General features: G+C 67.3%; 81 protein-coding genes and 2 pseudogenes (2 of these 83 running past the window's edge). 41 read left to right on the plus strand and 42 right to left on the minus strand.

Features of this window, described 5'->3' with window-relative positions:
• On the plus strand, nt 1-821 hold the 3' portion of the coding sequence (locus LC490_RS17940; protein ID WP_223621133.1) for an amino acid permease. Its footprint begins 550 nt before the window's first position; the window shows 821 of its 1371 coding nt (coding positions 551-1371); the start codon falls outside the window, past its left edge; the stop codon is at nt 819-821.
• Between the two features lie 125 nt (nt 822-946).
• Nucleotides 947-1390, plus strand: coding sequence for an NUDIX domain-containing protein (locus LC490_RS17945; RefSeq protein ID WP_223621074.1), 444 nt, complete (start codon nt 947-949; stop codon nt 1388-1390).
• Between the two features lie 6 nt (nt 1391-1396).
• Here LC490_RS17945 and LC490_RS17950 read toward each other — a convergent pair whose 3' ends face one another.
• The 4 genes from LC490_RS17950 to LC490_RS17965 form a co-directional block, all read right to left on the minus strand.
• Nucleotides 1397-2170, minus strand: a complete 774-nt coding sequence (locus tag LC490_RS17950; RefSeq protein WP_223621075.1) for an NAD kinase — start codon at nt 2168-2170, stop codon at nt 1397-1399.
• A gap of 281 nt (nt 2171-2451) precedes the next feature.
• Nucleotides 2452-7311 (minus strand): NAD-glutamate dehydrogenase domain-containing protein, encoded by a 4860-nt coding sequence (locus LC490_RS17955; RefSeq protein ID WP_343223024.1) that lies wholly within the window; start codon nt 7309-7311, stop codon nt 2452-2454.
• Between the two features lie 305 nt (nt 7312-7616).
• Nucleotides 7617-7799, minus strand: a complete 183-nt coding sequence (locus LC490_RS17960) for a hypothetical protein (protein WP_152566253.1) — start codon at nt 7797-7799, stop codon at nt 7617-7619.
• Between the two features lie 11 nt (nt 7800-7810).
• Nucleotides 7811-8971, minus strand: coding sequence for an acyl-CoA dehydrogenase family protein (locus LC490_RS17965; RefSeq protein ID WP_223621077.1), 1161 nt, complete (start codon nt 8969-8971; stop codon nt 7811-7813).
• A gap of 405 nt (nt 8972-9376) precedes the next feature.
• Between LC490_RS17965 and LC490_RS17970 the strand changes: the two are divergent.
• The 5 genes and pseudogenes from LC490_RS17970 to LC490_RS17990 form a co-directional block, all read left to right on the plus strand.
• Nucleotides 9377-10303 (plus strand): annotated as a pseudogene (locus LC490_RS17970) (metalloregulator ArsR/SmtB family transcription factor); the annotation flags it as partial.
• A gap of 49 nt (nt 10304-10352) precedes the next feature.
• Nucleotides 10353-11465, plus strand: a complete 1113-nt coding sequence (locus LC490_RS17975) for a homocysteine S-methyltransferase family protein (protein ID WP_223621078.1) — start codon at nt 10353-10355, stop codon at nt 11463-11465.
• A 129-nt stretch (nt 11466-11594) separates the two neighbouring features.
• Nucleotides 11595-14297 (plus strand): methionine synthase, encoded by a 2703-nt coding sequence (gene metH / locus LC490_RS17980; protein ID WP_223621079.1) that lies wholly within the window; start codon nt 11595-11597, stop codon nt 14295-14297.
• Nucleotides 14298-14356: 59 nt separating this feature from the next.
• The gene (locus LC490_RS17985) at nt 14357-15097 is read left to right on the plus strand and encodes a hypothetical protein (protein ID WP_031372360.1); all 741 of its coding nucleotides are present in this window, start codon (nt 14357-14359) and stop codon (nt 15095-15097) included.
• A 242-nt stretch (nt 15098-15339) separates the two neighbouring features.
• Nucleotides 15340-16203, plus strand: coding sequence for an alpha/beta hydrolase (locus LC490_RS17990; RefSeq protein ID WP_223621080.1), 864 nt, complete (start codon nt 15340-15342; stop codon nt 16201-16203).
• 1110 nt (nt 16204-17313) lie between these two features.
• Here LC490_RS17990 and LC490_RS17995 read toward each other — a convergent pair.
• The 6 genes and pseudogenes from LC490_RS17995 to LC490_RS18020 all read right to left on the minus strand — a co-directional run.
• The gene (locus LC490_RS17995; RefSeq protein ID WP_223621081.1) at nt 17314-18087 is read right to left on the minus strand and encodes a DUF2058 family protein; all 774 of its coding nucleotides are present in this window, start codon (nt 18085-18087) and stop codon (nt 17314-17316) included.
• Between the two features lie 9 nt (nt 18088-18096).
• Complete coding sequence (locus tag LC490_RS18000) at nt 18097-18330, minus strand: SlyX family protein (RefSeq protein ID WP_031372970.1); 234 nt, start codon at nt 18328-18330, stop codon at nt 18097-18099.
• Nucleotides 18331-18357: 27 nt separating this feature from the next.
• Nucleotides 18358-19704 (minus strand): UDP-glucose/GDP-mannose dehydrogenase family protein, encoded by a 1347-nt coding sequence (locus tag LC490_RS18005; RefSeq protein ID WP_031372971.1) that lies wholly within the window; start codon nt 19702-19704, stop codon nt 18358-18360.
• An 82-nt stretch (nt 19705-19786) separates the two neighbouring features.
• Nucleotides 19787-20626, minus strand: coding sequence for an FKBP-type peptidyl-prolyl cis-trans isomerase (locus LC490_RS18010; protein ID WP_223621082.1), 840 nt, complete (start codon nt 20624-20626; stop codon nt 19787-19789).
• Between the two features lie 122 nt (nt 20627-20748).
• Nucleotides 20749-21693, minus strand: a complete 945-nt coding sequence (locus LC490_RS18015; protein ID WP_031372973.1) for an FKBP-type peptidyl-prolyl cis-trans isomerase — start codon at nt 21691-21693, stop codon at nt 20749-20751.
• Between the two features lie 314 nt (nt 21694-22007).
• Nucleotides 22008-22586 (minus strand): annotated as a pseudogene (locus LC490_RS18020) (glutathione peroxidase); the annotation flags it as partial.
• 154 nt (nt 22587-22740) lie between these two features.
• Here LC490_RS18020 and LC490_RS18025 point away from each other — a divergent pair.
• The 6 genes from LC490_RS18025 (at nt 22741) to LC490_RS18050 (ending at nt 27075) form a co-directional block, all read left to right on the plus strand.
• Nucleotides 22741-23235 carry a hypothetical protein gene (locus tag LC490_RS18025; RefSeq protein ID WP_223621083.1) on the plus strand — a complete coding sequence of 165 codons (495 nt, stop codon included), beginning with the start codon at nt 22741-22743 and terminating at the stop codon, nt 23233-23235.
• Nucleotides 23236-23238: 3 nt separating this feature from the next.
• A complete protein-coding gene (locus tag LC490_RS18030; protein ID WP_031372976.1) occupies nt 23239-23619 on the plus strand; it encodes a GntR family transcriptional regulator in 381 nt (126 codons plus the stop codon).
• Nucleotides 23616-24500, plus strand: a complete 885-nt coding sequence (locus LC490_RS18035; protein ID WP_031372977.1) for an ABC transporter ATP-binding protein — start codon at nt 23616-23618, stop codon at nt 24498-24500. The genes LC490_RS18030 and LC490_RS18035 overlap by 4 nt, the downstream gene beginning before the upstream one ends.
• Nucleotides 24497-25531, plus strand: a complete 1035-nt coding sequence (locus LC490_RS18040; protein WP_223621084.1) for an ABC transporter permease — start codon at nt 24497-24499, stop codon at nt 25529-25531. Before LC490_RS18035 ends, LC490_RS18040 begins: the two co-directional genes overlap by 4 nt.
• Before the next feature lie 175 nt (nt 25532-25706).
• The gene (locus LC490_RS18045; protein ID WP_223621085.1) at nt 25707-26474 is read left to right on the plus strand and encodes a DUF4097 family beta strand repeat-containing protein; all 768 of its coding nucleotides are present in this window, start codon (nt 25707-25709) and stop codon (nt 26472-26474) included.
• A gap of 61 nt (nt 26475-26535) precedes the next feature.
• Complete coding sequence (locus LC490_RS18050; RefSeq protein ID WP_223621086.1) at nt 26536-27075, plus strand: hypothetical protein; 540 nt, start codon at nt 26536-26538, stop codon at nt 27073-27075.
• Between the two features lie 301 nt (nt 27076-27376).
• Here the strand turns inward: LC490_RS18050 and LC490_RS18055 are convergent, their stop codons facing one another.
• Both LC490_RS18055 and LC490_RS18060 read right to left on the minus strand, forming a co-directional pair.
• A complete protein-coding gene (locus tag LC490_RS18055) occupies nt 27377-27559 on the minus strand; it encodes a hypothetical protein (protein ID WP_031372981.1) in 183 nt (60 codons plus the stop codon).
• A 580-nt stretch (nt 27560-28139) separates the two neighbouring features.
• Nucleotides 28140-29624: a class II fumarate hydratase gene (locus LC490_RS18060; protein WP_223621087.1), complete on the minus strand. Its 1485-nt coding sequence runs from the start codon at nt 29622-29624 to the stop codon at nt 28140-28142.
• A 278-nt stretch (nt 29625-29902) separates the two neighbouring features.
• Here LC490_RS18060 and purB point away from each other — a divergent pair, with 278 nt between their 5' ends.
• The 15 genes from purB (at nt 29903) to pilH (ending at nt 48159) form a co-directional block, all read left to right on the plus strand.
• The gene (gene purB, locus LC490_RS18065) at nt 29903-31279 is read left to right on the plus strand and encodes an adenylosuccinate lyase (protein WP_031372983.1); all 1377 of its coding nucleotides are present in this window, start codon (nt 29903-29905) and stop codon (nt 31277-31279) included.
• A gap of 562 nt (nt 31280-31841) precedes the next feature.
• Nucleotides 31842-32750 carry a subclass B3 metallo-beta-lactamase gene (bla, locus tag LC490_RS18070; RefSeq protein ID WP_223621088.1) on the plus strand — a complete coding sequence of 303 codons (909 nt, stop codon included), beginning with the start codon at nt 31842-31844 and terminating at the stop codon, nt 32748-32750.
• A gap of 108 nt (nt 32751-32858) precedes the next feature.
• On the plus strand, nt 32859-33263 hold the full coding sequence (locus tag LC490_RS18075) for a VOC family protein (RefSeq protein ID WP_031372985.1): 405 nt from the start codon (nt 32859-32861) through the stop codon (nt 33261-33263).
• Nucleotides 33264-33496: 233 nt separating this feature from the next.
• The gene (locus LC490_RS18080) at nt 33497-34945 is read left to right on the plus strand and encodes a hypothetical protein (RefSeq protein ID WP_223621089.1); all 1449 of its coding nucleotides are present in this window, start codon (nt 33497-33499) and stop codon (nt 34943-34945) included.
• Between the two features lie 207 nt (nt 34946-35152).
• A complete protein-coding gene (locus LC490_RS18085; protein ID WP_223621090.1) occupies nt 35153-35965 on the plus strand; it encodes an ankyrin repeat domain-containing protein in 813 nt (270 codons plus the stop codon).
• Nucleotides 35966-36020: 55 nt separating this feature from the next.
• The gene (locus tag LC490_RS18090) at nt 36021-37259 is read left to right on the plus strand and encodes a cupin domain-containing protein (protein ID WP_223621091.1); all 1239 of its coding nucleotides are present in this window, start codon (nt 36021-36023) and stop codon (nt 37257-37259) included.
• Nucleotides 37256-38158 (plus strand): GNAT family N-acetyltransferase, encoded by a 903-nt coding sequence (locus LC490_RS18095; protein ID WP_031372989.1) that lies wholly within the window; start codon nt 37256-37258, stop codon nt 38156-38158. Before LC490_RS18090 ends, LC490_RS18095 begins: the two co-directional genes overlap by 4 nt.
• 257 nt (nt 38159-38415) lie before the next feature.
• The gene (locus LC490_RS18100) at nt 38416-41250 is read left to right on the plus strand and encodes a 2-oxoglutarate dehydrogenase E1 component (protein WP_223621092.1); all 2835 of its coding nucleotides are present in this window, start codon (nt 38416-38418) and stop codon (nt 41248-41250) included.
• Nucleotides 41251-41319: 69 nt separating this feature from the next.
• Nucleotides 41320-42531, plus strand: a complete 1212-nt coding sequence (gene sucB / locus LC490_RS18105) for a dihydrolipoyllysine-residue succinyltransferase (protein ID WP_031372991.1) — start codon at nt 41320-41322, stop codon at nt 42529-42531.
• Nucleotides 42532-42650: 119 nt separating this feature from the next.
• The gene (gene lpdA / locus LC490_RS18110; protein ID WP_031372992.1) at nt 42651-44075 is read left to right on the plus strand and encodes a dihydrolipoyl dehydrogenase; all 1425 of its coding nucleotides are present in this window, start codon (nt 42651-42653) and stop codon (nt 44073-44075) included.
• Nucleotides 44076-44241: 166 nt separating this feature from the next.
• Nucleotides 44242-44835 (plus strand): TIGR00730 family Rossman fold protein, encoded by a 594-nt coding sequence (locus LC490_RS18115; protein WP_223621093.1) that lies wholly within the window; start codon nt 44242-44244, stop codon nt 44833-44835.
• A 48-nt stretch (nt 44836-44883) separates the two neighbouring features.
• A complete protein-coding gene (locus LC490_RS18120; RefSeq protein ID WP_223621094.1) occupies nt 44884-45528 on the plus strand; it encodes a DUF6438 domain-containing protein in 645 nt (214 codons plus the stop codon).
• A gap of 453 nt (nt 45529-45981) precedes the next feature.
• Nucleotides 45982-46161 carry a hypothetical protein gene (locus LC490_RS18125; RefSeq protein ID WP_223621095.1) on the plus strand — a complete coding sequence of 60 codons (180 nt, stop codon included), beginning with the start codon at nt 45982-45984 and terminating at the stop codon, nt 46159-46161.
• A 573-nt stretch (nt 46162-46734) separates the two neighbouring features.
• Nucleotides 46735-47727, plus strand: coding sequence for a YhdH/YhfP family quinone oxidoreductase (locus LC490_RS18130; RefSeq protein ID WP_223621096.1), 993 nt, complete (start codon nt 46735-46737; stop codon nt 47725-47727).
• 60 nt (nt 47728-47787) lie between these two features.
• Nucleotides 47788-48159, plus strand: coding sequence for a twitching motility response regulator PilH (gene pilH, locus LC490_RS18135; protein WP_031370810.1), 372 nt, complete (start codon nt 47788-47790; stop codon nt 48157-48159).
• Nucleotides 48160-48344: 185 nt separating this feature from the next.
• Here the strand turns inward: pilH and LC490_RS18140 are convergent, their stop codons facing one another.
• The gene (locus LC490_RS18140) at nt 48345-49238 is read right to left on the minus strand and encodes a DnaJ C-terminal domain-containing protein (RefSeq protein ID WP_223621097.1); all 894 of its coding nucleotides are present in this window, start codon (nt 49236-49238) and stop codon (nt 48345-48347) included.
• Between the two features lie 162 nt (nt 49239-49400).
• Between LC490_RS18140 and LC490_RS18145 the strand changes: the two genes are divergently transcribed.
• Both LC490_RS18145 and LC490_RS18150 read left to right on the plus strand, forming a co-directional pair.
• Entirely contained in the window at nt 49401-49877 is a 477-nt protein-coding gene (locus LC490_RS18145) for a peroxiredoxin (RefSeq protein ID WP_031370808.1), read from the plus strand.
• 132 nt (nt 49878-50009) lie between these two features.
• On the plus strand, nt 50010-50612 hold the full coding sequence (locus tag LC490_RS18150) for a ferritin-like domain-containing protein (RefSeq protein WP_031370807.1): 603 nt from the start codon (nt 50010-50012) through the stop codon (nt 50610-50612).
• A 267-nt stretch (nt 50613-50879) separates the two neighbouring features.
• Here the strand turns inward: LC490_RS18150 and LC490_RS18155 are convergent, their stop codons facing one another.
• The 5 genes from LC490_RS18155 to LC490_RS18175 form a co-directional block, all read right to left on the minus strand.
• A complete protein-coding gene (locus LC490_RS18155; RefSeq protein ID WP_223621098.1) occupies nt 50880-51482 on the minus strand; it encodes an NAD(P)H-dependent oxidoreductase in 603 nt (200 codons plus the stop codon).
• Between the two features lie 128 nt (nt 51483-51610).
• Nucleotides 51611-53923, minus strand: coding sequence for a penicillin-binding protein 1C (pbpC, locus tag LC490_RS18160; protein ID WP_223621134.1), 2313 nt, complete (start codon nt 53921-53923; stop codon nt 51611-51613).
• 186 nt (nt 53924-54109) lie between these two features.
• A complete protein-coding gene (locus LC490_RS18165; protein WP_223621099.1) occupies nt 54110-55186 on the minus strand; it encodes a hypothetical protein in 1077 nt (358 codons plus the stop codon).
• Nucleotides 55187-55292: 106 nt separating this feature from the next.
• Nucleotides 55293-56309, minus strand: a complete 1017-nt coding sequence (locus LC490_RS18170) for a hypothetical protein (RefSeq protein WP_223621100.1) — start codon at nt 56307-56309, stop codon at nt 55293-55295.
• Nucleotides 56310-56335: 26 nt separating this feature from the next.
• The gene (locus tag LC490_RS18175; RefSeq protein WP_223621101.1) at nt 56336-61240 is read right to left on the minus strand and encodes an alpha-2-macroglobulin; all 4905 of its coding nucleotides are present in this window, start codon (nt 61238-61240) and stop codon (nt 56336-56338) included.
• Between the two features lie 1019 nt (nt 61241-62259).
• On the opposite strand from LC490_RS18175, the gene LC490_RS18180 reads away from it, so the two are divergent.
• Complete coding sequence (locus tag LC490_RS18180) at nt 62260-64176, plus strand: M4 family metallopeptidase (protein ID WP_223621102.1); 1917 nt, start codon at nt 62260-62262, stop codon at nt 64174-64176.
• Nucleotides 64177-64290: 114 nt separating this feature from the next.
• Here the strand turns inward: LC490_RS18180 and LC490_RS18185 are convergent, their stop codons facing one another.
• The 10 genes from LC490_RS18185 to smc form a co-directional block, all read right to left on the minus strand.
• Complete coding sequence (locus LC490_RS18185) at nt 64291-64650, minus strand: DUF1428 domain-containing protein (RefSeq protein ID WP_031370799.1); 360 nt, start codon at nt 64648-64650, stop codon at nt 64291-64293.
• Nucleotides 64651-65047: 397 nt separating this feature from the next.
• Complete coding sequence (locus tag LC490_RS18190) at nt 65048-65641, minus strand: YceI family protein (protein WP_036148021.1); 594 nt, start codon at nt 65639-65641, stop codon at nt 65048-65050.
• A gap of 206 nt (nt 65642-65847) precedes the next feature.
• Nucleotides 65848-68502 carry a DNA gyrase subunit A gene (gene gyrA / locus LC490_RS18195; protein WP_223621103.1) on the minus strand — a complete coding sequence of 885 codons (2655 nt, stop codon included), beginning with the start codon at nt 68500-68502 and terminating at the stop codon, nt 65848-65850.
• A gap of 530 nt (nt 68503-69032) precedes the next feature.
• The gene (gene mtnA / locus LC490_RS18200; protein WP_223621104.1) at nt 69033-70091 is read right to left on the minus strand and encodes an S-methyl-5-thioribose-1-phosphate isomerase; all 1059 of its coding nucleotides are present in this window, start codon (nt 70089-70091) and stop codon (nt 69033-69035) included.
• A gap of 123 nt (nt 70092-70214) precedes the next feature.
• Nucleotides 70215-70991 carry a DUF3011 domain-containing protein gene (locus LC490_RS18205; protein WP_223621105.1) on the minus strand — a complete coding sequence of 259 codons (777 nt, stop codon included), beginning with the start codon at nt 70989-70991 and terminating at the stop codon, nt 70215-70217.
• 179 nt (nt 70992-71170) lie between these two features.
• Nucleotides 71171-71899, minus strand: a complete 729-nt coding sequence (locus tag LC490_RS18210; protein WP_081930618.1) for a DUF3011 domain-containing protein — start codon at nt 71897-71899, stop codon at nt 71171-71173.
• A gap of 104 nt (nt 71900-72003) precedes the next feature.
• Nucleotides 72004-72990: an EF-P lysine aminoacylase EpmA gene (epmA, locus tag LC490_RS18215; RefSeq protein ID WP_223621106.1), complete on the minus strand. Its 987-nt coding sequence runs from the start codon at nt 72988-72990 to the stop codon at nt 72004-72006.
• Entirely contained in the window at nt 72987-75365 is a 2379-nt protein-coding gene (ligA, locus tag LC490_RS18220; protein WP_223621107.1) for an NAD-dependent DNA ligase LigA, read from the minus strand. The genes epmA and ligA overlap by 4 nt, the downstream gene beginning before the upstream one ends.
• 734 nt (nt 75366-76099) lie before the next feature.
• Nucleotides 76100-76870 (minus strand): cell division protein ZipA, encoded by a 771-nt coding sequence (gene zipA, locus LC490_RS18225; RefSeq protein ID WP_223621108.1) that lies wholly within the window; start codon nt 76868-76870, stop codon nt 76100-76102.
• 175 nt (nt 76871-77045) lie between these two features.
• On the minus strand, nt 77046-80549 hold the full coding sequence (gene smc / locus LC490_RS18230; RefSeq protein ID WP_223621109.1) for a chromosome segregation protein SMC: 3504 nt from the start codon (nt 80547-80549) through the stop codon (nt 77046-77048).
• A gap of 342 nt (nt 80550-80891) precedes the next feature.
• On the opposite strand from smc, the gene LC490_RS18235 reads away from it, so the two are divergent.
• From LC490_RS18235 to LC490_RS18255, 5 genes are all read left to right on the plus strand, one after another.
• Nucleotides 80892-81917, plus strand: coding sequence for a substrate-binding domain-containing protein (locus LC490_RS18235; protein WP_036148018.1), 1026 nt, complete (start codon nt 80892-80894; stop codon nt 81915-81917).
• Between the two features lie 263 nt (nt 81918-82180).
• Nucleotides 82181-85201: a beta-phosphoglucomutase gene (gene pgmB, locus LC490_RS18240; RefSeq protein ID WP_223621110.1), complete on the plus strand. Its 3021-nt coding sequence runs from the start codon at nt 82181-82183 to the stop codon at nt 85199-85201.
• Between the two features lie 121 nt (nt 85202-85322).
• Nucleotides 85323-87716, plus strand: coding sequence for a TonB-dependent receptor (locus LC490_RS18245; RefSeq protein WP_223621135.1), 2394 nt, complete (start codon nt 85323-85325; stop codon nt 87714-87716).
• Nucleotides 87717-87998: 282 nt separating this feature from the next.
• On the plus strand, nt 87999-89243 hold the full coding sequence (locus LC490_RS18250) for an MFS transporter (protein WP_223621111.1): 1245 nt from the start codon (nt 87999-88001) through the stop codon (nt 89241-89243).
• A 159-nt stretch (nt 89244-89402) separates the two neighbouring features.
• Nucleotides 89403-91466: a TerD family protein gene (locus LC490_RS18255; protein WP_223621112.1), complete on the plus strand. Its 2064-nt coding sequence runs from the start codon at nt 89403-89405 to the stop codon at nt 91464-91466.
• A gap of 121 nt (nt 91467-91587) precedes the next feature.
• Here the strand turns inward: LC490_RS18255 and LC490_RS18260 are convergent, their stop codons facing one another.
• The 3 genes from LC490_RS18260 to ugpC form a co-directional block, all read right to left on the minus strand.
• Nucleotides 91588-92145, minus strand: a complete 558-nt coding sequence (locus LC490_RS18260; protein ID WP_223621113.1) for a hypothetical protein — start codon at nt 92143-92145, stop codon at nt 91588-91590.
• A gap of 21 nt (nt 92146-92166) precedes the next feature.
• Nucleotides 92167-92406, minus strand: a complete 240-nt coding sequence (locus tag LC490_RS18265) for a hypothetical protein (protein ID WP_223621114.1) — start codon at nt 92404-92406, stop codon at nt 92167-92169.
• A 342-nt stretch (nt 92407-92748) separates the two neighbouring features.
• Nucleotides 92749-93843: a sn-glycerol-3-phosphate ABC transporter ATP-binding protein UgpC gene (ugpC, locus tag LC490_RS18270; protein WP_223621115.1), complete on the minus strand. Its 1095-nt coding sequence runs from the start codon at nt 93841-93843 to the stop codon at nt 92749-92751.
• A gap of 108 nt (nt 93844-93951) precedes the next feature.
• On the opposite strand from ugpC, the gene LC490_RS18275 reads away from it, so the two are divergent.
• The 4 genes from LC490_RS18275 (at nt 93952) to pgl (ending at nt 98999) form a co-directional block, all read left to right on the plus strand.
• On the plus strand, nt 93952-95358 hold the full coding sequence (locus tag LC490_RS18275) for a GH1 family beta-glucosidase (RefSeq protein ID WP_223621116.1): 1407 nt from the start codon (nt 93952-93954) through the stop codon (nt 95356-95358).
• A gap of 267 nt (nt 95359-95625) precedes the next feature.
• Nucleotides 95626-97047 (plus strand): glucose-6-phosphate dehydrogenase, encoded by a 1422-nt coding sequence (gene zwf / locus LC490_RS18280; RefSeq protein WP_223621117.1) that lies wholly within the window; start codon nt 95626-95628, stop codon nt 97045-97047.
• Entirely contained in the window at nt 97044-98045 is a 1002-nt protein-coding gene (glk, locus tag LC490_RS18285) for a glucokinase (protein ID WP_223621118.1), read from the plus strand. Before zwf ends, glk begins: the two co-directional genes overlap by 4 nt.
• 195 nt (nt 98046-98240) lie before the next feature.
• On the plus strand, nt 98241-98999 hold the full coding sequence (gene pgl / locus LC490_RS18290; protein ID WP_223621119.1) for a 6-phosphogluconolactonase: 759 nt from the start codon (nt 98241-98243) through the stop codon (nt 98997-98999).
• A gap of 117 nt (nt 99000-99116) precedes the next feature.
• Here pgl and LC490_RS18295 read toward each other — a convergent pair whose 3' ends face one another.
• From LC490_RS18295 to LC490_RS18345, 11 genes are all read right to left on the minus strand, one after another.
• The gene (locus tag LC490_RS18295) at nt 99117-102353 is read right to left on the minus strand and encodes a discoidin domain-containing protein (RefSeq protein WP_223621120.1); all 3237 of its coding nucleotides are present in this window, start codon (nt 102351-102353) and stop codon (nt 99117-99119) included.
• A gap of 44 nt (nt 102354-102397) precedes the next feature.
• Nucleotides 102398-103234, minus strand: a complete 837-nt coding sequence (locus LC490_RS18300; protein WP_223621121.1) for a carbohydrate ABC transporter permease — start codon at nt 103232-103234, stop codon at nt 102398-102400.
• A complete protein-coding gene (locus tag LC490_RS18305) occupies nt 103231-104109 on the minus strand; it encodes a sugar ABC transporter permease (RefSeq protein ID WP_031370775.1) in 879 nt (292 codons plus the stop codon). The genes LC490_RS18300 and LC490_RS18305 overlap by 4 nt, the downstream gene beginning before the upstream one ends.
• The gene (locus LC490_RS18310; RefSeq protein WP_223621122.1) at nt 104106-105464 is read right to left on the minus strand and encodes a sugar ABC transporter substrate-binding protein; all 1359 of its coding nucleotides are present in this window, start codon (nt 105462-105464) and stop codon (nt 104106-104108) included. Before LC490_RS18310 ends, LC490_RS18305 begins: the two co-directional genes overlap by 4 nt.
• 4 nt (nt 105465-105468) lie before the next feature.
• Nucleotides 105469-107145 (minus strand): glucoamylase family protein, encoded by a 1677-nt coding sequence (locus tag LC490_RS18315; protein ID WP_031370773.1) that lies wholly within the window; start codon nt 107143-107145, stop codon nt 105469-105471.
• 138 nt (nt 107146-107283) lie between these two features.
• Complete coding sequence (locus tag LC490_RS18320) at nt 107284-110316, minus strand: TonB-dependent receptor (RefSeq protein ID WP_223621123.1); 3033 nt, start codon at nt 110314-110316, stop codon at nt 107284-107286.
• A gap of 103 nt (nt 110317-110419) precedes the next feature.
• Nucleotides 110420-111460, minus strand: coding sequence for a LacI family DNA-binding transcriptional regulator (locus tag LC490_RS18325; protein ID WP_223621124.1), 1041 nt, complete (start codon nt 111458-111460; stop codon nt 110420-110422).
• 169 nt (nt 111461-111629) lie between these two features.
• Nucleotides 111630-111917 (minus strand): BolA family protein, encoded by a 288-nt coding sequence (locus LC490_RS18330; protein WP_031370770.1) that lies wholly within the window; start codon nt 111915-111917, stop codon nt 111630-111632.
• Entirely contained in the window at nt 111917-112216 is a 300-nt protein-coding gene (locus LC490_RS18335; protein WP_223621125.1) for a YciI family protein, read from the minus strand. The genes LC490_RS18330 and LC490_RS18335 overlap by 1 nt, the downstream gene beginning before the upstream one ends.
• Before the next feature lie 181 nt (nt 112217-112397).
• Entirely contained in the window at nt 112398-113744 is a 1347-nt protein-coding gene (locus LC490_RS18340; RefSeq protein WP_223621126.1) for a peptidoglycan-binding protein, read from the minus strand.
• A 63-nt stretch (nt 113745-113807) separates the two neighbouring features.
• On the minus strand, nt 113808-114422 hold the full coding sequence (locus LC490_RS18345; protein ID WP_223621127.1) for a hypothetical protein: 615 nt from the start codon (nt 114420-114422) through the stop codon (nt 113808-113810).
• 567 nt (nt 114423-114989) lie between these two features.
• Here LC490_RS18345 and LC490_RS18350 point away from each other — a divergent pair.
• On the plus strand, nt 114990-115343 hold the beginning of the coding sequence (locus LC490_RS18350) for a ScpA family protein (RefSeq protein WP_031370766.1). It continues 570 nt past the right edge of the window; the window shows 354 of its 924 coding nt (coding positions 1-354); the start codon lies at nt 114990-114992; its stop codon lies off the right edge, out of view.

The following is a 115343-nucleotide window of genomic DNA, read 5'->3' on the forward strand; positions in this document are numbered from 1 at the left end:
GGCTGTCGAATTTCTTCGATCACGGCGGCTTCGCACCGAAGGGTTGGGCCGGCGTCGGCGCGGCCTTGCTGGTGGTGGTATTCGCCTTCGGCGGCACCGAGATCGTCGCGGTCGCCGCGGCCGAAACCCAGGACCCGGAGCGCAGCATCACCCACGCCATCCGCACCGTGGCCTGGCGCATCCTGGTGTTCTACATCGGCTCGCTCGCGGTGATCATCGCGGTGGTGCCGTGGACCAGCGAGTCGTTGAATTCGCCGTTCGCCGCGGTGCTGGAAGTCGCGCGCATCCCCGGCGCGGCGACCGCGATCACCCTGGTCGCGGTGGTCGCCCTGCTGTCGGCGCTCAACGCCAATCTCTACGGCGCCTCGCGCATGATCTATTCGCTGGCCGAACGCGGCGAAGCGCCGCGCGCGCTCGCCCACCTGAGCCGCAGCCGCGTGCCGACCGTGGCGGTGCTGGCCAGCGTGGCCTTCGGCTTCGTCGCCACCGCGCTGGAGCTGCTGTATCCCGACAAGGTGCTGCCGGCGCTGTTGAACGTGGTCGGCTCGACCTGTTTGCTGGTGTGGGCGCTGTCGCTGGTCTCGCAGCTGATCCTGCGCCGCCGCGCCGACCGCGCCGGCACGGTGCTGCCGTTCAAGATGTGGGCCTTCCCCTACGTGACCTGGGCCGGCCTGGCGATCCTCGGCCTGGTGTTCGTGTTGGCGCTGTCGATCGAAGGCCCGCGTCTGCAATTGCTGTCGACGATCGCCCTGACCTTGCTCATCGCCGCGGCCAGCGAAGTCGCACGCCGGATGCGCAGCAAAACCGCCAGTGATAATTAACGTTAATTATATTATTTAAATAACTGATATTTAAAATTATTTATCCATAACTTAAAGCGGTTTCGAGCAGGTTCGACGATCGCTCGCCTGCTGGAGCAGCGCAACAGGAAGGAGCGCCGCAAACGATGAGCGCAGGCGAACACGGCATCGACCTGGTCGGCGCCTTGCTGTGGCGCCAAGGCCGCGTGCTGTTGGGCCTGCGCGCCGCGCACAAGCGGCTGGCACCAAATTGCTGGGACATGCTCGGCGGCCACGTCGAGGTCGGCGAGACGCCCGAACAAGCCCTGTGGCGGGAGCTGCAGGAAGAAGCCGGCATCGGCCCGCCCGTGCTCGCTAGGCCCGTGCTCGCTACGCCCGACCAGCACCCCGCGGCGGCGACCAGCGTGGTCGCCGAATTCGCCTGCGACGGCCTGGTACTGCGCATCTACCGCGTCGAGGACTGGGACGGCGAACCCGAGGCGCGAGGCGACGAGCATCAAGGCCTGCGGTGGTTCGAAGCGGCGCAAGCGGCGGCCCTGCCCGAGCTGGCCGATCCGCGCCTGCGCGAGGTTCTGCTGCGGCTGGGCTGAGCCCGCTCAGCCGCTGGTGAACTGCTCGATCAGCATGCGCTCTTCGAGGTTGTGCTCGGGATCGAACAGCAAAGTGACGGTGCGGTCGCGCGACTCGCGGATCATCACTTCGACAACGTCGCGCACCTCATGCGAATCGGCGGTGGCGCTGACCGGACGCTTGTAGGGGTCGAGCACGCGGAAGCGGATCTCGGTGTCGGCCTTGAGCAAGGCGCCGCGCCAGCGCCGCGGCCGGAACGCCGCGATCGGGGTCAGCGCGATCACCGCCGACCCCAGGGGCAGGATCGGGCCGTGGGCGGAGAAGTTATAGGCCGTGCTGCCGGCCGCGGTCGCGACCAGCACGCCGTCGCAGATCAGCTCGTCGAGCCGGGTCTGGCCGTTGAGGTCGATGCGGATGTGCGCGGCCTGGCGGGTCTGGCGCAGCAACGACACCTCGTTATAGGCCAGCGAACCGAAGGTCGCGCCGGACTCGGTCTGGGCGACCATTTCCAGCGGACGCAGCACCGCCGGCTCGGCCGCCTCCAGGCGTGCGAACAGGTCCTCGCCGTTGTGCTGGTTCATCAGGAAACCGACGGTGCCGAGCTTCATCCCGTACACCGGTTTACCGAGGCCGCCGTGGCGATGCAGGGTCTGCAGCATGAAGCCGTCGCCGCCGAGCGCGACCAGGACATCGGCCGCATCCGGCTCGTGCTGGCCATGGCGTGCGATGAGATCGGCGAGCGCCCGCTGGGCCTCGTCGGTGTGACTGGCGAGGAAGGCGATGCGTTGCGTCGCGGTCATCGGCGGCTCCGGAAGGATGCCGTCAGCATAACCCGGAGGGCGTTGCGGATTCTGCACGCCGGTCGCGACGGTCCGCCAAGGAGCCGCTTCGAGGGTAGGAGCGGCGCGAGCCGCTACATCGCAGTGACGTGGCAAGACGCAAGAACGCGGTCGCGGCTCGCGCCGCTCCTGCTCCAAAGCGGAGCGCTGCGGCGATATGACAGAGCGCACAAAAAAGCCCCTCTCCCGGGCGGGAGAGGGGCTTAGTGCCAATCGTCATCGGCGCTTAGGTCAACGCTCGATCAACCGCGCGCGGCCAACTGCGACAAACGCTGCACCGCGACCGACGCGGTCGGATAGTCCAGCGACTTCTGCGCGGCCAGCTCGTTGAGCATGGCCAGGGTGAAACGCAGCGAGACGTCGTCGCGGCCGAGCCAATGGGCGATCTTGGCATCGGCGTTGGCGCCCGGCATCGACAGCACCTGGCCGACCAGGATGCGCTGCTGCGCGCCCAGCTCTTCGCGCAGCACGCCGCGTGCGACCGCGTGCCAGCGACCGTCGACGGTCAAGGCGTCGATCTGTTCCTGCAACCACGGCAGGCGCAGCGCTTCGCCGAGGCGGAAGTGGACCTTGGCCACCTCGACCGGCTTGAGCTTGCGCTCGCGCGCCAGTTCGATGATGTCGCAGCTCGGCTCCAGGTACGGCAGCGCCGCCAGTTGGGCGGCCAGCGCTTCCGGCACGCCCTTGGCCTTCCAGTCGGCGAACGCGGCATCGTGCGCCGGACGCTGGCCGTCGCCGAGGATGCCGTGGCCGGCGCGGATGTTCTTGAAGCCGTCGTGGTAGCGCTCGACCGCGGTGGTGATGTCGGGGATCGTACCCGGACGCGACAGCAGCCAACGGGTGAACGAACGCTGCAGGTTCCAGATCACCTGCAAGGCGTCGATCTGGGTCGACTCGGCGACCTTGCCGTCGAGCGCGTCGATCTGCGCCCACAAATCGCGCGCGTCGAGGGTCTCGCGGGTGATGGTGAAGGCCTTGGCGACCTCGCCCGGGGTGCGGCCGCTGTCTTCCTGCATGCGCAGCAGGAAGGTCGCGCCCATCCGGTTGATGGTCGAGTTGGTCACCGCGGTGGCGATGATCTCGCGCTTCAGGCGGTGGTTCTCCATCGCCTTGGCGTACTTGGTCTGCAGCGGCTGCGGGAAGTAACGCACCAGTTCCTTCGACAGGTACGGGTCTTCCGGCACGTCCGAGTCGAGCATCTGCTGGAACGCGACCAGCTTGGAGTACGACAGCAGCACCGACAGTTCCGGACGGGTCAGGCCCTGGCCGCGCGCCTTGCGCTCGGAGATCTCGGCGTCCGACGGCAGAAACTCGATCTGGCGATCGAGCAGGCCCTGCGCTTCGAGGGTGCGGATGAAGTGCTGCTTGGAGCCCAGGCGGGTCTGGCTCATCCGCTCCATCAGGCTGATCGCCTGGTTCTGGCGGTAGTTGTCGTTGAGCACCAACTCGGCGACCTCGTCGGTCATCGAGGCGAGCAGCTTGTTGCGGTCCGGCAGGGTCAGCTTCTTCGCCTGCACCTGGCCGTTGAGCAGGATCTTGATGTTGACCTCGTGGTCCGAGGTGTCCACGCCGGCCGAGTTGTCGATGAAGTCGGTATTGAGCAGCACGCCGTGCTGAGCCGCTTCGATACGGCCGAGCTGGGTCAGGCCGAGGTTGCCGCCCTCGCCCACCACCTTGCAGCGCAGGTCGCGGCCGTCGACGCGCAGACCGTTGTTGGCGCGGTCGCCGACGTCGCTGTTGGTCTCGCCGCTGAACTTGACGTAGGTGCCGATGCCGCCGTTCCACAGCAGATCGACGGGCGACTTCAGGATCGCGCTCATCAGCTCGACCGGGCTCATCGCGGCGATGCCGGCGTCGATGCCGAGCGCGGTCTTGATCTCCGGCGACAGCGGGATCGACTTGGCCGAACGCGGGTACACGCCGCCGCCCTTGCCGATCAGCTTCTTGTCGTAGTCGTCCCAGCTCGAGCGCGGCAGCTTGAACATGCGCTCGCGTTCCTTGAACGTCTTCGCCGCGTCCGGGTTCGGGTCGAGGAAGATGTGGCGGTGGTCGAACGCGGCGATCAGGCGGATGTGCTCGGACAGCAGCATGCCGTTGCCGAACACGTCGCCGGACATGTCGCCGATGCCGACCGCGGTGAAATCCTGGGTCTGGCTGTCGCGGCCCATCGCCCGGAAGTGGCGCTTGACCGACTCCCACGCGCCCTTGGCGGTGATGCCCATGCCCTTGTGGTCGTAACCGACCGAACCGCCCGAGGCGAAGGCGTCGTCGAGCCAGAATTTGTGCTCGGCGGCGATGCCGTTGGCGATGTCGGAGAAGGTCGCGGTGCCCTTGTCGGCGGCGACCACCAGATACGGATCGTCCTGATCGTGACGCACCACGTCGCGCGGCGCGACGATCTTGCCGTCGACGATGTTGTCGGTGATGTCGAGCAGGCCGTTGATGAACATCTTGTAGCAGGCGATGCCTTCGGCGAGCACGGCGTCGCGGTCGCCGCCGGCCGGCGGACGCTTGGCGAAGAAGCCGCCCTTCGAACCGACCGGCACGATCACGGTGTTCTTGACCATCTGCGCCTTGACCAGGCCCAGCACTTCGGTGCGGAAGTCTTCGCGACGATCCGACCAGCGCAGGCCGCCGCGGGCGACCGGGCCGAAACGCAGATGCACGCCTTCCACGCGCGGGCCGTAGACGAAGATTTCGCGGTACGGGCGCGGCTTGGGCAGGTCCGGCACCTGCGCCGAATCGAACTTGTAGCTGACGTAGCCGCGATCGGCGCCGTCGGCGGCGCGCTGGTAGTAGCTGGTGCGCAGGGTCGCGTTGATCACGCCGATGAAGCTGCGCAGGATGCGGTCTTCGTCGAGGCTGGAAACGCGGTCGAGCAGCGCCTTGATCGCATCGACCGTGGCCTTGGCCTGCTCGTCGCGCTTGCCGTTGCGCGCGTCGATGACCGGCTTGACCGCGGCCATGACCGCGGCGTCGCCGCCCGACAGGGCCTGCAACTGCTGGACCAGCAGGTCCTGGCCGGCCTTGATCTCGGCCTTGCTCTCCTTGCCGGTGCAGGGATCGAAGCGGGCCTCGAACAATTCCACCAGCAGGCGCGCGAGCAGCGGATAACGCGAGAAGGTTTCCTCGACGTAGCTCTGCGAGAACGGCACGCCGACCTGCAGCAGGTACTTGCAGTAGGCGCGCAGCATCGCGACCTGGCGCCAGGACAGGTTGGCGGTGAGGATCAGGCGGTTGAAGCCGTCGTTCTCGGCGTTGCCGCGCCAGATCTGCGCGAACGCGTCCTCGAAGTTCTCGTCGAGGCTGTCGATGTCGATATCGTTGTTGGCGGTCTCGACCTCGAAGTCCTGGATGTAGACCGGCTGCTCGTCGACGCGCAGGCGGTAGGGGTGCTCGGAGATCACCCGCAGGCCCATGTTCTCCATCATCGGCAGCGCGTCCGACAGCGGAATGTCGTCGAGCTGGCGGTAGAACTTGAAGCGCAGGCCGCCCTCGCCCTGGCGGGTGCGGCACAGGCTCAGGCGCAGATCGTCCGGACCGGTCAGCGCGGCCAGGTGGGCGATGTCCTGCGCGGCGACGCCGGCCGAGACTTCTTCGATATAGCCCGCCGGCAAGGCGCGGCCGTAGCGGTTGGCCAGGGCCAGGCCCTGCTGCTCGCCGTGGCGCTGAACCAGCGCGTCGCGCAGTTCGTCCTGGCGGTTACGCACGATTTCGGTCAGTTCGGCTTCGATCGCGACGTGGTCGATCTGGATCGCTTCGCCCGACTTCGGCCGCACGATCACGTGCATCTGCGCCAGCGGCGATTCGCCGATGTGCACGGTGGTGTCGATGTATTCGCCGTGCAGGCGGCGCTTGAGCATCGCCTCCACGCGCAGGCGCACGTCGGTGTTGAAGCGGTCGCGCGGGATGTAGACCAGGCCCGAGAAGAAGCGGCCGTAGCGGTCGCGGCGCAGGAACATCTTGCTGCGCACGCGCTCCTGCAGGCCGAGGATGCCCGAGGTGGTCTTGAACAGTTCCTCTTCGCTCGACTGGAACAGCTCGTCGCGCGGCAGGGTTTCCAGGACGTGGCGCAGGGCCTTGCCGCTGTGGCTGTCCGGGGCCAGGCCCGACTGCTCCATCACATAGGCATGGCGCTGACGCACCAGCGGGATGTCCCATGGGCGGCGGTTGTAGGCGCTGGAGGTATACAGGCCGAGGAAGCGCTTCTCGGCGACCGGACGGCCCTGGGCGTCGAAGCTCAGCACGCCGATGTAGTCCATGTAGCCCGGACGATGCACGGTCGAGCGCGCATTGGTCTTGGTCAGGATCAGCGCATCGACCGAACCCGACTGCGGGATGTAGTGCGCGGCCAGCGAGGTCAGCGGACGCGGCTTGCCGGCGTCCTTGCCGCGCAGCAGGCCCAGGCCGCTGCCCTTGATGGCGCTGAGCACGTCCTGGCCGTCGTGCTTGATCACCTCGTACTCGCGGTAACCGAGGAAGGTGAAGTGATTCTCGGCGGCCCAGTGCAGGAAGGCCTGCGCCTCGCGCTTGCCGTCTTCGTTGACCGGCATGCGCTCGCCGATCATGCCGTCGGCGACCTCATTCATCTTGTCGCGCATCTGCGACCAGTCGCGGACGATCGCGCGCACGTCGGCGAGCACGGTTTCCAGCGCCTTCTTGACCGCGGCCATCGACTCATTGGTCAGGCGGTCGATTTCCAGGTGCATCAACGACTCGGGCACGCCCTGCCCGACCGAGACCAGCTTGCCGGCCTTGTCGCGCAGGAAGGTCACCACCGGATGGCCGAGCACGTGCACGCCGATGCCCTGGTCGGCCAGCGCCATGGTCACCGAATCGACCAGGAACGGCATGTCGTCGTTGGCGATCTGCAGCACGGTGTGCGCCGATTCCCAGCCGTGCGTCTTCAGGGTCGGGTTGAACAGGCGCACCAGCGCCGAACCCGGCTTGCGGTCGCGCGCGTAGTCGAGGAAGTCGGTCGCCAGCGCGGCCCAGCCGTCGGCCTGGTGCTGCGGCAGCTCGTCCAGGCTCATGCGCTTGTAGAACGCCTTGGCGAACGCCTCGGCCTCCGCGTGGCGCGCCTTCGGCAGGCGCTTGCGCATCGCGGCGACGATCGGCTCCAGCGAGACGCTGGCGCTCTGCGCCTCGACCTGCGCAACGCTCTTGGCGGCGGGCTTGGCGGCGACCGACTTGGCCGTGGCGCTCTTCGCGGCAGCGGGCTTAGTCGTAGCAGGCTTGCTTGCGGCAGGCTTCGCGGCGACGGTCTTGGCGGCGGGCTTGCCCGCTTTCTTGGCCGAGGCTGGTTTGGCGGGATCCTGCTTGGACGCGGCTTTGGGTTTGTTGCTCATGGGAACTCTGAGGTCCGGATGGTATGAGGCCCACGCTTTCGCGCGGGCCAAGAGAAAGGTTAGTGCTTGCGGTTGGAGGCTTGCAGGGCGGCAATGGACGCGGCGCCGTAATCGAGCGACGCGCCCACGCGGCCGCGCGCCATCGGGCGCGGACCGGGTACGGCGGCATCGTTCGAAGCGCGCGAACCCATGCCGCCGTCCTCAGGACAGGCGGTGGGCCGTGACGAGCCGAAACGTTTCATCGTCTGTCGCTTCAGCGCAGACCGGTTTCGTTGCGGGCGATGACCAGGCGCTGGATCTCGCTGGTGCCTTCGTAGATCTCGGTGATCTTGGCGTCGCGGAAATAACGCTCCAACGGCATTTCCTTGGAATAGCCCATGCCGCCGTGGATCTGCACGGCCTGGTGGGCGATCCACATCGCCGCTTCCGATGCGGTGAGCTTGGCGATGGCGGCCTCGTTGCTGAAACGGCCGCCGTGCTTGTCGGTCTCGGCCTTTTTCCAGGCCGCGCGCAAGGTCAGCAGCAGGGCCGCGTCGAGCTTGCACTTCATGTCGGCGATCTTGGCCTGGGTCATCTGGAAGGCGCCGATCGGCTGACCGAAGGCCTTGCGCTCGCGCACGTAGGTCAGGGTGGCCTCGTAGGCGGCGCGGGCGATGCCGATGGCCTGGCTGGCGATGCCGATGCGGCCGGCGTCGAGCACGCCCATGGCGATCTTGAAACCGTGGCCTTCTTCGCCGAGCACGTCGTCCGGCGCGGCGACGTAGTCCTCGAACTCGATCTCGCAGGTGGCCGAAGCGCGGATGCCGAGCTTGGGCTCGGTCTTGCCGCGGTGAAAGCCCGGCTTGGAGGTGTCGATCATGAACGCGGTGATGCCGCGCGCGCCCTTGTCCGGGTCGGTCATCGCGAACAGCACGATGTACCTGGCGACCGGGCCGGAGGTGATCCAGCTCTTCTTGCCGTTGATGACGAAGCTGCCGTCGGCCTGCTTGACCGCCTTGCAGCGCATCGCTGTGGCGTCCGAGCCCGACTGCGGCTCGGTCAGGGCGAAGGCGCCGATCTCGCGGCCCTCGGCGATCGCGCGCACGTACAGCTGCTTCTGCGCCTCGGTGCCGAACTTGAGAATGCCGTTGCAGAACAGCGAATTGTTGACCGACACGATGGTCGAATGGGCGGCGTCGCCGGCGGCGATCTCGACCATGGCCAGCACGTAGGAGATCGGGTCCATGCCCGCGCCGCCGTATTCGGCCGGCACTTCGATGCCCATCAGGCCGTTCTCGCCGAGGGTGCGGATGTTCTCGAGCGGGAACTCGCCGGTCTGGTCGTGGTGCTCGGCGCTGGGAGCAATCTTTTCCTGGGCGATACGGCGCGCCACGTCCTGGATCATCAACTGCTCTTCGGTAAAGCCAAAATCCACGTCGGCACCTCTGCTGGTTTGAGCACTGCGGCCGGGGCGCGCGGCAGCCCGTAGGCGCCGCCGTCGTCGATCCCCGACCGGCGCGATGGTTCTGCGTCCTGGTCCGCGGCCTTGTCGATGGCCGCGAATGCGAATTGTAGCCGCGCGCGCCGAATAACCCCACCCATGCGCCTGCCCCGCCCATGCGCCTGTGTTTGCGCCGCGAGGCGTCTGCGCGGCCACGGCCGGGCAGGCCCCGACTTGACCTGCAAGCCCTCCGGGAACACACTTATCGCTATATCGCGATACGTTGATGGAACACGGGAATCGAGAATGGAGAATCGGGAATCGTCCTAGTGACTGTCCCGTTGCCCACCTTCGATTCCCTATTCCCCAATCCCGATTCCCTATTCCCAAGGTTGCCCCATGGATCTCGAAGGCTGGTCGTCCCGCTTGAAGGTGTTCGCCGACGCCACCCGCGTGCGTCTGCTCGCTCTGCTCGAAGGCGAGGAGCTGACCGTGGCCGAGCTGTCGGCGATCACCCGCCTGGCCCAGCCGCGCGTGTCGACCCATTTGTCCAAGCTCAAGGAAGCCGGGCTGGTGCGCGACCGACGCGCCGGCGTGTCGGCTTATTACCGTTTCGACGAGGCTGCGCTCGACCAGGCCCAGCGCGCGCTGTGGCAGACCCTCAGCACCGGCAGCGACGACCCTTTGCTGCGCCAGGACGCCGAGCGCGTGGCCGCGGTGCTCGCGATGCGCGCCTCCGACCAGAACTGGGCCGACTCGGTCGCCGGCGACATGGAGCGCCACTACTCCCCGGGCCGCACCTGGGAAGCCCTGGCGCGCTCGGCCGTGCCGCTGCTGCAACCCGGCGACGTGCTCGACATCGCCTCCGGCGACGGCGTGCTGGCCGAACTGCTGGCGCCGCACTCCAACCGCTACGTCTGCCTGGACGCCAGCACCAAGGTCGTCGCCGCCGCCTCCGAGCGCCTGCGCAAGCTGCGCAACGTCGAGGTGCGCGAAGGCGATATGCACGCGCTGCCGTTCGAGGCCGACAGCTTCGACCTGGTCGTGCTGATGCACGCGCTGACCTATGCCGAGCACCCGGCCCAGGCCGTGGCCGAAGCCGCGCGCGTGCTGCGCCCCGGCGGCCGCCTGCTGCTGACCAGCCTGGCCAGCCACGAACACCGCGGCGCGGTCGAAGCCTTCGGCCACGTCAACCTGGGTTTCGCCGAGAAGGATCTGCAGAAGTTCGCCGCCAAGGCCGGCTTCGACATCGTCAGCTGCGAAACCGTGACCCGCGAACGGCGCCCGCCGCATTTCGAAGTCATCGCCCTGATGGCGCGTAAACCCGCTGCCGAGCCGGCCCGCAAGCCGGCGAAGAAATAACGAGGCCCTACCGATGGAAACCCTGCCCTGGCTCAACCCCGAACGTGCGCGCACGCTGCTGCGCGGCCTGGACGAACGCATCCTGATCATGGACGGCGCGATGGGCACGATGATCCAGCAGCACGAGTTGCAGGAAGCCGACTATCGCGGCGAGCGCTTCGCCGAAGGCTACGACCGGCTGTACGCGGGCGGCCACGACGGCGAGACCGAACACGTCCACGGCGAGAGCTGCGGCTGCTCGCGCGACCAGCGCGGCAACAACGACCTGCTGACCCTGACCCGGCCCGACATCATCGGCGGCATCCACGCCGAATACCTCGCCGCCGGCGCCGACCTGATCGAGACCAACACCTTCAACTCGACCACGATCTCGCTGGCCGACTACGGCCTGGAGCACCTGGCGCGCGAGCTCAACGAGGAAGGCGCGCGCCTGGCCCGCCAGGCCTGCGACGAGGCCGAAGCGCGCGACCCTTCCAAGCCGCGCTACGTCATCGGCGTGCTCGGCCCGACCAGCCGTACCGCCTCGCTGAGCCCGGACGTGAACCAGCCCGGCTACCGCGCGATCACCTTCGACGAATTGCGCATCGCCTACCGCGAAGCCACCGACGGCCTGATCGACGGCGGCGCCGACGTGATCATGGTCGAGACCATCTTCGACACGCTCAACGCCAAGGCCGCGCTGTTCGCGGTCGAGGAAGCCTTCGACGCGCGCGGCGCGCGCCTGCCGATCATGATCTCCGGCACCATCACCGACGCCTCCGGCCGCACCCTCTCGGGCCAGACCGCCGAGGCCTTCTGGTACTCGGTGCGCCACGTCCAGCCGACCGCGATCGGGCTGAACTGCGCGCTCGGCGCCAAGGACCTGCGCGTGCACATCGACGTGCTGGCGCAGATCGCCGACTCCCACGTCAGCACCCACCCGAACGCCGGCCTGCCGAATGCCTTCGGCGGTTACGACGAAACCCCCGAGGACATGGCCGCGGTGCTCGGCGAGTTCGCCCGCGCCGGCCTGCTCAACCTGGTCGGCGGCTGCTGCGGCACGACCCCTGCGCACATCGCCGCGATCGCCGCGGTGGTCGAGGGCGTCGAGCCGCGGCGTCCGCTGCAGTTGGAAAACGCGGCTTGAAGCGAGAAGTGAGTGCATAGAAGTGAGGAGTGAGTAAAGCCACCCCACTCGTTCCTCGTTGCTCACTCCTTACTCGTTCCTAGTTCCTCACTCCTCTCACCAGCCCCCTTCCCAGGCACCAGCCACCGTATGACTGCCGCCCTCCCCCGCCAGACCCGCCTCAGCGGCCTCGAACCGCTGCAGATCACGCCCGAAAGCAATTTCGTCAACGTCGGCGAACGCACCAACGTCACCGGCAGCGCGCAGTTCCGCAAGCTGATCACCGAAGCCCGCTACGACGAGGCCGTGGTGGTCGCGCGCCATCAGGTCGAGAACGGCGCGCAGGTGCTCGACGTCAACATGGACGAAGGCTTGCTCGATTCCGAGCAGGCCATGGTCACCTACCTCAACCTGATCGCGGCCGAGCCGGACATCGCCCGCATCCCGGTGATGGTCGACAGCTCCAAGTGGACGGTCATCGAGGCCGGGCTGAAATGCCTGCAGGGCAAGGGCATCGTCAACTCCATCTCGATGAAGGAAGGCGAAGCCGAGTTCCTGCGCCAAGCCCGCCTGGTCCGCCGCTACGGCGCCGCGGTGGTGGTGATGGCCTTCGACGAGGTCGGCCAGGCCGACACCATCGATCGCAAGGTCGAGATCTGCTCGCGCGCCTACAAGCTGCTGACCGAGCGCATCGGCTTCCCGCCCGAGGACATCATCTTCGACCCGAACGTGTTCGCGGTCGCGACCGGCATCGAGGAACACAACAACTACGCCGTCGATTTCATCGAGGCCACGCGCGAGCTCAAGCGCCGTTTCCCCTATAGCCACATCTCCGGCGGCGTCTCCAACGTCTCGTTCTCGTTCCGCGGCAACGAGGCGGTGCGCCAGGCCATCCACACCGTGTTCCTGTACCACGCCATCAAGGCCGGCATGGACATGGGCATCGTCAATGCCGGCGGCCTGCCGCTCTACGACGACCTCGACAACGAGTTGCGCGAAGCGGTCGAGGACGTGGTGCTGAACCGTCGCGACGACAGCACCGAACGCCTGCTGACCCTGGCCGAGCGCTACAAGGGCAAGAAAGGCGAGAAGAAGGTCGAGGACCTGGCCTGGCGCGACAAGCCGGTGCGCGACCGCCTCAGCCACTCGCTGGTGCACGGCATCGACCAGTGGATCGAAGAGGACGCCGAAGCCGCGCGCGCCGAGTCCACGCGTCCGCTCGACGTGATCGAAGGCCCGCTGATGGCCGGCATGAACGTGGTCGGCGACCTGTTCGGCGCCGGCAAGATGTTCCTGCCGCAAGTGGTGAAGTCGGCGCGGGTGATGAAGAAGGCCGTGGCCTATCTGCTGCCCTACATCGAAGCCGAGAAGTTGCGCACCGGCGACGCCGGCAAATCCAACGGCAAGATCGTCATGGCCACGGTCAAGGGCGACGTCCACGACATCGGCAAGAACATCGTCGGCGTGGTCCTGGCCTGCAACAACTTCGACGTGGTCGACCTCGGCGTGATGGTGCCGGCGCAGACCATCCTCGATCGCGCCAAGGCCGAGAACGCCGACCTGATCGGCCTGTCCGGCCTGATCACGCCCTCGCTCGAGGAAATGAGCCACGTCGCCCGCGAAATGCAGCGCCAGGGCTTCACCATGCCGCTGTTGATCGGCGGCGCGACCACCTCGCGCGCGCACACCGCGCTCAAGATCGACCCGCATTACAAGTCGCCGACGATCTGGGTCAAGGACGCCTCGCGCGCGGTCGGCGTGGCGCAGTCGTTGATCTCGATCGAACTGCGCGAGCCCTTCGTCGCCGCCAACGCCTCCGACTACGCCGAGATCCGCGAGCGCCACCGCAACCGCGGCGACGGCAAGCGCCTGGTCTCGCTTGAGAAGGCCCGCGGCCAGCGCTTCAACGGCAACTGGAGCGAGTACGAACCGCCGGCGCCGCTGCAACCGGGCCTGCACGTGTTCGACGACTACCCGCTCGACGAGCTGATCGAGTACATCGACTGGACCCCGTTCTTCAACACCTGGGAACTGGCCGGGCGCTATCCGGCGATCCTGACCGACGAAATCGTCGGTACCCAGGCCAGCGAGCTCTACCGCGACGCGCGCGCCATGCTCAAGCAGATGGTCGCCGAGAAGTGGGTGCAGGCCAAAGCGGTGTTCGGCCTGTGGCCGGCGAACTCGGTCGGCGACGACGTCGAGGTGCAGGTTCCCGGCGAAGGCAAGAGCGAGACCGTGCGCCTGCACTTCCTGCGCCAGCAGGTCGACAAGCCGGTCGACCGGCCCGACCTGTGCCTGGCCGATTTCGTCGCGCCGAAGGACTCCGGCCGGCAGGACTGGATCGGCGGCTTCGCGGTGACTTCGGGCATCGGCATCGAGCCGCACGTCGCCCGCTTCGAGGCCGATCACGACGACTACAACGCGATCATGCTCAAGGCCCTCGCCGACCGCTTCGCCGAGGCCTTGGCCGAGCGTATGCACCAGCGCGTACGCAAGGAGTTCTGGGGTTACGCCGCCGACGAGACGCTCGACAACGAGGCCCTGATCGACGAAGGCTACCGCGGCATCCGCCCAGCCCCCGGCTATCCGGCCTGCCCAGAGCACAGCGAGAAGGGCACCCTGTTCCGCATGCTCGACGCGACCCGCCACACCACCCTGGAGCTGACCGAGAGCTTCGCCATGTATCCGACCGCGGCGGTCTCGGGCCTGTACTTCAGCCACCCCGACAGCCAGTACTTCGTGGTCGGCCGGGTCTCCAAGGAACAGGTCGAGGACTACGCCCGCCGCAAGGGCGCGACCCTGGCGCAGGCCGAACGCTGGTTGGCCTCGAATCTGGATTACGATCCCGAGTAACACGGACGGGCGGCGCACAGCCGCCCCCTCCAGGGACTGGTCAACACGAGCGTGCACGGATGAGCGAAATCCTGATACCCGGCGGTTACGGCATCGACGCGGCGGCCGACCGCGGCGGCGATGCGCTCGGCAACGCCGCCTTCATCGAGAAACATGCGGCTCCGGGCCGCATCGGCCTGTGCGGCGGGCGCGACTGGATCAACAAACTGATCCGCAAGGCGCAATCGCCCTTGACCGAAGACGGTCATCGCAGCCTGTGGTCGCACGCCTTCGTCTTCAGCGAACGCCGCATCGACGGGCAATGGTGGGTGATCGAGTCCGACCTCGACCTGCGCTACAAGCAGATCCGCCTGGGCGTGCAGGAGAACCGCGTCGACCGTTACTACGACGCCGACGCGTTTCCGAACATCGCCATCCTCGATTTCGACTTGAGCCCGGAACAGGTGCACAAGATCCAGGTCGCCGGCCTCGACCTGCTGTCGGGCCTGTCGAGCTATTCGATCAGCGAACTGGTCGGCACCCTGATGGCGATGCACAGCCGTCGCCTGCGCCGGCGCAGCAATCTGCTGGCCAAGGAAGGCGCGCTGTACTGCTCGGCGCTGGTCCAACATTGCTACCACGCCGCCGGCATCGAATTCCTGCCCGGCGTGCCCGGCAAGAACATCGCCCCGCACGATATCGACGAATCGCCGCTGCCGCACCGCACCCATCGGATCATCCGCGACCTGGGCGTATCGACGATCCGCGAGCTGGGCCACAAGTCGAAACACTGGCTGAGCAGCGCACTCGATTCGGACTGAGGCGTCCGCGAGCAGGCGTGCCGCATGGCAACGCCGGTACCCATGGCGCAGGCGCTTCGCCGAACATCGCGGAATGCGGTCGTGCCGCCGGATTTCTTTGGCTGGGCGGCCGATCCGATACGGGGTCGCAAACGCGACCGGCACCGCTATCGCACCTCAATACGCAATGGTATGGTGACGCCATCCTGGCCCGGCCGCGCCGTCTCGGCGCGACCGGCGCACCGACCCGCCCACGGATCGCCATGCACGACCTGCTGCTGTTCTCCCACGCCAACGGGTTCCCGGCCCCGGTCTACCGGGTGATGCTCACTGCCCTGGCCGAGCGTTTCCACGTGGTCCGGCCCGAGCGCATCGGCCACGACCCGCGTTATCCGGTGACCCCCGACTGGCCGCATCTGGTCGATGAACTCATTGCGCGCGCAGAGACCGCGGCCGGCAATGCGCGCCGGATCTGGCTGGTCGGGCACTCGCTCGGCGGCTATCTGAGCCTGCTCGCGGCGCATCGGCTGGCCGACTCGGCGTTGGCCGGGCGCGTCGCCGGCGTGGTCATGCTGGATTCGCCCTTGATCGCCGGCTGGCGCGCGCGCCTGGTCTCGATCGGCCGCCGCACCGGCCTGGACAATCTGCTGATGCCGATGCGCGCCACCTTGCAGCGCCGCCGGCTCTGGCCCGACCGCACCGCGGTACGCGAGCACTTCCTGGCCAAGCCCGCGTTCGCCTGCTGGGACGAGCGCGTGCTCGACGATTACGTCGAACACGGCACCCGCGCGGCTGCCGACGGCAGCCGCGAACTCGCGTTCGAGCGCGAGATCGAGTACCGGATCTATCACACCCTGCCGACCACCGCGCTCAGCGGCCTGGCGCCGTCGGTGCGCGTGCCGGTCGGCTTTCTTGCCGGCACGCGTTCGCGCGAATTGCGCAACGCCGGTTCCGCACCGACCCAGAGGCTGGTCGGCGAACGCTGGCGCTGGATCGAGGGCGGCCACCTGTTCCCGATGGAACGGCCGCTGGACACCGCGCAGGCGATCGCGGCGATGATCGAGGGGATGAAGCCGACCGTTGCCGACGAGGAGCCGGCGACTTGGGCTGCTGCCGTCAACGGCTGAGTTTGCGCTGCGGCCTGCTGTCGCCTTCCGGGCAATAGCGGCGCGGCCGCGACCGCTGGACGCGCAGAGGCAACAACGCCGATGCGCTCTATCGAAACCGCCCCCTGTCGCGAGGGTAGGAGCGGCGCGAGCCGCGACCGCGCTCCATCGGTCTCGCGACGCATCTTCAAGCAAGATCAAACGATAAGAGCTTCCGCCACTAAGGCGGCGGGTCACTTTCTTTTGCCAAGCCCAAAAGTCCGTCTGGATTCCCTTCGGTCAAAGGTAACCAAAGAAAAGGGCTCTCCTTGCAAAGGCACAGGCCACGAGTTCGAAGCTGGCGCCGGGATTTTTCGATAAGACATCCCTGTCTTATCGAGAAACGGCGCACGTCCTGTGCGCCGCCCTCCGGGTCTCCAGGTGTTCTCGTGAGCTCGGTACTGCGCCAAGCTCTCCACAGCAACAGCAACGGGAACGGTTGCTGTGCTCTCAGGGTAGGAGCGGCGCAAGCCGCGACCGCGCAGCTACGAATACCCGCGCCGGCCGCCGTAGATTCGCGGTCGCGGCTTGTGACCGAAGGAAATCCAGTAGGACGCCGCCCCTACCCCTCAAGCCGCTACGCGCCGTGGCCGTGGCCAGAAAGCTTTTGCTGTTGCCGTGCGCCGATTCGTACTAGCGAAGGCAATCGAAGACCCGGAGCGCGGCGCGCAGGGATGCGCGCCGTTTTTCATCGGGACAAGGATGTCCCGTATGAAAAATCCCTGCGTTGGCATCGCTCGTGCGGGCCTGTGATTCAAAGAAAAGCAACTTCTTTGGTTACCTTTCTTTTGTTGCTTTAGACAAAAGAAAGTAACCCGCCGCTTTAGTGGCGGAAGCTTTTGGCGTTTGATCTAGATATTGATCTTGCTTGAGCGATGCGACGCGAGACCGAAACAACGCGGTCGCGGCTCGCGCCGCTCCTACCCCGGCGACGAATCACCGATTCGATCGACGACGAAGGCATTGCGGACTCTGCGCGTTCCGCGGTCGCGACTCACGTCGCTCCTACAGCAATCCACCGAAAGCCGCGCCTGCAGGAAAGCGACGAAGCAAGACCGAGAGCATCGGCGGCGCGAAAAGCGCCGCCCACGATCACCAGACCAGGTCGTCCGGCACCTGATACAACGGATCGGCGTAAGGATCGTCCTCGGCCGGCGCATTCGGATCGACCTTCAGCGCGACCGCCGGCGCGAAGATCGCCTCGGCCTGCTCCAGCATCGCCGCGGTCACCAGCACATAGCGACCCTCGAGCTGGACCACACCGAGTTCGCCGGCGTTGAGCTGCTTGAGCTGCGCTTCGGTGACGTAGACGCGCTTGATCTTGCCGCCGTACGGGAAGTGACGGGCGATCTCGGCATCGGGCGCATTGAGCGCCTGGTCCTTGAGCGCTTCGGCGAGCTTGGCGCGGGCTTCGCGGCGCAGGCGCGCCTCTTCCTGCTTGGCCTGCTCGGCAGCGATGCGTTCGTCTTTCTCGCGCTGCGCGCGGATCGCATAGGCCTTGGCCAGATCGATGTCTTCGCGCGTACGCGGCTTGCCCTGCCCCGGTCGGCCCGAGCCCTGATTGGCGCCAGGACGGCCCTGGCCGGGCTTGCCGGCGCCGGGACGCTGGCCCTGCGGCCGGTTGGCGCTGGGGCGCTCGGAGCCGGGTTTGTCGGCACCGGGCTTACCGGCGCCGGGCCGCTCGCCGTGCGGTCGTGCACCGCGCTCGCCGGGTTTGCGCGCATCGTGACGCGCGGCGCCGGAACGCTCGCCGGGCTTGCCGCCGCGCTTGGGGTCGCCGCTGCGTTCGGAGCGTTCCGGACGTTCGGGTTTGGGAGCCGGCTTGAAGCCCAGGCCCAGCAGTTGATCGCGAAGAGTGTCGCTCATGATCCGGTATCAGTAATGCGGCGGGGGTGGTTCGCCGGCGGCGTCGCCGCCGGTGAGCGGCGTGGCCGCCATGGCACTGCGCAATTGCTTGATTTCATCGAGCGCGCGGTACATGAGCAGCGAATTGCGCGCTTCCTCGCTGCGTGCCGCGGCGAGTGCGTCGCTGAGTTCATTGAGCGCATGCTCCTGGAACGCTACGCGCGTTTCCAGATCGATCAGGCGTTGCTCGAGTTCGGAAGTCACAGGCGGTAATCCATGCGTGCCGACGGCTCAATCGCCGTCGATCAGGATCGAGCGCCCGCGCCCGATGCCGTAATAGGCCAGGTCGGCCGCCTCGACCTCGTCGGGATGGTACAGGTTGCGCCCGTCGAAGATCACACCGTCGGCCAAGGCCTGGCGCACGCGCACGAAATCCGGACTGCGGAACTGCTTCCACTCGGTCACCACGACCAGGGCGTCGGCATCGGCCAACGCGGCGCGCGCCGAATCGCACAGCGCCAGGTCCTCGCGCTCGCCGAAGATGCGCTCGGCTTCTTCGTTGGCTTCCGGATCGTAGGCGCGCACGCGCGCGCCGGCGTCCCACAACTGGTTCAGCAGCGTGCGGCTCGAGGCCTCGCGCATGTCGTCGGTGTTCGGCTTGAACGCCAGACCCCAGACCGCGAAGGTCTTGCCGGCGATGTTGCCGCCGTAGTGGCGCTGGATCAGCTCGAACAAATGGCCCTTCTGGCTGTCGTTGACCGCTTCCACCGCGTCGAGCAGGCGCGCCTGGTAGCCGTGCTGCTGGGCGGTGCGGGCCAGCGCCTGCACGTCCTTCGGAAAGCACGACCCGCCGTAGCCGGCACCGGGGTAGATGAAGTGCCAGCCGATGCGCGGGTCAGAACCGATGCCCTGGCGGACCATCTCGATGTCGGCGCCGACTTTCTCGGCGATGTTGGCGATTTCGTTCATGAAACTGATCTTGGTCGCCAGCATCGCATTGGCGGCGTACTTGGTCAGTTCGGCCGAGCGCAGGTCCATGTAGACGATGCGTTCGTGATTGCGATTGAACGGCGCGTACAGGCGCTTGAGTTTTTCCAGCGCGACCGGGCTGGAGGCGCCGATCACGATGCGGTCGGGACGCATGCAGTCGTTGACCGCATCGCCTTCCTTGAGGAATTCGGGGTTGGAGGCCACGTCGAAGGCGACGTCGACGCCGCGCGCCTGCAGTTCGCGGGCGATCGTCGCCTGAACCTTGTCGGCGGTGCCGACCGGCACGGTCGACTTGTTGACCACGACCACCTGGCGCTCGATATGGCGGCCGATCGTCGTCGCCACGGCGAGCACGTACTTGAGGTCGGCGCTGCCGTCCTCGTCGGGCGGCGTGCCGACGGCGATGAAGATCAGGTCGCCATGGGCGATCGCGCCGGCGGCGTCGGTGGTGAAGTGGAGACGGCCGGCGGCGTGGTTGGCCTTGACCATCGGCTCCAGGCCGGGCTCGTAGATCGGGATCACCCCGCGCTCGAGGCCTTCGATCTTGGCCTGGTCGATATCGACGCAGACCACGTCGTGACCGACATCGGCCAGGCAGGTTCCGGTGACCAGACCCACGTAGCCGGTGCCGAAGATGGTGACGCGCATGGGGTGTTCTCTATCGAAGGTATTGCCCGGCCCTGCGGCCGGACTCCGTGCCCGCACGCGCGGGCACGGAGCGGCGCAAGACTCAGTGCTGCGGGTGCGTGCCGCCCATCGCGGCCGATTCCGGGCCGCCGGCAGGACCGCCCGCGCCAGGCTTGACGATGTCGAGCAGTTCGACATCGAACACCAGGGTCGCGTTCGGGCCGATCGGGCCGCCCGGGGTGCCCTGCTCGCCGTAGCCGAGCTTGCTCGGGATCCACAGCTTGAACTTGCTGCCGACCGGCATCAGCGCGATGCCTTCCTGCCAGCCCGGGACCACCGCGCCGAGCGGGAACACCGCCGGTTCCTTGCGATCGTAGGAGCTGTCGAAGGTCTTGCCGTCGAGCATCGTGCCCTTGTAGTGCACGCGCACGGTGTCGCTGCTCTTGGGCTTGGCGCCCTTGCCTTCGGTCACCATCTGGTACTGCAGGCCCGACGCGGTGGTCACCACGCCCGGCTTCTTGCCGTTGGCGGCGAGGAACTTGTCGCCGTCTTCCTGGTTCTTCTTGGCCATCGCGACCATTTTCTCGATCTGCTTGGTGCGGACCTTTTCCTGCAGGCGCTCGCGGACCTGGCGCGCTTCCTCGTCGCTCAGCAGCGGCTTGTCGCCCTTCATGTTGGCCTGCATGGCCTTCTGCAGCACGGCCAGGTCGAGATCGTCCTTGAGCAGCTCGAGCGAGCGGCCCATGTCCATGCCGATCAGATAGCTTTCCTGTTCCTTCTCGGTCTTCATGCCGCCGAGCGCCTTGACGTCGCTCTTGGCATCGGCCTTGTCGCCGGGCTTGGCGTCGGCGGCCTTGCCGTCGGCCGGCTTGCCGGCCTGGTTGCAGCCGGACGCGAACAGCGCCATCGAGGCCACGGCGAACGCGAGGGCGGTGTTACGCATGAAAGGCTTCATCAAATGCACTCCTGAGGAGGAAATAACCGAAAACGAGGGTGGGAACCTGGCCGCCGGCTGGACAAACTGCCAGCCGGCGGCTGAACGCAACGAGTCTGGGCGACGAACGATCAGAGAATGTCGAGCAACTCGACTTCAAACTCGAGGGTCGCATTCGGGCCGATCTTCGGCGGCGCGCCCGACGGGCCATAGGCCAGTTCGGCCGGGATCCAGAACTTGAACTTGCTGCCGACCGGCATCATCGCCAGGCCTTCCTGCCAGCCCTGGATCACGCCGTTGACCGGGAACTCGGCCGGCTGGCCGCGATCGTAGGAGCTGTCGAAGGTGCTGCCGTCGAGCAAGGTGCCCTTGTAGTTCACGCTGACCTTGTCGGTCGGCTTGGGACGCTCGCCGGAACCCTGGCGCAGCACCATGTACTGCAGGCCCGAGCCGGTCACGAACACGCCCTTGACCTTCTTGTTGGTCTCGAGGAAGTCCTTGCCCTTCTTCAGGTTGGCGTCGCCGGCCGCGGCCGCTTCGGCCTTCATCTTGGCCTGCAGGCGTTCGCTGAAACCGGTCAGCACGGTGCGGGCCTCGGCTTCGGCGAGCAGCGGCTTGCCGCCGCTCAGCGAGGTGCGCAGCGCCTGCACCAGCAGCGGCAGTTCGATTTCGGATTTGATCTGCTGCAGCGACGGGCCGACCATGAAGGTGCCGATCAACAGACCGACCTTGTCCTTGGCCACCGACGGCGGCGGTGCGCCCGGGGCGGCGCCCGGAACCGGCTTGCCGTCGCGCGAGGCGATGCGCGCGCGCAGGGCCTGGTCGACGGTGCGGGCTTCTTCCTGGGTGATCAGCGGCTTACCGCCGTCGAAGACGTTCTTGACCGCACGCTCGAAGGCGGCGGTGTCGAGATCGGGACCGACCGGCTTGAGCGAACTGGCCACATCCAGGCCAATGGCATAGCTGATCTTTTCACGGTCGTTGGCGAGCACGGTCTTGTCCTGGGCAGAGGCGACGCCGCTGAACAGCGCCGCAGTGGTGATCAACACGGCCGCGCCGCGCACGAAAGCCTTCATCGGGTCCCGCTCCTTTTTGCGAATCGATACGCCGCAGTCCGGCGCAAGCCCGTCATTGTCGCGGGCCGGCGCTACGGCGGCAATGTTCCAGTGTGACGGCGGACAAGCCCGGAAGTTCCATCCCGCCTCGGCTCGCGAGCGCAGGAAACCGGATCGCCTGCGCAGATCCGCGCGCGCAGCGCCCGAGCGCTGCCGATGCCTGGCCTGGAGGATCAGCGTGCGGCTGCCGGCTGCGGCGCGGTGACGGTGGGCGCTTTCGCGGCCTTGGGCCCCGGCGCGGTGGCGGTAGCCGGCGCTTTCGCGGCCTTAGGCCGCGGCGCCGTCAGGGCACGCTCGATCGCGGCGACCACGGCCGGATCGTCCGGCGTGGTCTTGCTGCCGTAGCTGGCGATCAGGCGGCCGTCGCGGCCGAGCAGATACTTGTGGAAGTTCCACTTCGGCGCTTCGCCGGCGGCCTTGGCCAAGTCCTTGTAGAGCGGCGTCGCCTGTTCGCCGATCACGTGCACCTTCTCGAACATCGGGAACTTGACCCCGTAGGTCAGTGTGCAGAACTCCTGGATCTGCTTTTCGTCCTCGAACTCCTGGGCCTTGAAGTCGCCCGAGGGGAAACCGAGCACGGCGAAGCCCTTGCCTTTGTACTTGGCCTGCAGGCCTTCCAGGGCCTCGAATTGCGGGGTGTAGCCGCACTTGCTGGCGGTGTTGACCACCAGCACCACGTCGCCGCCGTAGCGGGCGCCGAGGTTGACCGCGGTCTTGCCGGCCAGCGGGCGGAAGCTGCGATCGAGCATGGACCCACCGGCGGCGACGGCCGCGCCGGCGGCCAGCACCAGGGACAGCAGGGCGACGGGGCCGGCGCAACGCGCCAGGCCTGAACGGGGGAGCGAAGAAGTCATCGGGCAGCCTCGGGAGGATCGATGGAGGGAAAGCCGGCAGGGCCGGAGCGCTGGGCCAAGTATGACTTTAGTTGGGTCGGTATCGATTGACGCGACGTGTTTAGGTGTTATAGTTGCATACAACACCGGCCCACTAACGAGCAGGACGTTCGATATGAACCGCAAGCTCCACAATTCCATTTCAGCCCTGATGGCCGCCGGCGGCGCCCTGGTTCTGGGCCTGGTAGTCGCCTTCCCCTCGCCCGCGCCGGTCGCGTCCTCCGCCCCGGAACTGGCCATGCTGGCCGGCGACGCGGTGGCGACCCGCCCGATCCAGGTCGAGCTGGGCCAGATCAAGGCGCAGATCAGCTTCGACCGCGACTTCGTGGCGCGCGCCCGCAGCCGCCAAACCGACGTCGCCACCATCGCGCGCCGCATCGAAGCCAGCGCCGACCGGCTCGGCCAGGATGCCAGCGCCGCCGAAGTCAGCCTGTTCGTCGCCGGCATCGCCAGCGAAGTCGCCGACCTCACCGCGATCGCCAACGCGGTCGAGCCCCTCGTTGCCGCGGAGCCGGCAAGCACCGAAACCAAACGCAAGGCCGGGACCGCCGCGCGCCGTAACCGACGGAACCTCGTTATGCCTTACTTCTCCTTCCTGCCGCGGGGCTGAACCATGACCGCAATCCAATGGAGCGACGGCGCTCCAATCTATCGCCAGCTCAAGGAGCGCGTCGTCGCGATGATGCTCGACGGCGTCCTCAAGCCAGGCGATGCCCTGCCGTCCGTGCGGCAGGTCGCCGCCGAATACCAACTCAACCCCATCACCGTTTCGCGCGCCTATCAGGAGTTGGCGGACGAGGCGCTGGTCGAAAAACGCCGAGGCCTGGGCATGTACGTGACCGAAGAAGCCGCAAGGAAACTGCTCGTCAACGAGCGCGAACGCTTCCTGCGCGAAGAATGGCCGCTGGTCCTGGAGCGCATCCAGCGCCTGGGCCTCAGCAACGAAGAACTGCTCGGTGCGCGCACCGGCAACGACAAGGCAGACGCACCATGACCAATGCCATCCACATCGACCCCGGTCATATCGTCACCGCGCGCGGCCTGCGCAAGGTCTACAAGAACAAACTCGCGCTCGACAACGCCGCCTTCGACATCCCGGCCGGCCGCATCGTCGGCCTGATCGGCCCCAACGGCGCCGGCAAGACCACCGCGCTCAAGGCCATCCTGGGCCTGATCGCCTTCGACGGCGAGCTGTCGGTGCTCGGCCGCGACCCGCGCCACGAACGCGACGCGCTGATGCGCGACGTGTGCTTCATCGCCGACGTCGCGGTGCTGCCGCGCTGGCTGCGGGTGCGCGAAGCGATCGAGTTCGTCGCCGGCGTGCATCCGCGCTTCGACCGGGCCAAGTGCGAGCGTTTCCTGCACGGCACCCAGCTCAAGCCCAACCTGCGCGTGCGCGAAATGTCCAAGGGCATGATCGTGCAACTGCACCTGGCGCTGGTGATGGCCATCGACGCGCGCCTGCTGGTGCTCGACGAACCGACCCTCGGCCTGGACATCCTCTACCGCAAGCAGTTCTACCAGCGCCTGCTCGAGGATTATTTCGACGAGAACAAGACCATCCTGGTGACCACCCACCAGGTCGAGGAAATCGAACACATCCTCACCGACGTGATGTTCATCCGCGACGGCAAGGTCGTGCTCGACAGCCCGATGGAAGTGCTCGGCGAGCGCTTCATCGAAGTGCTGGTCAATACCGACTCCGCCGCCCAGGCGCGCGCACTGAAACCGCTGGACGAACGCTCGCTTCCGTTCGGCAAGACCGTGATGTTGTTCGACGGCGTTCCGGCCGAGCAGTTGGCCGGCTTCGGCGAAGTACGTACGCCCGGCCTGGCCGATCTGTTCGTCGCCACCATGAAGGGGACCTACGCATGAACGTCGCCGACGATATCCTCGCCGCCCCCGCCGCACCGCGCGCGGTCGCCGCGATCCCGCCGCTGCAGACCTTCAAGATGCTGTTGCGGCGCGAGTTCTGGGAGCACCGCGGCGGCTTCTTCTGGGCCCCGGTGATCACCGGCCTGGTCGCCATCGTGTTCTCGCTGTTCGGCGTGGTCGCCAGCTCGATCATGCTGCAGAGCGCGATCCGTCGCGGCGACGTGCACATGGACGGGGTCAACATCAACGTTTCCGGCCACGAGTCGGCGTTCGGACTCGCCGGCGACATCGCCCTGCTCAGCGGCATGGGCCTGGCCTGCGTGGTGTTCGTGTTCGTGGTGTTCTTCTACGCCCTGGGCTCGATCTACGACGAACGCAAGGACCGCAGCATCCTGTTCTGGAAGTCGTTGCCGGTCTCCGACACCCAGGCGGTGCTGTCCAAGCTGTTGTGGGCGCTGGTGCTGGCCCCGGTGCTGGCGATCGGCATCGGCCTGGCGATCGGCGCGGTGATGTGGCTGCTGTCGTGGGTCGCGGTGCTGCTCAACGGCGTGCCCGGCGCGAGCGGGGTCTTCACCGAAGCGCATCCGCTGCGCCTGGTCCTGCAGATCCTGTGCTCGATTCCGGTGTACGCGCTGTGGGCCCTGCCGACGGTCGGCTGGCTGATGCTGTGCTCGGCGTGGGCGCGCAGCGTGCCCTTCGTCTGGGCGGTGGTGATCCCGCTGCTGGCCTGCATGTTCATCAGCTGGCTCGACATCCTGCCGGGGATCGAGATCCCGCACGACGCGATCTGGTACACGGTGGCGTTCCGCGGTCTGCTCAGCATCGTCCCCGGCAGTTGGTACCTGAGCCCGCAGATCAACGGCGTCGATACCAACAGCGTGATCAACGGCCCCGAGGACATCGCCCGTTCGATCGACTTCACCAGCAGCCTGCAGGCCTTCGCCACGGTCGACTTGTGGATCGGCGCGGTGCTCGGCGCGCTGATGGTCTATACCGCGATCCGCCTGCGCCGCTGGCGCGACGAGGGCTGACCGCCGGCCCTCCGGCCCCGTCCGCGGACGGGGCCGGAGCTCCACCGCTACGCCGGCTCGACCCAGTCCCGCCCACCAAGTACCGCTCAGCGAAAGCCGGCTCCGCGAAAATAATTGCAACCCCGCTCGCCCGCGCCGCATCCATCGAACCGACCCTTCAACTCCGGAGCGCCCGATGCGCCATACGATCCCCCTGCTCGCCCTCGCCCTTTCGTTGCCGTTCGCCGCCCAGGCCGCCGAACGCTGCGAATTTTCCGCACCGCGCAATCTGCAGCTCGACCTGACCGGGGTGAAGGCGGTGGTCTTCGACATCGGCCCGGACGAGCTCAGCGTCACCGGCTCGCCCGGCGCCAAGGCCGCGGTCAGCGGTCGCGCCTGCGCCACCAATGCGGCCGACCTGCCCGGCATGACCGTCACCCAGAAGCGGGTCGGCGACAAGCTGGTGGTCCTCGCCCAGCACCGCTCCAACATCAACTTCGGCCTCAACCGCTACAGCTACATGAAGCTGCAGGCGACCGTACCGGACACGATGATGGTCCAGCTCAAGGTCGGCTCCGGCGACGTCGACGTCGACCGCGTCGCCTCGCTCAGTGCCGACGTCGGCTCGGGCGACATCAAGGTCAGCAACGTGCGCGGCCTGGCCACCGCCGACGTCGGTTCCGGCGACGTCGATTTCCAGGACATCGGTTCGCTGCAGCTGATCTCGCTCGGTTCCGGCGACCTCACCGCCAAGCGCATCGCCCGCGACGTCAAGCTCGGCTCGATCGGCTCGGGCGACGTCGAACTCAGCAACGTCGGCGGTTCGGTCGAACTGAGCCGCATCGGCTCGGGCGACCTGGAAGTCAACGGCGTGCGCGGCGATTTGCGCGTGCACTCGATCGGCAGCGGCTCGGTGGTCCACAACGGCGTCGCCGGCCGCGTCCACTTGCCGCAAGACGATTGATCGGGACGTTCGATCCGGCCCCTCGTCCAGGCCGTCCTTAAACCGCCCAGGAAAGCCCGCCATGAAAGCCGTACGTTCGCTCTCGCTTCCCTTCGCCATCTTGATCGCCGTGTCGGCGAGCGCTTGCTCGCAGGCGCCCGATGCCAGCGTGAACGTTTCGGTGATCGCACCGATGAGCTTGGCCAACGATCGGGTGATCCTGCGCGGCAAGGACGGCGCCTATGCGGAAATCGGCGCCGACGGCACGCTGAGCCTCGACGGCAACGCGGTCGCTCTCAGCCCCGAGCAGCGGGCGATCAGCCAGCGCTATTTCGCTCACGCCATGAACATCAGCAAGGAAGGCGTCGCCATCGGCAAGGACGGCGCCGCCTTCGCCGGCAAGACCGTGAGCACGATCTTGAGCGGCCTGGCCAGCGGCAATCCGGATTCGATCGGCACGAAAGTCGAGGCCGACGCGGCGGTGTTCGAACAGCGCGCGCAGAACATGTGCGACCGGCTCGCCGACTTGCGTACTGCGCAGGAAGAGCTCACCGCAAGCCTGCCCGCGTTCGAGCCTTTCGCCGCGATCGAGGCCAGCTCGGTCGGCGACTGCCGCAGCTGAGCGCAAGCGCGGAACCGACCGCGGTCGCGACAGTTCGTCGCGACCGTGCGTTGTGAGGAGCAAACCTTCGACAACGGCATCCGCATCCTTGCGATGCGGACTTAGGCGACGCCGCCACCTTTGGGGAGGAGCGGCGTCCTACTGGATTTCCTTCGGTCACAAGCCGCGACCACGCCGTCTCCGGCAGCGACGTATCTGGCCGTAGGGCGATCAAGCAAAGCGTCCGCTCGCAAGAGACAGGCACGGCAAACGCCGTCCAGCCGTGCCGAAGCACGGCCGGATGGCGCCTAGGCAGCGTCGCTCAGTGCGCCTTGCGGACCTGGTCGACCGTGGCCTGGGCCGCGACAGCGACGGCCGGGGCGGCATGGCTGGCCAGCAGATCGGACTTCAGCTCGTCGCCGATGGGCACGCTCTGCGGGTTGCAGCCGGCGCAGGCGAACAAGGACAGGACGACGGCGTACCGAAAGAATCGAATCGAATTCATGAGCGAAGCTCCACTTCTGGTTATGGCTGACCGGATCGGATCCGGGGGTCGGGGGAAACAGCTCGTCCGGCCACCGCTTGGCGACGGTCGGCCGGACGTTGGGACATGAACCGCTCGATATACACCTGGCGTTGCAGACCGATTACCGCTCAATAACCGGCTGCGCGACGGGTCGTCGGCAAGCGTGCGAAAACTGGAAAACGGCGGACGCACGGCCCCATTCCGCGGAGCGAAAGGGCGTCCGGCGGATGAGTCCGATGGGGGTTGGGTTCGACGCGACCTAGACCGGGCCGATGGTCCGGATGCCGGTTGTCGCTCGACCGCCCCTGCCGGTCTGTCCGACTGCCGCCGAGTATGTCCCGGCGACTGGATTGCTGCCTGTATGCGCAGCGAGGATAGCGAAACGGCCTCGTCGCGAAACCCCACTTCGGTCGCGAAATAAAATCCTCGAACAATTCGCTGACGGGCGCGATGTCCGGGCTACGTCCGTGAATGTGCCGTGAAATCCAAGCACTCGGGTATCCCGGCCGAAGCGCCGGGCAGCCCGGGGCTGCGGCCCCCGGCTGCCGATTCAGCCACTTCAGCCGCCACCACCGCCGCCGCCGTGAATACCGCCGCGGGTCAGCGCGGCTGGGTCGAGCAGGCGCCGCAGCTGTTTTTCCGGCAGGCCGGTCGCGGCCATCGCCACCTCCAGCACCGGACGTCCTTCCTTGTAGGCCTGCTTGGCGATCGCCGCGGCCTTTTCGTAACCGATGATCGGGTTGAGCGCAGTGACCAGGATCGGGTTGCGGTCCAGGGCTTCGCGCACATGCGCCTGCCGCACCTTCAAGCCGGCGATGCTGCTGTCGGCGAGCAGGCGCATGGCGTTGCCGAGCAGGCGGATCGAATCGAGCAGGTCGTGGGCGATCAGCGGCAGCATCACATTGAGCTGGAAGTTGCCGCTCTGCCCGGCCACGGTGATGGCCGCGTGGTGGCCGATGACCTGGGCGCAGACCATCGCCAGGGCTTCGGGAATCACCGGATTGACCTTGCCCGGCATGATCGAGCTGCCCGGCTGCAATGCCGGCAGTTCGATCTCGCCCAGGCCCGCGAGCGGCCCGGAGTTCATCCAGCGCAGGTCGTTGCCGATCTTCATCAGCGCCACCGCCAGCGCATTGAGTTGCCCCGACAGCTCGACCGCGTCGTCCTGCGCCGCCAGGCCCTCGAACTTGTCGGCGGCCGACTCGAACTTGCTGCCGGTCGCGGCCGACAAGGCCTTGGCCATGGCCTTGCCGAAGCGCGGATCGGCATTGATGCCGGTGCCGATCGCGGTGCCGCCGATCGGCAAGCGGCGCAACCGTTTCAGGCTGTCCTCGATGCGCGCCTGCGCCGAGCTCAACTGCGCCGCCCAGGCACCGAATTCCTGGCCGAAGGTCAGTGGCATCGCATCCATCAGATGGGTGCGGCCGGTCTTGGTGACCTTGGCCAGTTCCTTGGCACGCGCCTCGATGGTCTTGCGCAGGTGCTTGAGCGCCGGCAGCAAGGATTCGGTCACCGCCAGCTGCGCCGACACCCGGATCGCGGTCGGGATGACGTCGTTCGAACTCTGGCCGAGATTGACGTGGTCGTTGGGGTGGATCGCATGCTTGCCGGCACGCGTGGCCAGGGTCGCGATGACCTCGTTGGCGTTCATGTTGCTCGAAGTGCCCGAGCCGGTCTGGTAGACGTCGATCGGGAAGTGTGCGTCGTGGCGGCCTTCGGCGACTTCGGCCGCGGCGGCGCGGATCGCCGCCGCCGGCCCCTTGTCGAGCAGGCCGAAACCGGCATTGACCTCGGCCGCCGCGCCCTTGACCAGGGCCAGCGCGCGGATGAACTCGCGCGGCATCGGCACACCGGAGATCGGGAAGTTCTGCACCGCACGCTGGGTCTGCGCGCCCCACAGGGCTTCGGCGGGCACGCTGAGCTCGCCCATGCTGTCGTGTTCGAGGCGGAAGCCCGCAGCGGGCTTGCCCGTCGCGCCCTTGCCTTCGCGCTTGGGCGCGGTCTTGCTTGCGGTCTTGCTTTTGTTCTTGGCGGAAGTCGCCATGGCCAGCTCCATCGATTCAAGGGGGACGCGAGGCGCCGCTGCGTATCGCGGATGCTGCGAGGATACGCCCGGCGGATCATGGGAGCTGGCGCGTGCAGCGGCTGGCGGGCGCCATCATGGCGACGACCGCGGCGGGCGTCGAGAGCGCCGCCGCGAACCGCCAAATCCGGCTCTATCGGGGCGTCCTGTCGGGCGTCTCGGAGGCGGCATGGGGGCCCGGAGCGACCCGGGGCGGCGTGGCTGTAGAATGGCGGACTGTTTACTGCCCTGCGCGTGCCATGTCTGCCGACCCCAAGACCACCCTGCTCGCCCTGTCCCCGCTCGATGGCCGCTATGCCGGCAAGGTCGACGCGCTGCGGCCGATCTTTTCCGAGTTCGGCCTGATCAAGGCCCGCGTCAAGGTCGAGGTGGAATGGCTGCTGGCGCTGGCGAACGAGCCCGGCATCGTCGAACTCAAGCCGTTCTCGGAAGCCGCCGCCGCCCGCCTGCGCAAGCTCGCCGACGAGCTGTCGATCGAAGACGCGGCACGCGTCAAAGAGATCGAGCGCACCACCAACCACGACGTCAAGGCGGTCGAGTACCTGATCAAGGAACGCCTCAAGGACGACGCCGAGCTCGGCCCGGCCCTGGAATTCGTGCACTTCGCCTGCACCAGCGAGGACATCAACAACCTCAGCTACGCGCTGATGCTCAACGAGGCCCGCCAGCACGTGCTGCTGCCGCGCCTGGACGAGCTGATCCAGAAGCTGCGCAGCATGGCGCACGACTACGCCGCCCTGCCGATGCTGTCGCGCACCCACGGCCAGACCGCCTCGCCGACCACGGTCGGCAAGGAAATCGCCAACGTGGTCGCGCGCCTGCAGCGCCAGGGCGAGACCCTGGCCGGCGCGCAGATGCCGGGCAAGATCAACGGCGCGGTCGGCAACTACAACGCCCACGTCTCGGCCTATCCGGACATCGACTGGCCGGCCTTCGCCCAGCGCTTCGTCGCCTCGCTGGGCCTGGACTGGCAGCCCTACACCACCCAGATCGAACCGCACGACGGCATCGCCGAAGTCTGCGACGCGCAGCGCCGCATCGACACGGTCTGCATCGACCTGTGCCGCGACGTCTGGGGCTATATCTCGCTGGGTTACTTCAAGCAGTCGGTCAAGGCCGGCGAAGTCGGCAGCTCGACCATGCCGCACAAGGTCAATCCGATCGACTTCGAGAACGCCGAAGGCAACTTCGGCATCGCCAACGCCCTGTTCGAGCATTTCGCCGCCAAGCTGCCGATCAGCCGCTGGCAGCGCGACCTGACCGACTCGACCGTGCTGCGCGCGCTCGGCACCGCCTTTGGCCACGCCCTGATCGGCCTGGACGCGCTGCTGCGCGGCCTGGGCAAGCTCAGCGCCAACCCCGAGCGCCTCGCCGCCGACCTCGATGCGTCCTGGGAAGTGTTGGCCGAAGCCGTGCAGACGGTGATGCGCCGTCACGGCCTGCCGAATCCTTACGAGCAACTCAAGGCCCTGACCCGCGGCCACGGCATCAACGAAGCCTCGATGCGCGAGTTCATCGCCTCGCTGGAGCTTCCGGCCGAGGACAAACAGCGCCTGTTGGCGATGACCCCGGGCAGCTACACCGGCCTGGCCGAGAAGCTCGCGCGCGAGATCTGATGCGCTGACGGCGACGCGATCGCAGAAGTCGCTGTGGGTAGGAGCGGCGCAAGCCGCGACCGCGCGATTTCAGATTGCGTCGCCGCAATCATGCGGCGACGCGGTCGCGACTTGCGTCGCTCCTACCCCAAGAGCTACGCCGCTGCTCTTGTAGGAGCGGCGCGAGCCGCGACCGCGGGATTGCATGTGCCGGCGCGGCGATCATGACGCGACGCGGTCGCGACTTGCGTCGCTCCTACTCCAAAAACCACACCGCAGCTCTTGTAGGAGCGGCGTCAGCCGCGACCGCGGGATTGCATGTGCCGGCGCGGCGATCATGACGCGACGCGGTCGCGACTCGCGTCGCTCCTACCCCAAAAGCCAAGCGATGCGTCGCTTCCGTGTAGGAGCGGCGCGAGCCGCGACTGCGGGATTGCATGTGCCGGCGTGGCCATCAGGAAGCGACGCGGTCGCGACTTACGTCGCTCCTACAGGGAGGCCGTCGCAATCGACATCGCGCGGTTCCACTGCACGACGCGATCGAACATAGTGAGCGCCCCTTCGCTTCCGTTCGGATCCGCCGATGTTTTTGCGTGACGGCCTGCTGGCCGCTTCTCTGATCTGCGTCTTGGCCTCCTGCGCGTCGACGCCCGCGCCCAACTCCACCGGTGCGGCCGTCGCGCCGTGCGCGGCCGATCCCGACTGGCACCAGCCTACCCAGCCGCGCCGCATCCACGGCAATACCTGGTACGTCGGCACCTGCGGGCTCAGCGCCGTCTTGATCACCTCCGACCAGGGCCATGTGCTGGTCGACGGCGCCACCGAGAAAGCCGCGCCGCAGATAGAAGCCAATATCCGCAAACTCGGTTTCGATCCGCGCCAGATCCGCTATCTGCTCAATTCGCACGAGCACAACGACCACGCCGGTGGCCTCGCTTATCTGCAGCGCGTCACCGGCGCGACCGTGGTCGCACGCACGCCGGCCATCGCCGCGCTGGAAACCGGCAAGAGCGACCGCGGCGATCCGCAGTTCCTGAGCGTGTCGCCGTTCCCGCCAGTGACCGCGGTGCGCGCCATCGGCGACGGCGACACCCTCAGCCTCGGCCCGATCGCGCTGACCGCGCATGCCACGCCCGGCCACACGCCGGGCGGCACCAGTTGGAGCTGGCGCGCCTGCGACGACGCCGGCGATTGCCGCGCTATCGCCTATGCCGACAGCCTCACTCCCTTCACCGACGACGTATACCGCTACAGCGACGAAACCGCGCACCCCGGCGTAGTCGCCGCGTTCCGCCGCAGCATCGAGACCGTCGCCGCGCTGCCCTGCGACATCCTGGTGACCCCGCATCCCAATGCCAGCAACCTGCTCGCGCGACTGGACGCGTCCGAAACCACGCCGTCGGGCACTTCCAACGATTGCCGCGCCTACGCCGCGACCGGCGCCGGCAAGCTCGAAGAACGCCTGGCCAAGGAACGCGCATCGGCGCCTTGAACCCGGGCCTGCTTGCGGGCCGCGCCGGCAACGGCATGGCCCGCATCGCCACGCGGCCTTAGCGCGGGAGCGCGCAAGATCGATGGCTATCGCCCGCGGAGCCGCCCGATGAAACAACTGATCAACATCGACGTACCGCACCTCGACGAGGCCACCGCGTTCTACACCGAAGCCTTCGGTCTGCGGGTCGGCCGCCGCTTCGGCGACCAGGTGGTCGAGTTGCTCGGCGGCGAAGCGCCGATCTATCTGCTGCTCAAGACCGAAGGCAGCCAGGCCGCGGGCCATGACGTGCGGGTGTATTCGCGCCACTGGACGCCGGTGCATTGCGACGTGGTCGTCGACGACGCCGAAGCCGCATTGGCCCGTGCGGTCGCCGCCGGGGCCATCCAGGAAGACCGCATCCGCAGCACCCGTTGGGGCCGCATCGTGCAGATCGCCGATCCGTTCGGCCACGGCTGGTGCCTGCTGCAGTTCGTCGGCCGCGGTTACGACGAGATCGCGGACCCGACCTGAGTCGCGACGCCCCCAGGGCCAACTCCGAACCTGCGATCGGTTGGCCCCGGGGCGAACCGTAGGTCCAAGTCGGGTCCCCCAGGGCGGACGGCAGCCCTAATCCGGGTCCCCGGGCGAACGGCAGCCCTAAATCCGGGTCCCCGGGCGGACCCTAGGCTAGGGTCCGCCCGGATGGCGGAGCGGCGCAGCTTGTGGCGAGATTCGTGGCAGCCGTCACAGCCCGGATTACGGTCATGTCCTTCGTCACCGATTTCGTCCAAAGCGTCTCCCGTGTCGTCGAACAGGTCCTGCAGCAGGAACCGCCGCCTCCGCCGCCGGCGCAGACTCCCGAGCAGATCGAAGCGCGGGTCAATGCCGCGACCTGGAGCCCGGAGCAACGCGAGCTGCTGACCCAGGGCTATACCCAGGCGCAGCAGGATCGGGACGGCGCGCTGTGGCAGCAGACCGAAGCGCTGGAAACGCTGTACCACGACCGTGAAGTGCTGGCCCTGAGCCGCTCGCTCGGCGCCGACGACGAAGTGCCCGCAGGCTGGCATCGCGCCAGCGAGGCCGAGTTGGAGCTGTACGGGCTGACCCCGCAGCAACTGCATCCCGAAGGCTCCGGCTTCAATGCCGAGCTGTTCATCCCCGACCCCGCGGTGTTCGGCCCGGATGCCGCGCCGGTGCTGCAGTTCGAAGGCGCCGACTTCGCCGACCTGGAGGACGTCAACGCCGACGTCGCCCAGGCGCTCGGCAACGACGAGGCCTATTACAACCAGGCCATCGACATCGCCAGCTCGGTCGCCGAACACGGCGGCGACAACGTGATCTTCAGCGGCCACTCGCTCGGCGGCGGTCTCGCCACCGCCGCGGCGCTGGTCACCGGCAACCGGGGCATCGTCTCCAACCCGGCCGGGGTGAATCCGGCCACGGTCGAAGCGGCGTTGGCCGAGCGCGGCCTCAGCTTCGAGCAGGCCGACGGCAACATCACCACGTATGCCGTCGACGGCGACCTGCTGACCGAATTGCAGGCCGCGACCTCGGGCTTGTCCGACGACAACGCCGCCGGCTTCGCCGCCATTCTCAACGGCGTCGGCCTGGCCGCGAACCGCCTGCAGGACGATGTGGTGTTGCCGACCAACGCCACCGCCGACAGCGTGTTGAACCTGCCCGATGCGGTCGGCCGCCGCGTCACCCTCGACGCCACCGACGACAACGGCGAAGCGCGCCCCGAGATCGTCTCGCTCGACGACACCATCGACGGCATCAACGCCGCGTCCGACCAGTTGCCGATCGGCGAACTCGGCGACATCGCCGAGACCGTAGGCGACGGCGGCGGCCTGTTCGGCGACATCGTCGGCGGCTTCACCGACCTGGTCGACAGCGGCACCGAATTCATCGACGAGCATCTGCCCGGCCCGGCCGGTGCGATCCTCGGCGCGTTCGGCGACGGCGTGGAGACTCTTGGCGACGGCATCGAATCGCTCGGCGACCTGGTCGAGCAAGGCGGCGATCTCGCCGCCGACGCGACCGACGCCATCGAGACCGGCGTGGCCACCGCGATCGAGGCCGGGCTGGAGCCCGATACCATCCCCAGCGTGCTGGAAATGGTCGACCGGCATAGCTTCGGCGTGTTCGACGACTCCATGGCCAGCCACATCGACAGCGAGGAAGCGGCCTTGCGCGAACAGCTCGACGCTTGAACCCGGGCCGATGAGCCTTGCCGAGCCGGGCTCACGCCGGAGGATCGCCACAATGGCCATACTGCCGACATGACCCGCGCGCCCTTCCCCGAAGGCGGTTCGCGCCTTCACTGGGCGCCTTCGGTCCTGTTGGCGCTGTGCGCCTGCAGCGACTCCGCACCGATGCCCGCCGTCGCATCCACACCTTCTGCCGAGCCCGTCGTCGCCATGGCCCCCAACTTGCAGATCGAGCAACATTTCAACGGTCCCGAACTCGAACTCGCGCAGGCGGCCGCCGCCGGCCGCGGCGACGAGGTGCAGCGGCTGGTCAAGCAAGCCCATGCCGACGCCAATGCGGTGTCCCCGGGCGGCCTGCCGCTGTTGGCCTGGCCGGTGCTGCATGGCAACGCCGCCGGCGTCGCCGCCCTGATCGAGGCCGGCGCCGACCCCAACCGCGCCGTGCCCGCCGTCGGCACGGTCATGGTGTGGGCGGCCAAAGCCGAATCGCCGGAGGTGTTGCGCGCCTTCCTCGAACGCGGCGGCCGCGCCGACGCCAGCGATCTCGACCGGCAACCTCTGACCCGGATCGCCGCCCTCGCCGGGCAGTGGGACAACGTCAAGCTGCTGATCGAGCACGGCGCCGACATCGATGCCCAGGCCCACGGCGACAGCGGCGACACCTTGCTGACGTATTACTCGCGCGGCCAGTTCGACAAGACCCATTGGCTGCTCGAACGCGGCGCCGACCCCACTCACCGCCTCGAAAGCGCGGCCAAGCCCGAGCGCATCGGCGCCCAGACCGTGGTCGAGAACGTCTACTGGTGGCCGGTCGACGGCGGCAAATTCCCGCAGCTCGCGCAATGGCAGCAGCGCTGCCAGCAACTGCTCGCCGCACGCGGCCTGACCCTGCCGCGCGAGCCGGCGCATCTGCAGCGCCTGCGCCTGGCCCAAGGCGCGGGCGACGCCGTGTCCGTCGTCGATCTGAAAGCCGACATCGAGCACCGGGAAAGCGAATTGAAAGACGCGTCGACGCCGCGCTGACTTCGGCCGGCGCGACGACGCCAAGCGCGACGCCCCTGGCGTAGACTTCGCGCCCATGAAATCGCCTCTCATCGAAGTCGACGCCGCTCGACGCCCGCCGCTCGGCATGCCACCGGCCGTGTTCCTGCGCGACTACTGGCAGAAACGCCCGCTGCTGATCCGCAACGCCTTTCCCGGCCTGCAATCGCCGATCCAACCCGAAGACCTGGCCGGCCTGGCCTGCGAAGAAGGCGTGCTGGCGCGGCTGATCCAGCACGATCGCGCGAGCGATCGTTATTCGCTGCGGCATGGGCCGTTCGAGGAGTCCGAATTCCCCGGCATGCCGCACCAGGACTGGACGCTGTTGGTCCAGGACGTGGACAAGTGGGACGCCGACGTCGCCGCGCTGCTGCCGGCCTTCGATTTCCTGCCGCGCTGGCGCATCGACGACATCATGGTCTCGTTCGCCGCGCCCGGCGGCTCGGTCGGCGCCCATGTCGACCAGTACGACGTGTTCCTGCTGCAGGCCCAGGGCCATCGGCGCTGGCAGATCGACGCCCGCCCCGGCGCGCCGCAGGATTTCCGCCCGGACGCCGAGCTGAAGCTGCTGCGCGAGTTCGAGCCGAGCCACGACTGGGTGCTCGGCCCCGGCGACATGCTGTACCTGCCGCCCGGTGTGCCGCACCACGGAGTCGCCGAGGATGCCTGCCTGACCTTCTCGGTCGGCATGCGCGCGCCGTCGGCGGCCGAGCTGATGGGCGACTTCATCGACACCCTGGCCGCCGAAGCCGACGAGAGCCTGCGCTACCACGACCCCGACCTGAGCCCGCCGGCCGATCCCAACGAGATCGACGCCGCGGCGATGGGCCGGGTGGTCGAGGCCTTGAACGTCTTGCGCATGAACGACCCCGACCGCCTCGGCGACTGGTTCGGCCGCTTCATCACCGTCTACCGCGCCGCCGGCGAAGTCTCGTCCGGCCATGAAGACCCGCGCTCTCGCATCGAGATCGAATGGGACCTCGAGCGCGGCGCCAGCCTGTGGCGCCACCCGTGGTCGCGCATGGCCTGGCGCAAGGCCCATGCGCAGCCGGCCAGACAGACCAAGGCGCAGGGCGCGCTGGCCCGGCTCTACGTCAGCGGCCAGGAATTCGCCCTGCCCGCCGGCGACGCCCAGGCCATCTCGGCCGCCGCCGAAATCGACGCCGCCGTGTATTCGGCGCTGTCAGAAGCCGGCCGCGATTGCGTCCAGGAACTCATCGCCGCCGGCCATTACCGCCTCGGCCTCGACGACGAGGACGGCGGAGAAGAGGAATGAGCACCGGGTTCCGGGTCGTCGCCGTCGCCGACTACGCCGCTGCCTTGGCGGCGCTGCGCTCGGTCCGCGAGGCGGTGTTCGTGCAGGAACAACAGGTCCCGGCCGAGATCGAACTCGACCCGCACGACCCGTTGTGCCAGCACGTGCTGGCCCTGGATGCCGAAGAACGCCCGATCGGCACCGGCCGGCTAACCCCGGACGGGCGCATCGGCCGCATGGCCGTGCTCGCCGGCTGGCGCGGCCGCGGCGTCGGCGAGGCCCTGCTCGATGCCCTGATCGAACGCGCCCGCCAACTCGGCTGGCGCGAGCTGTCCCTGCACGCCCAGGCCTCGGCGATCGGTTTCTATGCCCGCCGCGGCTTCCTGCCGTTCGGCGAGCGCTTCGTCGAGGCCGGCATCGACCACCAGTCGATGCGCCTGTTGCTCGACGCCGCCAACCCGGTCGAAACCCGCGCTGCCGCCCTCGCCGCCCTGGCCGGAGTCGTCGCCAACGCCCGCCGCGGCCTGTCGATCTACAGCCGCGACCTCGACCCGGGCCTGCTCGACCGGCCCGAGGTGGTCGCCGCGCTGCGCCGGCTCGCCACCTCCGGCGGCGCAATCCGGGTGTTGCTGCACGACCCGGGCGCGCCGCAACGCGCGCTCGCCCCCTTGATCGGGCTGAGCCAGCGCCTGTCGAGCGTGTTCGAGTTCCGCGCCATCGAAGAGCCGGTCGACCTGAAATACCCTTCGGCCTATGTGGTCAACGACCGCGACGGCTGGTACTACCGCCCGCTCGGCCACCGCTACGACGGCGAGACCCGGCTCGACGGCGGCGCACGCGCACGCCAGCTGCGCGCGCATTTCGACCCGGTCTGGGAGCGCGCCCGCCCCTGCAGCGAGTACCGCGCGCTCGGAATCTGAGGCTCGGGTAAACCGCCTTCGGCCACGCTCGGCGCCGGCCCGCGGCCCGCTTGCGACCGGCCCTGTTGCGCCCAAGCGGCATTGCCGGAACGGTCCGTATCCGCTCCGGCATCGGATATCGAACAAAATCGGCCGCTTAGACATAAGTAGTTATGCCGCTGGCCTTAACACTACCGCTATAATTCCGGGCCTTGTCCGCGCGCCCCTGGCGTATGCGCGACCCCAATCCGCCCACCTAGAGTTTCCCGATAGCCATCGTGGACAGTCTCCTGAAGCAGTTCTCGCAATCCTCGCAACTCGGCGCCAACGCCGCCTTCATCGAAGACCTGTACGAGCAGTACCTGGTCGACCCCGAAAGCGTCGGGGGCAAATGGAAAGCCTATTTCGACGGGTTCAAGGGCCGCGAAGCCGGGGACATCCCGCATTCGGCCGCCATCGAAAGCATCGCCGCCGCCAGCCGCGCCGCCTCCCGGGGCGTCGTAACGGCCGCCGCGGGCGGTTCCCAGGCCAGCGACGAGCGCGAGCGCTCGGTCGGCAAGGTGATCACCGCCTACCGTTCGCGCGGCCACCTCGCCGCCAACATCGATCCGCTGGGCCTGCTCGAGAAGCCGGAAGCGCCGGACCTGGCGCTGGGCTTCCACCGCCTGTCCGAGAGCGACCTGTCGGGCGAGTTCAGCACCGGCGGCGTCGCCGGTAAGGAACGCATGAAGCTCGGCGACCTGCTCGCCCTGCTCAAGGCCACCTACACCGGCCCGATCGGCGCGGAGTTCATGCACATCGCCGACGCCGAACAGCGCCGCTGGATGTACGAACGCCTGGAAGGCGCCGGCGGCAAGTTCGCCCGCAGCGCCGACGACAAGAAGCGCATCCTCGAGCGGCTGACCGCGGCCGACGGCCTGGAACGCTACCTCGGCACCAAGTACGTCGGCCAGAAGCGCTTCTCGCTGGAAGGCGGCGACGCGCTGATCCCGCTGATGGACGTGACCATCCGCCGCGCCGGCGAACAGGGCGTGCAGGACGTGGTGATCGGCATGGCCCACCGCGGCCGCCTCAACGTCCTGGTCAACACCCTCGGCAAGCCGCCGCGCAAGCTGTTCGACGAGTTCGAAGGCAAGTTCGACCACGACGAGCACGCCCACACCGGCGACGTGAAGTACCACATGGGCTTCAGCGCCGACGTCGCCACCCCGGGCGGCCCGGTCCACCTGGCGCTGGCGTTCAACCCCTCGCACCTGGAAATCGTCAACCCGGTGGTCGCCGGCAGCGTGCGTTCGCGCCAGACCCGCCGCGGCGAGAACGGTCGTGCGCAGGTGTTGCCGGTGCTGCTGCACGGCGACGCCGCGTTCGCCGGCCAGGGCGTCGGCATGGAACTGTTCCAGATGTCGCAGGCGCGCGGTTTCGCGGTCGGCGGCACGGTCCACATCGTCATCAACAACCAGGTCGGCTTCACCACCAGCGAGCGCCAGGACGCGCGTTCCACGCTGTACTGCACCGACGTGGCCAAGATGGTCGGCGCGCCGATCCTGCACGTGAACGGCGACGACCCGGAAGCGGTGGTGTTCTGCGCCGAGCTGGCGCTGGACTTCCGTCAGCGCTTCGGCCGCGACGTGGTCATCGACCTGGTCTGTTACCGCCGCCACGGCCATAACGAGGCCGACGAGCCGGCGGCGACCCAGCCGCTGATGTACCAGGTGATCCGCAAGCACAAGACCCCGCGCGAGCTGTACGCCGACCGCCTCGTTTCCGAAGGCGTGCTCAAGGCCGAAGACGCGCAGGCGCTGGTCGACAATTACCGCGACAAGCTCGACCAGGGCGCGGTCACCACCGAGCTGGTCGAGGTCAAGCCGGACGAGTTCACCATCGACTGGTCCAAGTACCTGTCTGGCAAGCTCAGCGACCCGGTCGACACCAAGTTCGAGCGCAGCAAGCTCGACGCGCTGGCCACCCAGATCAACGCGGTCGCCGATAACGTCAAGCTGCACCCGCGCGTGGCCAAGATCTACGAAGACCGCCGCAAGATGGCCGCCGGCGAGCTCGGCGGCGACTGGGGCTTCGCCGAGAATCTGGCCTACGCCACCCTGCTCAGCGAAGGCTACAAGCTGCGCCTGGTCGGCCAGGACAGCGGCCGCGGCACCTTCTTCCACCGCCACGCGATCCTGCACGAGCAGAGCACCGACGCCTACGTCATGCCGCTGCGCGAGCTGGTGCGCACGCCGTCGGACATGACCATCATCGACTCGCTGCTCAGCGAAGAAGCGGTGATGGCGTTCGAGTACGGCTATTCGACCGCCGATCCCATGACCCTGGACATCTGGGAAGCCCAGTTCGGCGACTTCGCCAACGGCGCCCAGGTGGTGATCGACCAGTTCCTGTCGTCGGGCGAAGCCAAGTGGGGCCGTCTGTGCGGCCTGGCGCTGTTCCTGCCGCACGGCTACGAAGGCCAGGGGCCCGAGCACAGCTCGGCGCGCCTGGAACGCTTCCTGCAGCTGTGCGCGCTCGAGAACATGCTGGTCTGCGCGCCGACCACGCCGGCACAGGCGTATCACATGATCCGCCGGCAGATGCGCATGAGCACGCGCAAGCCGCTGGTGGTGATGACGCCCAAGTCGCTGCTGCGCCACAAGCTCGCGGTCTCGACCCTGGACGAACTGGCCAACGGCGAGTTCCAGCACCTGATCCCCGACGCCCAGGCCAACGTCAAGAAGGTCAAGCGCGTCGTGCTGTGCTCGGGCAAGGTCTATTACGACCTGTTCGAGCAGGCGCAGAAGGACGGTCTGGACGACGTCGCCCTGCTGCGCATCGAACAGCTGTACCCGTTCCCGCGCGAATTGCTGGCGGCCGAACTCAAGCGTTACAGCGCGGCCAAGGACGTGGTGTGGTGCCAGGAAGAGCCGCAGAACCAGGGCGCTTGGTACCAGATCCGCCACCACCTGTCCGCCTGCCTGGCGCCGAAGCAGAGCCTGCACTACGCCGGCCGCGCGCGTTCGCCGTCGCCGGCGGCCGGCCACCTGGCCGACCACGTCGCCGAGCAGACCAAGCTGGTCGCCGACGCGCTGGTCAATTCGCTGCAAGGCGAGTCCAGCGCTGAATAAGCGCTGGCCTGCCGACCCTACATCCAAGAACGACACACACCCTTTCAAGCACTCCAGGATGCCTGCCCCATGAGCACCGAGATCAAAGTCCCCGTCCTTCCCGAGTCGGTCTCCGACGCCACGATCGCCACGTGGCACAAGAAGCCGGGCGATGCGGTCAAGCGCGACGAGAACCTGGTCGATCTGGAAACCGACAAGGTCGTGCTCGAAGTGCCCTCGCCGGTCGACGGCGTGCTCAAGGAAATCAAGTTCGAGGAAGGCGCGACCGTGACCAGCCAGCAGCTGATCGCGATCGTGGAGGCCGGCGCCGCCGCCGAAGCCAAGCCCGCCGCCGCAGCCGCTCCGGCCGCCGCCAAGGCCGAAGCGCTGCCGGCCGCCGGCGCCCAGCCGATCACCCCGAAGGCCGAAGCCCCGAAGGCCGCAGCGTCCAACGACCAGCTGCCGCCGGGCGCGCGCTTTACCGCGAACAAGGAAGGCATCGACGCTGCGCAGGTCGAAGGCACGGGCCGCAAGGGCGCGGTGACCAAGGAAGACATCCTCAACTACGCCAAGTCCGGCGGCGTCGGCAATGCCTCGGGCGCCCGCCCGGAAGAGCGCGTGCCGATGACCCGCATGCGCGCGCGCATCGCCGAGCGCCTGATGCAGTCGAAGAACTCGATCGCGATGCTGACCTCGTTCAACGAAGTCAACCTCGGCAAGGTCATGGCGATGCGCAAGGAGCTGGGCGAGTCCTTCGAGAAGGCCAACGGCGTCAAGCTCGGCTTCATGAGCTTCTTCGCCAAGGCCGCCGCCAACGCGCTGCAGCGCCACCCGGTGGTCAACGCCTCGGTCGACGGCAACGACATCGTCTATCACGGCTACGCCGACATCTCGATCGCCGTGTCGACCGACAAGGGCCTGGTCACGCCGGTCCTGCGCAATGTCGAGCGCATGGGCTTCGCCGACGTCGAGAAGGCCATCGGCGACTACGCCAAGAAGGCGCGCGACGGCAAGCTGGCCCTGGAAGACCTGCAGGGCGGCACCTTCACCATCACCAACGGCGGCACCTTCGGCTCGTTGATGTCGACCCCGATCGTCAACCCGCCGCAGTCGGCCATCCTCGGCATGCACGCGATCAAGGAACGCGCCATCGTCGAGAACGGCGCCGTGGTCGCCGCACCGATGATGTACATCGCCCTGTCCTACGACCACCGCATCATCGACGGCAAGGACGCGGTGCTGTTCCTGGTCGACATCAAGAACCAGCTGGAAAATCCGCATCGCATGCTGCTCGGAATGTAAGGGCGAGCTGAGAGTAAAGAGGAGTGAGGAGTGAGTGGCAGACGTTGCTTTACTCATTTCTCACTTTTCCATACTCACTCCTTTTCTTCTGAATCATTTCGAGCCACCAAGGACCCCCAATGTCTGAACAATTCGACGTAGTCGTCATCGGCGCCGGTCCGGCCGGTTATCACGCCGCCATCCGCGCCGCCCAGCTGGGCCTCAAGACCGCCTGCATCGACGCCGCACTCGGCAAGGACGGCAAGCCCGCCCTCGGCGGCACCTGCCTGCGCGTGGGCTGCATTCCGTCCAAGGCGCTGCTCGACAGCTCGCGCCAGTTCTGGAACCTGCAGCACCTGTTCGGCGAGCACGGCATCAGCGCCGACAACGCCAAGATCGACGTCGGCACCATGGTCGGCCGCAAAGACAAGATCGTGAAGCAGTTCACCGGCGGCATCGCGATGCTGTTCAAGGCCAACAAGGTCACGCCCTACTACGGCTTCGGCACCCTGCACCCGGGCAACATCGTCAAGGTCAAGCAGCACGACGGTTCGGAAGTCGAGCTCAAGGGCACCAACGTCATCATCGCCGCCGGATCGGATTCGATCGAACTGCCGTTCGCCAAGTTCGACGGCGACAAGATCGTCGACAACGTCGGCGCGCTCGACTTCACCGAAGTGCCCAAGCGCCTGGGCGTGATCGGCGCCGGCGTGATCGGCCTGGAACTCGGCAGCGTGTGGAAGCGCCTGGGCGCCGAGGTCACCATCCTCGAAGCGCTGCCCGACTTCCTCGCCGTGGCCGACGCCGAAGTGGCCAAGACCGCCGCCAAGGAATTCAAGAAGCAGGGCCTGGAGATCAAGCTCGGCGCCAAGGTCAGCAAGGCCGAAATCCAGAAGGACGGCGTCCACCTGACCTATAACGACGGCAAGGCCGACCAGCAACTGGTGGTCGACAAGCTGCTCGTCGCGGTCGGCCGTCGCGCCGCCAGCAAAGGCCTGTTGGCCGAAGGCACCGGCGTCAAGCTCAACGAGCGCGGCCAGATCGAAGTCGACGAGCATTGCCACACCGGCGTCGACGGCGTGTGGGCGGTCGGCGACTGCGTGCGCGGCCCTATGCTCGCGCACAAGGGCTTCGAGGAAGGCATCGCCGTGGCCGAGCTCATCGCCGGCCTGCCGGGCCACGTCAACTTCGACACCATTCCGTGGGTCATCTACACCGAGCCGGAAATCGCCTGGGTCGGCCAGACCGAGCAGCAGCTCAAGGCCGAAGGCACGCCGTACAAGACCGGCAGCTTCCCGTTCGCGGCGATCGGCCGTGCGGTGGCCATGGGCGAGCCGGCCGGCTTCGTCAAGGTCATCGCCCACGCCGAAACCGATCGAGTCCTCGGCCTGCACCTGGTCGGCGTAGGCGTGTCGGAGCTCGTGCACGAAGGCGTGCTGACCATGGAGTTCAAGGGCTCCGCCGACGACCTCGCGCGCATCTGCCACGCTCACCCGACCCTGTCGGAAGCGATCCACGATGCGGCGATGGCGGTCGACAAGCGCGCAATTCATAAGGCCAATTGACGGCCGGGATTCGGGAATGGGGATTCGGGATTCGCAACTGCATTCCCGCCTCGCCTGAAGCCCACGCAGACGCCAGGCCTTGCCTGGCGTTTTGCGTTTAGGCTCCCGAAACCGAATCGCTCTCACCCTGCTTTTGCCAATCCCGAATCCCAAATCTCGAATCCCTATGCAAAGCCTCTGCGTCTACTGCGGCTCCAATTCCGGCTCCAAGCCGATCTATACCGAACGCGCGATGGCGCTCGGCACGCGCATGGCCAAGGACGGCATCGCCCTGGTCTACGGCGGCGGCAACGTCGGCCTGATGGGCACGGTCGCCGATGCGGTGCTCGAAGCCGGCGGCGAAGCGATCGGGGTGATCCCCGAGCAGCTGGTGAACTGGGAAGTCGCCCACCGCGGCCTGACCAAGCTGGAGATCGTCGGTTCGATGCACGAGCGCAAGGCGCGCATGTTCGACCTCGCCGACGGCTTCGTCGCCCTGCCCGGCGGCTTCGGCACCCTCGACGAAATGTTCGAGATGCTGACCTGGCGCCAGCTCGGCATCGGCAACAAGCCCTGCGCGTTTCTCGACATCGACGGCTTCTACACGCCGCTGATGTCGATGCTCGACCGCATGGTCGAAGAACGTTTCCTGCACGCCGACCAGCGCCGCGACCTGTGGCACGGCGACGACCTCGACACGATGCTCGCCTGGATGAGCGAGTACCAGCCGGCCGCCGCATCGAAGTGGATGGACGAGAAGCGGCGCAACGCCCTGCGCTAAGCTGCAAGGCCCGATAAGCTGCGAGGCCCAGGGACAGGAGGTCGGATCATGCGTTGGATCGTATTGCCGTTGGCCGTGCTCGCCGTGGCGGCGTGCAAACCGGCCCGGCCTCCCGCGAGCGACATCGACCGCACCACGGTCGAGATCGAACGTAGCGGCTGCCTCGACAGCTGTCCGGTCTATAAGTTGCGCATCAACTCCGACGGCATGGCGATCTTCAGCGCCCGCGACTTCACCGGCCGCCACCCGCTGCGCAGCGCGAGCGGCGACTTGGTGATCCCGCACGAAATCGCCGACAAGGACCGTCGCGCCCTGTTCCAGCTAGTGAATTCCAAGGCCTTCGCCGAACTGCTGCCGGACTACTCCAGCGGCGTGTCCGACGGCCCGACCACGACGATCACCGTCAACACGCCATCCGGCGAGCGCAGCGTCACCCAGAACGCTGTCGCCTGCCTGCGCGACAGCAAGAAACCAGGCGCCCTGTCGTCCACCTCGGTCGACCCGCAAGCCCGTTTCGTACCGGACGTGTTCTGCGAGACCGTCGCCCTGATCGAAACCGCGAGCTGCGCCGGCTTCTGGTCCGCGCAAACCCGTCCGCCGCAGGACCCCAACGATCCCCGATTGTCGCCGCCCGAGCGTTGCCGCTTGCCGTCGTTCGGCGCAGCGGCGAATGCCGGTTCCGTGCAGCCATGAAGGCGAGGCGTTCCGGTGCGACGAATCGCCCTAGTTGCGGATCGTTTCTTGTAGGAGCGGCGTGAGCCGCGACCGCGGAACGCGCAGAGGCTGCAATGCCGAACTCATCTATCGAAGCGGCGTGCCGTCACAGGGTAGGAGCGGCGTCCCACTGGATTTCCTTCGGTCACAAGCCGCGACCGCGCTGTAAGGGGTTTGCGGCGTTTCGCTCACGCAAGATAAAGATCTAAATCAAACACTAAAAGCTTCCGCCACTAAAGCGGCGGGTTACTTTCTTTTGTCATAAGCAACAAAAGAAAGGTAACCAAAGAAAAATGCTTTTCTTTGAATCACCGGCCCGCACGTTCGATGCCGACGCAGGGATTTTTCATATGGGACATCCATGTCCCGATGAAAAACGGCCTGCATCCATGCAGGCCGCCCTTCGGGTCTTCGATTGCCTTCGCAAGACTGATGCTGCGCACAGCAACAACAGTATCGGCAATTCAACAATTGCTGTCGCTGTCGCTGTCGCTGTCGCTGTCGCTGTCGCTGTCGCTGTCGCTGTCGCTGTTGCTGTCGCTGTTGCTGTCGCTGTTGCTGTCGCTGTTGCTGTTGCCGTTGCCGTTGCCGTTGCCGTTGCCGTTGCCGTGAAAGCTTGGCGCAGTACCGAACTTGCGATGCAACCGTAGACCCGGAGGGCGGCGCACAGGACGTGCGCCGTTTTTCGATAGGACAAGGATGTCCTATCGAAAAATCCCGGCGACAGCATCGCACTCGTGGCCTGTGCCCTTGCAAGGAGAGCCCTTTTCTTTGGTTACCTTTCTTTTGGGCTTAGCAAAAGAAAGTAACCCGGCCGCGTTAGCGGACGGAAGCTGTAGATGTTGCTGTAGCTGTAGATGTAGATGTAGATGTAGATGTAGATATTGCCGTTGCTTCAGCGCCTTTCGACTGAAGACACCGCAACGGGAGACCTCGCGGTCGCGACTCGCGTCGCTCCTACCCCCACGAAGGCACGCCGCTGCGATGAATGACGTCGGCGTTGCCGTGTCTGCGCGTCCCTTGGTCGCGGCTTACGCCGCTCCTACAAGGGGCTGCAACCACTCGCGAGCGCCCCTGCCAGAGGCCAAAAAGACCGCGATTACCCACTCGGCTATCATCCCCCATCACGATCCACCCGCCCCACCCGGTGCCGCTCCACGCCCCGTACCGCCGCCAGAGCACGCAATGACCCTACCCGCCTCCTTCAACGCCTTCCGCATCCATAACGACGCCAGCGGCTACCGCAGCGGCATCGAGTCGGTCTCGCTCGACGATCTCGCGCCCGGCGAGGTGGTGATCAAGACCGCGTATTCGTCGGTCAACTTCAAGGACGCGCTGGCCGGCACCGGCGAAGGCAAGATCCTGCGCCGGTTCCCGCTGGTCGGCGGCATCGACGTCGCCGGCCACGTGGTCGCCTCGAGCGATCCGGCGTTCAAGGAAGGCGACGCGGTGCTGGTCACCGGTTGCGGCCTCAGCGAGGTGCGCGATGGCGGTTACGGCCAGTACGCGCGCCTGCAGGCGCAGTGGACGATTCCGCTACCGGCCGGCCTCAGCCTGCGCGAGAGCATGATCCTCGGCACCGCCGGCTTCACCGCCGCGCTCGCCCTGCACCGCATGCTCGACAACCGGCAGACGCCGGCGCAGGGGCCGCTCGCGGTCACCGGCGCCACCGGCGGCGTCGGTTCGCTGGCGCTGGACATCTTCAGCCGCGTCGGCTTCGAGGTGCACGCGATCAGCGGCAAGCCCGAACAAGCCGATTACCTGCGCTCGATCGGCGCCCGCGAGGTGCTCGGCCGCGACGCCCTGCAGACCGAGCGGCCGATGGAGTCGGCGCGCTTCGGCGGCGGCCTGGACAACGTCGGCGGGCCGATGCTGGCCAGCCTGCTCGCCCAGACCGCGCCCTACGGCAACGTCGCCACCGCCGGGCTCGCCGCCACCCACGAGCTGGCGACCACGGTCATGCCGTTCATCATCCGCGGCGTGTCGCTGCTCGGCGTGGCCTCGGCGGGCACCGCAAGAAGCATCCGCGACGAGATCTGGCAGCGCCTGGGCAGCGACTGGAAGCCCGCGCATCTGGACCGGATCTGCACCCGCGAAGTCGGTCTGGCCGAGCTGCCGCAGGTATTTCCGGGCATGTTGGCCGGCGGTTCGGTCGGCCGGACCCTCGTCGTGATCTAGTTGGCATTGCAGCGGCGCGGCGCGTCGCTACAATCGGCCGCAGGTTCTTGGGGGAAACACATGGCGCGTATTCTGATCGTCGACGATTCGCCGTCCCAGCTGATGGGCATTCGTCGCATCGTCGAAAAACTGGGGCATGAAGCCTTGACCGCAGAGGACGGCGCCGCCGGCGTCGAAGCGGCCAAGCGCGAGCTGCCCGATATGATCCTGATGGACGTGGTGATGCCGAACCTCAACGGGTTCCAGGCGACGCGCTCGATTTGCCGCGAATCCACGACGAAACACATCCCGATCGTGCTGGTCACGACCAAGGATCAGGACACCGACCGCGTCTGGGGCATGCGCCAAGGGGCCAAGGCCTACATCACCAAGCCGTTCAGCGAGACCGATCTGTCCGAGATCATCGCGCAGTTGCTGCCTTCGGCCGCCTGAATGCGGCACGCGGGCCCGGCAGGCCGGCGCCTCGCAGCAGAACGAACAAACCCGGCGCAAGCCGGGTTTGTCGTTTCCAAACTCGCTTCAGCGCATCGGCGGCGCACTCGGGCCACGACGCACCGTCTGCGGCATCGCAGTCGACCGGCCACGACGCCCCACGCGGCCGATGGCCGCGGCGGCGCTCAGACCCGCCGCCAATCCTCGCCGAAGGCCACCCGCATCGCCTCGTAGGCATCGTGCTGCGCCGGCGTTTCCGCGCGCGGCGCCAGCACTTCCAACTCGACGATCTGGTCGCCCGCCTGGGTGCCCGGCAGGCCGCGGCCGCGCAGGCGCAGCTTGCGCCCCGCTTCGGAATTGGCCGGGATCTTGAGCTCGACCGGGCCGCCCAGGGTCGGCACGCTGATGGTCGCGCCGAGCGCGGCTTCCCACGGCGCCAACGGCAACATGTAGATCACGTTGCGGCCGTCGACTTCGAAATGCGGATGCGCGGCGTATTCGATCTCGAGCAGCAGGTCGCCGTGTGCGCCCTGCCCGGCCAGGCGGATCAGCTGGCCGGGGCGCACGCCCTTCGGCACGCGTACGTCGAGGGTCTTGTTGTTGACCGAAATGCGGATGCTGCCGCCCTCGTACACCGTTTCCAGCGACACCGCGAGCTTGGCCCGGGTATCGCCGCGCGGCGGCGCGCTGCGGGCGCCCTGCTGGCCGAACCCGCCGGCCGCCGAGCGGCCGCGACCGAACAGGGTCTCGAAGAAATCGCTGAAACCGCCGCCGGCGCCACCGCCGGCGAAGATCTCCTCGAAGTCCGGGCTGCCGCCGCCGTAGCCGCCCGCGCTGGGCTGCACTTCGTCGCCGGGCCGGTAGCCGCGTGCGCGCAACTGATCGTAGGCCGTGCGCTTCTGTGGGTCGCGCAGCGCCTCGTAGGCCTCGTTGACGGCCTTGAACTTCTCCTCGGCGCCGGCCTCCTTGCTGACATCGGGATGGTACTTTCGCGCCAGGCGACGATAGGCCGTCTTGATCTCGGCCTCGCCCGCGCTCGGTTCCAGGCCGAGGGTTTCGTAATAATCCTTGAACTGCATCGTTGCTCCCCACATACAAGCGCCATACGCGGCGCAGCCCACTCACGCCGTCTTGACGCATCATTAGCCTGACAGCATGGCGGCGACGACCGCGATTTCAAGTCGCGTTGACGCGGTATTTAGCACCTGCTGCCTAGACTCGAACCCCCACAGGAGATTTCCATGAGCATCCAGGTCGGCGAACGCCTTCCCGAAGTCGTACTCAAGCGCATCAACGAAGGCATCGAGAGCGTCGATACCCGGGCCCTGTTCGACGGCCGCAAGGCCGTGCTGTTCGCGGTGCCGGGCGCCTTCACCCCGACCTGCTCGGAGAAGCACCTGCCCGGGTTCGTCCAGCATTTCCAGGAGTTCCGCGACAAGGGCATCGAAGTGCTGTGCCTGGCGGTCAACGACCCGTTCGTGATGCAGGCCTGGGCCCAGAGCCAGCACGCGCCGGACGGCATGATCATGCTGGCCGACGGCAACGGCGACTTCACCCGCGCGCTCGGCCTGGAGCTCGACGCCAGCGCCTACGGCATGGGCACGCGCGCCAAGCGCTTCGCGTTGTACGCCGACGATGGCGTGGTCAAGCAACTGCACGTCGAAGAACCCGGTGAGTACCGCGTGTCCTCGGCCGAATACATGCTGCAACAGGTCTGAGCCGCGGCCGGCCCGGATCGCCACAGGTCCGGGCCGCTCGCTTCATCGACTCCATCGACGCGCCGCTGCGTTTCCTCTTCACCCGCCCGCACGAGGTTCCCGCTCTCTTCCCCCGACCAGCCAGGAGGCACTATGCCTGCCAAGCCCGTCAGCAAGACCGTCGCCCGTCCAGCGTCCACGCAATCGTCCGCCGGTAAACCCTCGGCGTTCGTCACCGACCTCGCCACCATTCGCGCGCGTGCCCGCAAGCACATCGAAGACGGCGCGATCACCGACAGCTACCGCGCCGACCGCGAGGCGGTGATCAAGTTGCTCAACGAAGCCCTGGCGACCGAAATCGTCTGCGTGCTGCGCTACAAGCGCCACTACTTCATGGCCAGCGGCCTGATGGCCGACGCGATCAAGGCCGAATTCCTCGAACACGCCAACGAAGAACAGGCGCATGCCGATCGCATCGCCGAACGCATCGTCCAGCTCGGCGGCGCCCCGGATTTCAATCCCGACGTGCTGTCCAAGCGCGCGCACGCCGAATACGTAGAAGGCACCGACCTGCGCGACATGGTCAAGGAGGATCTGGTCGCCGAACGCATCGCGATCGACAGCTATCGGCAGATCATCGATTACATCGGCGACCAGGACACCACCACCAAGCGCCTGATGGAGGACATCCTGGCGCAGGAAGAAGAACACGCCGACGAACTGGCCGACCTGCTCAACGGCTGGACCGGCGGATAAGCCGCAACAGCCAACGGCCGCGGCTCGCCCCCGCCCCTGTAGGAGCGGCGTGAGCCGCGACCGCGATCTTTCCCGCACGGTCGCACACTCAGTACGATGGCGTCGGTCCCTATCCCGCGATAATTCACACCTTCGATTACTCGCGAAGGCGTTGCGGACTCTTCGTCCCGTGATCGCGGCTCACGCCGCTCCTACAGGGGCGGGACACAGTCGCTCATGCGGGAGCGGTGAGCCGCGACCGCGATGCTTCCCGTTCGCTTCGCCTCCTCAGGCCGCCTCACCCTGCGCTGCCTCGGCGAACAGGCCGCGGCCGAGCGCGAAGGCCGTATGCAGATGGGCGGCGGCTTCGTCGGGGTTGGTATGCAGTAGCAACTCCGAGGTCAGCACGCGGGCGCCGCAGTAATCGAAGATGCCGTGGTCGATTTGGGTCTTCATCGCCGCCTCATAACCGTGCTTGACGTAGGTGCCGGCACCGGCGCCGCCGACGCCGAGCAAATGCACGCTCAGGCGCTGCAGTTTCTTGACCACCCGCCCGTCCTTTTCCTCATAGGCCCAGCCGTTGGCGAATACTCGGTCGATCCAGCCCTTCAGCAAGCCCGGCATCGACCACCAGTACACCGGGAACACCAGGGCCAGCGCATCGGCCCGATCGATCCGCGCCTGCTCGGCGCGCACGTCCGCAGGCGCGTCAGCGCGCAGGTAGAAACCGGCGACGTCGTCGTGGTTGAAGCGCGGGTCGAAGCCTTCGGCCGCCAGGTCGGCGATCTCGAAGGCGTGGCCCGACTGCGCCAGGCCATCCGCCAGTTGCGCGGCGACGGCATGGGTCAGCGATTGCGGGTCGGGATGGGCGACGACGATGAGTGTGTTCATGAGGACATCCGGCAGAAGAAAGAATTATTACCAAAGGTAACTTACTAGATGTAAGTTACCTTTGGTATGTTTCTTCGTCAAGCGCCGGGAATCCCCCTGCGAGGACCGACTCGGGCTTCGTGCTCGCCCTAACGCAACACCCGGAACCTCACCCGCGACCAGGCGCCGGTATCGGCCAACGCGGTCAGCGTGTGCTCGCCGACTTCGCCGAAGTCGTGGTCGAAACGCGCACGTCCCTGCGATTCGCCGATCAGGCGTCCGTCGAGCAACCAGCGCACCCGCGCATCGCTGCCGAGCGCGCGGATCGATAGGCGCAGCGGCGTCGCATTGCCGGGCGCGCGCGCCAATGTGGCCTGGTCGTCGATGCCTTCGATGCGCAGTTCCTCGACCGCATCGCGGCCGTCGTCGCTGCAGTCCGGCGCCAGCGGCGGCAGGCGCGCGGCCTTGCGGGTGTCGGCGGCGAGCCAGGGCGAGGCCAGCGCCGGCCAGCGCGCGAGTTCGCGCGAACGGCGCTCGTGCGGCTGGCTGCATTCGCCGGACAGGCGCAGGCCGCTGCGCGCATCGGCCTGGTAACGTTCCAGCCCGGCATTCCACAAGCGCGCATCGCGTTCGGCGAAGGTCGGCGGCACCGAACCGTCGAGCGTCCACGCCTGCAGACGCCGGTGACAGAGTCCGGGCGCCTTCGGGTCCGGCGCGATGCCGAGCGGCCAACAGATCTCGATCTGCTCGACGTTCTTCGGCGGCCGCCGCAGGGCGGCATCGCCATTCTGCCGCGGCAAGCTGTCGATCACCTCGAACAACAAGGGCAAGGCGGTCACCGCGCCGTACTGGCCCGGTAAGGGCGTGCCGTCCGGCCGCCCGACCCAAACCCCGACCGTGTAGCCGCGCGTGCTGCCGAGCGCCCAGGCATCGCGGAAGCCGTAACTGGTGCCGGTCTTCCACGCCACCCGCGGCCGGCCGCGGGTGTCGAAGGTTTCCTCGACACTGCCGGGACGCGGGTTGGCTTCGAGAATCTCGCGCACGATCCAGGCCGCACCCGGCGACAACAGCCGCCGCTCCAACCTCGGCGCATCGCGCTGATAGCGCACGCGCCCGGCGATGCCGTCGCGATTGAACGCCGAATAGGCGCCGACCAAGTCCTCCAGGCGCGCGCCGGTGCCGCCGAGGATCATCGCCAGGTTCGGGCTCGCGCCGCGCGGCCACTGCAGGTCGATGCCGGCATGGGCCAGGCGCGCGGAAAAACGCGAGGGGCCGACCCGATCGAGCAGATCGACCGCGGGGATGTTCAGCGACAGGCGCAAGGCCGTCGCCGCGCCGACCGGGCCGTTGAAAGCGGTGTCGAAATTACCCGGGCGATAACCGCCGAAGGATTGCGGCGCATCCACGAACAGGCTTTCGGAATGGATCAAGCCGTCGTCGAGCGCCAGTCCGTACAGGAACGGCTTCAAGGTCGAGCCCGGCGAACGCCAGGCCTTGACCATGTCGACGTGGCCGAGCCGCGCGGCATCGCCGAAGGTCACCGAACCAATATAAGCGCGCGCTTCCAGGCTGGCGTTGTCGACCACCAGCAAAGCCGCCGAGGTGCGCTCGGGCAGGCTGGAGAAATACGCCGATACGCGATCTTCCAAGGTGCGTTGCAGCTCCAGGTCGATGGTCGACGCGACCCGCAAGGCCTTGGGGTTTTCCACGCGCAACCGCTGCGCCAGCAAGGGCGCGTAACGCGGCGGTTGCAGCGAGCGCGCGACCACCGGTTCGACCCTGGCGTCGGCGACTTCGTCCTGCGACCAGACCTTCAGCGCCGCCATGCGTTGCAATACTTTGTCGCGCGCCTTGCGCGCACGCTCGGGCTCGCGATCCGGCCGCAGCCGGCTCGGCGATTGCGGCAGTACCGTCAGCAGTGCGGCCTCGGCATGCGACAGACGCGACGAGGGTTTGCCGAGATAAGCCCAACTCGCCGCTTCCACGCCTTCGACGGTGCCGCCGAAGGGTGCGCGGTTGAGATACAGGCCGAGGATCTCACGCTTGGACAAATGCACTTCGAGCTGCACGGCGCGCAGCATCTGCCGGCTCTTCGACCACAGGCTGCGCCGGTTCTGCCCGGGCGCGGCATCGAGGATGCGCGCGACCTGCATGGTCAGGGTCGAGCCGCCCGAGACCACGCGGCCGCTGCGCAGCCATTGCCCGGCGGCGCGCAGCATCGCCACCGGATTGATGCCCGGGTGCTTCCAGAACCAGCGGTCTTCGTAGCTCAGCAAGGCCTGCAGATACAGCGGCGAGACCTCGCTGTCGCGCACCGGATAGCGCCAGACGCCGTCGCGGTCGGCGAAGGCGCGCAGCGGCGTGCCGTCGGACGCGGTGACCACGGCGCCGGCATCGCGCGGTTTCGGCAGCGGCAACGGAAACGCGAGATCGAGCAGCATCGCCACGATCGCGAACAGCATCAGCGCCAACAGCGTTTTCAGCGCGACACGGCGCCGGGGCGAACCGCGTCGGGACGGCTCGCGCCGGGGCGGAACTGAGGTTTCGGTGGACAGGGTGGACACGTTACGACCGGCAAAGACCATGATCAGCTTACGTCAGCGCGGCGCGCCGTTGCCGAGGAGGTAGCGGCGCACGGCGGCAGGCGCTCAGCCTGCGACGTTGAACGCGGCCAGGCGCAGGCGTCCATCGATGAGATGCAGGATCAGGCTTTCGGCGCCCTCCTGGCGTTCGACGCTCTTGCCGCCTTCGCCGTCGTTCACCTCGACCTCCTCGGCGACCGCCGCGAGCACCGAGACCTGGGCGTCGATGAGCTCGTCGTTGCCCTCCTCGCGGTCGGCGTCCGGATCGGGCTGGATGCTGATCGAATACGTTTCTTCGCTCTTGCCGCGTTGCTGCGAACGGCTCGCCACCAGGGTACCGTCCGGCTCGCTCGCGAAGGTCTGCCCGATCACCTGCTCGATGGTCTCGGCATAGGTGTCGGCGCGCGAATCGGGAAACAGGTCGGCGTAGTGCTTCTCGGCCAGGGCGCGATCGATCTTGCCGCCGGCGGCCTTGGCGGCTTTTTCCAGCTCGGTCTCGTAGATCGGCAGGCCGATGGCCTCGAGCGGAAAGTTCATGCGGCCGAGCACGATGTTCTTGTCGCGCGTGCGGAAGGCCCGGCCCAGTTCGGCGAGTTCGGACAGGACGCGCTGCTGGCGGCTCTGGTGTTCGGCCTGGGCGACGGTCTGGCCGTTCCAGGCATAGACGTAATAGTCGGTGGTCTTGGGCCGCGCCGCCGAACAGATGTCGATCGCGCGCAGGTACAGGCGGCCGGTCGAGATCTTGTCGAGCTCCGGGCAGAACTCCGGCATGCCGGCTTGCGGCAGCGCCTGGAAGTCCTGGCCGCGGCTCATCAGCACCACGAGTTTCTTCGACGCGGCCATGGTCGCATCGGGCGTGCCCTGGCCGAACAAAACCACGACATCGTCGTGGCCGTCGCGGTCGAGATCGCCGACCAGGTGTTCGAAGCCCAGCTGTTCGAAGCCGGGGTCGAGCTTGCGCAAGGCCGCGAAGGCGCGCTCGGCGGTGGCTTTTTGCGCCTCGGCGGTGGCCGCCGGCGCGGACGCCGCCGGGGCTGCGACGGATGGATCTTTCGGCGCGGCCGCATCGGCCGGCGCGGCGTCGGTGCCCGACTGGCAGGCGGCCAGGCCGAGCATCAGGGACAGTACTGCGATCTTGCGCATGTTCGCTCCTTGCGTGGGGTGGCGGTCGCGGCCTCGGGCCGGACCTCGGGCGGTACGAGTGTTGCGGCGCGACCGGGCGTCGGTCGCGCGCGTCGGATTTCAGGCGTCAGACTTCATCGGAATTGTGGTCGAGCAGGTACAGCTCGCCTTCGATCAGACGGAAATTGGCGTGGTAATGGCTGCCGTCGCGCTGCGGCCATTCCAGCATGACCTCGGCATCGACCACGTAGCTGGCGTCGTCGGTCTCGATCAGGCCCTGATCCGGGCTCAGATCGATCTGCAACCGATACTCGCCGCTGCTGCTGGCGTCGCGGCCGCGCACCGTGGCCTGCCATTCGTCGCTGCCGAGCAACTGCAACCCCGCCTTGCGCAAGCGCTCGACCGCCGTGGCGAAAGCCTCGCGCCGCGGCGCATCGACGAACAAAGAGCGGTCGATGCCCTGCACGGCCGGTGCCGGCGCCGCACCGGGGCGGATCGACAAGGGGTGCTCGCGCAGATGCCGGATCAGCACCTCGTCGCGTTGTTCGCGCAATGCGGTTTCGATTTCGGCCAACTGCGACAGGATGCGTTGCTCGGGCGATTCCTCATCGAGCTGGCGCAAGCCCTGCCCCGACCATTCGTAACGGTGATGCGCGATGGCCTTCGGGAACGGCACCATGCAGGCTTCCAGCTCATCGACCCGCAGCACGCCGTCGACGACGCCGCGCAGGGCCGCGCAATAGCCGAACAGATTCTCGCCGTCGTCGGGCACCAGCTGCAGCCCGCCTTCGCGCGCCATCAGCATGCGCACGTGATTGGCGACATGGCGCATCGCCCCCTCTTCGCCGATGCCGTACTCGACCGCGATGTCGTCGCGACCGTCGCGATCGAGGTCGCCGATCGCGTAGTCGGCGTAGTAGCGGTCGAATTGCGGCGTGTCCTTGCGCATCAACGCCTCGGCGGCGATCTGCAAGGGATGGGCCGGGGCCGGCGCTTCGACGACAGGCTGGGCCGGGCTGGCCACAGCCTCGGCCACGGCGACCGCGGTGGCATCGGCGGTCGCCTGCGGCGCTGGATCCGACGCCGCCGGCGCTGCCGGCAGCGTACAGGCCGCCAGCAGCGAGGCCAGCGCGGCGGAAAGCACCGCGCTTCCCGCCGCCCCGCTCCGGATCAAGGCTGACGCACCGTCAGCGAGGCCGGCGAGGCCCGGCCGACGCCACGCAGATCGGGACGGTACATGTCCTCGACCAGCGACGGCGGCACCGTATACGTGCCGGGCGTGACCGCACGCACCAGATAGAACACCCGCGCGGTCTGGTTCTGCTCGAGCTTGAGCGCGGCGATGTAGCGGTCGTCGCGGAACTCTTCGTGGCGGACTTCGGCGGCGCTGCTGCGTTCGGAGATCTCGATCCCGTCGACCACCACGCCGGCCCACTGCTTGGCGTCGCCGAGGTTGAAGTTCTCGATCTCCAGACCGGCCGGCAACAGGTCGGTGAGCAACGCATCCGGCATCGCGCGACGGGCCTTGATGGTGACCTGCACGATCAGCGCCTCGCCTTCGACCAGGCCGCCGCCCGACCATTCCTTGCCTTCGGTCGTGTAGTACTTGCGCCCGACTTCGATCATCGAGCTGTCCGCGGCCGGCGCGGTGCGCGGCACGCCGGCGATTTCCATGCTGGCGTACAACGGCGGTTGGCCGCTCGGGCTGAAGCTCACTCCGCGGGCTAGCGCGGCGTAGTCGAACACGCGGCCGATCAGCTTGGCCGGGTCGGCGTCCGAGGCGCTGTCGCCAACCGTCCAGCGGCCGGAGATCTGCTTGCTCTGGTCGGCCATCAAGGCCTTGCCGAGCCGCGCCAAGGCGACCTGCTCCTGGGTGCTGAGCCACAACCAGCCGCTGTTGCGGCGCGCATCGAGCTCGCGGCCCATGCCGACCACGCGCGCCTCGTACTCGGGCTTGGACAGCTTGTGCTCGTGCACCAGGGCGATCATCAAGGCGTCGTCGCGCAAGCGGCTGCCGTAGTCGCCGAGGTACTCGGGACGGTCGGCCGGATCGCGCGCGAAACCTTCCTTGACCGCCTTGGCGCCGCGGCCCTTGTCGCCCTGCAGCGACAAGGCCAGACCGAGGTGGACCAGCGGCAGGCCGGTCAGGCTCTGCTTGCGGTCGTTGTCGTAGAGCGCGCGCAAGGTGCCCAGCGGCGCACGGTTGACCCGTGCGAGCACGTAGCCGGCATGGGCCTGATAGGCGAACTTGAGGTGTTCGCGGCGGTCGTAGCCGTAGAACGAAGCATTGCCCGACAACAGATCCTCGTTGAGCACCTTCAACGCCTTCTGCAGCATCGCCTCGGGCACGGCGAAGCCGCCGTCGCGCGCATCGAGCAGGAACTCGACCACGTACGGGGTGATCGCCGGGTTGACGTAGTCGCCGTCGCCCCACATCGAGAAGTGGCCCGAGCCGATCTGCATCGCCGCCAGACGGCCGAACGCGCCTTCCATGCGCGCGCGCCGCTGCTTGGCGTCCAGGCCCTTGGCGCCGAGCATCTTGGCGGTGGCGTCGTCGAGTTCGAGCGCGGCATAGCCCTTGCTCGTGGTCTGCTCGGCGCAGCCGTACGGGTATTCCAGTGCGCCCTGCAAGGCGCTGGCGAACGGGATCGGCGGCAAGGCGCTGATCACCATGCGCGCGTTGACCGAATCGGGCATCAGCCCGTCGGCGAAATCGGCGCCGAGCTGGACCGTGCCGAGCTCGTCGAGCACGCGCGTGCGCGAACGCAGCACCGACGGCCAGGCCGGGCGCACCGGCACGTCGTAGCGGCGGTCGACCTTGTAGCCGTTGCCGTCCACCCGCACCCGCACCTGCGCGGTCGTATAGCCCTCGCGCGCGACGATCGGGAAGGTCAGGGTCCGCTTGGCTTCGACGCCGAGCGAGAGCTTGTGCTGGCCGTCGGACAGGCCGAGCGGGCCGATGCCTTCCACGCGCACCTCGAACTCGCCCGGCTTGCCGGTGAAGTTCTGCACGTCCAGGGTGACGTTGCTCTTGTCGCCGGGCGCGAGCACGCGCGGCGTGCTGGCCTCGGCGAGCACCGGCGCGCGCACCACGGTTTCGGCGTCGCGGTTGCCGTAGCTGCCGCCGGCATAGACCAGGGCCGACACGCGCAGGGTGCCGTTGAAGTCCGGCACCGCCAGCTTGATCCGGGCGATGCCCTGGGCGTCGAGCTTGACCGGACCGGCGAACAGATCGACGGTCTGCACGCGCGCGGTCGGGCGCCGCGCCTGCGGCAACGCCTGCAAGGCCATGTCGCCGCCGAAGCGGATCTTGGCGGTCTCGCCTTCGTAACTTTCGATGACCCGTCCGTAGACGTCGTAGCCGTCGACGCCGAGACGGCGCTGGGCGAAGAAATGCGCGGCCGCGTCCGGCACCGGGAAACGGGTGATGTTGATGATGCCCAGGTCGACCGCGGACACGGTCACGTAGGCCTCTTTGCCGGCGAGCTGCGGCGCGCTGACGATGACCGGCAGATCCTGCTCGGGACGCATCAGCTTGGGCACGTTGAGGCCGACCGCGACCTTGCGCTCGCGCCGGTCCATCTTGACGTGGGCCACGCCGACCGCGCGCGCCGGGGTGATCTTGCTCGGCGCGCTGCCGCCGCGGAACACCAGGGCGGTCACGTAGACGTCGTGGCGCTCCCAGTCGGCGGTGACCGGGATCTTGAACTTGCTGCCGGCCTTGGCATCGATCGACTGCACGTACAGCATGCGGTCGCTCTCGACCATCAACAGGCCCGGGCCCGCGTGCGGCGGGGTCAGGGTGACTTCGAGCGTGTCGCCGGCCTTGTAGGCGGTCTTGTCGAGCGCGAGCTTGACCTTGTCGGGACGCGCGTCGAGGCCGCGGTTCTGGTCGTCCCAGCTCCAGCCGGCGCGGAACGGATAGCGCGTGGTCAGCTTGGTCGCCGGGTCGTAGACGTCGACCCGGTACTCGCCCCACTTGACCGGAAAGTTCAGCTTGACCGGCGCAGCGCCGACGTCGACGTTGCGCACTTCGATGTCTTCGTAGCGGCGGGTGAAGTCGTAGTCCCAACCGCCTTCGTCGCCGTAGTTCCAGTGATAGTCGCGGTGCTCGCGGATCAGGGTCACGCGCAGGCCGGTGGCCGGGCGCGGCTTGCCGTCGCTGCCGACGCGGGCGATCTCGAAGCCGGCGTTGCTGTCGGCGTCGGTGCCGTCCTTGTCGTCGAACAAAGGGCGCACGCCGACCAGCGCATCGGCCGGCCACAGCACGCGCTTGAGGCTGCGGTTGACGCTGCGGCCGCCGGTCTCGTAGACGCTGCCGGTGACGATCGCGGCGATGGTGCTGACCGGCTTGGCCTCGTCGGGCAAGGCGATGTCCTGCTGCAACTTGCCGTCGGCGCCCAGGCTGGTGTCGACGACGTCCTTGGCTTCCTTGGGCAGGGTGATGGTGGGGTCGCCGAAGAAATAGCCCGGCAACTGCTCCAGCGGATGCTGCTCGATCATCACCGCGAGCTTGGCGGTGAAACGGTTGCCCGCGGCGGGCGCACCGTACAGATAGGCGGCATCGACGCCGAGCTTGAACGGCTGACCGGGCTTGAGCACGGCCGGCGCATCGAGTTCGAGTTTCAGGCGCTCGGGCAGGAATTCCTCGATGCGCAGGGTCATGCCCTGCACCGCTTCCTTGCTGCTCGGGTCGGTACGGAATTCGACGCGCCAACGGCCGGTGGCGGCGTCGGCGGGAATCAGCTGCGCATGCCGCACATAGCCCTGCGCGTCGGGCTGCAGGCGGGTTTCCAGGAAGGTCTTGCCGTCCGGCTGCACGTAACGCAGGAACAGCGGCTGCAGCGCCTTGCCCTTGCTGTCGACCGGCTTACCGTCCTGGTCGCGCAGCAGCGCCGACAGGCGCACGGTTTCGCCGGGGCGGTACAGGTCGCGGCCCGACCAGGCGAACACGTCGAACCAGGCCTGTTCGCGGCCGGCGACGGCGAATTCCGACAGGTCGAGCGCCGGCTGGTTGAACGGCAGCATCGACACGTCGCTGCCGCGTTGGGCGATCAGCACATGGCCGGCATCGAGCTTGTAGCCGAGCATGGCGTTGCCGTTGCTGTCGGTCTCGCCCTTCAGCACCGGCTCGCCTTCGGCGTTGAGCACCTTCAATTCGACGCCGCTGACCGCTTCGCCGGCCTCCAGCGAGGCCACGTGCACGAACAGCTTGTCCTTGTAGGCGCGCGCATGCAGGCCGAGGTCGCTGACGGTGAAGAACGCGGTCTCGAACTCGTCCTTGAACTGGCCGGCGCGCTTCATCACCGCGAAGTACAGGCCCGGCTCCTGCAGTTCCTTGATGTCCTGCAAGGGCAGATAGGTCAGCACGCGCTCGTTGGGCTTGCCGCCGAGCACGAAGCGATTGACGTAGACCGGCTCGGCCAGCTTGGACAGCGGCTTCTTGTCGTCCCAGTCGCGTTCCAGGTCCCAGCTGCCACGGCGGCCGCCGCGCTGGTACTCGGAGAAGAACTTCGGCAGTTCCTTTTCCTTGACCCGCAGGAACTCGACGTCGACTTCGGGCACGTTGATCGACACCACCGGCAGGCCGCGGCTGTCGCGCGCCGGCAACACACTGCCTTGCGAGGCGAAACCGACCACCGGATCGAGCGGACCGGTGTGGACCGGCTTGCTGATTTGCTGGCCGATGCGGTCGCCGGCCGCGGCGGTCAGCCCGGCCTTGATGGTGACCACGTAGTCCTTGCCGGCTTCGACGTGCGGGAAGCGCAGGATCTTGCCGCCCTCGTCGAGCACCCAACTGCCCTGCACCGCCGCGCCGTTCTTGTCGGCGACCGCCAGCAGCTCGTCGAAGCTCTGGGTGCCCACCAGGGGCTGGCTGAATTCGAGGGCGATGGCGAGCTCGTCGCTGCCTTTCTGATCGGGATAGGCCGCCACCAGGGCGAAGCCCTTGATCGCATCGCGCTTGGCCTGGATCGCTTCGCCGGTGATCTCCGGCAGTTGTCCGCTGGTGTCGCGCTTGCAGCCGGCGACCGCCAGCATCGTTGCGATCAACAGCATCCACAGGACACGCGCCATAAGGGCGCGAACGTTTCCTTTCGTCGCTGAACTCACTCGTTCCATGAAGATCTCCACGCTGATGCGCGCAGTATAGAGTGCGACGGCGCTCCAGGAATCATCCATCGCATCCGTGCCAAGCAGCGCAGTGGCGCGCCGCACTCAACGGATGTTCCCGCTAACGAACGAGGGCGCGCGTTGCGAAGCCTGCATCCGGCGGTCGCTCGACGGCGCCGACCGCCGGTCTCGCAGCAGCGGTTGGCGAAGGACCGCAGGCCAGACCGAGGCGCCGCCGTCGTGCCCGGCCGCGGAAGGGTTATCGATTCCTTGGAAACTCGCCCCGCGCCGATTCGAATCAGGCCAGTTACCGGGGTGAAACTCGATGGCAGCCCTGCGCCTGGAAACCGGCACGAGCCGCGGCTTGCAAGCGCTTATGCCGAAAGATAATAAACGGGCTTGTGCGAGCGCGATTACAGAATCATCCGGACCCGTGTCACAGCCGGGGATGGAAATATCCAGGCCGCCTAAAAACTGCGAAATCGCGCCGAACCGCCGCCTATCTTCGGCATCGCTGCAGACACGGACCTGGTTTCGGCCAGCCCTTAAAGACCACTGGCGTCACATAATAAAAACGCAGTGGCGCAATATCCCCCTACCTAAGGGACGCAATAAGTTGCTGCACAGCAGCAATTTTCTTGCAACATTATTACACTCAAGAATATTCACAAAATTCGCCGCCCTGCCGCGCCAAGCCTGATCGCAGAACGATTTCAGAAGAAATCAATTTCTGAAGCCCTGCGTGCACGTCGCATTCGCACTGTGATCTTCGTAGCGTGCGTTGACGGCTTTTTTGACCCGCCCATAGCGTCCCACCGCCGCGCCGCACGTCGGCGCGGTATCCGCACGGAGCTTGCCCACCCACTCGCCGAAACCACATCGCATCGGTGGCTGGGGCGTCGGGCTACGGGGGAACGGATGCACGAGCAATGAGCCGGCCGCGCCCGCGGCCATCATCCACACTCGTTTCGGGGGTAATACCAGTGAATCGCAACGTATCACCGACCCTGCATGCCCTGTCCATCGCCATGTCGTTCGCGCTCATCTCGGGGGCAGCAGGCGCCGCTCAGCGCGTCGACCTGCACCAGAAGGACGTCGCTCAGCTCAACAAGCAGTACCAGGCCGCCGTCGCCAAGTCCGGCGCCGCCGCCAAGGCCAACGTCCGCCATGCCGAGCTGATCGCGCTGGATTCCAACTCCAGCCTGAGCGTGCTCAAGAGCAGCCAGGACGACAACGGCACCCGCAACTATCGCTACCAGCAGAGCTTCCGCGGCGTGCCGATCTTCGGCGAACACGTCGTCGTCAGCGAAGACGCCAGCGGCAACGTGCGTAGCCTGTTCGGCCGTTCGGTCGAAGGCCTCGCCGCCGAACTGCCGGCCAGCGCACCCAAGCTGAGCCAGGCCCAGGCCCTGAGCGTGGCCAAGAGCGCCGGCCTCGGCAAGCGCGTCGGCGCACTGCAGACGCGCAACGAAAGCAGCCGTCAGATGATCTACATCGACGACAACGGCCGCGCCCACATGGCCTATGTCGTCAACTACTTCGCCGATGCCGCCCAGGGCGGCGAGCCGACGCGTCCGTTCGTGATCGTCGACGCCAACAGCGGCAAGATCCTGAAGCAGTGGGAAGGCCTGAACCACGCCCTGGTCGGCACCGGCCCCGGCGGCAACCAGAAGACGGGCCAGTACGAATACGGCACCAACTTCGGCTTCAACGACGTCACGCAGAGCGGCAGCACCTGCACGATGAACAACGCCAACGTGAAGACCGTGAACCTCAATCACGGTACCAGCGGCAGCACGGCGTACTCGTTCACCTGCCCGCGCAACACGGTGAAGGCGATCAACGGCGCGTTCTCGCCGCTGAACGACGCTCACTACTTCGGCAAGGTGGTGTTCGACATGTACAACAGCTACGTCGGCACCCCGCCGCTGACGTTCCAGCTGAGCATGCGCGTGCACTACAGCAACAGCTACGAGAACGCGTTCTGGGACGGCTCGGCCATGACCTTCGGCGACGGCCGCACCACGTTCTATCCGCTGGTGAGCCTGGACGTGTCGGCGCACGAAGTCTCGCACGGCTTCACCGAACAGCAGTCGGGCCTGGTCTACTCGGGTCAGTCCGGCGGCATCAACGAAGCCTATTCCGACATCGCCGGCGAAGCCGCCGAGTTCTTCATGAACGGCAGCAACGACTTCCTGGTCGGTGCGCAGATCTTCAAGGGCACCGGCGCGCTGCGTTACATGGCCAACCCGCCGCAGGACGGCCGTTCGATCGGTCACGCCAGCAACTACACCTCGGGCATGGACGTGCACTACTCGTCCGGCGTGTACAACAAGGCGTTCTACCTGCTCGCCACCAAGGCCGGCTGGGATACGCCGAAGGCGTTCAAGGCCTTCGCCAAGGCGAACAAGGACTACTGGACCCCGAGCACCGACTTCAACAACGGCGCTTGCGGCGTCGAGAAGGCCGCCACGGATCTGGGCTATGCCGTCGCCGACGTTTCGGCCGCGTTCCTGACCGTCGGCGTCGACTGCCCCGGCGGCCCGGGCCCGGGTCCGGGCACGACGTACACCAACGGCACCGACTACACGATCAACGACAACTCCACCGTCGACAGCCCGATCACCGTGTCCGGCCGTACCGGCAATGCCCCGACCAACGCTTCGGTGTCGGTCAATATCATCCACACCTACCGCGGCGACCTGAAGGTCGACCTGGTGGCTCCGGATGGCTCGCTGTACAACATCAGCAACCGCGCCGGCGGCAGCGCCGACAACCTCAGCGGCACCTTCACCTTCAACCTCTCCAGCGAACCGCTCAACGGTACCTGGAAGCTGCGCGTGAACGACAACGCCAATGCGGACGTCGGCCGTATCGACACCTGGAGCATCACGTTCTGATCCGGATCGCTCCGGTAACGAACACGTCCGGTTGAGGACAAGGAAAACCCCGGTTTCGGCCGGGGTTTTCTGTTCTGCGCGCTTGCCGCGGATGGCCGGCGAACGCTTGCGGGTTCAGTAGGACAGCAAGTACTTGAAGCCGCCGAAGATCATCCGCTTGCCGTCGAAAGGCAAGGCCTTCGGGTCCATCATGTCGGCCAGGCGCGGGTCGGCCATGACCTTCTTGTTGATGCGGTCGCGCTGCGCGCGCGACTTGTACACGATCCAGGAAAACACCACGACCTCGTCCGGCTTGAGTTTCACCGCTTGCGGGAACGAGGTGGATTTGCCCGGCTTGACGTCGTCGGCGACCGATTCCACGTACTGCAAGGCGCCGAATTCCATCCAGATCTTGCCGGCCTTGCTCGCGAGCCGGCGATAAGCGGCGAGGTTCTTCTTAGGTACCGCCAACACGAAACCATCGACGTAACTCATACCTCCTCCTAGCGGGGACGGTCCCCGGTTTCAGGGGCGAACCAAGTCCGATTACGACCCGGTTCCACTCGGAAGCTGCATCCGGACGCGCGCGCCAGCCCTCTGATCGTGGCTATGGCGGACCGACGGCGACGCTGCGCGGGATGCAACGATAGCCGCGCCTGCAATGACGGGCCCGCGCAGAAGTAACCCAGCCACTGGAAACGCAGCGTGATCATTGCGTGGAGCCGGGCGCTGGACCAGTGCACCGGCTTGGCAATGCCGCTGCGGCTTGCCGTGGCCCCTGGCGCGGACCGCGCGGCGATCGTCGGGCGGACACGGCTGAAAACAGACGCGCCGCCTCGAAGGCGGCACGTTGCGTCATAGGCCTGCCGAGGCTCGCCCGGCGGCTCGCTGTTTATTCGGCGGCGATCGCCTCGACCTGGATGCGCAGATCCACGTTCATGCTGAAACCGTAGTCCTTGCCGGCAGAGATGCCGAACTGGTCGCGCTGGAAGCTCGCGCTGGCGTCGGCGCCGCACAGCTCGCGCTTGAGCATCGGATGCGGCATGCACTTGAACTTGGCGATCTTCAGGCTCAACGGCTTGGTCACGCCGTGCAGGGTCAGCTCGCCGTCGACCCGGGTCGGCGCGCCATCCACGAAATCGACGAACTTGCCCTTGTAGGTCGCGGTCGGAAACTTCCCCGTATCGAACAGCTCCGACTTGTTGGCATGTTCGTTCATCGCATCCAGGCCGAAGTCGATGCTCTTCGTGTCGACGACGACCTCGACCGTACCGCTGCCGGCCTTCTTGTCGAGCACGACGGTGCCTTCGGACTTGTTGAACTTGCCGCGCCACACCGACACGCCCATGTGATCGGCCTCGAAACTCGGATAGGTGTGGGAGGGATCGATCTTGTAGGCGACCGGCGCCGCCTGGGCACCGCCTGCGAGGGACGAACCGGCCAACAGCGCCAACGTAGCCAGAGCCGAACGGGTGACTGTGTTCATCGCGGAAATCCGAGGCGGAAGGTGCCGGCAAACTAGCACCGCCGGTTCGCACGCCGCAACCGCGAGCGCCCGAACTGAGCGCTCGCGCTCAAACCCGTCATGCCGGCGTCATCTCTGCGTCAGCCGGCGCCTGTTCATCCCGATGCACGCGCAAAAAAAAACGCCGCCCGAAGGCGGCGTTTTCCCGGACGGCTAAACCACCGACATCACGCTTCCGGCGAAGGCTCCTGCGCATCCGCGGCCGCAGCGGCTTCGATCGCACCGCCCGGCACTGCCGGCAGCTCGGTCTCGCCGCCCTCTTCGGCATCGTCCAACGATGCGTCGAGGCGTTCGATGGTCTGCAGGTTTTCGTTCTCGGCCAAGCGCATCAGGGTTACGCCCTGGGTGTTGCGGCCGACCTGCGAAATGCCGTCGGCGCGCGTGCGCACCAGGGTGCCGCCGTCGGAGATCATCAGCACTTCGTGGTGGTCGCTGAGCTGGATCGCACCGACCAGGGCGCCGTTGCGGTCGGTGGTCTTCAGCGCGATCACGCCCTGGGTGCCGCGCCCCTTGCACGGATATTCCTCGACCGCGGTGCGCTTGCCGAAACCGCGCTGGCTGGCGGTCAGGATGTCGCCGTCGCCGTCGATCACCACCATGCTGACGACGAAGGCATTGTTGCCCTCGCCCTCTTCGCCCTCGGCCAGGCGAATGCCGCGCACGCCGGTCGCGGTGCGGCCCATCGCGCGCACCGAGCTCTCGGAGAAGCGCACGGCCTTGCCGTTGCTCGCGAACAGCATCACGTCGCGCTGACCGTCGGTCAGGGCCACATCGACCAGGGCGTCGCCGTCGTCGAGGTTGATCGCGATCTTGCCGCGCGCCAGGCGGAAGGCGAACTCGCTCAGCGGGGTCTTCTTGACCGTGCCGTTGCGGGTGGCGAAGAACACGAAGTGATCGTCGTCGTAGGCGCGCACCGGCAGCACCGCCTGCACCTGCTCGCCGGCTTCCAGCGCCAGCCAGTTGATGATCGGACGGCCGCGCGCATTCGGGCCGGCATCCGGCAGCTGGTGCACGGACAGCCAGAACACCCGGCCGGCGCTGGTGAAGGTCAGCAAGGTGTCGTGGGTGTTGACCAACCACAGCTTGTCGATGAAATCCTCGTCCTTGGTCGAGGCCGCGTTGCGGCCCTTGCCGCCGCGCTTCTGCGCGCGATAGGCGCTGACCGGCTGGCGTTTCGCATAGCCCGAATGCGACAGGGTCACGACCACGTCTTCCGGCGCGATCAGGTCGAGGATGTCGAGATCCTCTTCGCTGGCGCGGATTTCGCTGCGGCGCGCGTCGCCGAATTCTTCTTTCAGGTTGCGCAGTTCGGTGCGGATGACTTCCAGCAGCACGTCGGGATTCTCGAGGATCTCGATCAGGCCGCGGATGGCCTCCAGCAGCTGCCGGTATTCCTCGGTGAGCTTTTCCTGCTCCAGGCCGGTCAGGCGGTGCAGGCGCATTTCCAGGATCTGGGTGGCCTGGACTTCGGTCAGCTGATAACGGCCGTCGACCAGGCCGACATTGGCCGCCAGGTCTTCCGGACGCGAGTCTTCGGCGCCGGCGGCGCCGAGCAACGCGCCGACCAGGCCCGGCTCCCAGGTCTTCTCGAGCATGCGCTCGCGCGCTTCGTTCGGGTTCGCCGAGGTCTTGATCAGCTCGATCATCTCGTCGATGTTGGCGAGCGCGACCGTCAGGCCTTCGAGGATGTGCGCGCGCTGGCGCGCCTTGCGCAGCTCGAAGATGGTGCGGCGGGTCACCACTTCGCGGCGATGACGGATGAAGGCTTCGATGATCTGCTTGAGGTTCAGCAACTGCGGGCGGCCGTCGACCAGCGCCACCATGTTGATGCCGAACACCGACTCCATCTGCGTCTGCTGATAGAGGTTGTTGAGCACCACTTCGGCCGATTCGCCGCGCTTGACCTCGATGAAGATGCGCATGCCGTCCTTGTCGGACTCGTCGCGCAGCTCGCTGATGCCTTCGAGCCTTTTTTCCTTGACCAGCTCGGCGATCTTCTCGATCAGGCGGGCCTTGTTGACCTGATACGGGATCTCGGTGACCGCGATCGCCTCGCGGCCGGTGCTCTCGTTGACCTCGATCTCGGCGCGCGCGCGCATGCGCACGCGGCCGCGACCGGTGCGGTAGGCGTTGATGATGCCGGCGGTGCCGTTGATGATGCCCGCGGTCGGGAAATCCGGCCCCGGGATGTATTCCATCAGCGCATCGACATCCAGCTCCGGATCGTTGATCAGGGCGATGGTCGCCTCGATCACTTCCGACAGGTTGTGCGGCGGGATGTTAGTCGCCATGCCCACGGCGATACCGGCCGAGCCGTTGATGAGCAGGTTCGGCACCCGGGTCGGCATGACCGTGGGTTCGAGCTCTTTCTCGTCGTAGTTGGGCTGGAAATCGACGGTTTCCTTGTCGATGTCGGCCATCAGCTCGTGGGTGAGCTTGGCCATGCGCGACTCGGTGTAACGCATCGCCGCGGCGGAGTCGCCGTCGACCGAACCGAAGTTGCCCTGGCCGTCGACCAGCATGTAGCGCAGCGAGAACGGCTGGGCCATGCGCACCAGCGTGTCGTAGACCGACTGATCGCCGTGCGGGTGGTACTTACCGATCACGTCACCGACGATACGCGCCGACTTGAAATGCGGCTTGTTGCTGTGAGCGCCCAGTTCGCTCATGGCGTAGAGGACGCGGCGGTGCACAGGCTTGAGGCCGTCTCGAACGTCGGGAAGCGCGCGCCCGACGATCACGCTCATGGCGTAATCGAGATAGCTGCGGCGCATCTCGTCTTCGAGATTGACCTGGATGATTTCCTTGGCGAGTTCGGCCATCAGGGTTCCGTTGCGTGCGGTGATTCGGACGCCCCGGACGAACGGCACCGGCATTCCAGTCGGAATGCCGCCAACAGGGTCCCAGCGGGCCTGTCCTGCAGCTCGCTCGGGGCGGCGTAAAAGTGACTCGAAATCATACCACGAAACGCGGTTTCACAGGGGCCTGATTCCCACGCAGAAACAATCACTTGGATGTGATTTTCAGCTGCGCTGCAGCATCCGTCGCGGGGTTGTCGCTATACGCTAGGCCAAGGCGGTTTGCCGGCGGCCGCAAAGGCACGCGCGCAAGCCGCGAAACGGGTCTGCAAGGCAGCCGGCGAACCCGGCCCGCGCCAGCTCGGAAAGACGGCCAACTCGGAAAGACGGCCGGCACGGCGGTCGAAGCCAGCGGGAGTCGACCAAGCTCGCGCCGAAGCCAGGCCAGCGCCCTGAACGGTCGCCAGCAAGCGCTGTGCACGCGCACCGCGCAGCGGCCCTGCCCGGCTCGCGGACGGCCCGCAGAAGCCGGGACCGGCCGCCGAAGCGCCGGCTCAGCCGCCGAACGCCGCCCGCATAGCTGCCTCGTCGGGGCGTTCGATCACGCCGCGCTCGGTGACGATGGCGTCGATCAGCTCGTGCGGGGTCACATCGAACACCGGGTTCCAGGCGCCCACCCGCTCGGCCGCGGTGCGCGTGCCGCCGACCGCGAACAGCTCGCCCGGGTCGCGTTCTTCGATTTCGATCGCATCGCCCGACAAGGTGTCCATGTCGACCGTCGACGACGGCGCGGCGACCATGAAGCGCACGCCGTGATGGCGCGCGGCGATGGCCAGCTGGTAGGTGCCGATCTTGTTGGCGGTGTCGCCGTTGGCGCAGATGCGGTCGGCGCCGACGATGACCCAGCGCACCTTGCCGGTCTTCATCAGGTGCGAGGCCGCCGAGTCGGCGATCAGGGTCGGCGCGATGCCGTCCTGTTCGAGCTCCCACACCGTCAAGCGCGCGCCCTGCAGCCAGGGCCGGGTCTCGCCGGCGAACACCGCATCGATGCGGCCCTGGGCGACGCCGGCGCGGATGACGCCGAGCGCGGTGCCGAAGCCGGCGGTCGCGAGCGAGCCGGTGTTGCAATGGGTCAGCACGCCGCTGCCGGGCTCGATCAGGGCCGCGCCGAGCGCACCCATGCGCCGGTTCGCGGCCAGATCTTCATCGGCGATCGCCTGTGCCTCGCGCGCGAGGACCTCGCGCCAATCGCCGCCGGCGCCGGCCAACACCCGGCGCATCCGCGCCAGGGCCCAGGCCAGGTTCACCGCGGTCGGGCGCGCCGCATTGAGGCGCTGCAGGGCCGGCTCGATCGCCCCCAAGGCTTCCACGCCGCTGCCGGCCCGGACCTCGCGCGCGGCCAGGACCACGCCCCAGGCCGCGGCGATGCCGATCGCCGGGGCGCCTCGCACGGTCAGGGCATGGATCGCCGCGGCGACTGCGTCGCTGTCGTCGCAGCGCACGTATTCCACGGCGAAAGGCAGCTTGCGCTGGTCGAGCAGTTCGAGGGCGTCTCCGGTCCAACGGATCGGGCGGATGCGGTCGTAGCGGTCGAAATCGATGGCGTCGTTCATGCACGCAGTTTAACGGATGCGCGTGCCGGCCCCGAAACGGCGCGGAGGCGGGCGCCGAAACGACGACGCCCCCGGCTTTGCGGCCGGGGGCGTCGTTGCATGCGGACGATGCAGGTATCGCGATCAGTTGACCCGGAACACGCCGCGGCAGCCGCCGGCGACCCACACGCCGTTGCGGTCCCAGCCCCAGGTCTGGCCTTCGATGCACGGCGAACCGGAGTTCTGCTTGATCAGGCGCGCGTCGCGGCGAATCGACATGTTGCAGCGGTTCTGGCGATTGTTGCGCGACTCGCAGCTGACTTCCTGGCCGCCACCGCCCCAACCGCCACCGCCGCCGTTCCAGCCGCCGCCACCGCCATTCCAGCCACCGCCACCGCCGCGCGAGGCGACGAATTCGGCGCGGCAACCATCGCTCACCCAGACCTCACCGGGGCGCGAGCCCCAGCTGCGGCCCTCGATGCACGGCGAGCTCGAAATCTGGCGTTGCAGACGTGCGCGATTGCCGTCGATGCGGCAGGTGCGCGGGCGGTTGTCGTTGGAATCGCAGCGCACGACTTCGCCGCTGCCGCCGCCACCGCCGTTCCAGCCGCCGCCGCCGTCATTCCAACCGCCGCCGCGGCCCAGGGTGAACTCGGCGCGGCAGCCTTCGCGGACCCAGATGCCCGAGCGATCGTAACCCCAGCTGCGTCCCTGGCTGCACGAAGACTTGGACAACTGTCGGCTGAGCTGCACGCCGCCTCGGGTATCGGCGTCGCAACGACGCTCGCGGTTGTCGTTGGATTCGCAACGGATCACGTTGTTGTAGCCGTAATCGTCGTATTGCGGCGCGGCCTGTGCGGCGCCGGCGGCCATGCCGAGGCCGACCATCAAACTCAAACCGGAAAGAATGCGTGCGGACATGTTCATGCTCCTTGTCAATGTGCCAAGGACTCTATCTGAACCCGCTTAACGCCAGCTCAAGATTTTCGCCCTTCGTGGCGGAGAGCCAAAAACGTTCATGAGTCGCTTAGTTTGCGCCGTTGTTGCAGTGCAGCGTCGCACCTCGATCGGCAAACTGCCGGCCGTCGCACGCCTGCGGATCATCCGCCGTTGCGGCGATAGTCGAGCTCGAAGTCGGCACGGCAGCCATCCTCGACCCAGACCCCGTGCGCGTCGTAGCCCCAACTGCGCCCTTCGATGCATTCGGTCTTGGACAACTGCTTGACCATGCGCACGCCCAGGCCGGTTTCGCCATCGCAACGGCGGGCGCGCCGGTCCTGCGATTCGCAACGCAGCAAAGGTTTGCGCGCCTGCGCGGCCGGTTCCTCGACACCGAGCAGACGGAATTCGGCGCGGCAACCGCCCGACACCCAGACGCCCTGCTTGTCGGCGCCCCAGCTTTGGTTGCGCAAGCAAGGTTGTTTGGAGAGTTGCTGGGCCAGCACCACGCCCTCGCCGATCTTGGCCGGGCAATGGTTCCAACGGCCACCGCGCGACTCGCATTTGATCACCCGCGCACCGGTGGTGCTGTCGCGGCCGCTGCCGCCCTTGCCGAGCACGAAATCCGCCGCACAGCCCTGCGACACCCACACACCGCCGCGGTCGGCGCCCCAGCTCGTGCCCTCGACGCAAGGCTTGCCGGAGGTGCGATGGACCAGGCGCACGCCTTCGCGGGTGTCGGCCGGACAGCGCACGACTTCCTCGCCGCTGGAAGCGCAGCGCAACAGGCGCCCACCGTACAGGCGCTCGCCCACCGGCTCTGCGCGAGCCTGCGTGCACGCCAAACCGGCGAAGGCCAGCCATTGGATCGCGATCATCACACCACGCATGCACGTCCCCCCGCACCCGACCCGATCACTCTAACCGCGATCGATGAAACTGCAATCAAAACGCGGCAGTTACCGTTCGCTGCCGCATGCGGGGTTCATCGCGGTCACGCGCGCGTGAAATCGAAGCTCAGCACATCGGCGATGCGGCCCGTGCCGAGCATCGCCATGAGCAGGCGGTCGACGCCGAGGGCGACGCCGGCGCAGGCCGGGAAACCGCTGCCGAGCGCGGCCAGCAAGGCCTCGTCGCGCGGCGGCGCTGGCACGCCGCGCTCGGCGCGCAGCGCGCGGTCGCGATCGAAACGAGCGCCCTGTTCGGCCGAATCGGCAAGCTCGTGGTAGCCGTTGGCCAGTTCCAGGGGGCCGAGATAAAGCTCGAAGCGTTCGGCCACCGGCCAACCGTCGCCGTCGTCGCGCAAGCGCGCCAAGGCACATTGCGAGGCCGGGTAATCGTGCACGGCCAGCAGGCCGTCGGCGGCGAAGGTCGGCTGCAGGCGATGGGTCATCAACAGGTCGAGCCAATCGTCGCGGTTCAAGCCCTCGGGATCGATGACCACCTCGCCGAGCGCGGCGCGCAGTACCGACTCGTCGGCGCTGAAAGGGTCCAGGCCGAGGCGCTGGCGGTACAACTCGCGATAGGTGATCGACTGCAGACCGGCGTCGCGCCCGACCAGGCCCAGGGCCGTGCGCACCAGGGCTGCGGTTTCGTCGATCAGGCGGCGATGATCCCAGCCGAGCCGATACCACTCGAGCATGCTGAACTCGGGGTTGTGGCGGCCGCCGGCCTCGCCGTCGCGGAACACCCGGCCGAGTTCGTAGCAATCGCCGAAGCCGGCCGCGAGCAGACGCTTGAGCGGAAACTCCGGCGAAGTGCGCAGCCAGCGCGTGCGCGGCGCACCGTCGGTGCGGCCGCTGAACTGCAACGAGAACGAGGCGATGTTCGGATCGGTGTTGCCGGCGACCGACAACACCGGGGTTTCGACCTCGACGACCCCGCGGTCGGCGAAGAAGGCGCGGATCGTCGCATTGAGCCGCGCGCGCAGGCGCAGCGACTCGAACGAGGCCGACGGTTGCCAGTCTTGATCCGGGCTCATTCGTGCTCGGCCGGCTCGTGCTCGGCCAGGAATGCCAGCAACTTGGCTTCGTCCCAGATCTCGACGCCGAGTTCCTGCGCCTTGTCGAGCTTGGAACCGGCGGCTTCGCCAGCGACGACGAAGTTGGTCTTCTTCGACACGCTGCCGGCCACTTTGGCGCCGAGGGCTTCGAGACGGGTCTTGGCTTCGTCGCGGGTCAGTCCGGTCAGGCTGCCGGTCAGCACCGCGGTCTGGCCGTCGAGCGGGCCGCTCGCCGCGGCCGATACGGCCGGGGTCAGCGCATCCAGTCGCTCCAGCGCCTCGCCGACGCGGGTCAGCAAGCGCGCGTTCTCGTCCACGTTCAACCACGTCGTCAGCGCCTGCGCACTGTCGGCCGGCAAGCCGGCGGTGATGTAGGCGTGCTCCGGCGCACCGCGCAGCTTCTCGGCGCTGCCGAACGCGGCCGCGAGCTGATCGGCGCGGATGCGCGTGACCTTGGGAATTTCCATGTCGACCAGCAAGGTCGCCAGGTTCAGGCTTTCGCGCAGTTTCGGCGACGGCGCGTGGGTGTCGCCGATCTTGACCTTGCGTTCGAGCAGGGCATCGATGACCTGCTGATTACCGGGCTGATCGAAGAAATGGCCGAGCGAACGCGCGACTTCGCCGCCGACGTCGGGCACGCGCTTGAACAACGGCCACGGCAGATGCCGGATCAATGCCAGATCGCCGAACCACACCGACAAGGCCTTGGCCGTGCTCTCGCCCACGTGCTGGATGCCGAGCGCGAACAAAAAGCGTTCGAGCGTGGTGTTGCGGCTGTGGTCGATCGCTTCGATGAGGTTGTCGGCCCACTTGGTCGCGACCTTGCCGGCCTTTACGGTCTCGGGCGTGGTGCCGTCGCGTTCCTCGGCGCGGCGCTTCATCTGCAGCAGATCGTCGAGTTCGAGTTTGTAGAGGTCGGCGACCGATTGCAGATAGCCCAGGTCGGACAGATCCTCGATGTAGCGATCGCCGAGGCCTTCGATGTCCATCGCCCGGCGCGAGGCGAAATGGCGGATCGCCTCCTTGCGCTGCGCGGCGCAGGTCAGCTCGCCGGAGCAGCGCCACACCACGCCGTCCTCTTCGCGCACGATCTCCGAACCGCACACCGGGCATTCGCCCGGCATCTGCCATTGCGGCGCGTTCGGGTCGCGATATTCCGGCACCACCCGCACGATTTCCGGGATCACGTCGCCGGCGCGGCGCACGATCACCGTGTCGCCTATGCGCACGTCGAGGCGCGCGATCTGGTCGGCGTTGTGCAAGGTCGCGTTGGTCACGACCACACCGGCGACCTGCACCGGCTTGAGGCGCGCGACCGGCGTCGCCGCGCCGGTGCGGCCGATCTGGATGTCGATGCCTTCGAGCACCGTCGATTGTTCCTGCGCCGGGAACTTGTGCGCGATCGCCCACCGCGGCGCGCGCGAGACGAAGCCCATCTCGCGCTGGCCGGCGTAGTCGTCGAGCTTGTAGACCACGCCGTCGATGTCGAACGGCAGCGTGTCGCGCTTGGCGCCCATCTGCCGGTAATAACCGAGCAGGCCGTCGGTGCCGGCGACGACGCCGCTCTCGGTGCTGACCGGGAAGCCCCAGTCGCGCAATTGCTTCAAGGTCGCCGAATGGGTCGGCGGCAGTTCGTAGCCTTCGACCAGACCGACCGCATACGCATAGAACGCCAGCGGCCGCTGCTTGGTGATGCGCGGGTCGAGCTGGCGCAGCGAACCGGCGGCGCCGTTGCGCGGATTGGCCAGGACCTTGCCGCCTTCGCTGAGGGCCTTCTCGTTATAGGCCTTGAAGGCGGCCAGGGGCATGTAGATTTCGCCGCGGACTTCCAGCACCGGCGGCCAGTGCTCGCCGCGCAGGCGCATCGGGATGGCGTTGATCGTGCGCAGGTTCTGGGTGACGTCCTCGCCGGTGGCGCCGTCGCCGCGGGTCGCGCCCTGGACGAAACGGCCGCCCTCGTAGCGCAGGCTGATCGCCAGGCCGTCCAGCTTGGGTTCCACCGAGAAGGCCGGCGCGCTGCGGTCCAGGCGCTCCTCGATGCGGCGGACGAAATCGGCCACTTCCTCGTCGGCGAAGGCATTGCCCAGCGAGAGCATGGGCACCGCGTGACGAACCTCGTCGAAGGCCCCCGAGGGCGCCGTGCCGACACGCTGGGTGGGCGAATCGGGCGTTGCGAGGTCCGGATGCGCGGCTTCGAGCGCTTCCAGCTCGCGCAGCAGACGGTCGTAGTCGGCGTCGGCCAGGGTCGGGTCGTCGAGCACGTAATAACGATAGTTGGCGTCTTCGAGCTGGCGGCGCAGCTCGCTGGCGCGCTTCGCGGCCTGGGCGGCGTCTTTCTTGGATTCGGTCGTCACGGGCGTGGGTCCTGGCGCTGCCGATGCGGCGGGGCGGATGGCATTTTGAACGGGATTCGCGCGATTGTGGACGGTTGGCGTCGCCGAGGACGCGACGGCGGGTGCAATCGGGGGGTAAGGCGAAGAGCAGCAGCAAATCCCCCTCCCCCCTTTTCCAAGGGGGGAATTCTTCGGCCGGGATTGGTATGCGGTGGAGGATTCAATCTTCGGATCGCCCGCGGCGGCGAGCTTCCGCCTGCCGTTGCCGTTGCCGTTGCCGTTGCCGTTGCCGTAAAGATTTTTTGCCTTTGCCGTGCGCAGCCTCGCACTAGCGAAGGCCATGGAAGACCCGAAGGGCGGCCCGCAGGGATGCGGGCCGTTTTTCATCGGGACAGGGATGTCCCGTATGAAAAATCCCCGCGGATGCACCGCTCGTGCGGGCCTGTGATTCAAAGAAAAGCAACTTCTTTGGTTAGCTTTCTTTTGTTGCTTATGACAAAAGAAAGTAACCCGCCGCTTTAGTGGCGGAAGCTTTTGGCGTTTGATCTGGATCTTGATTCAGAGATACGTAGCAAGACCGTCGCAGCGCGGTCGCGGCTCGCGCCGCTCCTACCCTGCGACTGCATGCCGCTTTCGATGAACAAGATCGGCGTTGATATTTCTGCACGTCCCGTGGTCGCGGCTCACGCCGCTCCTACAGAGAGCCGAGTCGAACCCTGCGACACCGCAGCGGCGCCGATCGCGCCGCTATCGGCTCACCAACGCGTCGGCTTACTCAACGGCGGCGCTTCGCGCTGGCGATCGTAGGCACGCAGTTCGTCGCGCAAATGAGCGATGCGCTGGCGGCCGAGGGCATTGCGCTGCTCGTCCAGCACCACCGCATCCAGCAACTCGGCCATGCGCTGCGCCGTCGGCAGCATGGTCTCCCAGGCGTCGAGCGCCGGGATCGGCGCCGGCAGGGTCAGGAAGAACGCCACCGCCGGGGTCTCCAGCGACTGGATCGTCGCCATGTCGAAACTGCCGGGCTTCATGATGTTGGCGACGCTGAACACCGGACCGCGCTCGGGGTGGCCTTCGACCAAGCGGTGGAACACGCCCATGTGGCCATAGACCAGGCCGGCCTTTTCGGCAGCGACCACGATGTCGGGGCCGTGCAGCTTCTGCCCGGCGCGCGCGGCCAGATACAAGGTCACGATCTTGTCGAACTCTTCGCTGACGCGACGACCGAGATCGCTGTTGGCGGCATTGGCGCCGCCTTCCAGGGTGCGGTCGAACAGTTCCAGCTCGGCCTGCGTGGTGGCCTCGCCCGGCACGGTCGAGGATTCGCCGAGCTCGTTTTCGATCTGCTCGCCCAACGAGGGCTCCTGGCGGGTACCCGGCTTGCGTTCGCCGGCACGCGGCGTTTCCTCACGGGCGACGCGCTTGCCCTGCCCCGGCTTGCGCGGGCGGCCGAAGAACACGATCGCGCCGATCAGGATCAGACCGGCGATGAGGATGCCGATCCGCAGCAGTGTCACGTCGGACATCGGTTGCTCCTTTTGATACAGGGATTCGGGATTGGAGATTCGGGATTCGTCAAAGCGGCTACGCCGGCTCTCGATTCCCTGCCCTGTCCCGACTCCCGAACTTAATCACGAATACGACGCAGGCTTTGGCTGTCGCCCGTCCTGCGTCCCGAATCATTCATCCCGACCGCGCGACTTACGCCGCACCGGCCAGACGCGTCGCCTCGGCCAGGTCGACCGAGACGAGACGGCTGACGCCGGGCTCGCGCATGGTCACGCCGGAGAGTTGTTGCGCGGCTTCCATCGTCGCCTTGTTGTGGCTCACGAACAGGAACTGTACCTGTTCGCTCATCTCGCTGACCATCGCGGTGAAGCGGCCGACGTTGGCTTCGTCGAGCGGCGCGTCGACTTCGTCGAGCAGGCAGAACGGCGCCGGGTTCAAACGGAAGATCGCGAACACCAGCGCCACCGCGGTCATCGCCTTCTCGCCGCCGGACAGCAGCGAGATGTTCGACACGCGCTTGCCGGGCGGGCGCGCCATGATCGCCACGCCGGTGTCGAGCAGATCTTCGCCGGTCAGTTCCAGGTAGGCGTGGCCGCCGCCGAACAGGCGCGGATACAGTTCCTGCACGCCGGAGTTGACGCGGTCGAAGGTGTCCTTGAAGCGGCCGCGGGTCTCGCGGTCGATCTTGCGGATCGCATCTTCCAGGGTTTCCAACGCGGTGTTGAGGTCGGTGAACTGGGCGTCGAGGTAGTCCTTGCGCTGCGCCGCCTCGGCGTGTTCGGCGATCGCGGCCAGGTTGACCGGTTCCAGGCGCCGCAGCTTGCCGTCGAGTTCGGCGACCGTGCGCTCCCAGACCTGCGGTTCGGCGTTCTCGTCGAGCGCATTGACCACGTCTTCGAGCACGGCCCCGGCCTCGGCGATGGCCGTGGTCAGGGTTTCGGCCTTGAGCACCAGCGCTTGCTGTTCGAGGCGGCGCTGGCCGATGGCTTCGCGCTGTTGCAGGGCCTGCTCGTCGCGTTGCTGGCGGGTCTGCTCGAACTTGCGCAGGTCGTTGTCGATGCCGTCGAGCGCAGTGCGCGCGGCGGTCAGGTCGTGTTCGGCGACGACGCGCTGTTCCAGCGCGACCTGGCGCTGTTGCTCCAGCGCCACCACCGGCTGGTCGCCGTCGGCGAGCTGCGCCGACAGTTCGCCCAGGCGCGAATCGAGCTGGCCGCGCTGGCCACCCATGCGCTCCAGCGCCTGGCTCAGGCCGGCGATCTGGGCGCGCTGGGTTTCCAGGGTCAGGCTTAATGCATGCGCGGCGTCGCGCGATTCGCGCGCGGCGTTGCGGGCGGCGTCGCGCGCTTCGAACAAGCGGCGGCGTTCGGATTCGAGCTCCAGGCGCGTGTCTTCCAGCTCGCCCATGCGCTCGATCGCCGTTTCCTGGCGGGTGCGCGCTTCGCGCGCCTGCTCGCCGCCGGCGTCGATCAGGATCAGCAGTTGTTCGAGTTCGGCATCGATCTTCTCGATGCGGTTGCGCGCCGAATCCAGGCGGCCCTGATGGCTCTGCAACTGGCCGGCGAGTTCGGACACGCCGCGGTGGGCCATGTACAGGGCGCGCTGGGCGTCCTCGCGCTGTTGCTCGGACGCCAGCAGGCGGTCGCGCAACTGAATCTGGGTCTGTTCGAGTTCGCGCTCGCGGCTCTGCAAGGTCTCGATCTCGGCGCGCAGGCTCTGGATCTCGCGCTCGCGCAGCAGCGCGCCCTGCTTGGCCGCGCCGGAGCGCAGCACCCGCACCCAGCCGGCGCCGAGGCGCTCGCCGTTGCGGGTGATGACGGTTTCTTCCGCGCCCAGCGACGGCTGCAGCGCGCGCGCCGCGGCCAGGTCGTCGGCGCCGTGCAGGCGCGACAGCAGGCGGCGGATCGCCGCCGGGCCCTGCACCTTCGAGGCCAGCGAGGTCGGCGCGTAAACGCTGTCGTCGCGCGCGGGCGAGACCAGGGTCAGGCGGCCTTCGCCGAGTTCGCCGATCGCATCGACCAGCGCTTCCGGCGATTCGACCAGCACGCCCTCGATCAATTGGCCGAGCGCGCTTTCGACCGCGTTTTCCCAGCCCGCCTCGACGGTCAGGGTTTCGCCGACGCGTTGCGCCGAATCCAGCCCGCGCGCCTGCAGCCAGGTCAGCGCGGCGCCCTGCTCCAGGCCGAGCGCGGCCTGCTGCAGGGTTTCCAGCGAGGACAGACGGCCGCGCGAGGTCTGCGCTTGCTTGCGCACCTCGGCCAGTTGGTTCTGGGTCGAACGTTGTTGCTCCTGCAGGTCCGAGACCGTGCCCTTACGGGTCTCCAACTCGTCGGTCAGGCTTTCCAGCGATTCCTTCTGCAGGTCGTGCTGGCTCTGCAATTGCTCGAAAGCCTCGGCGAGCGCGGCGACGTCCAGGCCGGTGCGTTCTGCAGTCATCGCCTCGCGGCGGCGATCGGCTTCCAGGGTCTGGCGGTCCAGGCCTTCCAGGCGGGTGCGCTCGACGTCGGCGGCGCGCGCGGCTTCGGATTGTTCGCGGCTGTGCGCGTCCCAACGCTGCTGCCAGTCGTTGAGCTTGGTTTCGGCATCGCGCAGCGCGTCCTGACGCGCCTCGTCGTCCTCGCGCATCGCCTCGATGCGCGGCTCGGCATCGGCGACCGCCGCCAGCAGCACGTCCAGGCGCGATTGATCGCTGCCGATGTGCTCGCCGATCTCGGCCAGGGCGGCCATCGCTTCGTCGCGCGCCTTGTGCAGGCGTCCGGACATTTCGCGCTGATGCTGGATCTGTTGTTCGACCCGGGCCAGCACGCCGCCGACCTCGTAGCTCGCGGCCTGCGCCTTGTTGAGCGCTTCGGCGGCTTCTTCGCGGCGCACGCGCCCGGTCTCGAGCTCGCGCTCGGCCTCGCGCTGCTCGGCGATCAATTGCTGCAATCGGGTTTCCTGCTGCGACAGGCGCTCGCGCTGGCTCTGCAGTTTCTGGTCCAGGGCGCGGTATTCCAGCGCCTTCCACTCCACGTCCTTGACCTTGCGCTCGGCCTGGATCGCCTGGTACTGCTCGGCCTGGCGGGCCTGGCGGCGCAGGTGTTCGAGCTGCTTGCCGACTTCCTCGCGCAGATCGTTGAGGCGGTCGAGGTTCTCGCGGGTGTGGCGGATACGGGTTTCGGTTTCCTTGCGCCGTTCCTTGTACTTGGAAATGCCGGCGGCTTCTTCGAGATAAACGCGCAGGTCCTCGGGCTTGGCCTCGATGATCTGGCTGATCATGCCCTGCTCGATGATCGAGTAGCTGCGCGGCCCCAGGCCAGTGCCGAGGAACAGGTCGGTGATGTCGCGACGGCGGCATTTGCCGCCGTTGAGGTAGTACTGGCTGGTGCCGTCGCGGCTGACCGTGCGCTTGACCGAGATCTCGTTGAACGCGGCGAATTCGCCGGTGATGGTGTGGTCGGAGTTGTCGAAGATCAGCTCGACCATGGCCTGCGAGACCGGCTTGCGCGCGGAAGAGCCGGCGAAGATCACGTCGGTCAGCGAGTCGCCGCGCAGGCGGCTGGCCGAGCTTTCGCCCATGACCCAACGCACCGCGTCGATGATGTTCGACTTGCCGCAGCCGTTCGGCCCCACCACACCGGTCATGTTGGTGGGCAGATGCAGCGTGGTCGGATCGACGAAGGACTTGAAACCGGACAGCTTGATCGTGGACAGACGCATGCGCGGGTGTGGTCCCTGGCGCGCCGGGCGGCGCCGCCGTGAAAACGTGAAAATGGATGAGACAACATACCCAAGTTATTGAATCACTTGGAAGAGATACCGCTTTGGACGGCGCTCCCTCGCGAGTATAGCGGGCCAGCGCGAGGCTCGCCGCGAACGGCTTCAGCGCTGCCTCAGGCGGCCGTGGCGCCGACCTGCCGGCGGCCTGTGCCGAACCGCGCCGATTTGCCCGCCGCCGCGCCGGACGGGCTCCGTCCCGCCACGCGTTCATGGTAAACATGGCCGATTCGGCGAATCGACCGCATTCGCCCGCCGCCATGACAGGGAGTGACACGGCATCGCATGAGCTCTCGCAGCAGCCGTCCGAGCGACCCCAATCCGGCCCGCAAGGCCGGCGAACACCTGACCATGGCCGATCTGGCCGAGCTGGCGGGCGTTTCCGCGATCACCGTCTCGCGCGCCCTGCGCGACAGTCCCCTGGTCAATCCCGAGACCCGGGCCAAGATCAAGGAATTGGCCGAGCAACAGGGCTATCAGTTCAACATCAGCGCGCGCAATCTGCGCCTGCGCCGCAGCATGACCGTGGCGGTAGTGGTCGAGATGAAGCCGACCGTCGAGCGGCAGATGTCCGGGCCCTACCCGCTGGACTTGCTCGGCGGCATCAGCCAGGAGCTGACCTCGGCCGGCTACAGCGTGTTGTTGACCTCACTGCAGGGCGGCGCCCTGCCGAGCGTGCAGGCCGCCGACGGGGTGATCCTGCTCGGCCAGGGCGCGCACGAAGACGCCATGCACGAGGTGCAGCGCTGGGGCCGGCCGATGGTGGTCTGGGGCGCGGTCAGCCGCCACGAGACCCAGGTCGTGGTCGGCAGCGACAACCACCGCGGCGGCAAGCTCGCCGCCGAGCGCTTCCTGGCCCTGGGCCGGCGCCGGCCGGTATTCCTCGGCGACAGCGCCCACGGCGAATTCGCAGAGCGCCTGGACGGTTTCGTCGAGGCTCTGGCCGAGCACGGCATCGTGCCGCTGACCCCGAACGTGGCCAACTTCACCGTCAGCGCCGGCGCCCAGGCGGTGCACCAATTGCTCGACGAGCACCCGCAGTTCGACGCCCTGTTCGCGGCCAGCGACCTACTGGCGATCGGCGCGATCCGCGCCCTGATCGAGCGCGGCCGGCGGGTGCCGGAGGACGTCTCGGTGATCGGCTACGACGATACCCCGCTCGGCGCGACCTATCTGCCGCCGCTGACCTCGATCCACCAGAACTTCGTCGACGCCGGCGTGTCGCTGGCGCGCAAGATCCTGGCGATGATCGAAGGCCGCCCTGCGCAGTCGGAAATCCTGCCGACCCATTTGGTGGCGCGCGTCACCTGAGCGTTTCGGCCCGATGCGCAGCGCGATGCTGCATCGCAACGCGAACTTCGTCGTAAGGGGTCGAAGCCGGGCGGATTTTCCCGCACCGCAACAATCGCTTAAATCGCTGATTCACATCGTTTAAGCCTTGCCAGGAACGCGACTACCGGCCTTGGAAAACAAGCACTGAGGCACACTATTGAAGTCGATTGTTATCGATAACTTGACATCGATAACAACGCCTCTCTACGGTCCGCGGCAACGACGCACTCAGGTCCCGCCGCGTGATCCAGCCCCAAGCCGCACCGCACCTTCCCCCTGCTTCCTCCGAGGCCGATGCCTGGCGCCTGCGCCAGGACCGCTTCGACCCGTCCCAGCGCCGCCGCGACGAAACCCTGTTCGCCCTCGCCAACGGCTCGCTCGGCGTGCGCGGCGGCTTCGAGGAAGCCGACGGCGGCAGTGACGGCAGCTTCCTGGCCTCGGTCTACGAAAAGCACCCGATCCACTACCACGAACGATTCCCGGGCTTCGCCCGCAGCACCGACACCCGCCTGCCGGTTGCCGACGGCCAGCGCATCGCGGTCTGGCTAGGCGACCAACGCCTGGATATCGATGCCGCGCAGTGGCTGGGGTTCGAACGCGAACTCGACCTACGCAGCGGCCGCCTCAGCCGTCGCCTGCATCTGCGCACCGCCCAGGGCCAGACCCTGCAGATCCACGCCGAACGCGTGCTGCCCTTCGACGCCGCGATATCCGGCGTCGACCTGCTGGCGATCCGTTACCGGGTCGAATCGATCGATTACAGCGGCCCGCTGAGCCTGGCCTCGGCGATCGAATGCGGCCACCAGGCCGCCGAACAGGGCGACGACCCGCGCATCGGCGTGGCGGTGTCGGAAGGCCTGCGCCTGCTGTCGGCGCAGGCCGACGAACACGGCGCCCACGTCCTGCAGTCGACCCGCCACAGCAACGTGCGCGTGGCCTGCGCGCAGGCCCATCGCCTAGACCACGGCCTGGGTTTCGGCGCGGCCGAACGCGCCGACGAACACGTGCTGCAACGCTACGACGGCGCGCTGCAGCCCGGCGCTTCGCTGACGCTGGAAAAATTCGTCGCCTACGCCAGCGGCAGCGAAGACAGCGAATTGGCCGAACGCGCGACGCAGGCGACCGCACGCGCCGTCGCCACCGGGTTCGATGCCCTGGCCGCGCAACAGGCCGCTGCCCTGGCCGAATTCTGGGACGGCGCCGAACTATTCATCGATGGCGATGCGTCCGCCGAACAGGCGCTGCGCTTCAACCTGTTCCACCTGCTGCAATCGGCCGGCCGCGACGGCGTCAGCGGCACCGCCGCCAAGGGCCTCACTGGCGAAGGCTACGAAGGCCATTATTTCTGGGACACCGAAGCCTTCATGTTGCCGGTCATGGTGTACACCGCACCGGAGGTCGCCCGCGCCATGCTGCATGCGCGTTACCTCGCGCTGGAGCCGGCGCGCCGGCACGCGCGCGAGATGAACCATCCGCGCGGCGCGCTGTTCCCGTGGCGCACGATCACCGGCGGCGAATGCTCGGCGCACTATCCATCGGGTTCGGCGGCGTATCACATCAACGCCGCGGTCGCCTACGCGATCGGGCTGTATGTCGACGCCACCGGCGATGTCGATTTCCTGCTCGAAAGCGGCGCCGAGATCCTGTTCGAGACTGCGCGCATCTGGCCGCAGATCGGCCATTTCAACCCGCGCCGCGGCGGCGCGTTCTGCATCCACGAAGTCACCGGCCCGGACGAATACACCGCCCTGGTCGACAACAACTTCTACACCAACCGCATGGCCCAGCAGCACCTGCTGCGCGCAGTGCAGGTGTGGCAGCAGTTGCACCGCGAGCGCCCGCAACAAGTCGCGGAGCTGGCGGCGCGGCTGGGCCTGGACGCGCACGAAGTCGAGAGCTGGCGCCGCGCCGGCGAGGCCATGTACCTGCACTACGACGAAGCCCTGGGCATCTACGCTCAGGACGACACCTTCCTCGACAAGCCGCGCTGGCCGTTCCCGAAGCACGAGGGCGAGCATCGCCCCTTGTTGCTCGACTTCCATCCGCTCACCCTCTATCGCCATCAGGTCTGCAAGCAGGCCGACGTGATCATGGCCCTGGTGCTGGCCGGCGACGGCATTCCCGCGGAGGTCAAGCGCCGCAGCTTCGATTACTACGAAGCGGTGACCACCCACGACTCGACCCTGTCGGCCTCGGTGTTCGGCATCCTCGCCAGCGAAGTCGGCCATGCCGAACAAGCGGCGAACTATTTCGCCGAGAACCTGCGCGTCGATCTCGACGACCTGCACGGCAATACCGACCACGGCGTGCACATGGCCGCGCTGGCCGGCACCTGGCTCGGCCTGGTCTCCGGTTTCGCCGGCCTGCGCGCGGTCGACGGTGCGCTGCATTTCGCCCCGACCCTGCCGGCCGGCTGGAACGGCTACGGCTTCGGCCTGCGCTGGCAGGGCCGGCGCCTGCGCCTGCGGGTGAGCCGCGACGGCGTCGAATACCGCTTGCTCGAAGGCGCGCTGCTGACGATCGAACACGAAGGCCGCGGCATCGAACTGAATCTCGGTGCGAGCCTGCGGGCGCCGCTGGCGGCCCCCGGCGGCCCCGCCCCGCTCGCCTTTCCGCGTCCGGCGCGCGCCCTGATCTTCGACCTCGACGGCGTGCTCACCGACACTGCCCAGACCCATTACCGCGCCTGGAAGCGCATGGCCGACGAGGAAGGGTTGCCGTTCGACGAGCAGGTCAACGAACTGCTCAAGGGCGTCGACCGCATGGCCTCGCTCGAGATCATCCTGCGCCATGCCGGGCGCGTGCTCGGCCGCGACGAAAAGCTCGCCCTGGCCGAACGCAAAAACGCCTACTACGTCGAAGCGATCCGGGAGGTCGCGCCGAAGGATCTGTTCGCCGGCGTCGAGCGCCTGCTCGAACAGGCACGCGCACGCGGCCTCAAGCTCGGCCTGGCCTCGGCCAGCCGCAACGCCGGCGCGCTGCTGGAACGGCTCGGCATCGCCGACCGCTTCGACTGCATCGCCGACTCGGCGCGCATCGCCCGCGCCAAGCCCGACCCGGAAATCTTCCTGACTGTCGCCGCCGCGCTCGGCGTGCCGCCGTCGCAGTGCATCGGCCTGGAAGACGCCGCCGCCGGCGTGGTCGCCATCAAGTCGGCCGGGATGGCCGCGGTCGGCATCGGCGATGCCCTCGCTCTGGCGCGCGCCGATGCCTGCCTGCCGGATATCGCCTCCTTCGACCTGGACGCTTTCGTTTTGCCCTGACCGCGCGCGGCAAGTACTGCCGCGGCGGGGATACCACCACCGATCGATCCGTTTGCATAACCAATACAAGATGAGTGGGGAGAACACGATGCAGCACACGTCTACCAAGCAACGCCAACTGATGCGTTTCGCACTGTCCGCGGCGATCGCCGCCGCGTTGGCGCCGGGCTACGCCCTGGCCCAGGAGGCCGCCGCAGCGGCACCGGCACCGGCGCCGCAGGCCGAAAGCGGCAGCGAATCGGCGACCACCCTCGACGCGGTCATCGTCAGCGGCACCGCCCGCTTCAAGGGCATCCGCAAGCGCGACGCCAGCTTCTCGATCACCACCGCTTCGCTCGAACAAATCCAGGAAGCGGTGCCGCTGAGCACCGCCGACGCGCTCAAGGTCGTGCCGGGCATCTGGGCCGAGTCGGCCGGCGGCAGCACCGGCGCCAACATCTTCGTGCGCGGCATGCCCTCGGAAGGCGACGCCCCGTTCGTGACCGTGCAGATGGACGGCGCGCCGCTGTACCCGCCGCCGACCCTGTCCTTCCTCGAGAACTCGACCCTGTTCCGCATGGACGACACCATCGAGCGCATGGAAGTGTTGCGCGGCGGCCCGAGCCCGATCTTCTCCAACGGCCAGCCCGGCGCGACGGTCAACTTCATCCAGAAGAAGGGCGGCGAAGAGCCGGCCGGCAGCGTCCGCGTCGGCCTGGGCAGCGACAACCTGCGCCGCGTCGACCTATTCAACAGCGGCAAGCTCGGCGAAGGCTGGTATTACAGCGTCGGCGGCTTCTACCGCACCACCGACGGCGTGCGCGACACCCAGTTCCCGGCCGACAAGGGCGGCCAGCTCAGCGCCACCCTGACCCACAGCTGGGACAGCGGCGAAGTGACGGTCTACGCACGCCACACCAACGACAAGAACGCCTTCTTCACTCCGATCCCGCTGCTTTCGCGCAACAACGGCAGCAGCCTGTCGAGCTTCCCGGGCCTGGACGCACAGACCGGCACCCTGCTCGGCAACGACTTCCGTCATGTGACCCTGCCGACCGGTCCGAACGGCCAGACCATCACCCGCGACCTCGCCGAAGGCCGCGGCATCAATCTCGACGTGTTCGGCGCGTCGATGGACTTCTACGTCGGCGACTGGACCATCAGCGACCGGGTCAACTACGTCAGCGGCAGCGCGCCGACCAACGGCCTGTTCACCGGCGCCAGCCCCAAGACCATGGCCGACTTCATCGCCGGCTACGGCAGCGCCGGCACCGCCACCTACGTCAACGGCGGCGGTGCGGTCGACCCGAATCAGCAGGTGCTGACGGCCGGTTTCTGGGTGGTCGACAAAGAGCTGGAATCGTTCACCAACGACCTGCGCTTCAGCCGCGACCTGTTCGAAGGCAACACCCTCACCGCCGGCGTCTACTACGCGCGTTACTCGTCCAAGGACACCTGGTACCTCGGCAACAACATGCTGCTGACCGCGCAGAACAACGCGCGCCGGATCGATCTGAGCCTCGCCGACGGCCGCCAGGTCACCCGCGACGGTTTCACCGGCACTTCGTTCTTCTCGCTGCGCGGCGATTACGACGGCCAGAACACCGCGGTGTTCCTCGCCGACGAGTGGCAGATCAACGACCGCCTGCGCCTGGACGGCGGCATCCGCTACGAGTGGCAGCAGGTCGACGGCACCGTGCACGACGTCGCCTCGGTCGATCTGGACGGCAATCCGAACACGCTCTACGACAATGCCACCTCGGTGTCGCTGCCGACTTCCCGCCGCATCGACCAGGACGACAAGCATTTCTCCTGGACCCTCGGCCTGAACTACAAGCTCAACGACAGCGCCAGCCTGTTTGCGCGCGCCAACTCCGGCTACAAGCTGCCGGCGTTCGACAACCTGCGCGACGGCAACACCAAGACCCAGGAAATCGACCAGTACGAACTCGGCTTCAAGGCCGGCAACTCGGTCTACGATCTGTACTTGACCGGGTTCTACAACAGCTTCACCAACTCGCCGTTCCAGGCCTTCCTCGACGACGGCACCAACTTCACCACCGCGGGCGATTCGGAAGCCTACGGCGTGGAAGTGGAAGCGGCGGTGCGCCCGGTCGGCGGGCTCGAACTGGCCCTGACCGGCATCTGGCTGGACGCCAAGTACGAGAACTACCGCGAGTTCACCGGCAACCAGGTGATGCGCCAGCCGAAGCAGCAGTTCCGCTTCACCCCGAGCTATTTCTGGAACCTGCCGTTCGGCGACCTGAAGGTGTTCGCGACCTACTCGCGCATCGGCGACCGCTACGCCGACCTGGCCAACACCCAGAAGCTGCCCTCGTACCACACGCTCGACGTCGGCGCGAACATGCACGTCGGCGAGAATTGGGAGTTCGCGCTCACCGGCAGCAACGTCACCAACGAACTCGGCCTGACCGAAGGCAACGTGCGCGTGCCCGGCGCGGCCACCGGCGGCGTGTTCATGGGCCGCCCGATCGCAGGCCGCTCCTACCTGTTCTCGGCCGCGTACCGCTGGTGATCCAGACTCCGCGTCGCCGCACGGCGGCGGCGCGGAGTTCCAGCGGGCGGCCCGACGTCGCCTGCGCGGTCTCCTCTTACCTCACCGTTCGCGTCGGCCTTGCCCGAAGCTCCCGCCCTCCCCCTCTCTCCGGCGTGCGCACTTGGCAAACCGTCGCGAACGGTCTTTTATCTCCTGGTCCGGCGCCGCGCCGGATCGCTTACTCGCTGCTTCGGCCTCGCGCCGGATCGCTCACCCGCTGCTCCGGCCCGAGGCCGGACCGCTCACCGGAGCCACGCCCGCATGAACCGAGGCCGCATGATCCTGGCGATGATCCTCACCTACATGGTGTTCGGGATCCTGCTCAACAGCGTCGGCACGGTGATCCTGCAATCGATCCAGGGCTTCGGCGTCAGCAAGAGCGACGCCAGCATCCTGGAGGCCTTCAAGGACCTGCCGATCGCCATCGTCTCGTTCCTGACCGCCTCGCTGATGCCGCGCCTGGGCTATCGCCGCGCGATGATGCTGGGCCTGGGCTTCGTCGGCGCGGCCTGTCTGCTGATGCCGCTGTTGGCGTCGTTCTGGATAACCAAGCTGCTGTTCGTCGCCACCGGCGTGTCCTTCGCCCTGGTCAAGGTTTCGGTGTATTCCTCGATCGGCCTGCTCACCGAGGACAAGCAGGCGCACGCCAGCCTGACCAGCACCATCGAAGGCTGGTTCATGGTCGGCGTGCTCGCCGGTTACTGGATCTTCGCCTGGTTCATCGATCCGCAATCGCCCGGCGACCCGGTCTGGCTGCGCGTGTATTGGCTGCTCGCGGCGATCGCCGCGGCGATCCTGGTCCTGCTCGCGACCTCGCGCATGGACGAACGCGCCGCCAGCGACGGCCACGCGGTCGGCGATTCGTTTCTCGACATGTTCCGCCTGGTCGCCCAGCCGCTGGTCGCGGTGTTCCTGGTCTCGGCCTTCCTGTACGTGCTGATCGAACAAAGCGTCGGCACCTGGCTGCCGACCTTCAATCGCGAAATCCTGCACCTGCCGACCACGATGAGCGTGCAGGCGGCGAGCATCTTCGCGGTGTCGCTGGCGCTCGGCCGGCTCGCTGCCGGCGTGGCCCTGCGCCGCGTACCCTGGCATTGGCTGCTGATGGTCTGCGTGCTGGCGATGGCGGCCCTGGTGCTGCTGGCGCTGCCGCTGGCGCGCAACCTGCAGCCCGACCCGGCGATGAGCTGGGCGCACGCACCGCTGGCGGCTTACGTGTTCCCGCTGATCGGGCTGTTCATGGCGCCGATCTATCCGGCGATCAATTCGGTGGTGCTGAGCTCGCTACCGAAGTCGCGGCACGCGGCGATGACCGGCCTGATCGTGGTGTTCTCGGCGCTCGGCGGCACCACCGGTTCGTTCATCACCGGCCAGTTGTTCGCCCGCATCGGCGGCGGCACCGCGTTCTATCTGTCCTTGCTGCCGATGGCGATGCTGTTGCTCGCGATCGCCTTGCTCAAGCGCCAGTCGGGCCTGGCCGAACGCGCAGCCATGGCGCCCTCCTGATTGACCTGCCATTCGCCGCCGATCGGCGGCGTTCTCATTCTCGCGAGGCTCGGCTATGCTCGGCCTCGTGGCTATGGGCGTCCTTCCTTCTACTCTGAAACTAGGGTGTCCGCTTCCCACATCGCCCGCCTCCCGGCGGGCTTTTCATTGGAGAGGGGCATGAACGGAATCTATCTGCGCCGGCGCGGCAAGCTGTATCTCAAGGCCGGCGACGGCGGCGCAAGCGCGGCGCAAGTCGCGATGGTGCAGAAGGAAACCGAAGCGTTCGGGTTCGTCTTGTCCGAAGCGGTGATCGAACGACTCGGCACCTTGTCGACCGAGCAACTCACCCGCGTCCTGCGCGAATTGCGTAAGCATCTGGCGGCGATGACCGGCGCCCACCGCGAGCACCGGCCACTGTTCCCGGATTTCCCCCGGGGCTCGTTGGCCCTGGCCGAAGCCGAGTTGTACATGCGCGCGGTGTATCACTACGTCACCCGGCGCCGACTGCACCTGGAACAACCGGCCGAAACCGTGCCGCTGCTCAACGGCCGCGCCCCGCGCGAGATCGAGCTGGGCACGCTGGACGACTACGAGAACATCTGCACCACACTCGCCGCCTCGCGCACATCGCTGTCGCTGCAGGACAAAGCCGACCTGGGCTGGTTCATCGCCCAGTACCGCGCACAGGTCGTCCGGCTGCTGCCTGTCGAGATTCCGTTCAAGGAAAACCTGGCCGTCATCGGCGCGGGCCTGCTGCGCCATGCGCCCGGCGAGCCCACCGACGCGTTCCTGCGAACCCATCTCAAAACCGCGACCGACACCTTGCGCCTGGCGGTGGCGCTCAGCGAAGGCGATGTGTCGCTGGCCGGGCCGACCCGCTTCAAACGCATGAAACGCGGCGAGCGCCGTTTTCTGCTGCAGCAGTTGGAGGGCTTCGACGATCCCACCGAAGACATGCGTCGCTGGCGCGAGCGCTGGAAACGCCTGGGCGAAGTGCTGCATCCGGGGGATTACCGCGAACGCTTTCCCAAGACCTGGCGCGCCTTTCAGGTACTGCGCGAAGACCTGCCGTTCGCGACTTTCAACGGCGCAATCGAGCATGCGCTGGAGCAAGGCCGCACCGGCACGGTCGCTCAACGGCTCGCCGCGCGTCCGGGCGAGTTCGCGCGCCGGCTCGATCATCTGCTGCGCAGCGGTACCGAACCGCAGCCGGTGCTGGACCGTTTCCGTGCCGTCGCCGAACAGGTGTCGACACCGGTCCTGCTGCAGGCCTTGAGCCAGTTCGAACATCGCGGGCGATCGCCGCTGCGCACCTTCTTTCCCAAGGGCGACGCCGCGCGCGCCTGGTCGCTTGAGGACCAGCGCGCGCCGATCGACGCCCGGGTCCTGAGCGATGCCATCGCCGTCTGCCGCGATGCACTGCGCGCCCGCTTCGCGCGTTTGCCGCCGCTGGGCCGTTGCTACATCGATCCGGCCCTGGCGCATATGCGCGCGCCGCTGGCGCAGCGCTCGGCCTCGCGTGCGCTGCGCACCCTGGTGCGCGGCAGCCGCCTGCCTTTGCCCGATACGCGTTTCATCCGCCTGTTCCTGTGGTGGAGCAACGGCCGCCAGCGCACCGATATCGATCTGTCGGCGGCGTTCTTCGACCGCGAGTTCGTGTTTCGCGACGTCGTCGCCTACTACAACCTGCGCGGTTACGGCGGCCATCACAGCGGCGACATCGTCGATGCGCCGCAGGGAGCCGCCGAGTTCATCGACCTGGATCTGCAGCGCTTGCGCGGGCTCGGCCTGCGTTTCGTCGTGGTCAGCATCCACAGCTACACCGAGCAGCCCTATTGCGACTTGCCGGAGTGTTTCGCCGGATGGATGGCGCGCAGCGACGCTAACTCGGGCGAACCGTTCGAGGCGCGCACAGTGGAGGACCGGCTGGATCTGGCCTCGAACCAGCAAAGCTGCCTGCCCTTCGTACTGGACCTGGAAACCGATCAGATCATCTGGACGGACATCGGCCTGGGCGGCTATCCGCGCTGGAACAACGCGGCCAACCACCTGAGCGGCATTTCCCTCATCCTGCGCGCGATGACCGCATTGGCGACGCCGGACCTGCACAGCTTGTTCGAACTGCACGCGCAGGCCCGCGGCCGCGTGGTCGAATCGCCGGATCAAGCCGATACGGTGTTTTCGATGCACGAAGGCGTCACCCCCTTCGACGTCGACCGGATTCGCGCGGAATTCCTTTGACGGCCCTCGCCGCGCCCGCTCGGGCGCGGCGCTCGCGACAGCCGGACCGCTCGAGCGCCGCGAGCGGCCCCGGCTCGCGACGAACCCCGCAAGCCGTCAAGCCACACGCGCGGTTCGCCGGTCATTCGATCAGCACGTACTCGCCCTTGGCGCCGAAGCGCTTGCCGGCGCGCGCGCACAGCTTGCCGTCGCAACGGGTCAGAGTGCCGGCCTTGGTCGCATCGAGAATCTCGGCGCCGAACTCGGCGCGTTCGATCAGGCGCAGCGACTTGCGTGCGAAATACCAACTGCCGCCGACCGCCAACAGCGAGCCGATCAGCAGCGCCACGGCGCTCTTGTAGATCAGGTTCTGCTGCGCGCGCTCGAGCTTCTTGCGTTGCTCTTCCAGCCCCTGCGCCGCGCGCGTGGCGGTATCGGCGCTGTCTCGCAGTTGCATGCCGATCGAACCGAAGGCCAGCTCGGCGCCGCGACCGACCGCGTCCTGGGCCTGCGCCTGCACCGCTTGCACGATCTGTTGCGCGAGTTCCTGCGCACCGGCGCCCACGCCCTGGGCGGCGCGATGCAGTTCTTCGGCGCTGCGGTCCACGTGCTGCACCGCGCGCTCGCTCTGGTCTTGCAGATGTTGGGCAAATACCGCCAGATCGGCGGCGAGTCGTTTCAGGTCTTGCGCGTCCTGCACGATGGTTCTCCCTAAGAGAGGTTACGGGCCCGAATTCGGGCTGGAGCTCGGGCCGCCCGGCGGCGACTGCGGAGCTTGCGCCCGCGCCTGGAGTTCCGCCTTGATCTGTTGGTAGCGGTCGTGACCGCTTTGCAACCAGGCCTGGCCGTCGGCGGATTGGGCATACTCCTGGGTCGCTGCCTTGAAGGCGGCGCCGTCCTGGTGCCTGGCCGCTTCGACCAGCCGGGCGAAGGTGCGGTCGATATCGTTTTCGTCGGTCATGAGGGTCGAGTAGCGAAACGGAACGCGCCGCAGACGGCGCGCGAAACGCAGCGAGGCTTCGGCCGACGCGAGGCCGAACGACGCCAGGCTGCGAACCTGGAATGGCGCTTGGATCGTGCAGCGGCGAATGCGATGCGGCATTGCGACCGGCGCCCCTCGGGCCCGGCCACGTTAGCACTCGCTGCGATCTGCGCCCACCGTACGGATCGCACGCGACCCGTCGCCGTGTCCCCCGGCGCAGCGATGCAGTGTGCCCTCACTGCATCGCTGGACTCAAGTGCGGCGCGGCGCGGGCACCTGGAACGCAGGCGCCGCGCCTGCATGCAGGCCCTGCGGCATAGGCTACAGGCGAAGTTCGCTTTCGCGATCGAAGAAATGCATGCGCTCGGCGGCGTACGACAGATGCACGGTGTCGCCGGCGCGCGGCAAGTTGTACGGCGGCAGGCGCACGACCAGGTCGCAACCGCCGCAACCGAGATTGAGGAAGGCCTCGTTGCCGACCGGCTCGACCACTTCGACCTGGGCCGCCAGGGTGTCGGGACCGGCCTCGGCCAGGTGCATGTCTTCCGGGCGCAGGCCGATCGTCAGTTCGCGCCCGACGTAGGCGCGCACCTTTTCGCGGGTCTCGGCATCGGGGCGCAGATTCAGCGCGAGGCCCTCGCCGATGCGCAGGAACAGCTCGCCGTCGCGCTCGTCCACCTGGCCCCACAGGATGTTCATCTTGGGGCTGCCGAGGAAGGTCGCGACGAACAGATTGATCGGCCGGTTGTACAACGCCATCGGCGTGTCGATCTGTTGGATCTTGCCGTCCTTCATCACCACGATGCGTTGGCCCAGGGTCATCGCCTCGATCTGGTCGTGGGTGACGTAGATCATGGTGGTGCCGAGCTGGCGGTGCAGGCGCGCGATTTCCACGCGCATGCCCATGCGCAGCTTGGCGTCGAGATTCGACAGCGGCTCGTCGAGCAGGAACACCTGCGGTTGCCGCACCAGGGCGCGGCCCAATGCGACGCGCTGGCGTTGCCCGCCCGACAGCGCCGCCGGTTTGCGCTGCAGCAACGGCTCCAGCTCCAGCATCGCCGCGGCCGCGCCGACGCGCTCGGCGATCTCGGCCTTGCCCATGCCGCGCAGCTTGAGCCCGAAGCCGAGGTTGTCGGCCACGGTCATGTGCGGGTACAGCGCATAACTCTGGAACACCATGGCGATGTCGCGGTCTTTCGGCGGCATGTCGTTGACCCGACGCTCGCCGATGCTCAGCTCGCCCGAGCTGATCGTCTCCAGCCCCGCGACCATCCGCAACAGGGTCGACTTGCCGCAGCCCGAGGGGCCGACCAGCACCAACAATTCACCGTCCTCGATCTCGAAGCTGGCATCGGCGACGCCGACGTAACCGTTCGGATAGACCTTGCGCAGACGATCCAACGTGACCTTCGCCATGAATTCTCCCGACAATGCGACTGGAGCGATGCATTTGTCCTCGCCCTGGGCTATTCTGCCATGTAACCGTTTTCATGCACGTCCGATTGGCTCCGGAGGCCACGACGAATGACCGATCCCCGCCCTGCTGCTGTTCGCCCCACGTCCGAGCGTCGCTTTCCCGAAGGTTTCCTGTGGGGCGCCGCCACCGCCGCCCACCAGATCGAAGGCTCGCCGATGGCCGACGGCGCCGGTCCCAGCATCTGGACCCGCTTCGCCCACACCCCCGGCATGACCCTCAACGGCGACACCGGCGACGTGGCCTGCGACCACTACCGGCGCTGGAAGGACGACGTGAAGCTGATGCGCGAACTGGGCCTGCAGGCCTACCGTTTCAGCGTGTCCTGGTCGCGCATCCTGCCCGAGGGCACCGGCCGGGTGAACCAGGCCGGGCTCGACTTCTACTCGCGCCTGGTCGATGAGCTGCTCGCCAACGGCATCGAACCGCTGCTGACTTTGTACCACTGGGACATGCCGGCCGCGCTCGACGACCGCGGCGGCTGGCTCAACCGCGACTGCGCCGACTGGTTCGCCGAGTACGGCCAGGTCATGTACCGCGCCCTCGACGGCCGGGTCAAGAAGTGGGTCACCCTCAACGAACCCTGGGTGATCACCGACGGCGGTTATCTGCACGGCGCGCTCGCACCGGGCCATCGCAGCCGCTTCGAAGCGCCGATCGCCTCGCACAACCTGATGCGCGCGCACGGCGCCGCGGTCCAGGCCTATCGCGCCGAAGGCAAGCACGAGATCGGCCTGGTGGTGAACATCGAGCCCAAGTACGCCGCCACCGATTCGGCCGAAGACGCCGCCGCGGTCGAGCGCGCCCATGCCTACATGAACGAGCAATACCTCGACCCGGCCCTGCTCGGCAGCTACCCGCCGGAACTGCGCGAAATCTTCGGCGAAGCCTGGCCGGAATGGCCGCAGGCGGATTTCGAGCTGATCCAGCAGAAGCTCGACTTCATCGGCGTCAACTACTACACCCGCAGCGTCACCAAGGCCGCCGAGAGCTACCCGCTCAACACCGGCGTGGTGCGCCAGCCGCTCGGCACCTACACTGAGACCGGCTGGGAAGTGTTCCCGCAGGGGCTCACCGACACCCTGACCTGGGTCAAGCAGCGCTACGGCGACATCCCGATGTACATCACCGAGAACGGCGCGGCCTTCTTCGATCCGCCGGTGGCCGAGCCCGATGCCAGCGGCGAGCGCCGGGTGCGCGACCCGCTGCGCATGGACTATCTGCAAAAACACATCGGCGCGATCCACGACGCCATCCAGGCCGGCTGCGACATCCGCGGCTACATGGTGTGGTCGCTGCTCGACAACCTGGAATGGTCGCTGGGCTATTCCAAGCGTTTCGGCGTGGTCCACGTCAACTACGGCACCCAGGAGCGCACGCCCAAGGACAGCGCACGCTGGTATTCGAAGGTGATCGCGAGCAACGGCACCCACCTCGCCGAACCCCTGCCGTACTGAGACCGGCCGCACGCCGCGGCCCGATTGCGGTCGGCGTAACGCCCGCTGCGTCGTTCTCGCCGCGGCCGGGACGGCAATGCAAGCAAGCGCGGCGCGATGTTTCCATGCGCCGCGCGCAGCACCGTCACCCTGCGGCGTCGAATGTTGCCGCCGGGCGCTCAAGCGGCGATATGCTTGGACCCCGGCCGGGATCGACGATCCCGGCGGCGTAAAGGACGCCCGGCGGCGTTCGCTCGACCTCCCCCTCAATCTTGGTTTGCGGGTTCCATGCACGACACCCTGCTGCTGTTCGGCGCCACCGGCGATCTCTCCCAGCGCTATCTGTTTCCCTCGCTGGTCCACCTGTGGCGCGACCGCCTGCTGTCGCCCGGATTCCGCATCGTCGCGGTCGGCCGCCAGGCCCTGAGCGACGACGAGTTCCGCGCCTGGTTGCGCGAACGCATGGCCAACGAGGTCGCCGACGACCCTGCGGTGGTCGAGGAACTGCTGGGCCGGATCGCCTACGTCTCGGTCGATCTGCGCGACGAGGCCGCGATCGCCGCGGCCCTGGCCGGCTACGCCGACCGCCCGAGCGTGAGCTATCTGGCGACGCCGCCGGACTTGTTCGTTCCCGTGGCCCAGGGATTGAAAGCGGCCGACCTGCTCGAAGGCGAGTCGCGCCTGGTGCTGGAAAAACCGATCGGCCGCGACCTGGCCTCGGCGCGCGCGATCAACGTCGCGCTGCGCGCCTGCCTCGACGAAAGCCGGATCTTCCGCATCGACCATTACCTCGGCAAGGCCGCGGTGCAGAACCTGCTGGCGCTGCGCTTCGGCAACACCTTGCTGGAAGCGGTGTGGCAACACCGCTGGATCGAATCGGTCGACATCTTCGTCGGCGAGACCGCCGGCGTCGACGGCCGCGAAGGCTATTACGCCAATTACGGCGCGCTGCGCGACATGGTCCAGAACCACATGCTGCAGCTGCTGGCGCTGATCGCGATGGAGCCGCCGTCGGCGCTCGACGCCGACAGCATCCGCGACGAAAAGCGCAAGGTGCTGCGCGCATTGAGGCCGATGACCGAGGCCGATGTCGCCGCGAACACCGTGCGCGGCCGCTACGGCGCCGGCGTGGTCGAGGGCCGCGCGGTCAAGGGCTTCGTCCACGATGCGCCGGTCGAAACCTTCGTCGCGGTGCAGACCTGGATCGACAACTGGCGCTGGGCCGGCGTGCCGTTCCGCCTGGTCACCGGCAAGCGCCTGGCCGAACGCGCGACCGAAGTGGTGATCACGTTCCGGCCGGTCGCGCATTGGCTGTTCGAGCGCCCGCGCCGCGGCCGCGAGCGCCCCAATCACCTGCGCATGCGCCTGCAGCCCGACGAAACCATCGAGCTGGGCCTGATGGGCAGTCTGGCCGCGCCGGAATGGGGCGCGCTGGAACTGCGGCCGATGTCGCTGGACCTGTCGGCGTCGTCCTCGCCGCAGCGGCGCATCGCTTACGAGCGCCTGCTCGTCGACGCCCTGCGCGGCAACCAGACCCTGTTCGTGCGCGACGACGAAGTCGAAGCGGCCTGGCAGTGGATCGACAGCATCGAGCGCGCCTGGACCCAGACCGCGCAACCCATCGTCGAATACCCGGCCGGCTCCTGGGGGCCGGCCGAAGCCGAGGCCTTCCTGCCTCCAGTCAACGGTCATCGTGGAGGCCAGGCATGAGCGGCGCCCTGCTCGCGGATATCGGCGGCACCAACGCCCGCTTCGCCCTCGCCCAACCCGACCGCGCCGCGCCGCAGCTGCTGCCCGACAGCGTGCAGGTCTTCGCGGTCGCCGATTTCCCCTCGCTGGCCGATGCCGCGCGGCATTACCTCGACCGCACCGGCGCCACCCCGAGCCATGGCGTGTTCGCCGTGGCCGGGCGCGTCGACGGCGACGAGGCGCGCATCACCAACCACCCCTGGGTGATCTCGGCCGAACGCACCCGCATCGCCCTGGGCCTGCAACGCATCGACCTGGTCAACGACTTCGCCGCCCAGGCGATGGCGGTGTCGCTGCTGCAGCCGGCCGACGTGGTGCCGATCGGCGGCGTCGCCTGGCGCGGCTGGAACGAACCCGGCGACCGCACCTACGCCATCATCGGCGCCGGCACCGGCCTCGGCGTCGGCGCGCTGCTGCGCCGCGACGGCCGCTACTACCCGCTGCAGACCGAAGGCGGCCACGTCAGTTTCGCCCCCGGCACGCCGGAAGAGATCGAAGTGCTGCAGCGCCTGTCGGGCGAGTTCGGCCGCGTCTCCAACGAACGCCTGCTCAGCGGCAGCGGCCTGGTCAATCTGCACCGCGCCCTCAGCCAGATCGCCGGCGAAGACCCGGGCCCGCTGCAGCCGGCCGACATCACCGCGATGGCGCGCGAAGGCGACGCCCGCTGCCTGCGCGCCATCGACGTGTTCTGCGCGGTGTTCGGCGCCGCCGCCGGCGACCTGGTGCTGACCCTCGGCGCCTGGGACGGGGTGTTCCTGCCCGGCGGCCTGGTGCCGAAACTGATGCCGTGGCTGGCCCATTCCGGCTTCCGCCAGCGCTTCGAGCACAAGGGCCGGTTCTCGCCGACCATGGCGCGGGTGCCGACCCTGGCGGTGACCCATCCGCAGCCGGGCCTGCTCGGCGCCGCGGCGCTCGCCGCGCAGTTCGCCCCGGCCGTGGACCTCGCCCCGTCGCACTGAACGCCGCTTGAGGGTAGGAGCGGCGCAAGCCGCGACCGCGATCGCACACGTGGCTGCGCGGCGCCCCGCCAGCCCGGATCGCGGCTTGCGACCGCAGCGGCATCGCTATGGGATGCCGCCCTTACCGTGGCGCCCGTCGCCCAGCCGCCTCGACGAGCACGCCGTCTTGAAGTCGGCCGTGCCAGAATCGTCGACATGCTCGACGCTCCCTCGCCCGTCCCGCACGACCCTGCCGAACCGGACACTGTGCCCTACCGGTGGCACGAGCATCGCAGCTTCGATACCTGGACCTGGTCCTGCGCGGTGGCGATCGCCGCCGAGTTGCGCCGCGATCTGTCGCGGCGCCCGCGCGTGCGCCTGCTGCTGTCCGGCGGCACCACGCCGGCGCCGGTGTACCGCGCCCTTGCCCGCGCCCCGCTGGACTGGAGCCGGGTCGATGTCGCCCTGGTCGACGAGCGCTGGCTGCAACCCGAGGACCCCGACAGCAATGCCTGGCTGGTCCGCCAGCATCTGCTGCGCGACAACGCCGCCGCGGCGCGTTTCGAAGCGCTGACCCGGCCCGGCCGCAGCATCCAGGAGTCGGCCGCTTTCGCCAACGCCCACGCCTTGCAACCGGCCACCGCGGCGGTGCTCGGCATGGGCGAGGACGGCCATACCGCCTCGCTGTTTCCCGACATGCCCGACCTGCAGCGCAGCCTGGCCTCGCGCCTGGCCTCGCGCCTGGCCTATGTCGTGGTCGATGCCGAAGGCTGCCCCGGCGCGCGCCAGTGGAGCAAACGCATCAGCCTGACCCCGAGCGGCCTGGCCCAGGCGCAATCGCGCTTCCTGCTGATCCAGGGCAAGGCCAAGCGCGAGGCCTTCCAACAGGCGCTCGCCAGCGGCGACGTGCAGCGCTGGCCGGTGCTGATCGGGCTGGAAGGCGCGACCCCGCTCGAAGTGCACTGGTACCCGTAGCCTCTCGGGTAGGAGCGACGCAAGCCGCGACCGCGGGGTTTCATGTTGGCCGCGCAGCTCGACGCAGGTTCGCGGTCGCGACTCCTGACCAGAGAAAATCCCTTTGGGACGCCGCTCCTACTCCTCGATCGCGACGCTCACCGTCGCCGGCACGCGCTCGATCTTCAGCTCGCCTTGCCGCCAAGCCTTCACTTGTCCATCCACCACGGTCTTGCCTGGCGCACCGGCGAACGGCCAACGCAGGATCAGCCCGCCCGGCGGCACTTCGATGCCCGCGGCGATCTCCAGCTTCGCCTGCCGGCCTTCGCGCTTGAAGCGATAACCGAGGGCGCCGTAGGGCGTGCGCAGGCCGTCCACGCTCACGCCTTCGCCCTGCAGCCAACCCGCGGGAATGCCGGCCGCGATCACCAGCGCCTGATCGATGTCGCGGGTGTGGGCGAACAGATCCAGCGCCGAGCGTACATAGTCCGACTCGACCCAGGCGTGCGGCAGGTCGCCGACGAAGAACGGTTTGCGCGGCGTGCGCGAGACCACTTCCGCCCACTGGTTCCAGGCGCGCGGTTGCTGGTCCTTGAAGAAGAACTCCAGCGCCTCGTGGGCGCGCTCGCGCCAACCCAGACGCACGAAGCTGCCGATGGTGCGCAACTCGTAGGGCGTGTAGTCCTTCCATTCGCGGCGGCCGTCGCGGCGATCGACGAATTCCTTCCAGTAACGCTCGAAGGTGTTGTGCAACAGCGCTTCGGGCAACAGCCCTTGTTCGCCGCCGGGCGCCAGGGCGATGGTGGTCGAGGTGGCGTCGAAGTCGCCGAGCTCGGCGGCACCTGGCAGGTAATCGATCTTGTGCGCGCGGGTCGCCGCTTCCAGCGAACGATAAAGATCCTCGCGGAACTGGTCGCGCGATGCGGCGAAGGCTTCCGCTTCGCCGTTACGGCCGAGCCATTGCGCGATCTCGACCGCGTCCTTATAGCCGCGCAGGGCCCAGAAATTATCCCAGTACGAATGCATCGGCTTGGCCGAATAGCCCTCGTGGCTGATCGAGGCCGGCATCATCCCGTAGAAGGCCGGGTTCAGCGCGCGATTGGCCGGCGTGCGTTCGCTCAGGCGCAGCTCGTCCATGTACGCGACCGCTTTTTCCACGTGCGGCCACATCGATTCGAGCAAGGCTTTGTCGCGGGTGTAGCGATAGACCTCGGCGACGGTGAAGATCAACTCGCCGTGACTATCGTTCTCCGGCACCGGGTCGCTGCCGCGGTCGTCGACGCAGCACGGCACCTTGCCGTTGTCGAACTGATACGGCGCATACCAGCGCAGGAATTCCTCGGCGACGTCCTCGCGCCCCATGCGCAGCAAGCCCTCGCCGATCATCGCGCCGTCGCGGATCCAGGCCCGCGCATACGAACGGGTGCCCGGTTGCAGGCGCGGGCCGACCCGGCTGATCAGCATGTGCGCCAGGCCGGTGCGCAAGGTATCGACGATATGCTGGCCCTGCGCCGGCACGCGCAATTTGACCCGGTCGAGCTTGTCGCGCCATTGCGCCGCGGTTTCGTCCTGCCATCGCGCCGCCTGCGCCGGATCGACCGACAGCGGATCCTCCGCCCCATCCTGCGGCAGGTACAAGGCCACTTCACGGCTTTCGCCCGGCGCCAGTCGCATCGGGTACAACAAAGCCGCCGACGCCAGCCCGTTGAGGTCGAACACTTCACTCTCGCCCGAGCGCGTCGCCGAGGCGCGCAGATGGCGCACCACGTCGCCGTCCTGGAACGGCACGGCGAAGGCCGAATCCACCGGTGTCAGCGAGCGCACGCTGGGACGGCCGTCGAGTTTCACCGTGCCGGCCTTCGCGTCGATCTCGATGCGGTGGATGGCGCTGACGCCGCCGGTGGTGCTGAGGAACTGGGTCGGCGGGTTGACCTGGAAGGGTCGAATCGCCAAGGCCAGGGTGGCATCGCGCGGCTGTTTGGAAGTATTGCTGAGCCGGTAACGGGCGACGATCAGGTCGCGCTGTTCGAGCAACGGCGCGAACGCGGTGACGCTGAGTTGCAGATCGCCGGCCTGCCAGCTCACGCTCGGGATCGGCAGATAGCCGTCCTGCAGGCTCTGGCCGATCTCGACGTCGGCCCAGGTCTTCAAGGCCGCGTTCGGCGAGCCGCCCCGATCGGTCAACAACAAAGGCTCGATGCTGTAACCGCCTTTGTAGGCTTCGACCGCGCCGTCTTCACCGATCAGGCCGTGCGAGGTGCCACCGTCGGTGCCGAGCACGGTCCAGTACGGCTGCTCGCCGCTGAAGCCGCGCGGATAGTCGCCGCGCGGCGCGCGTTGCGCGAGCTCCTTGATGAAATCGTTCGGCGTCGCGGCGAAGGCCAACGGCTGCACGCTCAGTTCGGCCAGGCCGAAGCCCGGGCTCGGTCCGCGATCCGGCAATAGCCGCAGATAGCGCGCCTCGGCCTCGGGCAGCGGTACGAAATCGCTGCCGCCGTCGCCATGCTCGATCAACCTGAGCTTGTCCCAGTGCTTACCGTCCTTGGACAGCTCGATGCGGTAGCGCGAGGCGTATTCGTCCGGGGCCCATTGCAGGATCGCGCCGCCGAATTCGCGCACGCGGCCCAGGTCGAGGGTCAGGCTCGGCGCCGTGCCCTTCTCGAAACCGGCCCGCCATGCGGTGGCGGGATCGCCATCGCCCGCGTACTCGGCGCGGCTGCCTTCGCCATTGGAAGTGGCGACGAGCGTGCCGGTCAGCGGACCGCCGGGGTCCTTCGGCAGGGCCTGGAAACTCAGCTCATCGAAGCAGACCGAACCCTTGCCGCCGACGCTGTTGTAGACGGTGAACTCGAGTTTGGCACTCTTGCGCAGGGTCGGATCGGCCGCCGGGCCCCAGGCGCGGCCGATATGGCGCTGCTTGTAGACCACCGGCGTCCATTGCTTCGGATAAACATACTTGGGCTTGTTGACCCACCAGACGTTGTCGCCGCTGGCGTCGACCAGCTTGAACTGCAGGTCGTTGTGCGGCGAATCGCCACGCAACTGGAACGCAAAGCGATAGTCGTCCGGATACTCCAGCGGCAGTTCGCGCTGCAGGCCGGCGTAACCGGACACGCCGTTGAAGTCGTAATCCAGGCACAGGCCCCGGCCCTTCGCGCCCGCTACCGGACGCAGGCTCGCACTAACTTGGTTGGAGGTAACTACGGTCCATGGTGCGGCTGACTCGAAGCCATCGAGCAAGCGCGGCTTTTCCTGGGCGATCAACGGAACCGAGATCAGGGCCAGGCACAGAGCGAACGCGTTCGCGACCGTTTTATGGGCGCGGGTAAGGTACAAACGCCCACGCGACGCGACGGCTTGCTTGGGTTCCGACATTCGATCCACCTCTTGGCGCCGCGCAGGCGCGCGGCGGAACGGTTCTAACCTTTGACGCTGCCGACCAGCAGGCCTTGCAGGTAGTAACGCTGCAACACCAGGAACAGCAACAGCACCGGCACCACGGTCACGACCGAGCCGGCCATCATCATCTCGTTGTCCTGCACGTGCTCGCGCGACAGCGACGCCAATGCGACCGGCAGGGTCTGCAGGTTCTCATTGCTGAGCACGATCAGCGGCCACATGAAATCGTTCCAGGCGCCGAGGAAACTGAAGATCGCCAAGGTCACCAGGATCGGGCGCAGGGCCGGCAGGACGATCTGGAAGAAGATCCGCAGCTCGCCGGCGCCGTCGATGCGCGGCGCTTCCAGCAGTTCGTCGGGAATCGAGCGCGCGTATTGGCGCACCAGGAAGATGCCGAAGATACCGGCCATGCCCGGCACCACCGCGCCGGCGTAGCTGTTGATCAGGCCGAGCTGCTTGAGCATCAGGAACAGCGGCATCATCGAGACTTGGGCCGGGATCACCAGCGCCGCCAGCAACAGCCGGAATATCCGTTCGCGCCCGGGAAAGGCGAGCTTGGCGAAGGCATAACCGGCCAGGGTGTTGAGCAACACCGCGATCACGGCGACCAGGGTCGAGACCAGGAAGCTGTTGAACAGATACCGGCCCATGCCCATGCGCGAGAACAGCTCATGGTAGTTGTGCAGGCTCGGCGACGAGGACCACAACGGCGGCGGAAACGCGCTGGCTTCGCCGGGTTGCATCAGCGACACCGCGAACATCCACAACAGCGGCGCCAGGCTCAACACCGCCAGGCCGATCAACAGGCCGTTGACGATCGCCTTCGCCAGGCGCGGACTCATGCCGGAGTCGTTCATTCGACCCCCTTGCGGCGCGCGACCCACATCAGGCCGCTGGTCACCGCCGTCATCAGCACGAACAACAGGAAGGCCACCGCCGAAGCGTTGCCGAGGTTCCACCACTTGAAGCCTTCTTCGTACATCAGATACAGGACGCTGACCGTGCTCTGCAACGGGCCGCCCTGGGTGATGACGTAGGGCTCGGCGAACAACTGGAAATAACCGGCCAAGGTCAGGATGCCGACCATCAGCAGCACCGGCCCCAGGATCGGCAAGGTGATGTGGCGGAACTGGCGCGCGGGGCTGGCGCCGTCGATGCGCGCGGCCTCGTACAAGTCTTCCGGAATCGCCTGCAAGCCGGCCAGGAAGATGATCATGTTGTAGCCGAAGTTCTTCCACACCGCGAACAAGATGATGGTCGGCATCGCCCAATGCGGGTCGCCGAGCCAGTCGACCGGGTCGATGCCGACCCACGACAGCACCCAGTTCACCAGGCCGTAACGGGTATGGAACAGGTAGCGCCAGATCACCGCCACCGCCACCACCGTGGTCACCACCGGGGCGAAGAACGCGGTGCGGAAGAACGGTTTGAACAGGCCGAGCTTGGAATGCAGCAACATCGCCGCGCCTAGCGAAACCGCGATCGACAGCGGCACGCCGACCGCGACGAAGTACAAGGTGTTGCCGAGCGCGCTCCAGAACAGCGGGTTGCGCAGCAAATTGAGGTAGTTGTCGAAAGCCACGAAGCGCAGGTTGTCGATATGCGCCAATGAATAGATATCGAAATCGGTCAGGCTCAGCGCCAGAGCGGCCAGCACCGGCAAGCCGAAGAACAGCCCGATCACGCTCAGCGCGGGCGCGGCGAATACCCAGCCGGCGGTGGCGGGCTTCACCGCGACGCTCCGGCCGCGGGCATCCGGGCCGCGGCCTGCTGATCGAGCATCCAGCGTCGCTTCTCCAGAATACGGTCGGCGCGCCTATCCAGTTCCGCCGCGGCTTCGTCCACGCTGAGGCGGCCGTTGGCGAGTTGCTCGCCGACCAGCTTGATCTCCATGGCGATGCGCTCCCATTCCGGCACCTTCGGCGTCGGCCGCGCGCGCTCGAGCTGATCGCGGAACGCGCGTGCATAGACGTCGTTGGCCAGCACCGGCGCATCCCAGGCCGCACGGCGCGGCGGCAGATTGCCGCTGAGGCCATGGAAGCGCACCTGCACCTCAGGCTCGGACAAATAGGCGATCAATTTCCAGGCCGCGTCCTGGTGTTGCGAACTGCGGAACAAGACGAAGCTCGCACCGCCGGCGACCGAGGCGCCGGGCCCGTTCTCACCCGGCAGGGGCATGGTCATCCAGGTCGACTGCAGATCGGCCGGCAGGCGCCGCTTGAATTCGGCGATGTTCCAGGGGCCGTTGACGTAGAAACTGAAATAGCCGCGGCCGAATTCGTTCCAGACGTTGGCGATCTGGGTATTGCTCGCCAGCGGCGCCCAGCGCCGGTCGAAGACTTCGCGATAGAAGCTCAGGGCGCGCTTGAAACCGGGGCTGCGGAAATTGCCGTAACGGCCGTCCTCGCGCAGCAACGGGTCGGGCGACTGGATGCCGAGGTTGAGCAACGGTTCCGGCTCGTTGAGCGGAAACAGCACGGCGTAACGATCCGGGCCGACCTCCCTCTTGATCGCCGCCATCGCCGATTTCCATTCCGCCCAGGTCGCCGGCGGCCGTGCGATACCGACTTGCTTGAGCAGGTCCTGTCGATAGAACGGCAAGCGCGTTTCCACGTACCACGGCACCGCATAGGCATGGCCGTCGATCACCCCGGTGTCCCAGGCGCCGGCAAAATAATCGCGCGCCTGCACGGACGGCGTCCGCGCCAGGCGCGGGTCGAGCGGCGTCAAGGCATCGAGCAAGGCGAATTCGGAGATCCAGGTGTTGCCGATCGCGCACACGTCGGGCAAGGCGTCGCCGGCGAACGCGGTCAGCAGCTTCTCGTGCGCGGCGGTGATCGGCAGTTGCTGCACTTCAACGCGGATGCCGGGGTGGCGGCGCTCGAATTCGGGAATAAGTTGGGTGACGACCTCGCCCTCGAAGCCCATGGCCCAGAACCGCACCACTTCGCGGCCGTCGTCTCGATGGCTGCAACTGCCGAGCAGGACCAGCGCGCACAGCGCGACCAGGCCTCGCAGCGCCCTGCCCCATCCACCGACACGTACGGCGGCTGGCGAAGTGTCGATGGTCGTCGATGGACCGTTCAAGCGCTCATTCCGGCTTCGGCGGGGTCTGCTTGGACGGCGCATTGCTGCGCCCGGCGCGCGACTCGGCCTCGCCGAGCGCGCGTGCGGTCGCCGGGTCCATGGCGCCGGCCGGTTTCGCCGGTGCGGCCGCTGCGGCGGCGCCGGCCTTCGCCGGTTCGCCGTCCTTGCCCTTCGCGTCGGCGCCCTTGGCATCCGCCGGAGCCAGCCACCCGCCCTTGAACCCGGCGCGTTCGAGTCCGGCGCGGATGTAGGGATTGCGCTTCATCACGTTCCAGACGAACTCGTTGCGATAGTTGCTGATCATGGTCAGGATCGGCCCCTGGTCGATGCCGATGTAGTCGCTGGACACCCAGCCCTGGTCCGGCACCAGGCGCCCTGTCTTGAGCGGGATGTCGTACTTGAAGCTCGGATTGAACGAGTCCAGGAAACCGTAACTCGAATAGATGTACTCGCCGTAGCGCTCGTGCATGGTCACCGTGGTCGGGATCACGATCTCCGGCGCGAACGGCAGCGAGGCGATCGCCGCGGTCGGCGCGATGGTGCCGTCGTCGAAGTTCTCGCGCAGGCCGGCGCCGCGCGCCGAGTAATGGCGGAACTGGCGCTGCTCGCCGCGGTATTCCTGCAAGGTCTGTTGCGGGCCGTCGCTCGCGGTCAGGCCCCACACTTCCGGGCCGTACTCCTCCCACTTCATCGGGTTGGCGATGGCGTAGGCGCGCTGGGCGTAGGCGGCGCGACGGCTGTTCTCGAAATAATCGATGCCGCGCTCGCGCATGTAGTCGTCCTGGATACCGCGGAAATCGATCCAGACGTGGCTGTACTGATGGCCGAACAAGGGGCCGAAGGCCAGGAATTCTTCGCCCTGGTATACGCCCCAGACGTCGTTGTAGGTGCGCGTCCACACCGTCCAGGCTTCCGGGCCGACCGGATGCGAGGGTGAGCCCAGCGCCAACACGTACAGCAGCATCGCCTCGTTGTAGCCGACCCAGTCGTGCTTGATGAAACCGCTCTCGGGGAACCAGCCCATCGAGATCAGCGGCTTGTTCTGCTGCAGCCAGGTCCAGTCGACGCGTTTGTACAGGGTGTCGGCGACCTCGCGGATCTCTTTCTCACGCGGATCGTCGCGGTCGTAATACGACTGGGCGAACAACACGCCCATCATCAGCAAGCCGGTGTCCACGCTCGACAGCTCGACCCAGCTGTCGTAGCGCTGTCCCTTCTGCATGTCGAGGAAGTGATAGTAAAAACCTTTGTAACTGCCCTTGCCGCTGGCCTGCGGGCCGCTCGGCAGGTCGCGCAGGAACTTCAGGGTCAACAAGGTGCGGTCGACCGCCTGGGTACGGCTGACCCAGCCTTTCTCGATGCCGATCGGATACGCGGTCAGCGAAAAGCCGACCGAGGCGATGCTCGCGAACGGGCGCGACGGATACCGGTCGGGGGTCAGGCCGTTCTGTTCGTTGGTGGTGTCCCAGAAAAACTGGAAGGTGCGCTTCTCGATATCGCGAAACAGCGGCGGCAGCTCCAGCCGCTCCTGCTTGAGCGGCTCGATCACCACCGGCTCGGCGCTCACGATCGGCTGGGTCTGCGAGCCGGTCTCGGTTTTCTTGCAGGCGGACAAGACGAGCAGCAGCGCGCCCAGGACAGCGATGGAGACCGCACGTGTTGTCGACTTGAGGTGGTGCATGAAACGAAAGACCCCTGTGTCTTCGTGTTGAGATTTAGATCGATGCAATGAAGAAAAGTTCGTTGCCGCAAACATGTATGCCGGCCAGCGAACGCAGAACCAGGCGCCAGCCGTCCGCAGACGGCCGGCGCCTGTCGTTTACCAGTTGAAGCCCATCGACAGCTTGAAGCTGCGGGTCGGCAGCGCGATGTTGTCGCGACGCTCGCCGAGGCGCTCGTTCGGGTTGCCTACCACGCCACGGAAGGTGTCGTAGTCGATGTAGTTGCGCCAGTTGAAGACGTTCAGCACGTCGCCGCGGACCCAGAACTTGAAGTCGGTGCCGGTGTCCCACTCCTTCTGCAAGGCCAGGTCGAACTGCTTGAAGCCGATCGTGTCGCCCGGGGTGTAGGGCTGGAAATAGCAGTGGTTCGGCCCGTTGGTGATGCAGTTCAGCGATTCCTCCGCTTCCGGGCTGGCCAGGGTCAGCTTGCCCGACAGGGTCATGCCGTAAAAATCCATGATGCCGGTGGCGACCAGGCGGTGCTTGGAGATACCGAGCGCGCGGGTGAAGCCGACATCGTCCAGGTTCGGATAATCGAACGCGAAGATGTCGGAGTTGTTGCGGTTCTCCTTGGCGTCGCTGTAGGTATAGGCCAGGCTGACGCCCCAGCCCGATTCCTCGGTGAAGGGCTTGTCCAGCGACAGCAGCAAGGAATTCAAGCGCGTCTCGACCGCGTTGTTGCCGATGAAGAAGTTACCGAAACCGGGCAGGTTCTGGCCGAACGGCGGGCTGCCGAAGCTCACCCCCGGCGGATAGAAGTTGCCGTCCGGGCGGCGGTTGCCGAGAGTGAACAAGATGCCGTCGTGGCTGCGGATATGCAGCAGGGTCGCCGAGGAATTCCAGTCGTGGCCGAACATCGCGAAGGCGTTGCGCATGCCGAGGCTGAACTGATCGGAATACGGCGTCTTCAGGTCGTTGTTGAGCAGGAACACCTCGTTGCCGGCGTTCGGGCGCTGCAAAGCCAACGCCGCCAAGGTGGCCGGATCGTTGAAGCTCGGATCGAAGTTGAAGCAGTTGCCGGTCGGCGTGACCGTGCAGGTGTGGTTCGGCGAATTGAATTGGTAGGTGATCTGCTGGAACGCCAGGCGATAGCGCTCGAACGACAGGTAGTCGAACTGGTTGCGGTTATACGAACGCCCGGCGCCGCCGAAGATCACATGGCGCTCGTCGCCGTTGAGATCGTAGGAGAAGCCCAGACGCGGCTGCCAGCCGTCCTTGAACGCCTTACGGTTGCTGCCGGTGCTGATGTAATCGTTGATGTCGTAATCGACGGTGGCGTTATGGATGTTCGGGTAGGCATTCAAGGCCGCGACCAGGTTGGCCGGGGTCACGAAATCCTCGTAGCTCGGCGTGGTCTCGTAATCCCAGCGCAGGCCCAGATTCAAGGTCAGATGCTCGTTGACCTCCCAGTCGTCCTGCAGATAGATGCCGAACTGCTTGTTCTTGGACTTCACCGCCGGCGGGAAGCCGGTCGCCGAACCGGAGAACCGCACTTCATAAGGCGTGGCGAAATTGCGGATGTCGTAACGGTACTGCGGCGTGTACGGCTGCTTCTCCATCGCGGTGATGTCGATGGTCTTGTACTTGAGGCCGGCCTTGACGGTGTGGCCGTCCCAGCCGTTCCAGGTGAAATCGTTCTGGAAGGCATAGCCCTTCTGGCCCTTGTTCTGGAAGTCGCCGCCGCCGCCGAAGTTGAGGACTTCCTCCATCTCCGGGTTGTTGCGCGTTTCCTGGCCCTGGCGCGGCACGCGCAGGTTGAAACCGTTGCTCAGCGTCGCCGGGCGCGGCCCGAAGGTCACGTCCTCATAGGTGAGGTGGGCGTCGTTGATCCAGTCGGCGGCGCTGTACTGATAGCGCAGGTCGACGCGGGTTTCCTCGCCGGCCTTGAGGGTGCCGTATTCGGCCAGCCGGGCGCCGCCGATGTTGGTCAGCTCGTCTTCCTTGCGGTACTTGGTGGTCAGCTCGATCAGGTGGGCATCGCCCGGCGCCCAATCGATCTTGCCGAAGTACAGGTCTTCCTTGAACGGTGCGCTGATCGATTGCCGCGCCATCTCCTGGAACGGCGCCGGCAACTGGTCGATGCGGAAATTGCGGCCCGGGGTGATCGCCCGCGGCGAGTTGTATTCCTTGGCCTCGTAGGTGACGAAGAAGTGCATCCGGTCCTGGATCAGCGGGCCGCTGAACGAGGCGCCGTACTGCTCTTCCTTCGATTGCGCCTTGGGCACTTCGCCCTTTTCTTCGCGCACGGTCTTGGCGTTCCATTGGTCCGAGGTGTGGTCCCAGAAGAAACTGCCGTGGAATTCGTTGCCGCCGGACTTGGTCACCGCGGTGATCGCGGCGCTGCTGAGCTGGTCGTACTCGGCCTTGTAGTTGGAAGTGATGACCTTGTACTCGGCGATGCCGAGCTGCGGGAACGGATTGCCGCGGCTGGAGTCCTGGCCGGTGATGCCGCCCTTGAGCACGTAGTCCTTCTGGCCGACGCCGTCGACGTAGACGTTGATGCCGTTGCTGAGCTGGGCGCCGCTGCGCAGCGAGGTCGAGCCTTCGGTGCCGGTCTTGAACTGCACGCCGGGAACGATGTCGGCGAACGCCAGGAAGTTGCGCGAGGCCTGCGGCAGCGCGGCGATCTGCTTGTTGCTGACGTAGGTGGCGATTTCCGAGGTGCGGGTCTCGACCAATGCGGTCGAGGTCACGGTGACCTTGTCGAGGTCGGTCGCCTCGCCGCTCGGCGCGGCCTCGGCGACGCCGCCGGTCGATACGTTGAGCGTCGCGGCCTGGCCGACGGCGACGGTCACATTGCGGGTGTTGCTCTGTCCATCGGCGCTGACGTCGATGCGGTAGGTGCCCGGAGGCAGGCCGGCCAGGGTGTAGTTGCCGTCGGCGCCGGTCTGCACCTTGCGGGTCAGGCCGTTGGCGAGATTGGTCGCGGTGACGCTGGCGTTCGCGGCCGGGCCGGCATTGCCGCTGACCACGCCGCGGATCGTCGCGGCGGTGCCCTGGGCGAAGGCGATCGGCGCGGCCATCGCCAGGCAGCTGGCGAGCGCGCAGGCCAGCAGGCTGCGGCTGGGCCTGGAATGGCCGGATTTACTGTCGGATTTATTGCTGGAGCGACGCGAGTGGTGTGGGTTCATATGCTTTCCTCCCTCCAAGGAGCACGTACTGCAAGGTTGCAACGGTGGAGCAATCTCTGCTCTGTAATCGCTTACACGTTCGTCCAAATTTTTTTCGACGCGATCAGCCACCGCCCCCTCGGCGTACCCCGGACTCGCGCACGATCAGTTCCGGCCGCAGCGGTTCGCTCTGCCGCGGCTCGTCCATGGATGGTTGTTGCTCCTGCGCAGCGGCATCGGTACCCAGTTGCGTCAACAGCAGACGCGCCGCCCGGGCACCGAGCTCGGCGATATTGACCCGCATGGTCGTGAGCGTCGGGTGGACATAGCGTGCAAGCGGGATGTCGTCGAACCCCGCCACCGCGATGTCGTCGGGCACCTTGAGGCCCGCCTGCACGAACGAAAACAAACAGCCCAGCGCCATCATGTCGTTGGCCGCGAACACCGCATCGGGGCGCTGTGGCGCGGCAAGCAAGGCCTGGCCGGCGCGATGCCCGGAGGCCTCGTCGAACTGGCCCGGCAGCACCCATTCGCTTGCATCGGGCAACAGCCGCGCAAGCGCTTCGCGATAGCCGCGCAGGCGTTCGTGGGCATCGAAATTGTCTTCCGGGCCGGCGATGAAGGCGATGCGGCGATGACCGCAATCGACCAGGTGCTCGACCATGGCCTGGGCGCCGCCGTAATTGTCGACGCTCAGCGACAACAGGCCCGGCACGGCGCTCTGGGTGTTGATCAACACGATCGGCATGGCGGCATCGAGTTCGTCGACGATCGGCGCCTGCGCCGCGACATAGGGCGACATCACCAGCAAACCGTCGACGCGGCCGCGCATCGCGCGCAAGGCCGCGGCCTGCTCTTCCGGCCGGCCGTGATAGCTCGACACCAACAGGTGCAGGCGATGTTCGCGCGCGACCTGGTCGACGCCGCGCACCAGTTCGGAGAAGAATTCGCCGTGCAGGTCGGGCAGGACCACGCCCAAGGTGTGGGTGCGCCGGCTGCTGAGGCTGCGCGCGGCGGCGTGCGGCGTATAGCGCAGGTCCTGGGCCACCGCGAGCACGCGGCGCCTGACCTCCTCGGCCACGTTGCCATGGCCGTTCAAGGTCCGCGACACCGTCGCAACCGACACCTGCGCCGCACGGGCGACATCTTTGATCGTCACGCTCATCACGTTCCTGGACCGCCCCTCGCGGCTGGAAAGTGGCCCGACTGTAAACGTTTTCAAGAACAAGTGTAAAGCGCTTGTTATGAAAAGCGTTTAACGGCTTCCTGCACAGGCGCGCATGCTGCAGCGCGACATGCGCTGTGCGATCAGCGCCCCGCTTCGACCGCCGTGTTCAGCCGGCGCCTTCGTCCGGCGTGCGCGCACTGATCGAGAGCGCATGGATGTCAGTGTTCATCAGATCGCCGACCGCGGCATAGACCGCGCGATGACGCGCGATCGGGTTCAAACCGACGAAGGCAGCGCTGACCACGGCGACACGGAAATGCCCGCGCCCGTCCTGGGCGCCAGCATGGCCGACGTGGCGATGGCTTTCGTCCTCGACCTCCAGCGAGGCCGGCGCCAGCGCGGTCTCGATCGCATGGCGGATCGCCTCGACGCGCTGTTCGCGCGGCAGCGCCATTACGGCAGCACCTTGCGGAACGGACGCACCTCGACCCGCGCGTACACGCCGGCATCGACATAGGGATCGGCATCGGCCCAGGCGCGCGCGGCCTCGAGCGATTCGAACTCGGCGACGATCAGGCTGCCGCTGAAACCGGCCGGACCCGGGTCTTCGGCATCGATCGCCGGGCATGGCCCGGCCAGCAACAAGCGGCCCTGGTCGCGCAATGCGGTCAGGCGCGCCACATGCGCGGGACGCGCCGCGCCGCGCGCGGGCAAGGAATCGGCGACGTCATAACCTTCGATCAGATACCACATGCCTGGACTTCGACCTCGTGAGGGACGCGCACGCCGCGCGAGGCTGCATTCTCGCAGGCTCCGGGCCGGCTTGCGCGCACCCGGTCGGCTGTATTCGCATGCGGCGCGCGCGCAAACGCATCGGCGTGCCGGCCTTGCGCCGACGAAGCGGCCCGCGTCGGCAGACGCGGGCCATTGGCGGTCACGCCACCATCGGCCGCGCCGGTTGCTGCTGTTGCTGCTGCGTCGTCTGCGGGCCCTGCTGCGCCGCTTGCGGCACATCCTGCTGCAGGCGCTGGCTCGATTGCTCGACCGGCTGGTTCGCCGCGATCGCCTTGTCGGCGTAAGCGCGGTGGTGGGTCGGGTCGTTGAGACCGCCCTGCACCGCGAACAAGCCATTGCCGTTGGCGTTGAGCGCGACGTGGTCGATCTTGGTCAGGCCGCTGACGCGGGCCTCGTAGGTCAGCGTGGCCGCGGCGTTCTCGACTTCCTGGCGATTCTTGAAACCGGCCTGCGGGCCGAGCTTCTCCAAGCCGTCGACCGCCTGCCGGAACATCGCGTTGTTCGGGTGCGCCGCATCCGACAGCAAGGGCGCACGCGCCGGGTCGGCGGTACGCGCATGGCTGTGCCCGTCGTGGGCCTGCGCCGGCTCGGCCTTCTTCAAGGCCTCCAGCGTGCGCGGACCGGCGATGCCGTCGACCTTGAGGTGGTGATCGCGCTGGAACGCCTCGACCGCTTCCTTGGTGTGCTGGCCGAACTTGCCGTCCGGCACGATCGCATGGCCCTGCGCGTCCTTATAGCCGAGCTTGGCCAACTGCTCCTGCATCGCCTTGACCTCGGGACCGCGCTCGTCCTTGCGCAGCACGCCGTCGGCCATCGCCGCGGCCTGGGTGGTCGAACCGGGGCCGCCGGGCGTGTGCACGGCGCGACCGTTGCCGGAGACGTTGCTCACTTGCGCCGGGCCGGTCAGGTTGTCCGAATGCGGCGGCCGGCGATCGGTGCTGATCGCGCCGCTGTCGATGTCGCGTACGTAACGCTCCATCTGCGGCAGGTAGCCGGTGTTGATGTCGACGTGGACGTGCTTGCCGAAGGCGTTCGGATCGCCTTTGTTGAAACCGCCCTGGATGCCGAGCGGCTGGCCGTACTCGACGCGGTCGCCGACCTTCAACTCGGTGTTGCGCAGGTCCATGTGCCGGTACTGCGCGATCATCTCGCGGCTGGGATCGTTGGCCGGGCGGTCGTAGATCTGGACGATGCCGTCGCGCGGGTCGACCCGGCCGATGTAGCCGTTGGCGACCGCGGGCACGGCCACGGCGCTGGAGCCGCCGGCCTGCAGCACGAAGTCCTTGGAAACGTAGTGGTCGCCGTCGCGCGAGACGGTCGGCGTGCCGGCGTAGTTGCCGAGCAGTTCTTCGCGCTCGCCGTTGACGGTGCCGTAGACGCGGCCGCGCTCGTTGCCGCGGGTGGGATGGTGGCGCTCGAGGTCTTCGTAATCGTGGACGTGCTGTACGCCACGACCGACCGATTCGACGATCGAATACTTGGGCATCGTACTTCTCCTTGTCGATGGTTTATCCGGACGGCCGCCCCCGCTCGCGGGAGAGGCCGGGGTTCAACGCAGCTGTTGAGTCAGCTGCCAGCACCCTTGCTTGAACTCGAACACATACGCTTCCGGCTTGCCGAAGGTCTTGACCACCTCCTCGTCGGGCGAGAACTCGGCCTTGACGAAGTCGACCCGCATGCGGTCGCCGCTCAGGGTCCGCTCGATCTTGACCCGGTCGAGTTGGCCGGCCTGCTTGCCGGGCTCGTCGTACGACCACTGATTGTCGACCAGTGCGATCTTGAACGGCCCGGCCTGCTGCGGCGTCTGCGACTCCAGCAGCTTGCCCGGGTCCTTGAGGTCGCGGATCTCGATCTTCGGCGCGGAATAGGCGGAGCGTACGTTCGCCTGGTAGACGAATTGCTCGAAGAACGAGGCGAAGCCGTCTTCGCTCTTCACGCAGGCCTCGGCCGGCAACTGCACCGCCGCGCTGGCGGGGGCCGAAGGCGTCGCCTCGGCCGGCGCCGGCTGGGCAGTTGCAGGCTCGGTGGCTGCGGGCTCGGCAGAAGCCGGAGTCGCGGCCGCGGCCGGATCGGCCGTATTGGCCTTGCCGGCCTCCGGCGCGGGCGCGTTGCAGCCCGCCAACGCCAACACCAGAGCGGCGGCGACGGTCCTTGCTTGGTTCATTGCGATTCCCCAGTCCATTAGTTGTGCCTGCCCAGTCTAAATAGCTGTACGGCCCGGCGACAGGCCCCGCACAGGCCGCCGCGGCGATCGGCAAACCCGAGCGCCGTCGCGCCCGCGACCCCGGGCGGCCCGGAGCCGGCCGGCCGGTACCGCTCCCCGACCCGGCCGGCGTTCATGCCGGCGCTGGACACTGCCCGCCCCAGCCCTTACCCTAACTGTCAATTGCCCGAGGCCGGATGCAGCGGCCCGTCGCGACAGGACCCAAGCCGTCGCCACGTCAGCACCCGTACTTCCCCGCACATCATCGGTGCGCCAGTACGCCAGTGCACAGCTGCAGACCACCGGCTCACGCCCGCAACCCCCTTCGTCTCAGCCGCCACGCCTTGTCGTGACGCGCAGGCCGGGGCCGTTCGGGCCTAAAGCACACGCCTTTATAGAGTGGTCCGTAGCACCCGCAGGGAAGCTCGATCCCGGTCCTTGCACGACCTGGCGCGGCTCTCGATGCGGTCATGCGCCGCAAGCATCGTCGTAACTGCAGTGCCGACGGCCCGGAGGGGCCGGTTTCGAATGAGCAACGAACCCGCGCCCGTCGCGACCGAATCCAGCCCAGCCCCGACGACGCCTCAGCAGCAGGAAATGCCGCTGGCGATGGTCCACGGCCAGCCGGTGCTGCAGATTCCGCAGGATCTCTACATCCCGCCGGACGCGCTCGAAGTCATCCTGGACGCGTTCGAAGGCCCGCTCGACCTGCTGCTGTACCTGATCCGCCGTCAGAACCTGGAGATTCTCGACATCCCGGTCGCCGAGATCACCCGGCAGTACGTGACTTATATCCAGGCCATGCACGAGATGCGTTTCGAGCTGGCCGCCGAATACCTGGTGATGGCCGCGATCCTGGCCGAGATCAAGTCGCGCATGCTG

Origin of the sequence: Lysobacter sp. ESA13C (assembly GCF_019970005.1) — a bacterium.
GTDB classification, from domain to species: domain Bacteria; phylum Pseudomonadota; class Gammaproteobacteria; order Xanthomonadales; family Xanthomonadaceae; genus Lysobacter; species Lysobacter antibioticus_B.

What these genes read in the sequence shown, in the direction of transcription:
- LC490_RS18255 (WP_223621112.1), top strand. Translation starts at nt 89,403, where the DNA reads ATGAACGGAATCTATCTGCGCCGGCGCGGCAAGCTGTATCTCAAGGCC.
- LC490_RS18050 (WP_223621086.1), top strand. Translation starts at nt 26,536, where the DNA reads ATGAAAGCCGTACGTTCGCTCTCGCTTCCCTTCGCCATCTTGATCGCC.
- LC490_RS18040 (WP_223621084.1), top strand. Translation starts at nt 24,497, where the DNA reads ATGAACGTCGCCGACGATATCCTCGCCGCCCCCGCCGCACCGCGCGCG.
- LC490_RS18080 (WP_223621089.1), top strand. Translation starts at nt 33,497, where the DNA reads ATGTCCTTCGTCACCGATTTCGTCCAAAGCGTCTCCCGTGTCGTCGAA.
- LC490_RS18030 (WP_031372976.1), top strand. Translation starts at nt 23,239, where the DNA reads ATGACCGCAATCCAATGGAGCGACGGCGCTCCAATCTATCGCCAGCTC.
- LC490_RS17950 (WP_223621075.1), bottom strand. Translation starts at nt 2,170, where the DNA reads ATGACCGCGACGCAACGCATCGCCTTCCTCGCCAGTCACACCGACGAG.
- LC490_RS18145 (WP_031370808.1), top strand. Translation starts at nt 49,401, where the DNA reads ATGAGCATCCAGGTCGGCGAACGCCTTCCCGAAGTCGTACTCAAGCGC.
- LC490_RS18185 (WP_031370799.1), bottom strand. Translation starts at nt 64,650, where the DNA reads ATGAGTTACGTCGATGGTTTCGTGTTGGCGGTACCTAAGAAGAACCTC.
- LC490_RS18340 (WP_223621126.1), bottom strand. Translation starts at nt 113,744, where the DNA reads ATGCCCAAGTATTCGATCGTCGAATCGGTCGGTCGTGGCGTACAGCAC.
- smc (WP_223621109.1), bottom strand. Translation starts at nt 80,549, where the DNA reads ATGCGTCTGTCCACGATCAAGCTGTCCGGTTTCAAGTCCTTCGTCGAT.
- LC490_RS18245 (WP_223621135.1), top strand. Translation starts at nt 85,323, where the DNA reads ATGCGTTTCGCACTGTCCGCGGCGATCGCCGCCGCGTTGGCGCCGGGC.
- LC490_RS17990 (WP_223621080.1), top strand. Translation starts at nt 15,340, where the DNA reads ATGCACGACCTGCTGCTGTTCTCCCACGCCAACGGGTTCCCGGCCCCG.
- ugpC (WP_223621115.1), bottom strand. Translation starts at nt 93,843, where the DNA reads ATGGCGAAGGTCACGTTGGATCGTCTGCGCAAGGTCTATCCGAACGGT.
- zwf (WP_223621117.1), top strand. Translation starts at nt 95,626, where the DNA reads ATGCACGACACCCTGCTGCTGTTCGGCGCCACCGGCGATCTCTCCCAG.
- LC490_RS18300 (WP_223621121.1), bottom strand. Translation starts at nt 103,234, where the DNA reads ATGAACGACTCCGGCATGAGTCCGCGCCTGGCGAAGGCGATCGTCAAC.
- LC490_RS18140 (WP_223621097.1), bottom strand. Translation starts at nt 49,238, where the DNA reads ATGCAGTTCAAGGATTATTACGAAACCCTCGGCCTGGAACCGAGCGCG.
- LC490_RS18190 (WP_036148021.1), bottom strand. Translation starts at nt 65,641, where the DNA reads ATGAACACAGTCACCCGTTCGGCTCTGGCTACGTTGGCGCTGTTGGCC.
- LC490_RS18015 (WP_031372973.1), bottom strand. Translation starts at nt 21,693, where the DNA reads ATGAAGGCTTTCGTGCGCGGCGCGGCCGTGTTGATCACCACTGCGGCG.
- LC490_RS18025 (WP_223621083.1), top strand. Translation starts at nt 22,741, where the DNA reads ATGAACCGCAAGCTCCACAATTCCATTTCAGCCCTGATGGCCGCCGGC.
- purB (WP_031372983.1), top strand. Translation starts at nt 29,903, where the DNA reads ATGTCTGCCGACCCCAAGACCACCCTGCTCGCCCTGTCCCCGCTCGAT.
- LC490_RS18005 (WP_031372971.1), bottom strand. Translation starts at nt 19,704, where the DNA reads ATGCGCGTCACCATCTTCGGCACCGGCTACGTGGGTCTGGTCACCGGA.
- mtnA (WP_223621104.1), bottom strand. Translation starts at nt 70,091, where the DNA reads ATGAACGACGCCATCGATTTCGACCGCTACGACCGCATCCGCCCGATC.
- LC490_RS18085 (WP_223621090.1), top strand. Translation starts at nt 35,153, where the DNA reads ATGGCCCCCAACTTGCAGATCGAGCAACATTTCAACGGTCCCGAACTC.
- LC490_RS18205 (WP_223621105.1), bottom strand. Translation starts at nt 70,991, where the DNA reads ATGTCCGCACGCATTCTTTCCGGTTTGAGTTTGATGGTCGGCCTCGGC.
- LC490_RS18120 (WP_223621094.1), top strand. Translation starts at nt 44,884, where the DNA reads ATGCGTTGGATCGTATTGCCGTTGGCCGTGCTCGCCGTGGCGGCGTGC.
- LC490_RS17960 (WP_152566253.1), bottom strand. Translation starts at nt 7,799, where the DNA reads ATGAAACGTTTCGGCTCGTCACGGCCCACCGCCTGTCCTGAGGACGGC.
- LC490_RS18275 (WP_223621116.1), top strand. Translation starts at nt 93,952, where the DNA reads ATGACCGATCCCCGCCCTGCTGCTGTTCGCCCCACGTCCGAGCGTCGC.
- LC490_RS18130 (WP_223621096.1), top strand. Translation starts at nt 46,735, where the DNA reads ATGACCCTACCCGCCTCCTTCAACGCCTTCCGCATCCATAACGACGCC.
- LC490_RS18155 (WP_223621098.1), bottom strand. Translation starts at nt 51,482, where the DNA reads ATGAACACACTCATCGTCGTCGCCCATCCCGACCCGCAATCGCTGACC.
- LC490_RS18075 (WP_031372985.1), top strand. Translation starts at nt 32,859, where the DNA reads ATGAAACAACTGATCAACATCGACGTACCGCACCTCGACGAGGCCACC.
- LC490_RS17945 (WP_223621074.1), top strand. Translation starts at nt 947, where the DNA reads ATGAGCGCAGGCGAACACGGCATCGACCTGGTCGGCGCCTTGCTGTGG.
- LC490_RS18045 (WP_223621085.1), top strand. Translation starts at nt 25,707, where the DNA reads ATGCGCCATACGATCCCCCTGCTCGCCCTCGCCCTTTCGTTGCCGTTC.
- LC490_RS18330 (WP_031370770.1), bottom strand. Translation starts at nt 111,917, where the DNA reads ATGGCGCTGCCGCGCGAACAGCGCGTCGAGGCGATCCGCCATGCGATC.
- LC490_RS18150 (WP_031370807.1), top strand. Translation starts at nt 50,010, where the DNA reads ATGCCTGCCAAGCCCGTCAGCAAGACCGTCGCCCGTCCAGCGTCCACG.
- LC490_RS18090 (WP_223621091.1), top strand. Translation starts at nt 36,021, where the DNA reads ATGAAATCGCCTCTCATCGAAGTCGACGCCGCTCGACGCCCGCCGCTC.
- LC490_RS18115 (WP_223621093.1), top strand. Translation starts at nt 44,242, where the DNA reads ATGCAAAGCCTCTGCGTCTACTGCGGCTCCAATTCCGGCTCCAAGCCG.
- glk (WP_223621118.1), top strand. Translation starts at nt 97,044, where the DNA reads ATGAGCGGCGCCCTGCTCGCGGATATCGGCGGCACCAACGCCCGCTTC.
- LC490_RS18095 (WP_031372989.1), top strand. Translation starts at nt 37,256, where the DNA reads ATGAGCACCGGGTTCCGGGTCGTCGCCGTCGCCGACTACGCCGCTGCC.
- LC490_RS18125 (WP_223621095.1), top strand. Translation starts at nt 45,982, where the DNA reads ATGCTGCGCACAGCAACAACAGTATCGGCAATTCAACAATTGCTGTCG.
- pbpC (WP_223621134.1), bottom strand. Translation starts at nt 53,923, where the DNA reads ATGCTGTTCGCGATCGTGGCGATGCTGCTCGATCTCGCGTTTCCGTTG.
- LC490_RS17975 (WP_223621078.1), top strand. Translation starts at nt 10,353, where the DNA reads ATGGAAACCCTGCCCTGGCTCAACCCCGAACGTGCGCGCACGCTGCTG.
- LC490_RS18235 (WP_036148018.1), top strand. Translation starts at nt 80,892, where the DNA reads ATGAGCTCTCGCAGCAGCCGTCCGAGCGACCCCAATCCGGCCCGCAAG.
- LC490_RS18265 (WP_223621114.1), bottom strand. Translation starts at nt 92,406, where the DNA reads ATGACCGACGAAAACGATATCGACCGCACCTTCGCCCGGCTGGTCGAA.
- LC490_RS18315 (WP_031370773.1), bottom strand. Translation starts at nt 107,145, where the DNA reads ATGCACCACCTCAAGTCGACAACACGTGCGGTCTCCATCGCTGTCCTG.
- LC490_RS18055 (WP_031372981.1), bottom strand. Translation starts at nt 27,559, where the DNA reads ATGAATTCGATTCGATTCTTTCGGTACGCCGTCGTCCTGTCCTTGTTC.
- epmA (WP_223621106.1), bottom strand. Translation starts at nt 72,990, where the DNA reads ATGAGCCCGGATCAAGACTGGCAACCGTCGGCCTCGTTCGAGTCGCTG.
- LC490_RS17995 (WP_223621081.1), bottom strand. Translation starts at nt 18,087, where the DNA reads ATGAGCGACACTCTTCGCGATCAACTGCTGGGCCTGGGCTTCAAGCCG.
- lpdA (WP_031372992.1), top strand. Translation starts at nt 42,651, where the DNA reads ATGTCTGAACAATTCGACGTAGTCGTCATCGGCGCCGGTCCGGCCGGT.
- LC490_RS17955 (WP_343223024.1), bottom strand. Translation starts at nt 7,311, where the DNA reads ATGCGCAAGCGCCTGCCGAAGGCGCGCCACGCGGAGGCCGAGGCGTTC.
- metH (WP_223621079.1), top strand. Translation starts at nt 11,595, where the DNA reads ATGACTGCCGCCCTCCCCCGCCAGACCCGCCTCAGCGGCCTCGAACCG.
- LC490_RS18295 (WP_223621120.1), bottom strand. Translation starts at nt 102,353, where the DNA reads ATGTCGGAACCCAAGCAAGCCGTCGCGTCGCGTGGGCGTTTGTACCTT.
- LC490_RS18335 (WP_223621125.1), bottom strand. Translation starts at nt 112,216, where the DNA reads ATGTGGTATCTGATCGAAGGTTATGACGTCGCCGATTCCTTGCCCGCG.
- bla (WP_223621088.1), top strand. Translation starts at nt 31,842, where the DNA reads ATGTTTTTGCGTGACGGCCTGCTGGCCGCTTCTCTGATCTGCGTCTTG.
- LC490_RS18325 (WP_223621124.1), bottom strand. Translation starts at nt 111,460, where the DNA reads ATGAGCGTGACGATCAAAGATGTCGCCCGTGCGGCGCAGGTGTCGGTT.
- sucB (WP_031372991.1), top strand. Translation starts at nt 41,320, where the DNA reads ATGAGCACCGAGATCAAAGTCCCCGTCCTTCCCGAGTCGGTCTCCGAC.
- LC490_RS18010 (WP_223621082.1), bottom strand. Translation starts at nt 20,626, where the DNA reads ATGCGTAACACCGCCCTCGCGTTCGCCGTGGCCTCGATGGCGCTGTTC.
- LC490_RS18165 (WP_223621099.1), bottom strand. Translation starts at nt 55,186, where the DNA reads ATGCGCAAGATCGCAGTACTGTCCCTGATGCTCGGCCTGGCCGCCTGC.
- LC490_RS18345 (WP_223621127.1), bottom strand. Translation starts at nt 114,422, where the DNA reads ATGAACCAAGCAAGGACCGTCGCCGCCGCTCTGGTGTTGGCGTTGGCG.
- zipA (WP_223621108.1), bottom strand. Translation starts at nt 76,870, where the DNA reads ATGTCCGACGTGACACTGCTGCGGATCGGCATCCTCATCGCCGGTCTG.
- LC490_RS18320 (WP_223621123.1), bottom strand. Translation starts at nt 110,316, where the DNA reads ATGAACCCACACCACTCGCGTCGCTCCAGCAATAAATCCGACAGTAAA.
- pgl (WP_223621119.1), top strand. Translation starts at nt 98,241, where the DNA reads ATGCTCGACGCTCCCTCGCCCGTCCCGCACGACCCTGCCGAACCGGAC.
- LC490_RS18035 (WP_031372977.1), top strand. Translation starts at nt 23,616, where the DNA reads ATGACCAATGCCATCCACATCGACCCCGGTCATATCGTCACCGCGCGC.
- pilH (WP_031370810.1), top strand. Translation starts at nt 47,788, where the DNA reads ATGGCGCGTATTCTGATCGTCGACGATTCGCCGTCCCAGCTGATGGGC.
- gyrA (WP_223621103.1), bottom strand. Translation starts at nt 68,502, where the DNA reads ATGGCCGAACTCGCCAAGGAAATCATCCAGGTCAATCTCGAAGACGAG.
- LC490_RS18210 (WP_081930618.1), bottom strand. Translation starts at nt 71,899, where the DNA reads ATGCGTGGTGTGATGATCGCGATCCAATGGCTGGCCTTCGCCGGTTTG.
- LC490_RS17985 (WP_031372360.1), top strand. Translation starts at nt 14,357, where the DNA reads ATGAGCGAAATCCTGATACCCGGCGGTTACGGCATCGACGCGGCGGCC.
- LC490_RS18060 (WP_223621087.1), bottom strand. Translation starts at nt 29,624, where the DNA reads ATGGCGACTTCCGCCAAGAACAAAAGCAAGACCGCAAGCAAGACCGCG.
- LC490_RS18250 (WP_223621111.1), top strand. Translation starts at nt 87,999, where the DNA reads ATGAACCGAGGCCGCATGATCCTGGCGATGATCCTCACCTACATGGTG.
- LC490_RS18175 (WP_223621101.1), bottom strand. Translation starts at nt 61,240, where the DNA reads ATGGCGCGTGTCCTGTGGATGCTGTTGATCGCAACGATGCTGGCGGTC.